Below are 115,343 nucleotides of genomic sequence, written 5' to 3'. Positions count from 1 at the left end.
CTCGATCTCGGCCGCGCCCAGCGGCTGGTCACCCCCGGCCTGCGCAAGGCCGTCGAACTCCGCGACGAGCACTGCGTGTTCGCCGGCTGCGATGCCCCGACCCACTGGTGCGAGGTTCATCACGTCGTTCATTGGCTCTTCGGCGGCCAGACCTCCGCGGAGAACTCCGCGCTGCTGTGCGAGCGGCACCACACCCAGGCCCACCACGGCTTCCGCGTCGAACGAGACAGCAGCGGACGCTGGCACACCTACCGCCGCGACGGCACCGAGATCCTGGTGATCCGGCCACCCGCCGACGACCCGGAGCTCGCCCGCGCCGGCTGACCGGGCCCGCCCCGGCGAGTCACTCCCCCACGGTGCGGACCGCAGGGAGGGTGCCGCCGTGCGCTGCGCGCAGGAGTGTCGTCAGATCGCTCCGCAGTCCGGCCATCCGGTCGTCGCCGAGCTCGGCGGCCCAGCCCTGCTCCAGCTCGGTCCAGATGTCCTCCACCTCCCCGAGCAGGGCACGCCCGCGCGGGGAGAGCTGCACGCGCTTGGCACGCGCATCACCCGGATCGGCGGCGCGCTCGACGTAGCCCGTCGCGACCATCGCGTCGACGAGCTTGGAGACCGCCTGCTTGCTCGTGCCGAGCACGCCTGGCAGGTCCCGCAACGAGACCGGCCCGGCGCGCAGGGCGAGCAGCAGGAACCCGAACGCCGGACGGACGTCGGTCCAGCCCCGCTCTGGGAGCCGCTCGTGCAGCCCGTCGACGAGCAGGCGGTAGGCCATGGCGAACAGCCGGGCCAGCGGCACCGGCGGCTCGGTCACTCCGCCCACGGCGGCGTGAACGGCTCGCCCTCCGCAAGCTGTCCCTGGCCGCCGACCGGCAGGCAGCAGAGCGCGCGCAGCAGCTCCTCCCCCACCGGGGCCAGCGCGAAGGGCACCGCGGCCGGCACCACGATCGCGTCACCGGCTTCGGCGCCGGTCACCTCGCCGTCGATGCTGACCTCGGCGCGACCGGACAGCACGACGAACACCTCCTCCCGCGTCAGCCGGTGCGGGGTGCCGGCCGTGCCGGGGGCGATCTCCACCAGCCAGACGCTCGTCTCGCTGGACCCACGCGACGGCGTGGCGAGGGAGGTGAACCGGGCACCGCCCAGCTCGTGGGTGGGCGCGGAAGGAGCAGGGATCACAGCCATGGCCGGCAGAGTGCACCCGCGCCGCCATATCGTCAACCAGGTTGACGATCCATTTTCAGGGACACTGAAAGCATGCGTTTCCTCGGCGACCGGCCGCAGCACGACCTCACCTACGCCGACGTCTTCATGGTCCCGAACCACTCGACCGTCGGCTCGCGGCTGGAGGTCGACCTCACGACGCCCGACGGGGTCGGCACGACGATCCCGATCGTCGTCGCCAACATGACCGCGATCGCCGGCCGGCGCATGGCCGAGACCGTCGCCCGCCGCGGCGGCCTCGCCGTCCTTCCGCAGGACATCCCCGTCGAGGTCCTGGGCGAGGTGCTGACCTGGATCAAGGCCCGCCACCCGGTCTACGACACCGCGATCACCCTGGGCCCGACGTCCACGGTGGCCGAGGCGCTGTCGCTGCTCACCAAGCGCGCGCACGGCATCGTCGTGGTGGTCGAGGACGGCGTCCCCGTCGGTGTGGTCACCGACGGCGCCTGCCAGGGCGTGGACCGGTTCACCCAGCTCTCCCAGGTCATGTCGCCCGACCCGCTCACCGTCCCGGCGGGCACCGACCTGCCCAAGGTGTTCGACGTCCTCACCGACGCGCGGGTCAACGCCGCGCCGGTGGTCGAGGGCGACCGACTGGTCGGCGTGATCACCCGCAAGGGCGCGCTGCGCTCGGCGCTGTACCAGCCGGCCGTCGACGACCGCGGTCAGCTGCTCACCTCCGCCGCGGTCGGCATCAACGGCGACGTGCGCGGCAAGGCCGAGGCGCTGCTGACCTACGGCGTCGACGTCCTCGTCGTCGACACCGCGCACGGCCACCAGGAGAAGGCGGTCGAGGCGGTCCGCACGGTGCGCTCGGTGGCGGGCAACACCCCGGTCGTCGCCGGCAACGTGGTGACCGCCGAGGGCACTCGCGACCTGATCGAGGCGGGCGCGGACGTCGTCAAGGTCGGCGTCGGCCCCGGCGCCATGTGCACGACCCGGATGATGACCGGCGTCGGGCGGCCGCAGTTCTCCGCCGTCGAGGAGTGCGCCGCGGCGGCGCGTGAGCTCGGCAAGCACGTCTGGGCCGACGGTGGCGTACGGCATCCCCGCGACGTCGGCCTCGCGCTGGCCGCCGGCGCGGCGAACGTGATGGTCGGCTCGTGGTTCGCCGGCACCTACGAGAGCGCCGGCGACATGGCCAGCGACGGCACCGGCCGGCTGTACAAGGAGTCGTTCGGCATGGCCTCGGCCCGCGCGGTCAAGGCGCGGACGTCGGCCCAGTCCGGCTTCGAGCGGGCCCGCGCGGGGCTGTTCGAGGAGGGCATCAGTTCCTCCCGGATGTACCTGGACCCGGAGCGGCCGGGCGTGGAGGACCTGATCGACGGCATCGTCGCCGGGGTGCGCTCGTCGTGCACCTACGCCGGCGCCCGGACCGTCGACCAGCTGCACGAGCGCGCGGTTCTGGGGGTGCAGAGCGCGGCCGGCTACGAGGAGGGCCGGCCGCTGCCGACCAGCTGGTGAAGCCGCTCCCGCTGACGCAGTTCGAGGAGCTGGTCGCCGACGCCCTCGACGAGGTGCCGCCCGAGCTGATGGCGCTGCTCGACAACGTCGTCGTCCTGGTCGAGGACCGCAACGAGGAAGAGCCGGACCTGCTCGGCCTCTACGAGGGGTACGCGCTCACCGAGCGCGGCTGGCACTACGGCGGGGCCCTGCCGGACCGGATCATGATCTACCGCGAGGCGATCTGCGACATCTGCGAGACCGAGGACGAGGTGGTCGACGAGGTCACCATCACCGTTGTCCACGAGATCGCCCACCACTTCGGCATCGACGACGCCCGGCTGCACGAGCTCGGCTGGGGGTGAGCGGTCAGGCTCCGCCGAGCAGGCGCCCGGCCAGGTCGCGCCGGCTGCGGACGCCGACCTTGTCGAACACCGCCCGCAGGTGGTCCTGCACCGTGTAGCGCGAGATGTGCAGCGCGTCGACGATCGCCGCCGTCGAGGCGCCGCGCAGCACCAGCCGCGCGACGTCCGCCTCCCGCGGGGTGAGGCCGTGCGCCGCCAGCAGCAGCGGCACGGTGTCGGCGGGCCGGGCCGGCGCGAGGACGACGGAGATCCGCGGTTCCCCGGTCGGCTCGGACAGCCAGGACGCGTGCGCGACGAGCCAGCCCCCGGTCGCCGTCCGCAGCCGCACGCTCGGCACCGGCGCCGGGCCGGGCCCCTCCCGCTCGGCCGCCTGCAGCGCCCGGGCGACCGTGCGGACGACGAGGGGCGGCCAGGACCTCGCGCGCCCGGCACCCGGGAGCAGCGACAGCAGGTGGTCGGCCTCCGGGGTGCTCGCCAGGATCTCGAGGCTCTCGGAGAGGACCACGACGCCGGGCGCCGACTCCACCGGGGTGGTCGAGGACGCCGCCAGCAGGGCCGCGCCCCGCAGCCCCCGGGCGATCCGCGGCGCCAGCCGGGCGATCCGGTCGATCTCGGCCGGCGCGAAGCCGAGCTGCGCGTCCTCGCGGTGCAGGCAGAGGAAACCCCAGCACCGCCCGTCCGCCACGAGCGCCACGCGCAGCTCGTCGCCCAGCCCGAGCGGTCGCATGATGTCCCGGTACCGGGGACTGGCCCACCGGTCGAACCGGGTCGCGCCGTCGAGCGAGGCCACGGGCACCGCCGAGGTGGCCAGCGCGGCGAACCGGTTCACGTCCGAGCCACCGAGCTCGTTCTCCAGGAAGACCTCGGTGGCGGCGCCGAGCGGCGCCTCGGCGTACGCGCCGGTGAACAGCAGCGTGTCGGGGTCGGCGGTGGCGAAGAACGCCGCGTCCACCGTGAGCAGCCGCCGCAGCGCATGCAGCACCTGCCGGTGCAGCGCGGCGACGTCCAGCCCGCTGTCACAGGCCCGCAGCAGCTCCCGCTCGGCCATCTGGACGCCGTCCCGCGTCGGCATGCCAGGCAGTGTCCGCTCCTGGGAGGCCCGCGGACATCCCATCGCTGTGGGATGGTCCCGGCCGATCGCCGCGCCCACGCTGCCGCCATGACCACCACCACCACGGCGCCGGCCACCCACCACGCGCGGCTCGTCGACGCGTTCATCCAGGACCTGTTCTCCCGCGGCGACCTCACCGCGGCCGACCGCTACCTCGACCCGCATTTCGTCAACCACGATCCGCCCTACGCGGGCGCTCCCGACGGCCCGGAGGGCATGCGCCAGGCGGCCGAGCTGTTCCGGACGGCGTGCCCCGACTGGCACAGCGAGCTCGAGCAGCTCGTCGAGGACGGCGACGTCGTCGTCGAGCGCTTCACCGCCCGCGGCACCCGCCGCGGGGAGCTCATGGGGGCGCCGGCCACCGGGGAGCCGCTCGTGCTCCGCGGCATCAACATCTGGCGGATCTCGGGCGACCACATCGTCGAGCGCTGGGGCCGGCTCGACGACCTCGGCCTCGCCCGGCAGCTCGGCACCGTCCCCGGCTGAGAGTGACGCGCGGGCCCGACCGCCGCTGGGCTCCAGCGGCACTGGGTACCGTGATCGCGTGCCCGAGACCGCAGGGAAGCTGCCGATCAAGATGCTGCACGACCGCATCCTGGTCGCGCTGCGCAAGGAGGACGGCGACCGGCGATCCACCGGGGGCATCCTCATCCCGGCGACCGCGCAGGTGGCCAAGCGGCTGGTGTGGGGCGAGGCGCGCGGCGTCGGCGCCAACGTCCGCCAGGTCAAGGTCGGCGACCAGGTGCTCTTCTCCCCCGACGACCAGCACGAGGTCGAGGTGCACGGCGAGGACCTGATCATCCTGCGCGAGCGCGACGTGCACGCCGTCGCGGCCGAGCGCATCGAGGAGCAGACCGGCCTCTACCTCTAGTCCGCCTTCTGGTGCCGCACGATCACGTCGGTCATCTCCTCCAGGAACCGGCGGACGACGGCGAGCTCCTCGTCCGAGTAGCCCGCCATCGCCGCCATCAGATCGCGCTGCAGGCCGCCGAAGAACTCCGCGCCGGCCGCCATCGCGGTGGGCGACATCTCCAGCACCACCCGCCGGCGGTCGGCCTCGTCACGTACCCGGCGCAGGTGCCCGACCCGCTCCAGCCGGTCGACCAGCGCGGTCACCGACGCCGAGCTGAGCTCCACGGCGGCACCGAGGCCGCCGGCGGTCATCGGCCGGCCCGCACGCGCGGCGTCCATGATCGCGACCAGCGCGCGGACGTCGGTGCGGTTGAGCCCGTGCAGATCGGCGAACCGCTGCCCGACCGCGTCCAGCTCGACGGTGAGCCGGCGCAGCATCAGGCCCAGCTCCTGCCGCGCCGCAGCATCCACCGGAACCCCCCAATTGCCCACCGCCCGCACCCGCCCTAATCTCTCGATCGTCGAGATTATCGGACGTCGAGGGACATTCTCACCATGCAACGGCTCCGCTGGCTGCTCCCGGCCCTCGTCGTCCTGGCCTGGCTGGGCGCCGCCGGCCCGCTGGCGAGCCTGCAGGCCGGGCTCTCCGACCTGCAGGAGAACGACACCGCCGCGTTCCTGCCCGACAGCGCCGAGTCGACCCAGGTGCTCGAGCTGCAGCGGGGCTTCCAGCCGGTCCAGTCGATCCCCGCCCTGCTGCTGTGGGAGAGCGATCAGCCCATCGACGAGCGGACGCTCGGCGAGATCACCGACCGGGTGCAGGAGGCGACCCGGATCGCCGAGGATGCCGGCGGCCTGGCCGGGGACGTCTCACCGCCCATCCCCTCGGAGGACGGCGAGGCGGTGCAGGTCTTCCTTCCGCTGACCCCCGACCTCGGCGACCGGCTCGTCACCCTGGTGGCCGACCTCCGCGCCGCGATCCCGGTCGAGGGGACCGACAGCTACGTCACCGGCCCGGGCGGCATCTTCGCCGACTTCGCCAACTCCTTCGTCGGCATCGACGGCGTCCTGCTGGTCGCCGCGTTCGGCATCGTGCTGGTCATCCTGCTGGTGGTGTACCGCAGCCCGCTGCTGCCGCTGCTGGTCCTCGGCACGGTCGGCCTCGCGCTCGTCGCCGCCGAGGCCGTGGCCTACCTGCTCGCCGACGGCGGCGTCATCACGGTGAACGGCCAGAGCCAGGGCATCGCGGCGGTCCTCGTCGTCGGCGCGGCCACCGACTACGGCCTGCTGCTGGTCTCCCGCTTCCGCGAGGAACTGCGCCGGGAGCAGTCGAAGTACACGGCGATGCGCATCGCGCTGCACCGCGCGTGGGAGCCGATCGTCGCCTCCGGGGCCACGGTCGTCCTCGGCGTGCTGTGCCTGCTGTTCTCCGACCTCGGCTCGACCCGCGGCCTCGGCCCGATCTCGGCGGTCAGCGTCGTCTTCGCCGTCCTCGGCGCGCTCACGTTCCTGCCGGCCGCGCTGGTCCTCCTCGGCCGCGCCGCGTTCTGGCCCTTCCGGCCGCGGTACGGCGTCGAGCCGAAGCACGGCGGGGGCTGGCAGCGGGTGGCCGCGCTCGTCGGCCGCCGTCCGCGCCGGGTGCTGGCGATCAGCACGCTGGGGCTGCTCGCCGCCGCGGTCTTCGCGCCGACCTACGACGCCGCCGGGATCACCTTCTCCGACGCGATCCGCGGCGAGTCCAACGGCGTCGCCGGTCAGGAGGCGCTCGAGCGGCACTACGAGGCCGGCGTCGCCAGCCCGGCGGTGATCATCACCCCGGAGGACACCTGGCAGCAGGTCGCCGAGGCCGCGGCCGGCACGGACGGCGTCGCCTCGGTCACCCCGTTCACCGGCCTGCCCCCGCTGCCGCTCGCCGGGCCGAAGGTCGTCGACGGCATGGTGTGGCTCGACGCCACGCTGGCCGTCGCCCCGGACAGCGTCGCGGCGATCGAGACGGTCCAGTCACTGCGCACGGAGCTGGACGCTGCGGATCCCGCGGCCCTCGTCGGCGGCGACACCGCGGCCAACCTCGACGCCCGCGAGAGCGCCGCCCGCGACCTGCGGATCATCGTCCCGGCGGTGCTCATCGTGATCACCGTCGTCCTGGCCCTGCTGCTGCGCTCGCTCGCGGCGCCGCTGCTGCTGGTCGCGACCGTCGTCCTCAGCGTCCTGGCCACCGCCGGCGTCGCGGCGCTGATGTTCGAGCACGTCTTCGACTTCCCCGGCAGCGATCCCGGCATCCTGCTGATCGCCTTCGTGTTCCTGGTCGCCCTGGGCATCGACTACAACATCTTCCTGATGACCCGCGCCCGCGAGGAGTCGCAGCGGCACGGCACCCGGGACGGCGTCCTGCGGGCGCTGGCCGTCACCGGCGGGGTGATCACCAGCGCCGGCCTGGTGCTCGCGGCCACGTTCGGCGCACTGTCGGTGCTGCCGCTGCTGTTCCTCGCGCAGATGGCGTTCCTCGTCGGGTTCGGCGTCCTGCTCGACACCCTCGTCGTCCGCTCGCTGGTCGTCCCGGCCGCGGTCGCGCTGCTCGGCGACCGGACCTGGTGGCCGAGCGCGCTGTCCCGTCCGCGGGCGCGCGGCAAGGAGCCCGAGCCGGAGCCGGCGCCCGTCTGAATCAGGCGGTGCCCTCGCGGACCTTGGCCAGCCAGCCCTCCGCCTCGGCGAACGCGGCGTCGTCGGCGGTCTCGGCGACCGGCCTGTTCTGCCGGTCGTCGGCGCGCGGGTACGAGCCGAGGAACCGGACGTCGTCGCACACCCGGTGCAGCGCGGCGAGCGCCTCCCCCACCCGCCGGTCGAGCACGTGCCCCTCGCAGTCGAGCGAGAACGAGTAGACGCCCAGCCGCTCCCGGCGCGGCCGCGACTCGATGCGGGTCAGGCTGATGTCCCGGACGGCGAACTCGCGCAGCAGCTCCAGCAGCGCGCCGGTGCGGTCGCCGACGACCGCGACCAGCGACGTCTTGTCGTTGCCGGTCGGCTCGGGCAGCGTGCCGGGGAGCGTGACCAGCACGAAGCGGGTGACCGCGCCCGGGTGGTCGGAGATGTCCTCGACCAGGGTCGCCAGGCCGTAGCGCTCGGCCGCGATCGGGGCGCAGACGGCGGCGTCGAACTCACCCTCGGCGACGGCCCGGGCGGCGGCGGCGGTCGACGTCGTCGGCAGCGGCGTCACCCCGGGCAGCCGGTCGGCGAGCCAGCGCGCCGACTGGGCGATCGCGTGCGGATGGCTGGCCAGCGAGCGGACGTCGGCCAGCGTCGTCCCCTGCCGGGCGACCAGGGTCATCGACACGGGGAGGAACACCTCGCGGGTGATGACCAGCGGGTCGCCGTAGGCCAGGCCGTCCATCGTCGCGGGCACCGAGCCCTCGACGGAGTTCTCCATCGGCACCAGCGCGGCGTCGGCGTCCCCCGCCCGGACGGCGGCGAGCGCGGCGGCAACGCTCGGCTGGGGGTCGCGCCGTCCCTCGGACGCGGCAACGGCCCTGCTCAGTGCCGCTTCGGCGAAGGTACCCTCGGGGCCGAGATAGGCGAACCGCGTCGGGGGGATGCTGGGAGGCGTTCCGGGCACCCGGCGAGGGTAGTGCGGTCGCGACGGGGTGGACGCCCCGCCCGGGAGGAGCTGCCCCGCTGCCTGGCAGAGCCGGCCACCCTGGCCGGACCGCCCCGTCGAGTGGAGGGATGCGTGACGCCCGGCCCGGTCCAGGTCACCGACAGTGACCTCGACGCTGCGCTGTGGCGCCTGCTGGCCGCGACCGACCGCCAGGACGTCGCCACGTTCCTCGCCGGCCTCGACCACACCGAGCCCGCTCTCGCCACGGCGCCCGCGCCGAAGTGGGGCGCCTGGCGGCACATCCTGGCCGCGCGCCGGGCCCTGCTCGAGTCGGCGCCGGAGGCCGCGGTCGAGGAGGCCGCCGCCGCCCGCGAGGCGCTCGACAAGTGCCCGCCGTCCGCCGACACCGCGCTGGCGCTGGCCCATCTCGCGCACGTCGAGGTGACGGCCGACCGCTTCGACGCGGCGATGCTGCTGGCGATCGACGCCAGCCTCCTGACGGAGGGCTCCCCAGGCCCGGCCCCCAGCCGCGCCCTGCTCCGGGCGCACTTCTGGCTCTCCCGCACCCTCACGGCGCTCGACCTCGAGGAGCTCTCCGTCGCCCACGCCCTCCGGGGGCACGGGGTGGCCCTGCAGCTGCCCGACCTCGCCGACCAGTGGCGCCTGCTGATGCTCACCGCCCAGCAGCACGCCGAGCTGGCGCAGACGCTGCGCCGGCGCGGCGAGATCGACCGCTCGCGGGAGCTCGCCCGCACCGCGATCGACTGCGCCACCGCCGCGCGAGCCCTGGGCCACGACCCCGAGGACGCCGACGGCCTGCTGCTCGACGTCGTCCAGTCGTGGGCGCTGACCTGCCGCGACGCCCTCGACGACGCCCTCGGCCCCCTGCGCAGCGCGCACCGGCGGGTGCAGGCCGACGGCGGTGTGTGGCTGCGCGGGTACGCCGACCTCGCCCTGGCCCGCCTGCTCGTGCTGCTGGCCGCGCGGGACAGCAAGCCGTCGCTCGGGGAGCAGGCCATCGACCTGCTGGTCGACGCCTCCGGCGCGTTCGCCGCCGCGGGCGACCGTCGCCGGTACCGGCACTGCCTGCTCGAGCTGGGCCAGGCCAGCGCCGCGCTGGGCCGCCCCGCCGAGGCGCTGCACTGGCTGGAGGCCTACCGCGCCGACACCGGTCGGGCGCAGGCGCGCAGCCGCGAGCTGTGGGCGGAGATGTTCGTCCGCCGCAGCCGCCTGCGGGAGGCCGAGCGGCAGGCGGCGCTGCTGCGCCGGCACGCGCTCGAGGACCCGCTCACCGGGCTCGGCAACCGGCGCAGCGCGGAGCGGCGGCTGGGCGCGCTGCAGCTCGCCGAGGCCCCGCTGTCGCTGGCCGTGGTCGACGTCGACCGGTTCAAGGAGGTCAACGACGAGGGCTCGCACCTCTCCGGCGACGCCGTCCTCAAGCGGGTCGCCGACCTGCTGCGCGAGCACAGCCGCACCGGCGACGAGGTGTACCGGTGGGCCGGGGACGAGTTCCTCGTCGTCCTCCCGACCGCGACCGAGGCGCAGGCCGTCGTCGTCATGGACCGGCTGCGGGCCGCCGTGGCCGGCGCCGACTGGTCCGACCTGCCGCTGGCCGGGCCGGTGACGGTCAGCATCGGCGTGGCGACCGCGCCGGCCGGCGAGGGCGGGACCACCGGGACGGTCGGCTGGCGGGCGCTGTTCGACACCGCCGACCTGCACCTGTTCTCCGCCAAGCGGAGCGGCCGCAACCGCGTGCGGGCTCCGGGTGGCATGCTGCCCTCCTCCGATCCGCAGGCCTCCGCATGACCGTCTGGGGCACTGGCTCCTGGGACGCAAGGGGCAGGACGGACGGGGGACGGCGCGCCTCCCGACCGGTGCTCGACACCGGTGGGGACGACGTGCACAGTGCGCTCGTGCCACCCGGAGCCCTGCATCATCGGGTGACCGCTGCCCTGGCGAACTGGCAGCTGGACGACGCCGAGGAGCTGCTCGCCGACGTCGAGCGCGATCCCTCCCCGTACGAGGTCCCGGAGACCGAGAGCCCGGCCGACCTGGGCCGCGCCTGGGCCGACACCCTCCGCGCCGAGCTGCTGGTCCGGCGGCTGCGCGTCGCCGGGTTCACGCTGGTCGGCGACCCGCTGGGGCCGGCGTCCGAGGCCGCGCCCGCGCTGGACCTGCACGCCGGCGTCGCCGAGCTCATCGAGGGGTCCGGCGAGGACGGCTCCTCCGACGGGGAGGCCGACCCGCGCGCCGAGTCCGCCTCCCGCGCCGCGCTGGCGATCGCGCTGGTCCGCTCCGCCAAGGCCGCCTTCGACGCGACGGACGACGACCTGCAGCGCGCCGCCGGCCTGGCCCGGCACGCCCGCATCGAGCTGCTCTCCCGCCGGATCGACGCGGCGATGGACGAGGCGGTCGAGGCGGCCAGCCTGCTCGATCCGGCGCTGCCGCCGAGCGCGCTGCTGGTCGACACGCTCTCGACGCTGGCCGGCGTGCTGGCCGACCTCGAGCTGATGCCGCTGGCCCTGGACTACCAGCGCCGCGCCCACGAGACGGCGGTCGCCGCGGCCGCCGCCCCCGAAGCCCTGACCGCCGACGACGGCCCGCCCGAGGTGCTGGTGGCCGCGCACGCCACCCGCCTCGGCGAGCTGTGCGCCGAGCTGGGCGAGGGCCTCCTGGACGACGGCGCCCCCGAGTCGGCCGCCCCGCACTTCGCCGAGGGCCGCCGGATGGCCGAGCGCGCGCTGGAGCTGCTGCCGCCCGACGAGGCCGGCGTGGTCGCCGCGCAGGTGGTGCACGGCTGGGCGCTCGTGGGCCTCGGCGAGCACGCCGCCGCCACCGGCCCGCTGCGCGCCGCCGTCCGGATCACCTCGGCCACCGCCGACCGCGCGCTGCTCTCCTCGGCGCAGCTCGCCCTCGGCCGCGCGCTGCGCCGGCAGGGCGACGGCCGCGGGGCCGACGAGCACCTGACCCAGGCCCTGGCGCTGGCCACCGAGCACGGCCTGCCCCGGGTGCGCCGTGCCGCGCTGCGGGAGCTCTGCACGCTGCACTCCGAGCTCGACGACGCCGGGCGGGCGCTGCCCTACCTGCAGGCCTACATCTCCGACGAGCTGGACCGGGTCGACGAGCGGCGGACCCGCTGGGTCGAGCTGTTCGGCCGCCGCAAGAGCCTGCTGGAGACCGAGCGCGCGGCCGGCCAGCTGCGCCGCCAGGCCTACGAGGACCCGCTCACCCACCTGCCCAACCGGCGCTACGCCGAGGCGCGCCTCGACGGCCTGCTCTCGGCCGGGTCGGCGCCTGGGCTCGCCGTCGTCGACGTCGACCACTTCAAGTCGATCAACGACGCCGTCGGCCACCCGGGCGGGGACGCCGTGCTGCGGGTCGTCGCCGAGCTGCTGGTCGACGGCGTCCGCGACACCGACGAGGTGTGCCGCTGGGCCGGCGACGAGTTCGTGATCCTGCTCCCCGACACCACCGCCGAGCAGGCCGAGCACGCGCTCGAGCGGATCCGCCGGGCGATCGCCTCCTACGACTGGTCGGAGATCGGCCTCGACCGGCCGGTGACGATCAGCGTGGGCATCGCCTCGGCCGCCCGCGGCGACGACCGGCGCACGCTGTTCGCCGCGGCCGACGGCGTCCTGTACGACGCCAAGCGCAGCGGCCGCGACCGCGTCGTCCGGCTCTCCGCGGTCACCCAGACGCGGGCCGACAGCCTGTTCAGCCCCGCCGTCCCGCCGGAGGACGACGCCCCGGTCGACGAGGCCCCGGCGGACCACGCCTCGCTCGCCGCCGTGCCGCCGGCCCACGGCTTCGCCGCCCTGCTCGTCGACGGGCCGGTGCCGGTGGACCCGCCGCTCGGGCTCGGCGGCCGGGCGGACCCGCTGCTGGGCCCGCTGCCCGACCGCCTCCCGGCGCGCGTGCCCGAGGCCGTCGCGGCGCCGGAGCCCGAGGTCGTCCGGGGCGCCGGGCGCAGCACCGAGCAGGTGCTGGCGCTGGTCCGCGAGGCGCGCCTGGCGGACCCCGAGCGGCCGGTGCTGGTCCTGCGGGCGGCCCCCGAGACCCTGGTGGCGCTGGCCGCCGAGCACGACGCCGGCACGGCGCTGGACGCCGCGGCGATGGCCGCCGCCGTCGGTCCGCTGCCCGAGCCGGTCGGCCGCGTGGCCGTCCTCGGCGGGGCCGACGCCGACGCGGCGGTGGCGGCGGAGGCGGCCTTCGTCGCCCGCGTGACCGGCACCGAGGTGGCCCGCATCGAGGACGACGGCTCGCTCGACGGTGCGGACTGCGTGGTCGTGGTCGCCGGACCGGACGCCGCCCTGCCCGGCCGGGTCGCCGCCGCGACCGACGTCCCCGTGGTCGCCGTGCCGACGTCGAGCGGGCAGTCGGGCAGCTTCGCCGGGCTCGGCGCGCTGCTCACCATGGTCAGCACGCCGACGCCGGGCGTCGTCGTCAGCACCGTGGACGACGGCTGGTCGGCCGGCGTCTTCGCGGCCCGGATCGCACGGCGGACCAGCCGGCCGTAACTGCTCCCCGGCGACAGGCATGATCACCCGGTGACCTTCGGGTGGTTGGACCTGCAGGCGGGCGCGAGCGGCGACATGCTGCTCGGCGCGCTCGTCGACGCCGGCGTGCCGCTCGAGGTCCCCGCCCGCACCGTGGCCGCCCTCGGTGTCGAGCGGATCGAGCTGAGCACCGAGCAGGTCTTCCGGCACGGCCTCGGCGCCACCCGCGTGCACGTGAGCGCTCCCGAGACGACGACCCACCGCACCTGGTCCGACGTCCGGGCGATCCTCGCGGCGGCGGACCTGGCCGAGGGCGTCCGCGACCGGGCGCTCGCCGTCTTCCGCCGGCTGGCCGAGGCCGAGGGGCGGGTGCACCGGACCGACCCCGAGGACGTGCACTTCCACGAGGTCGGCGCCCTGGACGCGCTGGCCGACGTGGTCGGCGTGGTCGCCGGCTTCGCGCACCTGGGGCTCGCCCGGCTCGCCGCCTCCCCGGTGGCGCTGGGCAGCGGCTCGGCCCGCGGCGCGCACGGCGTCGTCCCGGTGCCCGCGCCGGCGGTGCTCGAGCTGCTGTCCGGCGTGCCGGTCGTGGCCGGCCCGGTGCCGGCCGAGATGTGCACGCCCACCGGCGCGGCGCTGCTGGCCGAGCTCGTCGACGAGTGGACGACGCTGCCGCCGATGCGGGTCGCGCGGACCGGCTACGGCGCCGGCGGCCGGGACCCCGAGCAGCTGCCCAACGTCGTCCGCCTGGTGCTCGGCGAGCCCTCGACCGCGCCGTCGGGGCAGGTGGTGCTCGAGGCCAACGTCGACGACCTCGACCCGCGGCTGTGGCCCGGCGTCCTCGACGCCCTGTTCGCGGCGGGCGCGTCGGACGCCTGGCTCACCCCGATCGTCATGAAGAAGGGCCGCCCGGCGCAGCAGCTCAGCGCGCTGTGCCCGCCCTCCGCCGTCCCGGCGGTGCAGGCGGCCGTGTTCGCCACGACGTCGACGATCGGGTTGCGCGTCGTACCGGTCGGCAAGGTGGCGCTGGAGCGGACGACGGCGTGGGTCGAGGTGCTCGGCGGGTCGGTCGGCGTCAAGATCGCCCACGCCGACGGACGGGCGGTCAACGTCAGCGTCGAGTACGAGGACGTCGCCGCGCTGGCACGGGAGCTGCAACTGCCGGTGAAGGAGGTGCTGCGCGCGGCCACCGCCGCCGCGGCGCAGGCCCATCCCGTGGAGGGGACATGACCAAGGTCGAGGTGGTCGACTGCGTCGTCTACCCATCCCCTCACCCCTCGCAAGCCCGGGGCGAGCCTCTGGACAGGGCCGCTGCACGCCGCGCTCGGCTCACGTCCGGCGTAGGCCCACGGCCACCACCGGGACGACGGCGAGCACCAGCAGCGCGACCGCGCCGGTGCCGCCGAGCGCCCACGCCGCGAACACCGGCAGCGACGCCAGCTCGATGCCGAACCCGGCGACCGAGGTGATCGTCGCCCGGTGCGGACCGGTGATGCGATGCTGCAGCCGGGCCTCGGCGACCACGAGCACCGCGCAGTACAGGCCGTAGAACAGCGCGACGGCGGCGAGCGCGGCGGGCCGGGCCCAGGCGCCCGCGGCGGCCAGCAGCAGGCCGGAGGCCACGAGCAGCGCGAGCAGCCACCGGGTGGGCAGCCGCTCGGCGCGGCCGGCCAGCGCGGCACCGACCCCACCGGCCAGCGGGATCGCCAGCGTGGCGAGCGCTACCGCGGTGGGCGGCACGCCCCAGGCGCCGGCCATGAGCGGCCAGTACTCCTCCACGCCGTCGATCCCGCCGAGCAGCGCCGCGGCGACGACGATCGCGCGCAGGCCCGGCCGGCGGGCGGCCTCGGTCACCCCGCCCCACAGCGTGCGCAGGAAGCCGGCCACCTCGGCCGCCCCGTCGCCGTCGTGCCGGCGGGGCGGCTCGGGGAAGCGGGTCGCCAGGACCGCGGTGACCAGGCAGGCGGCCACGCTCGCCCAGCCGACCAGCGGATAGCCGCCCAGGGCGAACAGCGCGGTCGCGGCGAACGCCGTCGGCACCTGGACGACGAGGCCGGCCGAGCCCATCCAGCCCGACAACCGCGCGTAGGCGGGCGCCGCGCCGGCGGCGTCCAGGCCCTCGTACACCAGCGCCTCGGCCGCCCCGGAGGCCAGCGCGCCGCCGACGCCCCACAGCGCGAAGCCGGCGGCGAAGGAGGCCGCCGTCGGCACCGCCGTCCACAGCGCGAAGCAGGCCGCCTCGAGCAGCGAGGCGAGCACCAGCGCGCCGCGGCGCGACCAGCGGTCGGCCAGGGCGCCGGTGGGGACCTCGGCGAGGAGAGCGCTGACCGACCACACGGCGAACAGCGCGGAGATGGCCGCCTCCGACAGGCCCGCGTCGACGAAGAGCAGGGCGTAGATCGGGTAGAGCGGCACGAGGGAGTCGGCGACCGACCAGGCCAGCGCGAGCCGGGCGAGCGGTCGCGCCTGCGGGGTCAGCGCGGCGGGGGCGGCAGTGCGTCAACGGAACGGCATGGCGCGGACCGTAGCGGCCGCACTCCCCGGCCGCACCCGGGTTTCGCGGGCCGGCCCACCGGTCGGCCCCCCTGGCGCGGGGGCGCGGGCAGGAGGAGGGTGAGTCCCGAGCGCCGAGAGGACGTGGTTGTTCGTGTCCCTGCCATCGATCCCCACGATGTGCCGGACGGTCGTCGTCCTGGCCTTCCTGCTCGCCCTGGCCGTGGCGGGCCGGCCCGGCTGGGCGAGCGTCGTCCCGGCCCTCGCGCTCGTCGCCGTGTGGGTGGCCCCGCTGGTGGTGCGCCACCGCCGCCGCGCGCTCGTGGCCGAACCGGCGCCCGCGGAGGCGCCGGCCGCCTGATCAGGCCAGCTCGGCGATCGCCTCGATGGCCAGCCAGATGCCGAACAGGAAGAACAGCGCCGCGGCGCCGTAGGCGATCACCTTCTCGGGCAGCCGCTTGCCCAGCGCCCGCCCGACCACGATGGCCAGCGCGTCGGCCGCCACCATGCCCAGCGTGGAGCCCAGCCAGATGCCGAACCAGCCGTAGTCGGGGTCGGTGGCCAGGGTGATCGTGGCGAGCATCGTCTTGTCCCCGAGCTCGGCCAGGAAGAACGCCGTGCCGACGGCGATGATCGCCCGCTTGCCGGCCCGGTTGACCTTGTCCTGCTCGTCCTCGGTGAGGGTGTCGCCGCGGAGGGTCCAGAGGCCGAAGGCGACGAACGCGACGGCCGCGGCCAGGTTGATCCAGCCCGTGGGCAGGGCGGCGCCGAGCCCGAAGCCGATCGCGACCGACACCAGGTGGACGATCGCGGTGGCGACGGTGATGCCGATGAGGACCGGCCACACCTTGAAGCGGGTGGCGAAGGTCAGGGCCATGAGCTGCGACTTGTCCCCGAGCTCGGCGACGAAGATGACGCCGAAGGAGATGAGCGTGCTGATCAGTACTGCGTCCACGGGGCGGTACGGGCCTCTCTGGTCCGGCCGGTCCGAAGCGCGAGACCTCGACCCGGCACGTGCTGCCTGGATCGAAGGTCTCGCCCGCCTGCCGGAACGCAGGCCGCGCGGCCGGACCTCCGCCGGAGGACCGGCGTCGGTCAGTGTGTCGACCGCGACATTGGGGGCTACTCCCCTTCGCTGAGCCCCAGCCTACCGGCCGGGAGGCCGGCGGCACACCGTGATGCTGCTCTCCCGCGGAACCCCGGTCAGCCCGTCGGGCCGGCCTCCGGCCCCACCGGCAGGGACGACGGCGGCACCGGCGGCCGCCGGTTGCTGACCAGCAGGAACGGGGCGGCCCACACGCCGGCGAGCAGCACCCCCAAGAGCGCGGCGAGCCAGGTCGGTTCACCGGCGACCGCGAGCGCCACCACGAAAGCCCCGAGGACGACGGTCCGGGCGAGCGTCCGGGTGGTGAGCGGATGTCCCATGACGAGCGCCTCCTCGGTCACGCGATGGGCTGGGCGGCGGTCGGCACGGAGATGCCGTAGTCGCGGATCTTGCGGTAGATCGTGGCTCGCGACATGGCCAGCCGGCGGGCGGCCTCCACCTTGCTGCCGCCGGCGTCGAGCAGCGCCTCCACGATGGCGTCGCACTCCAGGGACTCCAGCGGAGTCAGCACCCGCTTGGTGGTGACCCGGCACTCCGGCGGCAGGTCGCGCACGCCGATCACGCCCGAGCGCCGCTTGGCGACCACCTTGCGCAGCACCGAGACCACCTGGTCGACGTTGCCGGGCCAGCGGTTGTGCGTCAGCACCCGCATGACCTCCGGCGACGCCGTGACGACCGAGCCGTGGCCCAGGCGGGAGAGCAGGTGCGGCACGAGCTCGGCGACGTCCTCGATGTGGTGGCGCAGCGGCGGCACGGAAACCGTGCGCGGGAAGGCCGACAGCAGCGCCGTCAGCTCGGCGCCGGGCTCCCGGCCGAGCGGCCCGACGGTCGCGATCAGGACCGGCCGGTCGGAGTCGGTGGACTCGCGGTAGGGCTCCAGGACGTCGGCCAGCTCGGCCATCGCCTCCCGCGGGAGCCGGTCGACGTCGGTCAGGATCACCGTGCCGCCGCTGGCGGCCAGCTCCTCGGCGACCTCGGCCACCCAGTCCGGCCCGGTGTCCTCCGCACGCAGCACCCGCAGCCGGGCCGCGGGCGTGCGCGCCTGGTGGGCGGCGCGGGCGACCGTCTCGCGGCCCGATCCCTGCTCGCCCTCCAGCACCAGCCACTCGCCGGCGTGCAGGTGGCGGTCGACGGCGGCGCAGCACTTGGTCCACGCCGGCCCCGAGCCGACCGCGGCCGGCAGCGGGCTGGGCGCCGCCACGGCCGGGCGCGCGTCGGGAGGCGACGCCGACTGGACCAGCTGGACGTCGAGCACCCCGCCGGCGACGCCGCCGGAGCTGACCGTCGGCCGGATGTGCACCCGCGCCGTCCGCCCGCTCGGCAGGTCGATCAGCAGCGGATGCCGGCGGCCCTCCGCGAGGGCCTCGTTGGCCTCGGCCAGCAACGGTTCCTGGTCGGCCGGGTCGAGCACCTCGCGCGCCTTGTCGTTCATCATCACCAGGTCCTCGCCGATGGCGAGCACCGGACCGCGGTTACGGCGGCAGGCGACCAGGTAGTCGTTGAGGACGGCGAGCTCCCGCTGCCCGCTGTGCTCGAGCAGCATCTGCTCGATGCGGCGGGTCAGCGTGCCCGCGGTCGCGACCAGCAGCGGGCCGGCGTCGCGCTGCCAGCAGGTCAGGTCCACGACGCCGAGCACCTTGCCGGTGACCGGGTGGCGGATCGGGGCGCCCGCGCAGGCCAGCTCCTCGAGCCGCTCCACGTAGTGCTCGTGGCCGAACACCTGCGCCGGCCCCCGGGCCTCCAGCGCCGTCCCGATGCCGTTGGTGCCGACGAACTGCTCGGCGTAGCTGAACCCCGGGGCCAGCCACACGCGGTCCAGGTGCTGCTTGAGGGCGCTGTCGCCGGTGCGGCGGCTGAGCACGACGCCGTCGGCGTCGCAGAGGATCACGCTGATCGGTTCGGTGGCGAACAGGTCGGCGATGTCACGGAGCACGGGCTCGGCAGCGCGGGTGAGCAGCGAGTCGTCGTCCGCCCCGGGCTCGAACGGCAGGTCCAGGTGGTCGGGCCGGATCTGCCAGAGCCGGGACCGGGTCCAGGAGGCCAGGATCGGCTCGCGCACGACGCCGGGGAGCACCGGTTCGTCGACGAGGAACAGCGTCCGCGCCCGCGCGACATCGGCCCCGCCGGGGACGGCGAGGTCGCCGGCCCGGCCGCGTGCCAGCTTCGGTCCCGATCCTCTGGACACGGCCACCCGTCGCCTCCCTCGCCTCTGAGGAGCGCATCAGTCGCCCGGTTGTGGCACCCGGACCCACAAACCCTAGGGAGATCAACCCTAGGAACCGAGGAATCGGCCGACGTCTCATATTGAGACCACTCACGGCCCGGCGAGCCACTGTGATCCGTAGCACGAGGAGCACGGCGCAGGGGGCACCGCGTCGCGCTGCTCGCCGCCTCCGGGGTCCACGACGCCCGCGACCGTCGCGGCTTCCGAGGAACCGAGAACGCGCTGCCGCGCGGCCTCCGGCAGGCCACCGCCGAAGGCCCCGGCACCGCCCGAGTCCCGACCCCGACCGTGAGGAGTCGACGTGAGTCGACAGAGCCTGGCGAAAGCCCACCAGAAGATCCAGGAACTGGCCTGGGAACCCGTCTACCACGAGCCGTACATGAAGTACGGCACCGACTACACCTTCCGGAAGGCGCAGAAGAAGGACCCGCTCAAGCAGATCCTGCGGTCCTACTTCCCCATGGAGGAGGAGAAGGACAACCGCGTCTACGGCGCGGAGGACGGCGCCATCCGCGGGAACATGTTCCGCCAGGTGCAGGAGCGCTGGCTGGAGTGGCAGAAGCTGTTCCTGTCGATCATCCCGCTGCCGGAGATCTCGGCGGCCCGCTCGATGCCGATGCTGTTCCAGGCCGTACCGAACCCGGAGCTGCACAACGGCCAGGCGATCCAGATGATCGACGAGGTCCGGCACTCGACGATCCAGCAGAACCTCAAGCGCCTGTACATGAACAACTACATCGACCCCGCGGGCTTCAACAACAGCCTGCGGAACTTCCACAACGACTACTGCGGCACCATCGGCCGGCAGTTCGCCGAGGGGTTCATCACCGGTGACGCGATCACCGCGGCCAGCATCTACCTGACGATCGTCGCGGAGACCGCGTTCACGAACACCCTGTTCGTGGCCATGCCGGCCGAGGCGGCGGCCAACGGCGACTACCTGCTGCCGACGGTGTTCCACTCGGTGCAGTCCGACGAGTCCCGGCACATCTCCAACGGCTACGCCACCCTGCTGATGGCGCTGTCGGACGAGGGCAACCGGCAGCTGCTCGAGCGCGACCTGCGCTACGCGTGGTGGAACAACCACGCGGTGGTCGACGCGGCGATCGGCACCTTCATCGAGTACGGCACGAAGGACCGCCGCAAGGACCGGGAGTCCTACGCGGAGATGTGGCGTCGGTGGATCTACGACGACTACTACCGCAGCTACCTGGTCCCGCTCGAGAAGTACGGGCTCACCATCCCGCACGACCTGATCGAGGAGGCCTGGAACCGCATCTGGAACAAGGGCTACGTGCACGAGGTCGCGCAGTTCTTCGCCACCGGGTGGCTCGCCAACTACTGGCGCATCGACCCGATGACCGACGAGGACTTCGAGTGGTTCGAGCACAAGTACCCGGGCTGGTACGACAAGTACGGCAAGTGGTGGGAGAACTACCGCCGGCTGTCGATCCCGAACGGGCACAAGCCGATCGTCGGTGAGGACGTCGACTACGTGTACCCGAACCGCTGCTGGACCTGCATGGTGCCGTGCCTCATCCGTGAGGACATGTGCACCGCGGAGGTCGACGGGGTGCACCGCACCTACTGCAGCGAGACCTGCCGGTGGACCGACGTCGAGGCCTTCCGCCCGGTGTACCAGGGCCGCGAGACCCCGAACATGGGCCGGCTGGTGGGGCACCGCGAGTGGGAGACCCTCTACCACGGCTGGACGTGGGACAAGGTCGTCGAGGACATGGGCTTCGTCCGGGACGACGGGAAGACGATGACGGCGCAGCCGCATCTGAACCTCGACCCGAAGAAGATGTGGACCACCGAGCACCTCAAGCGGCTCGGCAACGTCCTGTCCCCGAACGTCCTGTTCAACGAGATGTCCGACGAGGAACGGGCCGCGTTCGTCGCCGACTACAACCGCCAGGGCCCGGCCGGCCGTCCGGCACCCGCCAAGAGCGCCTGAGCGCGGGTCAGGCGAGGGGGAGGGTCGGGTGCCCCCCGGCCCTCCCCCGCCACCCCCTCATCAGTGGCTGAAGGCTGCCCGCGATCCCGCGGCGCCCGAGGGCCGACCCGCGACGACCCAGAGGTGGAGCCCATGGGCGAGAAGTTCTCCGTCCGCTTCGAACCGGTCGGCATCGAGATCGAGGTCGACTCCGACCAGACGATCCTGCGCGCTGCCGCCGAGCAGGGCGTCCAGCTCATGCACGGCTGCAAGGAGGGGCAGTGCGCCTCCTGCAAGTCCTTCGTCCTGGACGGGGAGGACATCGAGCTGGACAGCTACTCGACCTTCGCCCTGCCCGACTTCGAGAGAGAGGAGGGCCAGACCCTGCTCTGCCGGGCCCACGCCTACGAGGACCTGGTGATCGAGCTCCTCAACTACGACGAGGAGATCATCGCCTCGGGGCTGCCGCTGCGGCAGGGCACGGTCGAGGTGGTCGCCAACGACCCGGTCACGCACGACATGCGGCACCTCGTCGTCCGGCTGCTGGAACCGGAGGAGATCAAGTACTTCCCCGGCCAGTACATGGACTTCCAGGTGCCCGGCCACCACGCGACCCGGTCGTTCTCCATGGCGAACACCCCGAACCGGGAAGGGATCTTCGAGTTCGTCATCAAGGTCTACCCCGGAGGGCTGTTCTCCGGGCTCCTGGCCGATTCGATCAAGGTCGGTGACCGGCTGCAGGTGGAGGCGCCGTTCGGCGCGTTCCGCCTGCGCGAGAGCAGCAGCAACGACCTGCTGTTCCTGGGCGGCGGGGCCGGCATCGCGCCGCTGCTGGCGCTGCTGCGGTCGATGGCCGAACGCGGGATCGACCGCCCGGTCACCTTCTACTACGGGGCGCGCACCGTGCGGGACCTGTGCTTCGAGGAGGAGATCGCCAAGCTCGCGGAGCAGTTGCCCGGGCTCACGTTCGTCCCCGCGCTGTCCGAGCCGGCCGCGGACGACGGATGGGAGGGCGAGACCGGCCTGATCACCGACGTCGTCCTTCGCCGGGAGACCGATCTGTCCGGGGCGGACGCCTACGTCTGCGGACCGCCGCCGATGGTCGAGGCGGCGATCGCCCTGCTCCCCCGGCTCGGACGCAGCGAGGACCACATCTTCTACGACAAGTTCACCACCACCGGTGAACCGGAAGGCGAGGACTGACCATGACCACCACCGAGCCCCGCGTCGCCGAAGTACCCGCGCGGCCAGAGCGGAGCGTCCCGCGGGTCAGCTTCACCGACGCCGAGGCCGGCGCCAAGGAGTTCCCCGACTCCAGCGCGAGCGCCCGCCGCTACAACTACTACGTACCGGCCAAGCGCAAGCAGACCCACTACGAGGACGTCACCGTCGAGGTCCAGCCCGACCCGCGGCACTACCTGTCCCAGGGCTGGATCTACGGCTTCGCCGACGGCCAGGTCGGCTACCCGCTGAACTGGACCAAGCTCAAGGCGTGGGGCGTCGACCGGCCGGAGCCGACTCGCGGCGTGGGGACCGGCGGTGGCGGGAAGGGCCTCGACTGGCCGGCCCACGGGTGGCACGAGTTCCGCGACCCCAACGAGGAGTGGGAGCAGACGATCTACCGGTACAACGCCAACGTCGTCCGGCAGATCAACGGCAACGTCGAGAACGCGCGCAACGCCAAGGCCTTCGAGCAGTGGAGCCGCAACTGGGTGACCTTCGTCGAGCGCAGCGTCGGCGCCTGGATGCACGTCGAGCACATCCTCGGCCTCTACGTGTTCGCGGGCAACGAGCGGTCCGGGCCGACCAACATGCACAACACGGCGATGGCGGTGAACAGCGCGCACAAGATCCGGTTCGCCCAGGACCTGGCGCTGTACAACCTCACGCTCACCGAGGAGGTGCCGGACTTCGACGGCACCGCGCACCTGTCGGCGTGGAACGAGGACGCCGAGTGGCAGGGCGTCCGTGAGGTCACCGAGGCGCTGCCGGCCATCCAGGACGACTGGGGCGAGGCGATCTTCGCGACCAACGTCGTCTTCGAGCCGCTGATCGGCGAGCTGTTCCGCAGCGGCCTGGTCATGCAGGCCGCACCGGGCAACGGCGACTTCGTGACGCCGACCGTCATCGGCGCCGGCGAGTACGACTACGCCCAGCGCGACCTGCGCTGGACGCAGGCCTGCTTCGGCCCGCTGGTGACCGACCGGGAGTTCGCCGACCACAACAAGCGGCTGTTCCAGGAGTGGCTGGCGCACTGGGTGCCGCGGGCACTCGGCGCCGCGCGCACGCTGCAGCCGCTGTGGTCGCAGCCGGACGCCCGTCCACCCCGGTTCGAGGACTCCCTCGACCGCGCCAAGAACCGCTTCGCCGGGATCCTCTCCGATCTCGGCCTGGAGACCCCGAAGGAGCTGGCCCAGTGACCACCACGGCTGCGACCGAGTTCGGCGCCGTCAACAAGACCTCGTCCAACCGCGCCGGGATCACGCTGATGAACGACCAGGTCGGGCACGTGATCGCCGAGGTGATGAGGAGCAAGCCCGGCGTCACGGTCACCTACCTGCCGTCGATGATCCGCGTCGACGCCGAGAACCGGACGGACTTCGTCTACGACGAGCTGGCCGAGGCCCTGGGCGAGGAGCCGGGCTCCTTCACGTCGGCCGACCTCGAGGAGAGCATGTCGACCCACTACGGCCGCATGGTCCACGAGGACGACCGCACGATCATGTTCGCCAACCCCGAGGAGGCGGCCGAGTACCTCGGCTTCGACCTCCGCCCGGTCTCGTAGGCCGGCTGATCACCTTCTGCGGGGCCGCCGCCCCGGCGCGCTGCGCCGCGGTCGGCGGCCCCGTTCGGCCGGCGCGTGCGCTCGGCCGGTTCCCACCCGCGCAGAAAGACCGACCGTCCCCACCTCGCCTCCCGGCGGTGGGGCCAAAGTGGCCACTTTGGCCCCACGGACCGGGTGGCCCCGCGGCCCCCAGGAGGACCCCCATGGCCAAGGAACTGCGTTTCGGCGCCGACGCCCGGCACCTGCTGCAGGCAGGTGTCGAGCAGCTCGCCGCCTCGGTGAAGAGCACGCTCGGCCCGAAGGGGCGCAACGTGATCCTGGAACGGATCACCGGCTCCCCCGAGGTCACCAACGACGGCGTGACCATCGCCCGCGAGATCCACCTGCGCGACCCGTTCCAGAACATGGGCGCCCAGCTGGTCAAGGAAGCGGCGATCAAGACCAACGACACCGTCGGCGACGGGACGACGACGGCGATCGTGCTCGCCGAGGCCATCGTGAAGCAGGGCATGGCGGCCATCGAGAACGGCGGCAACCCGGTGCTGGTCAAGCGCGGGATCGACGTCGCCGTCGGCCGGCTGGTCGAGCACCTGGCCGGCGTGGCCCACCCCCTGCGCGACGAGGACGACTTCCGCCGGGTGGCCGCGATCTCGGCCAACGACGACGAGACGATCGGCTCCGCGGTCGCCCGCGCCCTCTACGCGGTCGGCGACGGCGGCGTGGTCACCGTCGAGGACTCCGCCGTCCTCGGGATCGACGTCGACTTCGTCGAGGACTTCGAGTTCGACAACGGCTACGTCTCGCCGTACATGGTCACCGACGTCGGCCGGCTCGAGGCGGTCATCGAGGACTGCTACGTCCTGCTGACGGCGCACAAGATCACCGACGTCAAGCAGCTGATGCCGATCCTCGACAGCATCATGCGGGCGCCGAAGCCGCTGGTCATCGTGGCCGAGTCGGTCGAGGGCACCGCGCTGCAGATGCTGGTGCACAACCACGTCAACGGGATCTTCCGGTGCGTGGCGATCCAGGCCCCCGGGTTCGGCGAGAAGCGCATCCACCTGCTCGAGGACATCGCCGCCCTGACCGGCGGGCAGGTGCACTCGCGGGCGTCGTCCTTCGCCCTGGAGCAGATGACCACCGCGCACCTCGGCCAGGCCGACCAGGTCCGGGTGACCAGCGACCACACCACGATCATCGGCGGGCACGGGGCGCCGGAGGCCCGCGAGCGGCGGCTGTCGCAGCTGCGCGCCGAGCTGGAGCGGGCGACGATCGGCACCGACCAGGACTTCCTGTCCGAGCGGATCGCCCGGCTGTCGGGCAAGGCCGCCGTCATCAAGGTCGGCGCCCCGACCAACGCCGAGGCCAAGGAGATCCGCCACCGCGTGGACGACTCGCTGCAGGCGACCCGCGCGGCGATGGCCGAGGGGATCCTCGCCGGCGGCGGCGCGGCGCTGCTGCACGCCGAGCCCGCGCTGGACGACCTCGACGTCTCCGGCGACTACCGCGTCGGCGTGGAGATCGTCCGCGGCTCGCTGGCCGAGCCGGTGCACCTGATCGCGGAGAACGCCGGCTACGACGCCGCGGACGTGGTCAAGCAGGTCGGGACGATGGCGGTCGACGAGGGCTTCGACGCGCTGCAGGGCCGGTTCGGCAACCTCGTCGAGCTCGGCGTCATCGACCCGCTGCGCGTCGTCCGTTCCGCGCTGCAGAACGGCGCCTCGGTGGCCGGGCTGGTGCTGACGACGAACTCGCTGGTCGCCGAGGAGCAGACGCCCTGGAACAAGGCGCTCATGACCGAGTTCGGGCCGCTCGACGAGGGCATCCCGCAGCCCTCGCCCGACGCCAGCACCCCGCAGTCCCTGGGTCTCGGCCCGTCCATGGGCTGAACCGCCAGGGGACTTTTTCGGGCTCGAGTCCCCGGACTCGAGCCCGAAAAAGTCCCTGGTGTGCGGCCGGTGGGCGTCTCAGATTGAGACGCACGGCATAACGCGGGATCCGTACGTTCCGGTCCGTAGGGTCGCCGTCCTTCCCGCTTCCGGGCCGGACGGGGATCGGCGTCGAGTCCGAGGAGCCCCTTCGCATGCGAGCCGTGCGCGTTCACCGCTACCACGAAGACCCGAGCATCGACGACATCGGCGAACCGAAGCTCGCCGGTCCGCTGGACGTCATCGTCAAGATCGGCGGCGCCGGCGTCTGCCGCACGGACCTGCACATCATCGAGGGGCAGTGGGCCGAGCTGCAGAACCCCGACCTGCCCTACGTGATCGGGCACGAGAACGCCGGCTGGGTGCACGAGGTCGGGGAGGGAGTCAGCAACGTCGCCGTCGGCGACACCGTGATCCTTCATCCCCAGCCGAGCTGCGGGCTGTGCCTGCCCTGTCGCCGCGGCGATGACCTGCACTGCGAGAACGCCTTCTTCCCCGGGCTGTCGAACAACGACGGCGGCATGGCCGAGTACCTGCGCACGACCGCCCGCGCGTGCGTGAAGCTCGACCCGTCCACCAACCCGGCCGACGTCGCCGCGCTCGCCGACGCCGGCATCACCGCCTACCACGCCGTCCGCAAGGCGGTCCCGCTGCTGCACCCCGGCACCACCGCCGTCGTGCAGGGCGCCGGCGGGCTCGGGCACATCGGCATCCAGTGCCTCAAGGCGCTCACCGCGGCGCGGGTCGTCGTCGTCGACAAGAACCCCGACGCGCTGAAGCTGGCCGGCGAGATCGGCGCCGACGAGACCGTGGTCGCCGACGGCAACCAGGTGCAGGCGGTCCAGGACCTCACCGGCGGCGGGGCGAACGTGGTGCTCGACTTCGTCGCCGAGCAGGGCGCGGAGATGGACGCCTGGCACATGACGGGCGCGAACGGCTCGATGTTCGTCATCGGCTACGGCGGCGAGCTGCGCATCCCGACCCTGGATTTCGTCGCCGGCGAGAAGAACATCGTCGGCAACATCGTCGGGACCTACGCCGACCTGGCCGAGCTGATGGTGCTCGCCCAGGCCGGGAAGGTCACGCTGCACACGCAGCAGTACCGGCTGGACGACGCCGTCGACGCCCTGCACGACCTCGACGCCGGCAAGGTGCGCGGTCGCGCCATTCTCGTCCCCTGATTTCCCGGGGTCCTCCGAGCAGTCCGAGACAACGACGCGAGAGGTGCCATTTCATGTACGAGAAGGATGGCGAGAAGTACTTCGTGGTCGACGCCCACATGCACTTCTGGGACGCCAGCCGGGAGAACTGGGTCCAGGGTCGCGAGAACCTGGCCAAGGGCTGGATCGACTGCTTCTACGGCTACCACACGCTGGCCCCGAAGGAGACCCACTGGGACTGGGAGCACTACCTGAAGGTCTCCGAGGACGACCTGATGAAGGACGTCTTCGAGGACGGCTACGTGGACAAGGCGATCTTCCAGTCGACCTACCTGAAGTACTGGTACAAGAACGGCTTCAACACCGTCGAGCAGAACGGCGCGCTGCTCGAGAAGCACCCCGACAAGTTCATCGTCAACGGCCGGTTCGACCCGCGGGACGGCGAGGCGGGTCTCAAGCAGCTGGAGGAGGACGCCAAGCGCTGGAACCTCAAGGGCGTCAAGGTCTACACCGCGGAATGGCACGAGAACGGCTCCCGCGGCTGGAAGCTGACCGACAAGGAGTCCTACCGGTTCCTGGAGAAGTGCCGGGAGCTGGGCATCACGAACATCCACGCGCACAAGGGCCCGACGATCTGGCCGCTGAACAAGGACGCGTTCTCCATGGAGGACGTCGACCAGACCGCGACCGACTTCCCCGACCTGAACTTCATCATCGAGCACGCCGGCATCCCGCGGATCGACGACTTCGCCTACATGGCCGTGCAGGAGCCGAACGTCTACGCCGGCTGCTCGGTGGTCATCGGCGGGCTCATGCACTCGCGGCCGAAGTTCTTCGCCAAGGTGATGGGCGAGCTGCTCTTCTGGGTCGGTGAGGACCGGCTGACCTTCGGCAGCGACTACAACATCTGGACGCCGAAGTGGCAGGTCGAGCAGTTCGTGGACTGGCAGATGCCGGACGACGAGGCGTTCAGCGACTACGCGAAGCTGACCACCGCGACGAAGAAGAAGATCCTCGGCATCAACGCGGCCAAGCTCTACGGCATCGACGTGCCGCAGGAGTGCCAGATCCCGACGACGGCGGGCGAGCCCATGCAGCCCGGCGAGGAGCTGGAGCGGGAGATGGAGGGCGCGCAGTCGTGACGCTGCGCCCCGACCTGCCGGCAGCCGTCTGGCAGGCGTTGGGGACGGTGTTGGACCCCGAGCTCGACGAGCCGATCACGGACCTCGACTTCGTGGCGTCCTGCACCGTCTCCGACGACGGCGTTGCGTCGGTGCACCTGCGGCTGCCGACGTTCTTCTGCGCGCCGAACTTCTCGTTCCTGATGGTCGCCGACGCCTACGACGCGGTGTCGGCGGTCGAGGGGGTGACGCGCGCGGAGATCGCGCTCGACGACCACCACGCCTCGGCGGAGATCAACGACGGGGTAGCGGCGCACGCCGGCTTCGTCGAGACGTTCTCGGGCGAGGCCACCGCGGAGCTCGACGAGCTGCGGCGGTACTTCCTGGAGAAGGCCGTCGTCGCCGGGCAGGACCGGGTGGCCCGCCCGCTGGTGGACACCGGGGTCGGCCCGGACGAGCTCGCCGAGCTCACCCTGGGTGCCGCCCCGCCGTCGCAGGAGCTGAGCCGGCTCCGCCGGCGGCGGGCCGAACTGGGCCTGCGGGACGACGACGACGCCCCGCTGCTGATCCACCCCGACGGCAGCCGGGTCTCCTCGGCACAGGTGCCGCTGCACCTGCGGCGGGCGCGGCTCACCCGGCTGGGCATCGAGAGCAACGGGGAGTTCTGCCGGAGCTTCCTCAAGACCCGGTATGCGGACACGGCGGGAGCCGGCTGACCCCTCACGCCGGGCGCGCGACCAGCACCCGGAAGAGGTTGTTCAGGCGGTAGCCGCCGTCCGCCGTGCGGAACGGCTCCAGCCGCTCCAGCACGGCTGTCCGCAGGGCGACCGGCCCGGCCCGGCGGCCGACCGTCCGTCCCAGCGCGGAGTCGAACAGCGGCCCGAGCAGCTCGTCCTCGTCGGCGTAGTCGAACGGGCAGACCACCTCGTCGAGCCGCTCGACGGCCAGGCCGGCCCGCTCGGCGAGCCGGCGCAGCCGCGCCGGGTCGGTGAGCGCCGGGCCGGCGGGTGGCCGCGGCCCCAGCCACGGGGCGAGCGCCTCGCCGAACACGCGCACGTCGCACTCGTCCTCGCGCCCCCACACGGTCGCCGCGACCACCGGGGCACGGCGGGCGGCGACCGCCAGCACCCCGGCCGGGTCGGCCACGTGCATCAGCAGCTGCACCGCGGCGACGACGTCGAACGGACCGGCCGGCGGGTCCTCCGCGCGCCCGACCGCGAACGTGCCCCCGGGCACCTCCGCGGCGGCCAGCGCCACCGCCGCGGGGTCGACGTCGATGCCGGTCACCCGGGCGCCGCGGTCCGCCGCGGCGCGGGCGAACAGCCCGGCGCCGCAGCCCAGATCGAGCAGCCGTGTGCCGGGCCCTACCGCGGTCGCGTCCAAAACGGCACCATGCAGGGTCACACCCCAGCCGCGCGGGCCCTCCCCACTCACGGCCCCGACCCTAGGCGCCGGGAGGGCTGACCGTGCTCGAGAAGGAAGCGGCGATCCGAGCCACGCGCCGGCGTCGGCTCGCCCTGTTCGGTCCCGCGTTCGTCGCCGCGATCGCCTACGTCGACCCCGGCAACTTCGCGACCAACATCTCCGCCGGGGCCAAGTTCGGCTATCTGCTCCTCTGGGTCATCGTCACGGCGAACCTCATGGCGATGTTCGTGCAGAGCCTGTCGGCGAAGCTGGGCCTGGCCACCGGGCAGAGCCTGCCGGAGAACTGCCGGACGCACTACCGCCGTCCGGTCGTGCTGGGGCTGTGGGTCCAGGCCGAGCTCGTGGCGATGGCCACCGACCTGGCCGAGATCGTCGGCGGCGCGATCGCGCTGCACCTGCTGTTCGGGGTGAACCTGTTCACCGGCGGGCTGATCACCGGGGCGGTCGCCTTCCTGATGCTGGCACTGCAGACCGACGGGGACCGGCGCTTCATCGGCGCGGTCACCGCCTACTTCGGCATGATCGTCGCCGCGTTCCTGCTGCTGGTGGTGCGGGCGCACATCGACTGGGGATCGGCGGCCGAGGGCCTGGTCCCCCACTTCGACGGCGTGGAGAGCCTCGTGCTGGCCACCGGCATCCTCGGCGCCACGGTCATGCCGCACGCCATCTATCTGCACTCGGCGCTGGTCACCGAGACGATCCAGGCCACGTCGACCCGGCAGAAGCGGCGGGCGCTGAGGGCCCAGCGGGTCGACGTCACCGTCGCGATGAGCCTGGCCGGGCTGGTCAACGTGGCGATGCTGCTCGTCGCCGCCGCGCTGCTGTTCGGGCGGGACTTCGGGAACACCGACACCCTCGACGGGGCCTACGACGGCTTCGGCAACGTCCTCGACGAGTCGACGGCGCTGCTGTTCGCGCTGGCGCTGCTGGCGTCCGGATTCGCCTCCGCGAGCGTCGGCACCTACGCCGGCCAGGTGATCATGCAGGGTTTCATCCGCCGGCGGATCCCGCTGTTCGCCCGCCGGGCGCTGACCATGTTCCCGGCGCTGGCGGTCCTCGCCCTGGGCATCGCGCCGACCCGGGCGCTGGTGATCTCGCAGGTGGTCCTGTCCTTCGGCATCCCGTTCGCGCTCGTGCCGCTGCTGCTGCTGACCCGGCGCCGCGACGTGATGGGCGAGCTGGTGAACCAGCGCAGGACCACACTCCTCGCCGCGCTGGTGGCGGTCCTGATCATCGCGCTGAACCTGCTGCTGCTGGTCCAGCTGGTGTTCTGAGCGCCCAGCGCAGGGGGCGGCGCAGCCCTTCGGGCAGGCGGGTGGTCGCGTCCCCGCGGGCCGCGTCGAGCTGGGCCTGGGTGAGGAACAGCGCGCCGGTGAGGTCGGCGCCCCGCAGGTCGGCGTCGCGCAGATCGGCCCCGATGAGGTCGGCGGTGCGCAGGTCGGCACCGCGCAGGTCCGCCGCGATCAGGTAGGCGCCGCGCAGGTTGGCCCCGCGCAGCCGCGCGCCGCGCAGCCGGGCGCCGATCAGGTCGGCCCCGCGGTGGTTGCGGCCGGACAGTCCCGCCCGGGCGAGCTCGCTGGCGCGCAGCAGCAGCGCGCTCACCTCGGCCCGGACGGCGGCGACGTCGCAGCCCTCGAGCTCGTCGGCGCTGCCCCGCGTGAGCGCGTCGACCCGGTCGTAGGCGGCGCGAAGTTCCACGTGCAACGTCCGGGCGGCGTCGAGCCCGAGCGCCTCCGCGAGGTGGGTCAGCAGCTCGTGCAGCTGCCGCACGACCGGGAAGACGGCGAACATCCGCCGCGCCGTCCCCGGGTCGCCCCGCCAGTCCCGGCCTCCGAAGGTGACCTGCGAGACCTTCTGCCCCGCGCCCTGGCAGTCGAAGACGGCGCACCCGGCGAAGCCGCGCTCGCGCAGCTGCCCGTGGATGCCGCAGCCGAAGTCCTCGCGCAGGTGACCGCACGGGGTGCCCGCGGGCTTGTCGACGGCGAAGTCGGCCGAGCGGGCGAACGGCAGGGCGACGCAGCACAGCCCGAAGCAGCGCGCGCAGTCGGCGCGCAGGTCGGGATCGCTCACCCCTCCAGTGTGCGCAGCCACCGCGCGAGGGCGCGGCCGATCTCGTGCGGCGAGTCCTCGGGGACGAAGTGCGCCCCGGGCACGGTCACCTCGGTGAGCGCCGGCCACTTCCGGACGACGGTGCGCGGCCGGCCGACGAGCAGGTAGCCGGGCTCGGCGTTCAGGAACAGCTTGGGGACGTCGCTGTGCGCCAGCCACTGCCCGTACCGGGCGACCACGTCGCGCACCTTCGGCGGGACGTTCTCGATCGGGATCTGCCGCGGCCACTCCAGCGTGGGCCAGCGGTCCTCCCGGCTGCGGAACGGCGCCCGGTACCGCTCGTGCGCCTCCGGGCTCAGGCCGCGGGCCACCGACGCCGGGAGGATCCGCTCGACGAACACGTTCTTGTCCAGCACCGCGGCCTCGCCGTCCGGGCCGCGCATGGTCTGGAAGATCTTCCGGCCGCTCTCCGGCCAGTCGGCCCAGACGATCGGCGTGACGATCGCCTCCATGAACGCGATGCCGCGCACGCGGTCGCGGTTGCGGCTGGCCCAGTCGAAGCCCAGCGCCGAGCCCCAGTCGTGCAGGACCAGCGTGACCGGACCGGCCGGGACCACGGTGTCGAACCAGGCGTCGAGGTGGGCGGCGTGCGTCGCGAAGGACTAGGTGCCCGGGCCGGGGTCGGGCAGCTTGGCCGACTCCCCCATGCCGATCAGGTCCGGTGCCAGGCAGCGGCCGAGGTCGCGCACGTGCGGGATCACGTTGCGCCACAGGTAGGACGACGTCGGGTTGCCGTGCAGGAAGACGATCGCGTCCCCCGCGCCCTCGTCGACGTAGGCCAGGTCCGCCGCGCGCCGGCGCTCGAACGGGTCGTGCGGGGAGACGTCGTCGTCCATGGTCGCGATCCTCTCCCGCGCGGCTCCCTCAGGCGCGGCGGACGGCGCCGGCCGCGGCCTCGACGCGGGCCCGGTGGGCGGCCCACTCCGCGGCGGGCCGCTCCGGGAGGTTCGCGTTGCCGGCGCTCATGCCGGCGGCGCCGTCGATCAGCTCGCGGACGATGTCGGCGTGACCGGCGTGCCGGGCGACCTCGACGCACAGGTGCACCAGGACGGTGTGCAGGGTGGGACGCCGCCGGGCCGGCCGAAGACCTCGCCGAGGTAGCCCAGCTGGACGTAGGCCACGTGCTTGACCAGGCCGAGCAGGTTGGTGCCGGTCGGCGTCATCGGCCGCCGGACGTCGTACTCGTCGAGGCCGTCGAGCTTGCCGAGCGGGTCGGCGCGGCGGTTGCGCAGGTACCCGAGCAGCTCCTCCTTGGCGTCCACGCCGGCCGGCCTCGCGCACGTCCGGGGTGGACGCTTGACCCTGACGTCGCGTCAGGCCGCAGGCTCGTCGTCGTCAACGGAGGAGGAATGCGTGAACGTGGGCGAGGTCGCGGCGCTGGCCGGCGTGACGGTGCGGACGCTGCACCACTACGACCGGATCGGCCTGCTCTCGCCGTCGGAGCGGACCGCGGCGGGCTACCGCCGCTACACGCCGTCCGACCTGGACCGGCTGCACCAGGTGCTGGTCTACCGCGAGCTCGGCTTCCCCCTCGAGGAGATCGCGACCCTGCTGGACGACCCCGACGCCGACCCCGTGGCGCACCTGCGCCGGCAGCTGACGCTGCTGCGGGACCGGCTCGGGCGCACTCAGGCCATGGTCGCGGCCGTGGAGAAGGAGATGGAGGCACGCACGATGGGGATCTCCCTGACCCCCGAGGAGCGGTTCGAGGTCTTCGGCGAGCACGACCCGTCGCAGTACGAGACCGAGGCCGAGGAGCGCTGGGGCGAGACCGAGGCGTGGGCGCAGTCGAAGCGCCGCGTCGCGACCTACGGCAAGGACGACTGGCTGCGGATCAAGGCGGAGGGCGCCGACGTCGAGCGGCGCTTCGCCGAGGCGCTGCGGTCCGGCGTCGCGGCCCACTCCGAGCAGGCGATGGACGTCGCCGAGGAGCACCGGCAGCACATCAGCCGGTGGTTCTACGACTGCCCGCCCGAGATGCACGCCGGCCTGGGCCGGATGTACGTCGAGGACGAGCGGTTCACCGCGCACTACGAGCAGGTCGCGCCCGGCCTGGCGCAGTACGTGAGCACCGCCGTCCAGGCCAACGCCGCGCGGCAGGGCTGAGCCGCCACACCGTCGGTGGAGCCGCGCCACTGCCCGGCTCCACCGACGGGGACGGCTAGGGTCCCCTCCTTGTGAGTCGCGTCGGTGAGGCCCTCGTGCCGGCCCGGCTCGGTACCGGATTCCGCTGGCTCCTGGCGTCGTCGTGGACGTCGAACCTGGGCGACGGGATCGCGCTGGCGGCCGGCCCCCTGCTGGTCGCCTCCCTCACCCAGGACGCCTTCCTGGTCGCCCTCGCGGCGGCCCTGCAGTGGCTGCCGCCGCTGCTGTTCGGGCTCCTGGCCGGCGCGCTGACCGACCGGCTGGACCGCCGGCTGATCGTGGTCGCCGTCGACCTCGCGCGGGCGGCGGTCCTGGCCGCGCTGACCCTGGCCGTCGCCACCGACCACGCCTCCATCATCGCGGTCCTGGCCGCCTTGTTCGTCCTGGCCACCGCAGAGGTGTTCGCCGACAACAGCGCCCAGACCCTGCTCCCGATGCTCGTCGCGCGCGAGGACCTCGCGGTCGCCAACTCGCGGCTGCAGACCGGGTTCATCACGGTCAACCAGCTCGCCGGGCCACCGCTCGGGGCGGCGCTGTTCACCGCCGGGGCGGCCTGGGCGTTCGGGGCCCAGGCGCTGGTCGTGGCGCTGGGCGCCGTGCTCGTCACTCGGATCCTGCTGCCGTACCCGGCGCGCGACCGCGGACCGCGCACGCGGTTGAGACACGACATCGCCGAGGGTTTCCGCTGGGTGGTCGGCCATCCCGCCGTCCGCACCCTGGTGCTGACGATCCTGATCTTCAACGTCACGTTCGGCGCGGCCTGGTCGGTGCTGGTCCTCTACACCACCCAGCGGCTGGGCCTGGGCGAGATCGGCTTCGGCCTGGTGGCCACCGTGCAGGCCGTCGGCGGGGTGGCCGGAACCGTGCTCTACGGCTGGATCACCCGGCGCGTCTCCCTCGGCGACCTGATGCGGATCGGACTGGTGGTCGAGACGCTCACGCACCTGGCGCTGGCCCTGACCACCAGCCCTTGGGTCGCGCTGCCGGTGTTCTTCGTCTTCGGCGCGCACGCCTTCGTCTGGGGGACGACGTCGATCACCGTGCGGCAGCGGGCCGTGCCCGCGCGGCTGCAGGGCCGGGTGAACAGCGTCAATCTGGTCGGCGTCTTCGGCGGGCTGGTGGTCGGCTCCGGGATCGGCGGCGTGCTCGCGCAGCACGGCGGGGTGACCGCGCCGTTCTGGTTCGCCTTCGCCGGGTCGGCGGTGTTCGTCGTCCTCGTCTGGCGTTCGCTGCGGCAGGTCGCCCACACCGACGAGCAGCCGGTCACACCCGGATGAGCAGCTCCCCGTGGGTCATCGACAGCCAGCCGTCGTCGGCGTCCCGCCACCGCCGCCAGGCGTCGGCGATCTGCTCCAGCTCGTCCGGGGTGGCCAGGCCGTAGGCGGCCGCCTGCTCGGCGAAGGACGACGCGGTCACCCGACCCGCCCAGGAGTTGCCCCACCACTCCCGCTCGGCCGGGGAGGAGTAGCACCACGACGACGTCGTCGCGGTGACGTCGCGCAGGCCGGCCGCGTGCGCCCACGCGAGCAGCCGGCGGCCGGCATCGGGTTCGGCGTCGTTGCGCCGCGCCACCCGGTGGTAGAGGTCCAGCCACCGGTCGAGGCCCTCGTCGTCCGGCCACCAGACGAAGGTGGCGTAGTCGACGTCCCGGACGGCGAGCAGCCCACCGGGCCGGCAGACCCGGGCCATCTCGCGCAGCGCGGCCACCGGGTCGGTCAGGTGCTGCAGGACCTGGTGGGCGTGGACCACGTCGAAGGAGTCGTCGGCCGCCTCGAGGGCGTACACGTCGCCGACACGGAAGGTGACTTCGACGCCGCGGGACCCGGCCAGGGCGCGCGCCTCGTCCAGCGGCGCCGGGGAGACGTCGAGGCCGACCACCCGGCCGGGCGCCACCCGCGCGGCGAGGTCGACGGTGATCGTGCCGGGGCCGCAGCCCACGTCGAGGACGTCGAGGCCCGGGCGCAGGTGCGGCGCGAGGTAGGCCGCCGAGTTCTCCACCGTCCGCCAGCGGTGCGACTGCAGCACCGGGTCCGCGTGCCCGTGCGTGTAGGTGTCCACGGCCCCACTGTGACGCACAGGTCCACTCAGTGGAATCGTGCTCTCATTCAGTGGGACGCAGCTACCCGAGCAGCGCGAGGTGCACGAGGTGCGGGGCCTGCGAGCAGCGGTTTCCCTACCCCTGGAGCTCCTGGGTGAGGATCCGCTCGGCGACCATCGCCGCCCGCGCCCGGTCGGCCGGGACCAGCCCGATCCGCGTCCGCCGGTCGAGCAGGTCGGCCACCGTCCGCGCACCCTCGGCACGGACGGCGAAGCGCAGCTCCCCCAGCGTCTCCGGCCGGCCCGCGACCACCGGCTCGGCGCCCAGCGCCTCGACCTGCGGCGCCTCGGTGCCGTAGCGGGCGACGAGCCGGGCGGGCGCGGCGATCCGCGGCAGCACGGTCCGCGGCGCGGCGCCCACGAGCGGCAGCCGGGCGGTCGAGGAGTGGGCGGCGCCGCGGCCGAGGCGGGCGACGACCCGGTCGACGGCCTGCTCCGCCATGGCGCGGTAGGTGGTCAGCTTCCCGCCGACGACGGTGAGGACCGGTCCGTCCTCCACCAGCAGGTGCTTGCGGGAGAGGTCCGCGGTGGCATCGCCCGGACCGGCCCCCGCCGACTCCGGCAGCACCAGCGGTCGCAGCCCGGCGTAGGCGCCCACCACGTCCGACCGCTTCAGCGGGGTCGCGAGCACCTGGTTCACCGTGTCCAGCAGCTGCGCCACCTCGGCGTCGGAGGGCTTCGGGTCGTCGTCCCCCGGCGGGCCGGCCACCAGCTCGTCGGTGATGCCCAGGTAGACCAGGCCTCCCGGCTGCGGGAGCGCGAAGACGTACCGGGAGCGGGAGCCCGGCAGCGGCACGGTCAGCGCGGCGGACGGCGAGCCGAGCCGCTCGCCCGGGACGACGAGGTGCGAGCCGCGCGAGGGCACCAGCCGGATCCCCGGCGCCAGCTGCTGCGCCCACACGCCGGCCGCGTTGACGACCACCCCGGCCCGCACCGTGGTCGTCACCCCGCCCGGCAGGGCGACGTGCACGTCGGCGCCGTCCACCCCGGTCACGGTCGCGCCGGTGAGCACGTGCGCGCCGTACGCGGCCGCGGTGCGCGCCAGCGCGACGACCAGCCGCGCGTCGTCGGCGAGCTGCCCGTCCCAGAAGACGACGCCGCCCCGGCCCCGCTGCAGCGCGGGCACCAGGCGGGCCGCGGCGGCGCGGGACACCCGCCGGGTCGAGGGCAGCGAGCCCCGCCCGCCGGGCACCGACCGGCGGATCGTGTCGGCCGCCCGCCCGCCGAGCTCGGCGAGGGCGCTGACCGACCGGCCGGCGACGTCGGGCACGAGGAACGGCAGGGGCCGGACCAGGTGCGGCGCCGTCGCCCCCATGAGCACGGCCCGCTCGCGGGCGCTCTCCCGGGCAAGCCCGAGCTCGCCGTGCGCGAGATAGCGCAACCCGCCGTGCACGAGCTTCGACGACCACCGGCTGGTGCCCGCGGCGAGGTCGGTGCGCTCGAGCAGCGCGACCGACAGCCCGCGGGAGGCGGCGTCCAGCGCCACACCCGCGCCGGTCGCTCCCCCGCCGACGACGACCACGTCGACCCGGCCGCCGGCGACGACGTCGAGGTCACGGGCACGCCGGGCAGGGCTCAGGGCTCCGGGCAGCACTCGGCAGACTGTAGCGATGTCCGAGCAGCCGGAACTGACGATCCAGGGCTGGGGGCCCGCCCGGCCCGCCGACGGGGAGGCCGTGCCCAAGGCCGCGCGCCGGTACCTCACCCGCGAGCTGGGCTGGACACCCCGCGAGACGCCCCCGGTGCCGGTGGACGACATCGCGCTGACGCCGTCCCGGCTGCCCGAGCCCGCGCAGCTCGTCCTGACCGGGCTGCTCGGCGAGGAGAACGTGCGCACCGACCGGGCCGCGCGGCTCCGGCACGCCGGCGGAAAGAGCTACCTCGACCTGCTGCGCCGCCGGTGCGGGGACGCGTCGGAGGCGCCGGACGCCGTCCTCACCCCGGGGAGCACCGAGCAGACCGCCGCCCTGCTGGCCCTCTGCAGCGCGCACGGCGTGGTCGTCGTCCCGTTCGGGGGCGGCACCAGCGTGGTCGGCGGCCTGGCCGGCACCGACCCCGACGACCGGCCCTGCGTCGCGGTCGACCTGTCCCGCATGGCGACGCTGCACGCCGTCGACGTGCCGTCGTCCCTGGTCACCGTCGGGCCGGGGATGCGCGGCCCGGCGCTGGAGGCCGCGCTGGCCGAGCACGGGCTGACGCTGGGCCACCTGCCGCAGAGCTTCGAGTTCGCCACGCTCGGCGGCTACGCCGCAACCCGGTCGGCCGGGCAGCAGTCGACCGGCATCGGCCGCTTCGACGACCTGGTCGCCGGGGTCACGCTGGCCACGCCGCAGGGGGTGCTGGAGCTCGGCTCCCCGCCCGCGACCGCGGCCGGGCCCGACCTGCTGGGCCTCGCGGTGGGGTCCGAAGGCACCCTCGGGATCATCACCGAGCTGCGGCTCCGGGTCCGCCCGCGCGCCCGGACGACGCACTACGAGGGCTGGTCGTTCCGCACCTGGGCCGCCGGCCTCGCCGGGCTGCAGCGGCTGGCGCGGCACGACCTGCTGCCCGACGTCGTCCGGCTCTCCGACCCCGACGAGACCCGCGCCAACCTGCTCATGGCCACGGGAGCCGGCGCGCGGGCACTGCGGGGCAGCCTCAAGGCGCGCGGCCGCGGCGACGGCTGCCTGCTCGTCCTCGGCTGGGAGGGGCTGCCGACGCTCGTGCGTGCCCGCCGGAAGGCCGCGGCATCGGTGCTGCGCGAGGACGGCGCGGTCCGGCTGGGCACGCGGGTCGGCGAGTCGTGGCGGGCGCACCGCTTCGAGGGCCCGTACCTGCGCGACCGGCTGATGGACGGCGGCCTGCTGGTCGAGACCCTGGAGACGGCGGCCACCTGGACGGCGCTGCCGGCCGTGTACGACGCCGTCCGCCGGGCGCTGCGGGACGCCCTCTCCCGGGACGGACGCCGTCCCCTCGTGATGACGCACCTCTCGCACGGTTACCCGACCGGCGGCTCGCTCTACTTCACCGTGCTCGCCGACCGGGACGACGACCTGCCGATCCAGCAGTGGCTCGCGGCCAAGCGGGCGGCCACCGACGCGCTGCTCGCCGCCGGCGGCACGCTCACCCACCACCACGCGGTCGGCGCCGACCACCGGCCGTGGCTGGAGCGCGAGATCGGCCCGCTCGGCGTCGAGGTGCTGCGCGCGGTCAAGCAGCGGCTGGACCCCGCCGGCATCTGCAACCCCGGCGTCCTGCTGCCGGAATGAGCGGAGTCGCTCGGTGACGGAAACCGTCACCGAGCGACTCCGCAAGGCCCGCCCGGGGTCAGAGGGCGTGGCCGAAGGAGAAGACGCGGTCGGGGTCGACGGCCCGCTTGACGGCCAGCAGCCGCTCCGCGACGCCGGCCGGGTAGGCCGCGGCGACCTCCGCCGGGCCCTCGACCTCGCCGAGGAAGTTGATGACGCACCCCGGCGCCTTCCACGGCTCCAGCGCCCGCAGCACGCCCTTGCCGAGCGCGGGCACGACCGCGGCCAGCTCGGGGACGGCCGGGCCGAGGGTCAGCACCTGGTAGGCGCCCTCCCGGCCGGCGACCGCGTTCGGGTGCTTCGGCTGGCGGCCCAGCGCCCCACCGAGCAGCCGGACCTCGACCATGATCAGCGGGATGTCCAGCTGAGGGCCCGCGGCGGCGAGCAGCGCGTCGACCGCCTCCTCGGGCAGCTCCGCCAGCTGCATGCCCTTCTCCCAGGCGGGCAGCGGGTCGGTCGGGTCCATGTGGATGGCGTCGAGCTCGGTGGTCAGCAGCGGGTGGACGAAGCCCAGCACGATCTCGCCGCTGGCCCGCATCGGCTCGAGCAGCCGCTCGCCCTCGGCGGGGTCGTCGCCGACGTAGGCGTAGCGCAGGTGGACGACGGTCTGCCCGCGCAGCGGCGGCGGCAGCTCCTCGAGCGGCGGCACGCGCAGGATCGCGATCGAGGTGCCGACCTCCTCGGGCAGCGTCGGCGCCCACTGGCGGAACGCGTGCAGCACCGAGGCGGCGTCCTTGCCGGCGAAGAAGATCCCGCCGCCGAACACCGACCGCACCGGCACCAGCTGGATCTCGATCGCGGTGACCACGCCGAAGTTGCCCTTGCCGCCGCGGACGGCCCAGAACAGCTCGGGGTCCTCCTCGGGGCAGACGGTGCGCAGGGCGCCGTCGGCGGTGACGACCTCGACGGAGAGCACCGAGTCGGCGGCGAAGCCGAACTTGCGGCCGAGCGAGCCGAGCCCGCCGCCGAGCGTGTAGCCCACGACACCGACGTCGGACGACGACCCGCACAGGCCGGTCAGCCCGTACGCCGCGGCCGCCTCCAGGACCTTGATCCACTTCACGCCGGCCTCGACGCGGGCGGTGCCGCGCATCCGGTCGATCGTGACGCCCTGCATGCGGCGGGTGGAGACCATCAGCGAGCCGGCGGCGTTGCGCACCGGGCCGTGCCCGGTGGCCTGGACGGCGACCTTGAGGCCGTGCGCGGTCGCCCACGAGACGGCGGCCGCGACGTCGGCGGCGCAGGTGGCGCCGACGGCGATGGCGGGGGTGTGGGTGACGGCGAGGTTCCAGGTCGCGACCTCGGCGGCCAGGCCGTCGTCGCCGGCGGCGTAGACGGGGCCGTGCACGCGGCTGCGCAGGTCGTCGACGTCGGCGGCCGGGATCGCCGGCGCCAGGCTGTCGAGCGCCTCGTCGTCGAAGGGGTGGCCGTTCAGAACGAGGTCGGCGGGCTCGGTGGTGTCGAGCTCGTTGATGCTCATGTGGGGTTCTTCCCTCGGGGTCACGGTGGGATCTGTTCGGGACGGCGCTCACGGTGGTGGGGCTCACTTGACCGCCACTTGCAAGACGCTTGGAGGACCTCTTGCAAGGGCCGCTGATACCGGAAGCCCTCCCCATTCCGGCCTGGTCCTGCGAAGATCCCGCGTCGTGCGTTACCGCGTCCTCGGCCCGCTGGAGGTCACGGGAACCGACGGGCGACCGGTCGACGTGGGGGGCGGCAAGCCCCGCGCACTGCTCACCCTGCTGCTCGCCGAGGCCAACCGCGTCGTCGGCGTCGACCGGATCGTCGCCGCGCTGTGGGGCGACGAGCCCCCGCCCACCGTGACCGGCACCCTGCAGGCCTACGTCTCGCACCTGCGCCGGGTGCTCGAGCCGGAGCGCGGTCCGCGGGAGGCGCCGTCCGTGCTGCTCACCCGGTCACCCGGCTACCTGCTGCGCACCGACGCCGCCGACCTCGACACGCTGCGCTTCGCCGAGCTCGTGGACGAGGGCGACCGCGCCGTCCAGGGCGGCGACGCCGCGCGCGGCGTCGGCCTGCTGGACCGGGCGGTCGAGCTGTGGCGCGGGCAGCCGCTGGCCGAGCTCGGCGACGACCCCGCCGTCGGCACCGACCGGCTGCGGCTGGTCGAGCTGCACGTGCGCGCCCGCGAGCGGCGCTGCGACGCCCTGCTCGCCCTCGGCCGCGCCGACGAGGCGGTCACCGACCTGCAGCACCTGGTGGCCGAGAACCCGCTGCGCGAGCGGCTGTGGGCCCGGCTGGTCACCGCCCTCTACGCCGCCGACCGCCAGGCCGACGCGCTCGACGCCCTCCGCCGGTGCACCGAGCTGCTGCGCGACGAGCTCGGCATCGACCCCGGCCCCGAGCTGCGCGACCTGGAGCAGGCGGTGCTGCGCCAGGATCCCAGGCTGCTCGAGCGGCTGCCGCGGCCCAAGCTGACCGTCGCCCCCGCGCCCGCGCCGGCGCCCGTCACGGCCGCGGAGTCGATCGTCGGCCGCCGGCCGGAGCTGGACCGGCTGCGCGCGGTCGCCGAGCAGGTCGGCGCCGGGCGCGCCGCCGTCGTCGTCATCGAGGGCGAGGCGGGCATCGGCAAGACCCGGCTGGCCGAGGCGGCGGCCGACGCCGCGCGCGCCGCCGGGTGGTCGGTCGCGTGGTCCCGCTGCGCGGACGACGCCGGCGCCCCCGCGCTGTGGCCGTGGACGCAGGCGCTGGAGCAGCTCGGCCAGGAGCAGCTGACGCTGGTCACCGAGGCCGAGGCCGGTGGGGACGCCGACGCCGCCCGGTTCCGCCTGTTCCAGGACCTGCGCAGCCGGCTGACCGCGGCCGCGACCCGCCCGGTGCTCGTCGTCCTCGACGACCTGCAGGGCGCCGACACGACGTCGGTGCAGCTGCTCGGTCTGCTCGGCCGGCACCTCCCCCGGGCGCCGCTGCTGCTGATGGTCACCGCGCGGACGACGGGGGAGGTGGTGCCCGAGCCGGTCGCGGACTGCCTGGCGCGGCTGGCCCGCGAGCCCGCCGCCACGTGCCTGCGGCTGGCCGGGCTCGGCGCGGAGGACGTCGCCGCCCTGCTGGCCGCCCAGCTCGGCTCCACCGGCGACCGGTCGCTGGCCTCGGCGGTGCACGACCGCACCGGCGGCAACCCGTTCTTCGTCGTCGAGCTCTCCCGCTGGATGCTCGGCTCGCACGACCTGCACCTCGACCGCGTGCCGGTGCCCCCGTCGATCGGCGAGGTGCTGCGCAAGCGGCTGGCCCGGCTGCCCGAGAGCACCCGCGCGGTGTTGCAGCTGGCCGCCGTCGCCGGCCGCGAGGTGCCGCTGGACCTGCTCGAGGCCGCCGGCAGCCCCGCCGAGGAGGCGCTGGCCGCGCTGGACTCCGCGGTCGCCGTCGGGCTGGTCGTCGAGGGGACGACGCCGTGGAGCTGGCGGTTCACCCACGCCCTCGTGCAGGAGGTGCTCGCCGGCGACCTCTCCGCGCTGCAGCGGGCCCGGCTGCACGCCCGCCTGGGCGCGGCCCTGGAGCAGCGCGCCGCGGCCGGATCCCCCGACGCCTCGCTGCTGGAGCGCCTGGCGCACCACTTCGTCGAGGCGGTGCCCGTGGCCGGCCCCGGTCCGGCCCGGCGCTACTCCGCCGAGGCCGCCCAGGCGGCGCGCTCCCGCTGGGCGCACGAGGAGGCGGCCGAGCACACCCGGCGGGCGCTGCAGCTGCTGGACCCGGCCGAGCCGGACGCCGTCCGCACCCGGCACGGGCTGCTGACGCTGCTCGGCAACGACCTGCTGCGCAGCGGCCAGCGCACCGAGGCGCACGAGATCACCGGGCAGGCGATCGCGGCGGCCCGCGAGCTCGGCGACCGCCACTGCGTGGCCGAGGCCGCCGCGATCTGGGGCAGCATCACCGTCTGGAACTGGCGGCCACACGGCATGGTGGACGACGACATGGTCGCCGTCCTGGAGGACCTGCTCGAGCACCGCGACGAGCTCGCCGACACCGACGACGAGCGCGACCGGCTCGCCGCTCGCCTGCTGGGCACCCTCGGCGTGGAGCTGGCGTTCAGCTCCGACCTGCAGAAGGGCGTGCGGTACGCCGAGCGGGCGGTCGAGCTGGCGCGGCGGATCGGCGACCCGGAGCTGCGCGGCCGCACGCTGAACAACTACAGCCTGGCCGTGTGGGGGCGCCCCGGCGCCGCGGAGCTGCGGCTCGCGGCCGCCGACGAGACCATCGCGCTGGCCGGTCGCGGGCTGCCGCGGCGCACCGAGTTCTTCGCCCGGCTGCACCGGGCCGCGATCCGGCTGCACCTGACCGACCTGCGCGGGTTCGAGGCCGACTCGGACGCCGCCCGCCGGCTGGCGATCTCGCTGTCCGGCCCGGAGGTGCGCCCGCACGTGCTGTGGCAGCAGGCCGGCGCGGCGTGGCTGCGCGGCGACGCCCGGCGGGCCGAGGAGCTCACCACCGAGGCCTACGAGCGGTACCGCCGGGTGACCCCGCACGCCCGGCACGCCTACGCCGCGCACCAGTTCACCCTGCGCCGCGGCGACCACCGGCTGCCCGAGGCGATCGACCTGCTGGTCGAGACCGGCGACGAGGGCAACCCGCTGCTGCAGCTGATGGCGGTGCTCGCGGCCGCGGAGTCCGGTGACCTGGCCGAGGCCCGGCGGCTGCGCGCCCGCTGGGGCCGGACGCACATCCGCGACTGGGCCAGCGACGTCGCCGTCCTGCTGGAGGCCGAGGTCGCGCTGCACCTCGGCGACGAGCCGGAGCAGGAGATGGCCGTCGTCCAGCTGCTGCCCTTCCGCGGGCGGCAGGCCGTCCTGGGGACGCCGTCGTTCTCCCTCGGCGCCTACGACGAGCTGCTCGGCCGGATCACCGAGCACCACGGCGACACCGTGGCCGCCCGCGAGTGGTGGCTGGCCGCGCGGCAGCAGGGCCGGCTGGTCGGCTCGCCGCACCAGGTGGCGCTGGCCGGGTCCCACCTGGCGCGGGTGCCGGAGGACGAGGCGGTCCGCCCGCGCCGCAAGCGCTCGACGCCGCCTCCGCCCGATGCCGTCCGCGTCCACGATCAGGTGAGCTGATCCCCGCGGCTCCTGGCTCACGGTGGGACGTGAGGGAGGACGCGCTGCGGTGAGCCAGGACGGCGGCTACTTGGTGGTGGCGATGCCGCCGTCGACCGGGATGACGGCGCCGGTGACGTAAGCGCCGGCACGGCTGGTCAGGTAGACGACGACGCCGGCCATGTCGTCGGGGCGGCCGATGCGGCCCAGCGGCGCCCGGGCGGCGATGTCGGTGCCGAAGGCCTCCAGCGTGGCCGCCATCATCTTCGACTCGAACGGCCCCGGGGCGACGGCGTTGACCGTGATGCGGCGCGGGCCGAGCTCCTTGGCCAGCACGCGCGTCAGGTGGTGCAGCGCCGCCTTCGAGGCCGAGTACGAATAGGTGTGCATCGGCGGTACGTGCAGCCCGTCGATGCTGCCGACGTTCACCACCCGCGCCGGGTCGTCGTCCGTGCCCGCCTCCTCGAGCAGCGGCAGGAACGCGCGGGTGAGGAAGAACGGGGACTTCACGTTCAGGTCGAGCACCTTGTCCCAGGCCGACGCGGGGAACTCCTGCAGCGGCGCGCCCCAGGTGGCGCCGGCGTTGTTGACCAGGACGTGCAGCTCGTCCTCACGCTGCCCGACCTCGCGGGCCAGCCGCTTGCACTCCTCCTCGGTGGAGAGGTCGGCCTGCACGAAGTGCACCGTGCCGGAGCCGGCGAGCTCGGCGCGGGCCCGCTCGCCCTCGTCCGGCTTGCGCGCGCTGATGTAGACGCGGGCGCCGGCCCGCAGCAGCCCGCGCGCCATCATCAGGCCGATCCCCCGGGTGCCACCGGTGACCACGGCCACCTTGCCGCTCAGGTCGAACAGGTCCACGTGCCGCCTCCCGCGTCGTCGCGGGCCCGGAATGCCGCGCCCGGCCGCACCCTATCCAGCTGCCTGAGCGGCGCCGGAGCGGGCGGCTGTGCCACTCTGCCGATCATGACCGACGCCGCGACCCGGACCGCCGTGGGCGCCACCAGCGAGGTCGGGACCCTCCGCACCGTGCTGCTCCACCGGCCGGGCCCGGAGCTCTCCCGGCTCACGCCGCGCAACAACGACCAGCTGCTCTTCGACGGCGTCCCCTGGGTGGCGCGGGCGCAGGAGGAGCACGACGCGTTCGCCGAGGCGCTGCGCGACCGCGGCGTGGAGGTGCTGCACCTCGACCGGCTGCTCGCCGAGGTGCTCGCCGTCCCCGCCGCGCGGGCGGAGCTGATCGCCGCGGCCGTCGACGACCCGCGGCTCGGGACGACGCTGCGGCGCGCGGCCTCCGCGCAGCTGGCCGACCTCGCCCCCGAGGACCTCGCCGGCACGCTCATCGCCGGGCTGGCGCACGACGAGCTGCGCGGCGGCTCGGGGCTGGCCTACCAGCTGATGGGCCGCGGCGACTTCATCGTCCCGCCGCTGCCCAACCTGCTGTTCACCCGCGACTCGTCGGTGTGGATCGGCGACGAGGTGGCGGTGACCTCGCTGGCCATGCCGGCCCGCCACCGCGAGAGCACGATCACCGCTGCCGTCTACACGCACCACCCGCGCTTCGCCGGCGTCGAGCAGCTCTACGGCGCCCACTTCGAGCACCTGGAGGGCGGCGACGTCCTGCTGCTGGCGCCCGGCGTCGCCGCGGTCGGCGTCGGCGAGCGGACGACGGCCGGCGGCGCGGAGCGGCTGGCCCGGCAGCTGTTCAGCCGCGACGTGGCGCACACCGTGCTCGTCGTCCCCATCGCGCAGCAGCGGGCGACGATGCACCTGGACACCATCGCGACGATGGTCGACGCCGACGCCATGGTCATGTACCCGGCCGTCGCCGACTCCCTCGTCGCCTGGACCGTCACCGCCGAGAACCCGGGGGCGGACGCCGAGGAGATCGGGCTGGCCGTCCGCGGCCCGGCGCCGTTCCTCAGCGCCGCCGCCGACGCGATGGGCATCGACCGGCTGCGGGTCATCGACACCGGGCTGGACCCGGTCACCGCCGAGCGCGAGCAGTGGGACGACGGCAACAACACCCTGGCGCTGGCGCCGCGGCTGGCGGTCGCCTACGAGCGCAACACCGTCACCAACGCCGCGCTCGAGGCGGCCGGCATCGAGGTGGTGCGCATCGCGGGCTCCGAGCTCGGCAGCGGCCGCGGCGGGCCGCGGTGCATGAGCTGCCCCGTCGCCCGCGACCCCCTGTAGCTCTCTGAGACAAGGCGTGCGCCGCCGTCCCCCCGTGCACCACGCTCCAGGCACCGCCCCCGGCACGGGGGCGACCGGCGCCGAGGAGAGACCCATGGCCGACGACGTGATGCGTGCCTTCGTGATGCTCGAGGTCGGGAAGACCGCCGTGGTGGAGAAGCCTGTCCCGACCCCCGGGCCGGAGGAGGCGGTCGTCCGGACGACGGCGGCGCTGATCTGCACGTCGGACGTCCACACCGTGAAGGGCGCCCTCCCCGTCGAGAACGGCCGCACGCTGGGCCACGAGTCGGTGGGCGTCGTGCACGCGCTCGGCTCGGCGGTGACGGGCTTCAGCGAGGGCCAGCGGGTCGCGGTCAACGCCGTGACCCCGTGCTTCCGGTGCAGCTACTGCCAGCGCGGGTTCACCAGCCAGTGCGGCGGCGCCCTCGGCGGCTACCGGTACACCGCCCAGATGGACGGCAACATGGCCGAGTACTTCGTCGTCCCGGCCGCCGCGGCGAACCTGACCGCGATCCCGGACGACGTCACCGACGAGCAGGCCGCCTACACCTGCGACATGCTCTCGACCGGCTTCATGGGCGCCGAGCACGCCTACATCCAGTTCGGCGAGACCGTGGCCGTGTTCGCCCAGGGGCCGGTCGGGCTGTGCGCCACGATGGGGGCCAACCTGCTCGGCGCCGGGCGGGTGATCGCGGTCGAATCACGCCCCGAGCGCAAGGAGATGTCCCGGCGGTTCGGCGCGGACGACGTCGTGGACTTCACCGAGGGCGACCCGGTCGAGCAGATCATGGAGCTCACCGGCGGCGAGGGCGTCGACGCGGCGATCGAGGCGTTCGGCTTCCCGGAGACCTTCGAGGGCTGCCTGCGGGTGACCAAGGCCGGCGGCCGGGTCTCCAACATCGGCTACCACGGGGAGAACCCGGCCCCGTTGCAGCTGCCGCTCGACGCGTTCGGGCTCGGCATGAACGACAAGGCGATCCACACCGGGCTCTGCCCCGGCGGCAGCGAGCGGATGACCCGGCTGCTGCGGCTGCTGCAGACAGGCCGCATCGACCCGACCCCGCTCACCACCCACCGGTTCGGCTTCGAGGACGTCGACCGCGCCTTCGCGATGATGCAGACCAAGGAGGACGGCATCCTCAAGCCGCTCATCACCTTCGCCTGAGCCGGCTCCGACCGTGCTTTATCGCGATCAAGCACGCGTGCTTGATCGCGATAAAGCACGCCGAGTCAGATGCCCTGGGCGAGGCGGTGGTAGGCGGCGCTCCAGCGCAGCTCCTTGGCCAGCGACCGCCGGGTCGTGTCGGCGTCGATGAGCACCAGCTCGGTGGAGAAGACCTCGGCCAGGTCGGTGAGCTCCTCGGCGCCGAGCTGGGTGGACAGCACCGTGTGGTGCGGCCCGCCGGCGGTGAGCCAGCCCTCGGTCGCGGTCGAGAAGTCCGGCCGCGGCTCCCAGACGGCCCGGGCGACGGGCAGCTTGGGCAGCGGCTCGGACGGCTCGACGACGTCGATCTCGTTGGCCACCCAGCGGAACCGGTCGCCGAGGTCGGACCAGCCGACGGTGATGCCCGGCCCCGGGTCGGCGGTGAACACCAGCCGCGCCGGGTCCTCCCGGTTGCCGATGCCGAGCGGGTGCACCTCCACCCGGGGCCGCTCGTCGGTGATCGAGGGGCAGACCTCGAGCATGTGCGCGCCGAGGATCTTCGGCCGGTCGGCGGCCAGGTCGTAGGTGTAGTCCTCCATGAAGGAGGTGCCGCCCGGCAGCCCGTGCCCGACCACCTTGAGCACGTGCAGCAGCGCGGAGGTCTTCCAGTCGCCTTCGCCGCCGAAGCCGTAGCCGTCGGCCATCAGTCGCTGGACGGCGAGGCCGGGCAGCTGCCGCAGCCCGCCGAGGTCCTCGAAGTTGGTGGTGAACGCGCCGAAGTCGCCGTCCTCGAGGAACGTGCGCATGGCGGCCTCGATGCGCGCCTGGTAGCGCACCGCCTCGTGCTTCGGCCCGCCCGGCTCGGCGCCGTCCTGGAAGTCGTACAGGTCCAGGTACTCCTCGACCAGCGCGTCGACGGCCTTGTCCTCGATCGTGTCGACGACGGCGACCAGGTCGTTGACGCCCCAGGTGTTGACCGAGACGCCGAAGCGGAGCTCGGCCTCCACCTTGTCCGACTCGGTCACCGCGACGTTGCGCATGTTGTCGCCGAAGCGGGCCAGCTTCAGCGACCGCGCGGCCGCGGCGCCGGCGGCGGCCCGCGCCCACGAGCCCACCCGGGCCTGCACCCGCGGGCTGGACACGTGGCCGGCGACCGTCGTCCGCGGCTGGCGCAGGCGGGTCAGGATGAATCCGTGCTCGCGGTCGCCGTGCGCGGCCTGGTTGAGGTTCATGAAATCCATGTCGATCGTCGCCCACGGCAGGGCGGCGTCGGCCTGGGTGTGCAGGTGCAGCAGCGGCTTGCGCAGCGCGTCGATGCCCGAGATCCACATCTTCGACGGCGAGAAGGTGTGCATCCACGTGATGACGCCGAGGCAGTTCGGGTCCTCGTTGGCCTCGCCGATCGCGCGGCGGATCGCCGTGGCGTCCTTGAGCACGGGCTTCCACACCACCCGGGCCGGGACGGCGTCGGCGCCGTCGAGCCCGGCGGCCACCCGCTGGGACTGCTCGGCGACCTGCTGCAGGGTCTCCTCGCCGTAGAGGTCCTGGCTCCCGGTCAGGAACCAGATCTCAGCACCGGCGTAGGGGTTGTTCACGACGAGGTCCTCACTGTCCGTAGACGTTCTGGTAGCGGGCGTAGAGCTTGTCGACGTCGGCCTGGTCGATCGGCAGCGGCTCCCCCAGCTGGCGGGAGAAGTGCACGGTGCGGGCGACGTCCTCGGTCATGACGGCGGCCTTGACCGCGGCCTTCGCCGTCGCCCCGATCGTGAAGACGCCGTGGTTGCGCATGAGCACCGCCGGCGACCGGGAGCCCGACAGCGTCTCGACGATGCCGCGGCCGATCGAGTCGTCGCCGATCAGCGCGAACGGCCCCACCGGGATCGGGCCGCCGAACTCGTCGGCCATCGCCGTCAGCACGCACGGGATCTCCTCCGCGCGCGCGGCCCAGGCCGTGGCGTACGGGCTGTGCGTGTGCACCTGGCCGTTGACCTCGGGCATGTTCCGGTAGACGTAGGCGTGCGCGTCGGTGTCGGACGACGGCTTCTTCACGCCGTCCACGGCGTTGCCGTCGAGGTCGCAGACGGTGACGCCCTCCCAGGTCAGCTCGTCGTACTCGACGCCACTGCCCTTGATGACGAACAGGTCCTCGCCGGGCACCCGTTCGGACACGTTGCCCGAGGTCCAGGTGACCAGCTCGTACCGGGTCAGGTAGGAGTGCAGGCGGGCGACGTGCTCGCGCTGCGCGCGGTGGGTGCCGCGCTCGGTCAGGGTGCCGGTCATTGCGTCTGCTCCTCGATTCCGATGTGCTCCACGGCGGCCCGCTCGACCGGGAGCGCGGCGACGTAGCGCTGCATGAACGCGTCGAAGCCCGCGACGTCGGCCGGGTCGGGCTCGGCGGTCTCCAGGGTGGTGCCCGCGAAGACCGAGGTGTCCAGGTAGTCGGCCAGGCTCTGGTCCGGCGAGCGTGCGGCGAACACGGCCAGGACGGCGATGCCCCAGGCGCCGCCCTCGGCCGCGACGTCACCGACGGACACCGGGGTCTCGATCGCGGCGGCCAGGAAGCGCTGCGCCACGCCCTCGGTCTTGAACAGGCCGCCGTGCGCGAACATCCGGTCCAGGCGCACGCCCTCCGCCTTCTGCAGGACGTCCATGCCGATCCGCAGGGTGGCCAGGGACGCGAACAGGTGCGTCCGCATGAAGGTGGCGAGATCGAACCGGCTGTCCGGGGACCGCACGAACAGCGGCCGCCCCTCCTCGAGGTCGGTGATCGGCTCCCCGGAGAGGTAGTTGTAGGCCAGCATCCCGCCGCCGTCGTCGGCACCACTGAGCGCGGCGGTGAACAGGATCTCGAAGATCGCCGACGGGTCCGCCTCCGACCCCAGCGCCCGGGCGAACTCGGCGAACAGCCCGACCCAGGCGTTCAGCTCACTGGCCCCGTTGTTGCAGTGCACCATGGCCACCGGGTCGCCGGCCGGCGTGGTGACCAGGTCCAGTTCGCGGTGCATCCGGCTGAGCTCGTGCTCGAGCACGACCATGGCGAAGATGCTGGTCCCGGCGGAGACGTTGCCGGTACGCGGGGCGACCGAGTTGGTGGCGACCATCCCCGTCCCCGCGTCACCCTCGGGCGGGCAGAGCGGGATGCCGGCCCGCAGCCGCCCGACCGGGTCGAGCAGCTTCGCGCCCGCCTCGGTGAGCGTGCCGGCCGGCCGGCCGGCGACCGCGATCCCGGGCAGCAGGTCGGCGAGGGACAGCTCGGCCCCGGCCTCGGCGGCCAGCTGATCGAAGCGGGCCAGCATCGTGGCGTCGTACCCGCCGGTCGCGCTGTCGATCGGGAACATGCCGCTGGCGTCGCCGATGCCGAGGACCTTCTCGCCGGTGAGCTGCCAGTGCACGTACCCGGCCAGGGTGGTCAGGTGATCGAGCCGGCGGACGTGTTCCTCGCCGTCCAGGATCGCCTGGTAGAGGTGCGCGACGCTCCACCGGTGCGGGATGTTGAAGCCGAACTCCGCGCTGAGCCGCTCGGCCGACCGGCCGGTGTTGGTGTTGCGCCAGGTGCGGAACGGCGTGAGCAGCTTCCCGTCGGCGTCGAAGGCCAGGTAGCCGTGCATCATCGCCGAGACGCCGAGCGCGCCGACGCCTGCCAGTTCGACCCCGTGGCGTCGCCGGACGTCGTCCGCCAGCGCCGCGACGCTCTGCTGCACCCCGGCCCAGACGGCCTCGAGCGAGTACGTCCACAGCCGGTCGACGAACTGGTTCTCCCAGTCGTGGCTGCCGACCGCGAGCGGCGCGTGGTCCGGGCCGATCAGGACGGCCTTGATCCGGGTCGAGCCCAGCTCGATGCCCAGGGCCGTGCGACCTGCGGTGATCGCTTCGCCGGCATCCATCGTCATCTCCCGAGCCTTTCGCGACAGGGTGGCCGGCCCGGTTCCGGGGCGGGCCGTCACAGAGCCCCTCGCGCCGGCGCCGGGCCGGTGCTCGAGCGCACCAGCAGGCTCGCCGGCACGGGGTCGGGGTGCAGCTCCTCGCCCTTGAGCCGGGCGAGCACCAGCTCGACCCCGCGGCGGCCCAGCTCGGCGAAGTCCTGCCGCACCGTGGTCAGGGGCGGGGTGAAGTACGGCGCCTCGGGCAGGTCGTCGAAGCCGACGACGCTGACGTCGCGGGGCGCGTCGAGGCCCTCCTCGTGGAAGGCGGCGAGCAGGCCGAGCGCCATCTGGTCGTTGGCCAGGAAGACGGCGGTGATGTCCTCGCCGTCGCGCACCCGGCCGGCCAGCAGCTTGCCCGCGGCATAGCCCGACGACGGCGTCCAGTCGCCGCGCAGGATCTCCGGCACCGGGGCGCCGGCGGCGCACAGCTCCGTCCGCCAGCCCGCGATGCGGTCGCGGGCCTCCTTGGAGTCGGCCGGGCCGGTGACGTGGTGCACCGTGCGGTGGCCGAGCTCCAGCAGGTGCCGGGTCGCCAGGCGGGCGCCGGTCACCTGGTCGACGCCCACCGCCGGCTCCTCGAGCGCACCGCCGCTCTGCACGGTGACCAGCGGCACCGGCGCCGAGATGGCATGCAGCGCCTCGAAGGCGTTGTCGTACGTGCCGAGCGCCACGACCGCGTCGATCGACTGGGCGACGAAGCGGTCGACGGCGTCGCGCATGGCCTCGGCGGTCGCGTCGTCCAGGACGGTGACCGCCAGCGCGTAGCCGGCCGACCGCGCCGCCTGCTCGAGGCCGACCAGCGTCTGGGCCGGGCCGTACTGGTTGATGTTGACCGTGACGAACCCGATCGTGCGGGTCGACCCGGTGACCAGCGCGCGGGCCGCGGTGTTCGGGCGGTAGCCGAGCTCGGCGATCGCGGCCAGCACCCGCTCCCGGGTCAGCGGCGCCACGTTGGGCGAGCCGTTGATGACCCTGGAGACGGTCTGGTGGGAGACACCGGCGCGGGCCGCGACGTCGGACATGACGAGCGCACGAGGCGCTCCATCGGGCTGCACGGGTCTCCCTCCTCGTCGTGGTCGGCCGGGTCGAGGTGCGCGGGGACCGCCCCGGCGCCCACCGGCGCCGGGGCTGATCCGCACGTCGCGGCTAGCGGGCGCCCGCGCGCCGCTTGTTGTAGACGTCGAACGCGACGGCCAGCAGCAGCACCAGACCCTTGACCACCGACTGGATCGACTGGTCGATGCCCATGAGCTGCATGCCGTTGCTCATGACGGCCATGATCAGGCCACCGACCATGGCCCCGATCACCGTGCCCACACCGCCGGTGACGGCGGCGCCGCCGATGAAGCAGGCCGCGATCGCGTCGAGCTCGAACATGTTGCCGGCCCCGGGCTGCGCGCCGTTCGAGCGGGACGAGAACACGACGCCGGCGACGCCGGCGAGCACGCCCATGTTCACGAACAGCCAGAAGTTGACCGACCGCACCTTGACGCCGGAGAGCGTCGCGGCGGCCAGGTTGCCGCCGATCGCGTAGATCTGTCGGCCGAACACGGTCCGCTGGGTGACCAGCGTGTAGGCGAGGATCAGCACGGCCAGGATGATCAGGATGATCGGCAGGCCGCGGGCGTGCGCCAGCTGCCAGGCGAAACCCATGACCACGGCCCCGACCACCACGATCTTGGCGATGAACAGCGGGAAGGACTCCACCGGCTGCTGGTACCGGATCCGCGCGACGCGGGTGCGGAAGGAGCTGAAGGCGTACCCGGCCACGGCGATGCCGCCGATGAGCAGCGTGAAGGCGTCGTAGCCGTTGCCGCCGATCAGCCCGTTGAGGAAGCCGCTGGCGATCTTCCCGTACGCGCTCGGGAACGGCGAGAGCGAGATGTTGTCCAGCACCTGCAGGGTCAGGCCGCGGAACAGCAGCATGCCGGCGAGGGTCACGATGAACGCCGGGATGCCGACGTAGGCGACCCAGAAGCCCTGCCAGACACCCACCAGCAGGCCGACGCCGAGGGCGGCGAGGACGCCGACCCACCACGGCATCCCGCTCTGGATGACCGTGACGGCGGAGACCGCACCGGTGAGCGCGACGACGGAACCCACCGAGAGGTCGATGTGCCCGGCGATGATGACCATGACCATGCCGATGGCCAGGATCAGGATGTAGGAGTACTGCAGGACGATGTTCGTGAGGTTGCCGGGGGACAGCAGCGTGCCGCCGGTCAGGATCGCGAACAGCGCGATGATGACGACGAACGCGATGTAGATGCCGCTCTGGCGCAGGTTGCGGGTGAACAGACCCCAGACGTCGCTGGTACCCGTGTGCAGCGCAGCGGCCTGCGCGGTCTCGGTCGTCGGGGCGGTCTCTTCCGCCGGCGGCGGGGCGGTCCTGGTCATGCGGCCTGCTCCCTCTCCTTGGTCATGAGCGCCATGAGGTTCTCCTGCGTGGCGTCGGCGACGGACATCTCTCCGGTGATGCGGCCGGCCGACAGCGTGTAGATGCGGTCGCAGATGCCGAGCAGCTCCGGCAGCTCCGACGAGATGACGAGCACACCCTTCCCGTCGGCCACCAGCCGGTTGATGATCGTGTAGATCTCGTACTTGGCACCGACGTCGATGCCCCGGGTCGGCTCGTCGAGGATGAGCACCTCCGGGTCGGTGAACAGCCACTTCGACAGGACGACCTTCTGCTGGTTGCCGCCGGAGAGCTTGCCGACCACCGAGAGGACGCTCGGGGCCTTGATGTTCATCTCCTTGCGGTAGCCCTCGGCGACCTTGATCTCCTCGTTGCCGTTGACCCAGCCGCCGCCGGCGAGCTTCTTCAGCGCGGCCGCCGAGATGTTGCGGCGGATGTCCTCGATGAGGTTGAGCCCGTAGCGCTTGCGGTCCTCCGTGGCGTAGGCGATGCCGGCCTCGATGGCCTCGGCGACGTTCTTGGGCCGGACCTCCTTGCCGTGCAGGAAGAGCCGGCCGGAGATGTTCCGGCCGTACGAGCGGCCGAAGATGCTCATGGCCAGCTCGGTGCGGCCGGCGCCCATCAGCCCCGCGATGCCGACGACCTCGCCGGCCCGCACGGTGAAACTGGCGTTCTCGACGATCTTGCGCTCCTGGGTGGGGTGCCAGACCGTCCAGTCCTCGACGCGCAGCACCTCCTCGCCGGGGCGCGACTCGCGTTCGGGGTAGAAGCTCTCCAGGTCGCGGCCGACCATCCCGCGGATGATCCGCTCCTGGGTGACCTCGCCGCGGTGCAGGTTCAGCGTCTCGACGGTCTTCCCGTCGCGGATCACCGTCACGTTGTCCGAGATCGCGGTGATCTCGTTGAGCTTGTGCGAGATCATGATCGAGGTGATGCCCTGCTCCTTGAGCTTGCGGAGCAGGCCGAGCAGGTGGGCGGAGTCGTTGTCGTTCAGCGCTGCGGTCGGCTCGTCGAGGATGAGCAGGCGCACGTCCTTCGACAGCGCCTTGGCGATCTCGACCAGCTGCTGCTTGCCGACGCCGAGCTGGCCGACCGGCGTCACCGGGTTCTCCTCGAGGCCGACCTGCTGGAGCAGCGCCGCGGCGTCGGCGTTGGCCTTGTTCCAGTCGATGAGGCCGCCGCGGCCCTTGCGCTCGTTGCCCAGGTAGATGTTCTCGGCGATCGACAGGTAGGGCACCAGGGCGAGCTCCTGGTGGATGATCACGATGCCGACGTGCTCGCTGTCGCGGATGCCGGAGAAGTGGACCGGCTGGCCGTCGTACACGATCTCGCCGTCGTAGCTACCGGTCGGGTACACGCCGGAGAGCACCTTCATCAGCGTCGACTTGCCGGCGCCGTTCTCTCCGCAGATCGCGTGGATCTCGCCCCGCTGGACCGAGAGGTTGACGTTCTCCAGCGCCTTCACGCCGGGGAAGGTCTTGGTGATGCCGCGCATCTCCAGGATGTGGTCGTCCATGGACTCCGTCGTCCTTGCTGTGGCGCGCTGTGTGTGGAATGTGTGTGTGGGTCAGCATGGCCCCGTCGCGCGGACGTGGCGAGCGGACCGGGAGGGGTGGTGCCGGCCGGGCCCGGCAGCGCCTGTGCTGCCGCCGAGCCCGGCCGGGACTCGGGGGGTGGGGCTCAGTCGGCCTGGCCGGAGGCGACCTCGTCGGCCGTCCAGTAACCGGTGTCGATGAGCTCCTTCTGGATGTCGTCCTTGAAGACGGTCACGATGTCGAGCAGGTACGACGGGACGACCTTGACGCCGTTGTCGTACGTCTTGGTGTCGTTCGCCTCCGGCTCGTCACCCTGGAGGAAGGCCTGGGCGGCGACGACCGCCTGCTCGGCCAGCAGACGCGTGTCCTTGAAGATCGTGGAGCTCTGGACATCGTCCTGGATCAGCTTGACCGAGGCGATCTCGGCGTCCTGCCCGGTGACGACCGGCATCGGCTTGGGCTGCGAGCTGAGAGTCGGGCCGTAGCCGGCGTTCTGCAGGGCGGTGATGATGCCGCGGGACAGGCCGTCGTAGGCCGACAGGACACCGTTGACGACCGAGCCGTCGCTGTAGGTGGAGGTCAGCAGGTCCTCCATGCGCTTCTGGGCCGTCTCCTGCTGCCAGCGCAGGATCGCGCACTGCTCGATGTCGGTCTGGCCCGACTTCACGACCAGCGTGCCGTCGTCGATCTTCGGCTGGAGGACCGACATCGCGCCGTCGAAGAAGAAGTGCGCGTTGTTGTCGTCCAGCGAGCCGGCGAACAGCTCGATGTTGAACGGACCGGTCGCGGTGCCGTCCGGGTTCTCGTCGTTCTTGATGCCGAGGCCGGTGAGCAGCGCGTTGCCCTGGGCGACGCCGACCGCGAAGTTGTCGAAGCTGACGTAGAAGTCGACGTTCTCGCTGTCACGGATCAGCCGGTCGTAGGAGATGACCGGGATGCCGGCGTCGGCCGCGGCCTGCAGCTGGCTCGACAGCGCGGTGCCGTCGATCGCGGCGATGATGAGCAGGTCAGCGCCCTGCGTGATCATCTGGTCGATCTGCTGGGACTGGGTCGGGATGTCGTCGTTCGCGTACTGCAGCTCGACCGTGTAGCCCTTGTCCTCCAGCTGCTGCTTGACGGAGTTGCCGTCGGCGATCCAGCGCTCGGAGGTCTGGGTCGGCATCGAGACGCCGATCGTCTGGTCCTCGGGGTTGGCGTTGGCGTTGCCCGCACTCGAGCTGCCGCCGGCGCCGCTGCCGCCACAGGCCACCAGACCCAGCGCCAGGGCCGCGCCCAGGGCGCTCAACCTGAGCTTCTTGCTCACCTGCTCATCTCCTCTTCGAGATTTCTGCCGCCGCTGGGGCGCTCAGGCCCGCTCGTCGCGAGCGGGGCCAAGTGTGAGCGCTAACAAGGGGGGCGCGTCAAGCCCGGCAGGACAGATTGAGATGTCACGATCGGGTAACGCGCTCGTCATCTGAGCGCCCCCTGGGCTTTGGCTGGGCTCACACGGCGCGGACAGTCTCCACCGCCCAGAGAACCTTCGCAGCTCAGCGCAGGGTGACCTGCCGGGAGAGCAGGCCGGCCCGGGCGCGGCGCTCGTCCGCGCTGAGCGGTTCCGAGACGGCCAGGGCCTGCTCGAGGCGGGTCTGGAAGTCCGTCGCCGGGCCGGTCCAGTCGGCTGCCGGGGCGTCGGCCGGCAGGTCCCACACCGGGACGACGAGACCGTGCGCACGGAACGCCCCGGCGTAGCGCGTGCCCTCGCCGAGGGTCAGCTCCTCGGCGGCGCGCAGGCGGGCGAGGGCGTCGAGCAGCGGCTCCTCGTCCTCGGGGCGCACCCAGCGCAGGTGGGCGCGCTCGGTGCCGGGCCGCACCCAGTACGCGGCGCCGAGACCCGCCAGCTGCTCGGTCGGCAGCACCGCCGCGTTGGCCTGCTCGAGGCCGGCCATCGCGGCGGGCCCGGCGTCGGTGCCCTCGAGCCAGAAGCCGAAGTCGGGGTGCACCGTGACCTCGAGCGGCGCGGTCAGGTCGAGCAACTCCTGCAGCCGCGGCCCGGCCGAGCCGGCGGCGCCCACCGGACCCGGGTCGACCGGCGCCCCGGCCGGAGCCTCCAGCGCGGCCGCCAGCGCCGTCCCGAGGTCGCGGCTGACGTCGTCGGAGGAGGCCGGCAGCTGGACGCCGAGCAGGATCTCACCGTTCGCGCGCACCAGGGCGGGCGACCCGCCGGGGAGGACGCTGGCGAGGGTGACGTCGCGGCCGTCGGCGGTCTTCAGCGGCGCGGTCGCGGCTGGCACGAGCTCGCGCAGCGCGACCCAGTGCGGCTCGCCCGGCAGGCCCTCGAACGGGCGGGCGACCGGCGGCGCGTAGCCGGAGCCGTGGCAGTGCTTGTAGCGCCGGCCCGAGCCGCAGGGGCACGGCGCCTTGGGGTTGATCCCGCCTTCGGCGGCCTGCGGGGCGGCGGAACGGCGCTTGGTTGCGGAGCGAGCCATGCGCCGAGCCTAAGAGGCCCCCTCGCAGGCCCCCGCCGCGAGCCTGGGAGCGGCGGGGCGAGGGAGTCCTTTCACTAAGGTCTCCGCGTGACCGTGGGTGCCGCGCCGCTCGACCTCGCCGACCCGGCGGTGGTCGCCGATCCGTACCCCGCGTTCGCCCGGGCCCGCGAGCTCGCCCCGGTGCAGTGGCACGAGGGGCTGCGGCTCTGGCTGGCGTTCACGCACGCGGAGGCCAACGCCGTCCTGCGGGACCGCCGGCTGGGCCGGATCTGGCGCGACAGGGAGCCGGCCGAGCGGTTCGGCCGGTTCAACCTGATCCACCGCAACGCGATCCTGGAGATGGAGCCGCCGGAGCACACCCGCCTGCGCCGGCTGATCAGCTCCGCGTTCGCCCGCGGCCACGTCGAGCGGCTGCGGCCGTGGGTCGAGGAGCTGGCCCGAGACCTCGTCGACGGCCTGGTCGAGCGCTCCGGCGGGACCGAGCCGGTCGACGTCCTGTCCGGTATGGCCGAGCACCTGCCGGTCGCGGTGATCGCCGAGCTGCTGGGCGTGCCGGAGGCCGACCGGCCGCTGCTGCGGCCCTGGTCGAACGCGATCGTGAAGATGTACGAGTACGGCCGGACGACGGTTGTGGAGGACGCCGCCGAGCGGGCGGCGGGCGAGTTCGTCGAGTACCTGCGCGGGCTGGCCGCCGAACGGCGCTCGAACCCCGGCGAGGACCTGGTCAGCCACCTGGTGTCGGTGCGGGACGCCGACGGCGACCGGCTCAGCGAGGACGAGCTGGTCACCACCTGCATCCTGCTGCTCAACGCCGGGCACGAGGCGACGGTCAACGTCTCCGGCAACGGCCTGCTCGCGCTGCTCGAGCACCCCGACCAGCTGCGGCGGCTGCGCGCGGACCCCGGCCTGCTGCCCATCGCGATCGAGGAGCTCATGCGCTTCGACTCGCCGCTGCAGCTGTTCGAGCGCACCGCCACCGAGGACGTCGAGATCGGCGGGGTCACCGTGGCGGCCGGGCAGAAGATCGCGGCGCTGCTCGGCGCGGCCAACCGCGACCCGGCGGTGTTCGCCGCGCCCGACACCCTCGACGTCGGCCGCACCGACAACCCGCACATCTCCTTCGGCGCCGGCATCCACTTCTGCATCGGGGCGCCGCTGGCCCGCGTCGAGCTGCAGGCCTCGTTCGGCGCGCTGCTGGGGCGCACGTCGCGGCTGGAGCTGGCCCGGCCCGCGCGGCGGCGGCCGGAGTTCGTGATCCGCGGCCTGGCCGACCTGCCCGTCGTCCTCACCCGGTAGGCCCTTCCCGATGACGCACGCCGTCCTCGCCCGGCTGCACGAGCTGGCCGACTCGTCGCGGCTGCCGGGGATGGCCCGCTACGGCATCGGCGGTGGGACGGCGCTCGGGGTCACGGTGGCCGAGCTGCGCGCGCTGGCGAAGGAGCTGGGCCGCTCGCACGACCTGGCCGCCGGGCTGTGGGCCTCCGGCGTCCACGAGGCCCGGATCCTGGCGAGCATGGTCGAGGAGCCGGGCTCGGTCGACGACGAGCAGCTCGACGCGTGGGCGGCCGACTTCCAGTCGTGGGACCTCTGCGACCAGGTCTGCCAGAACCTCGTCCGGCGCACCCCGTTCGCGTGGGACCGGGCGCTGGGGTGGAGCGGGCGGCCGGAGCCGTTCGTGAAGCGGGCCGGGTTCGCGGTCATGGCCGGCCTCGCGGTGGCGGACAAGCGGGCGGACGACGACCGGTTCGAGCCGTTCCTGCGCGCCGTCGCCGAGCGCGGGGACGACGAGCGGCCCGTCGTCCGCACGGGGGCGAGCTGGGCGCTGCGCCAGATCGGCAAGCGGAGCCCCGCGCTGCGCGCCCGCGCCGTCGGGACCGCCCTGGCCCTGCGCGAGGGCGGCCGCGGCGCCCGGTGGGTGGGCGCGGACGCGCTGCGCGAGCTGCGCCGCTGACCGTTATCGGAACGAGACCGGACCGTCTGGGGTCGGCGCGGCCTGCCGATGCGTCTACGGGGTGGGCACATCGGGAGGAGGCAGCGTGGGGCGACCGACGGACGCGGAGTTCACGGACTTCGTCCGGGACCACGGCGCCGCGCTGCTGCGCACCGCCGTCCTGCTGACCGGGGACCGCGCCCGCGGCGAGGACCTCGTGCAGACCGCCCTCGCCCGCGCGTACGCGCACTGGGACAAGGTCCGGGCGGCCGACGACCGGGTGGCCTACGCGCGCAGGCTGCTGGTCAACACCCACCTGTCCTGGCTGCGGCGGCTGACGAACACCGAGCAGGTGATCGAGTCGGTCCCCGACCGCGGGGACGGCGTCGACCTGCAGTCCCGGCACGCGGAGGCCGACGAGCTGCGGGCGGCGCTGCGGCAGCTCTCGCCGCGGGTGCGCACCGCCGTCGTCCTGCGCTACTTCGACGACCTGAGCGAGGCCGAGACCGCCCGGCTCATGGGCTGCTCGGCCAAGACCGTCAACAACTCCGTCGGCCGCGGCCTCGCCGCCCTGCGCGGCCTGCTGATGCCCACGCCCGAGCCGACCTCGAGGAGGCTCTCGTGAACGACCTCGAGCACGCGCTCGCCGACCGGCTGCACGGGCTCGCCGACGACCTGGCCGGCGCGACCCCCACCGTGTCCGCGCCGGACGCCGTCGCGCGGTACCGGCACCGCCGCCGCGTCCGGGCCGGCCTGGTGGCCACGGTCGCCGCGGTGGTGCTGATCGCCGTCGGGGTGCCCACCGCCGTCGGCACCCTGTCGTCGGCCCCCGCCCAGCCGGCCGCGCCGGCCCCGCGCACCACCGCCGCACCCACCACGTCGGACGACGAATTCGCCAACCCCGAGGCGATCGCGTCGGCGTCGGCCTCGGCGGCCGAGGCATCGGCGGCCGCCGCCGCGGCCCAGGCGGCCGCCCAGACGGAGCTCGACGCCCTCGTCGCGCGGCTCGGCGGCCCGGTCGCGCTGAGCTCGCCGGCGGAGTGGGACCAGTGGCTGCCGGAGGGCAAGCCGACGCAGGGGACCACCGGGGAGGAGGACATGGCGACCTGCCCGCGCATCGCCGCCCGGCTGAGCCCTGCGCTCGGCATGCAGATCAGCTACTGGACCGGCACCCTGCCGCAGGGCCCCGCCGGGTGCACGTGGGTCGACGTCCCGCTGGACTACAACGGGCCCTACGACTACGAGTACCTCCTCACGATCGGCTTCCTCGGCGACGGGACGACGGTCGAGCAGATCGGCCGCGACGCGTTCGACGGCATCCCCGACGACCCGGTGCCGTGCCCGCGGGTCGCCGTCCCGGGGCCCGGGGAGGGCGGCCTGCTGATCCGCTGCGACGGCATGGACGACCGGTACGGCGCCGGGTACACCCTCGCCGTCCCCGATGCCCGGGGCGCCGGGATCTGGATCTTCAACGCATCGGCCCAGCTCGACGCGCCGCACCCGTCGTCCGACGCGTTCGTCGCGCTGCTCGACGCGGCGACCGGCGTGTACGGCTGAGCTCGCCCCGCGCTCAAGCCGACGCCGGGCCGGTCCGATGAGGCAGGCATGTGGGATCTCCTCAGGCGACTCGACCCGGCGCTGGTGCTGTCCGCGCTCTCCCTGCTCGTCACCCTGGCCGGTGTCGTGTACGCGGCCCGGACGTTCCGGCACACCAGGGCCAGCGAGGAACGCAGCCGCCTGGCGGAGGTGCTCGCCGAGCTCGTGACCGCCACGCAGGAGGTCGTCACCCACGTGCAGGACCGTCCGGGACTGCCCGGCGGCCGGGGCGGGGACGAGGACTGGGAACGGCAAGCCGAGGAGAGCGCGCGTCGCTTCCGCGATGCGGCCATGCGGTACCGGCTCATGCGGGCCGAGTACGGCGAGGTCGACGACTGGGTGCTCGCTGTCGCCAACAACCTCATCGAGTCCTGCGTCACCAGGTACCCCTCCGAAGAGCAGGCGGACAGGCCCGCGGACGCCATCGTGGCAGGCATCGACAGCGACCTCCCGCGGCCGGAGGCCACCCCGACGGGGCTGCCGCCGCTGACCGTCTGGCGGGGTGACCGCGCGGGGTCCGGATACGGGGTGTACGACCCCCGCGAGGCGTGGGAATGGCAGATCGGGCGGCTGATCCACGACTACGTCGAGGACTACCTCGTCCCGTACGGCCGGTGGATCCTCTACCGGACCGAGCCCGAGTTCGAACCGCGCCCCCGCCCCGCGCACGATCCGGTCGGCGCCGCCGACTGACGACCACCCGCACGGTGTGGTCGCGACCCGCGCGGTACGCCGCGCGGGTCGTGACCACGCGACGAGGATGACCGCCGCGGCGGCGCGTGGGCCCCGGTGGATCGTGAGCGGGGTCACTGGCACGATGCGGCCATGCGCGGGCTCATGCAGGACTTTCCCCTGACGATCGATGCGATCTTCCGGCACGTCGAGCAGCACTACGGCGACGGGAGGATCGTCACCAACGGGCCGGACGGGATCACCCGCTCCACCTACGCGGAGTGGGCGGAGCGGACCCGCAAGCTCGGCGGGGTGCTCGACACGCTCGGCATCAGCGGCGACGGCCGCGTGGGGACGTTCGGCTGGAACAGCCAGCGCCACCTGGAGCTGTACTTCGCCGCGCCCTGCACCGGCCGCGTGCTGCACACGCTGAACATCCGGCTCTTCCCCGAGCAGCTGACCTACATCGCCAACCACGCCGAGGACGAGGTCGTCTTCGTCGACCGCACGGTGCTGCCGCTGCTGTGGCCGCTGATCGACACGATGAAGACCGTCCAGCACGTCGTCGTCATGGACGACGGCGGCAACAACGAGATCCCCGACGACCCGCGGGTGCAGGACTACGAGACCCTGCTCGCCGACGCGTCGCCGGTGGAATTCCACGTCGAGGACGAGAACCTGGCCGCCTCGATGTGCTACACGTCCGGAACCACCGGCAACCCGAAGGGCGTCGTCTACTCGCACCGCTCGACGTTCCTGCACACCATGGGCGTGATCGCGCCGAACGCCTTCGGCCTGGGCATCCAGGACGTCGCGATGCCGGTCGTGCCGATGTTCCACGCCAACGCGTGGGGCATCGCCCAGGCCGCGCCGGCCGCCGGCGCCGCGCTGGTCATGCCCGGCTCGATGATGCAGCCCGAGGCCCTGGCCAAGCTGATCATCGAGGAGGGCGTCACCTTCACCGCCGGCGTGCCGACGATCTGGCAGGGCGTGCTGCCGCACCTGGCCGGCAAGCCGCACAAGCTGCGCGACATCGGCTGCGGCGGCTCCGCGGTCCCGAGGGCGCTGTCGGAGGCCTACCGCGAGCAGGTCGGGCTGCCGATCCTGCAGGCCTGGGGCATGACCGAGACCCACCCGGTCGCGTCGTCCGGCGTCCTGCCCCGCCGCTACGCCGACGCCGACGACGAGACGAAGGCGACGCAGCGTGCCCGCGCCGGCATCCCGTTCCTCGGCGTCGAGGCGCGCATCGTCGACGCCGACTCGATGGAGCCGCAGCCGTGGGACGACAAGGCCACCGGTGAGCTGCAGGTCCGCGGGCCGTGGTGCGCCAAGGACTACTACAACCCCGACGCCGGCGTGACGCTCACGACCGACGACGGCTGGATGCGCACCGGCGACGTCGCGGCGATGGACGCGTACGGCTCGATCCGCATCGCCGACCGCACCAAGGACCTGATCAAGTCCGGCGGCGAGTGGATCAGCTCGGTCGACCTCGAGAACGTGATCATGAGCCACCCGAAGGTGAAGGAGGCCGCGGTCGTCGGCATCCCGCACCCGAAGTGGGACGAGCGGCCGCTGGCCTGCGTCGTCCTCAAGGAGGGCGAGGAGGCCAGCGAGGAGGAGATCCTCGAGTTCCTCAAGCCGAAGGTGGCCAAGTGGTGGCTGCCCGATGCCGTCGAGTTCATCGACGAGGTTCCCAAGACCAGCGTCGGCAAGTTCTCGAAGAAGGACCTGCGGTCGCGCTTCGCCGAGTACGACCTCAAGTCCTGATCGTCCGGGGTCCGGTCGCCGGTCAGCCGGCGACCAGACCCCGGGCGGCGAGCGTCAGCCCCACGACCAGCACGAGCGCGGCGGTCGCGACGGGGAGGGCGCAGGCCAGCCGGGCCGCGCGGCGTCGCGCCGTCGCCCGCCGGTCGAGGCGGTCGCGCAGCCGGACCAGGACGAGGCCGACGGCGGTCAGCGTCGCCGCCATGCCGGCGCCGTAGGCCAGCACGAGGACGACGCCGAACGCGGTCCGTCCCAGCCCGACCGACGCGAGCAGCACGATCAGTGCGGACGGGCTCGGGACGAGACCGCCCGCGACGCCCATCCCGATCAGCCCGCCGCGACCCGGCCCCGCGTGCCCGTGCGGGTGGTCGTGGCCGTGCACGTGCTCGTGGTCGTGGTCGTGGTCGTGACCGTGCGGCTGGTGGTGGCCGGGGTGCCCGACGACGGCGGCGAGGGCGGGCTCCCGGGCGGCGACCCGCGCCTCCGGTGGGCGCGCGCTCGACACCGCCGTCCGCAGCATCGCCGCCCCGATGCCGGCGACCAGGAGGCCGCTGATCACGCCCAGCCGGCGCAGCACGTCCTCGCCGGCCAGGGTGCTGGAGACCGAGAGGGCCGCCCCCAGCACGAGCACCCCGGCGGTGTGGGTGACGGTGACCGTGGCGCCGACGGTCAGCGCGTCCCGGCGACGTCCCCGCCGCCCGGCCAGGTAGGCCGCCATCACCGTCTTGCCGTGGCCCGGGAGCAGCGCGTGGCCGCAGCCGAGCACCATCGCCAGGACGACGGCCAGGACGCCGGCGAGCGGGGCCAGGCCAGGATCGCCGACCAGGTCCTCCAGCCACCGGTCGGCGGCCACCACGGCGGTCGTCAGCGGGTCGCTGCCCGACGTCCGGGGCGCCGCCCCCGGGTGCCCACCACTGCCCGGCCCGGTCGCCACCCGGAAGGACCGCACGTCGACCGGCGAGGCGAGCAGGTCGGTCGGATAGCGCCGCAGCTCGTCGCTGATGCTGGCGGCCGGCACCGGCGAGTCCTGCAGCCGCACGCCCCTACCGGCGGCGGTGATCTCCCGCCAGCCGACCCGGCCGGTCAGGTAGTCGTCCCGGAAGGCGATGTCGGCGGCCCCGGTCAGATCGGTCGCGGTGCGCAGCCTGCAGGTCAGCCGGAGGGTCGGCAGGCCCGCCGCTCCCGGCCGCAGTTCGAGGTCGCTCGCCGCCTGGTCCCAGCCGACCGCCGTCCCGTCGACGGTCAGCCGCAGCGCGGCGGAGACGGCGGTGCACTCGTCGGTGGCCGCGGCGGCGAGCTCCGCCGGCCCCGGGGACCCGTCGTCCGCGATCTCCGGCAGCGCCTGCGCCGTCGGGATCTCGGCGCGGTCGACGACCGCGACGAGCGAGACCGCGGAAGGGGTCAGGATGAGGCCGTCGTAGTGGTTCACCGTGAAGTTGCCCAGCGGGTGCGCCCCCGCCGGGCCGGCCGGCAGCAGGATGCCTGCCCCGGCGGCGAGGACGACGAGCGCTGCCCGGCGGACGATCACAGCGGGCCGCCCAGGGAATCCAGGAGCGCCTGCGCCCGGGGCGCGTGGACCGGCGAGAAGTGCGGATTGCCGCGCAGCGCCTCCGCCAGCGTCGCTCGGGCCTGCGCTTTCAGCCCGAGAGCCGCCTCGACGGCGCCGCGGTGGTAGAGGAACAGCGGGTTGCGCCCGCCGATCGACGTCGCCGCCTGCGCGTGCGGCAACGCCTCGGCGTCGCGGCCGGCGCTGTGCAGCGCCCAGGCGAGCGCGTCGTGGGCGTCGACGTTCTGCCGGCGGCCGAACTCGGCGGTCGCGGCGGCCAGCGCGGTCGCCGGATCCCCGTGGTCGGCGGCGTACAGGGCGAGGGTCAGGTCGTCCTGCACGCCGTTGGCCGCGAACAGCTGCCGCAGGGTCGCCAGCAGCGCGAACTGCCGGTCCGCCTCGGCGCCACGACCCACCGACTCGAGGTAGTCGCCGAACTCGACCACGTTCTCCGGCAGCGGTCGTGCCGCGACGACGACGCCGTAGTCGGCGACGGCCGCGTCCACCTCACCGCGGGCGGCGTGCACGCGGGCCCGCCCGAGCAGCAGGGTGGGTGAGTCGGGGTCGTCGGCGAGGCCGGTCGCGTACTGGTGCATCGCCTCGTCCAGATCTCCGGTCGTGAAGGCCAGCGCCCCCAGGTAGGTCCGGCAGAACGCCCGGTCGGCGGGGCGCTGCGCCAGTGCGAGCGCCTGTTCCAGGGCGATGCGGGCGGCGGGCAGGTTGCCGTGCAGCTCCGCGTCGTAGGAGGCGCGGGTGAACGAGGCGATCCCGGGGCGCAGCCGCACCATCTGCCGCAGCGCCGCGGTGGCCCCCGGGTAGTCGCCGAGCTGAGTGCGGGCGTCGGTCAGGACGCCCCAGGCCGTGGCGCTGTACGGATTGACCGTGAGGGCCTGCTGGGCGAGACCCGCGGCCGCGGCGAAGTCGTGCCGGGCGTTGGCCAGTGCCCCCAGACCGGCCAGCGCGGTGTCGTTGCCGTCGGGCCGGAGCCGCAGCGACTCGTGCAGCGCGCCGTCGGCCTTCGCGTAGTACGTGGGGTCGGCGGTGAGCCGGGCCTGTTCCACGTACGCCGCACCGAGCTGCGCCCAGGTGGCGTAGTCCCCTGGCAGGTCGGCGAGCCGCCGCTGAGCGGCGACGATCGAGGCCGCCAGCGGATCGGGTGCCGCGGCGGACATCTGGTCGCCGGCCGGCGACGGGCCGTGCTTCGACACGGCCTGGAACCCGGCCACCGCCAGCAGCAGCACGCCGAGGACGACGGCGACGCCCGCCGTGCGGGGCCGCAACCACGCCCGCCGGTCATCCGGATCCTTCACGGGCTGTCCTCTCGCTCCGCCGGGACAGGTGCCGGGCGGACGGCGGGGCGCGGGTGTTCCGGGCCGCGTCCCGCCGCCCGGGCGGCGGTCAGACCTGCTTGGGTCGGCCGCCGCCCCGCCGGCGCGCGGCACGCTCGCGCGCGAGGGAGAACGCCCCCACCGCCAGCAGCAGCAGCGCCGCTCCGCCGGTCACCGCCGGCACCAGGAACCCGCCACCGCCGGAGTCGTCGGGTCCCGAGCCGGCCGCCGGTGCGGACCCGCCGCCCTGCCCCTGCTCCCCCGAGCCCTGGCCGCCCGAGCCGCCGGCGCGGTTGACGGCCTCGGTGTGGGGCGCGGCGAGGTAGGGGAACGTGTCGCTGAACGCGGTGTCGTTGTCCGGCACTCCGTCCCCGTCGGCCAGCGGCTCGGCGCTCCCCAGCTGGGTGGCGTCGTAGGCCCCGGCCAGGGCCAGCAGCTCGATGTCGACCACGTCGTCGGCGAGCCGGCGCCCGTTCGGGAAGCCCTGGATGTCGCCGCCGATGACCCCGAGCCGGCTCGGCTCGTCGAGCGGCGTGCCGTCGGGCTTCGCCGGCCCGGTGATCGACATGTTCAGCCGGAGCATCTCCGACGGGTGGAACCCACCCGGATCGGCGCCGGCGTTGAGCGCCTGCGAGTTCAGGTCGATGTCGAGCGGGTTGGGCGTGGCCGGGTCGCCGTCGACGTCCACCTCGGCGTTGGTGACCACCCCGGTGAGGAAGACCTCGAAGATGTCGAACCGCGGCGCGGCGGGCACCGGGAGGCCGTACAGGGCGTTGAGCAGCCGCGCCACCTCCGGGTCGAGCACCCGGGCGACGACGGCGCCGTCGGCCGCCGTGGCGTCCTGATCGGGGCTGATGGCGTTGAACGCGTCCTTCAGGCCGGTCGGGACGACGACCTCGTTCACGAGCGGCTGGCCGAGCCGGGACACCTGGGTGACGTCGGACGAGTGGTCGGAGGCCGTCCCGTCGGCGTCGCGCAGCGTCGGCCGCGTCGTGGTGCTCCACACGCCGATGACCGGGTTGGCGGTGGCGTCCTGGTCGAGCGCGACCACGCTCTTGGGCACCTCGAGCACGATGCTGTTCACGTTGAACCCGGCCAGCGTGTCCTGCCCGGTCTCGGACAGGTCGCCGCCGTAGAGCAGGTCGAAGACCCGCAGGTCCAGGAAGAACGGGTCGTCGGACTGCGTGCTCAGCGTGCGTCCGCCCTCGGCGGTCTCGACGGTGGCCGGGTCCCGCAGGTTGGCCACGTAGTCCTCGGCGCTGCCCATGCTCGCCCGCCCGGTGTAGGACGGCGCCACCGGCCCGGTGGCGATCGGATCCCCGAAGGACGCGCCGCCGTCGGTGCTGACGTCGAGGGTGAAGCTCTGCCGGAACAGCAGGTTCTCGTCGTCCAGCGACGTCACGGGCCCGTTGTCGTAGAGGAACGTGCTGCCGGCGCGCCGGTCGTCGGTGGTGAACCGCCACCGGTACACGATGTCGGCGACGGCGTCCCCGTCGTTGTCGATGTTGAACAGGTACTCGGCCTCGGGGGCGAACGGGTAGAAGTTCGGCCCGCCGTTGGGCTCCTCGAACGGGATCCAGCTCCCGATCAGCACCACGTCGTCGGGGTTCTCCGGGCTGGAGAACGCGTAGACGTCGGTGTTGTCGATGGCCGGGTCCTCGGAGACGAGCGGCGCCTCCCGGTGGCTGGAGGCCTGCGCGACCGCGGCCACCAGTCCCGGGACGGCCGCGGCGGCGACCACCCCGCCGGCGGCGAACAGCGTGACCGCCCTCCTACCGGGACCGGCCGCGGCCGTGGACGTCGTGCGCATGGGGTCCTCCCCTCTTCGCCACGCTCGGGCGAAGTCACCGGCTTGTCGTCACGGTCGGCCGGTGGGGCAGCGAGCCCAGGGGGTGGAGGGCGGGTGGGTCCCCCGGCCGACGGTGCAGCCGGGGTACGGAGGTCGCGGGCTCCGCGGATCGTCGCCGCTCCGAGCGTGCTGTCGACGCCCGGCCTGTCACGTTCGCGGCGTGACCGTCCGCCGACGCACAGGCAGCACACCGCGGGCCCGAAGACCCGGGGCCTCAGCCCGGGACAGCAGTCGGCTCAGCGCACGAAGGGGGGCTGGCCGGTCTCGCTCACCATGGGCCGGCCGGCCGCCTCCCACTCCCCCATGCCGCCGCCGACGTTGACCGCGTCGTAGCCGTTCTGGTTCAGCCACGCGGCCACCCGCGCCGAGCGGCCGCCGCCGCGACAGGCCACATAGAGCGGGTCGCCTTCGGGTAGGTCATCGAGCCGGGCGGGGACGTCGCCCATCGGGATGTGGGTCGCGCCCTCGATGTGGCCGGCCACCCACTCGTCGTCCTCGCGGACGTCGAGGACGACGGCGTCCGCGGGCAGCTCGGAGGCGGGCACGGTCGGAACCTGCAGCGGCATCACGCCGTCCATTCTGCAACTCGCGGTCGGTCGTGCACGGACTGCGAGGATGGAGCCGATGACCAGCACATCTGCTCCTGTCCGGGAGCCGGCCTGGCGACTGTCCCGGTCGGCGATCTGGCTCTGGGTGACCGGCGGGATCCTCGGCTCGTTGTTCATCGGGCTCCTGGTGGCCGCCTTCCTGCTCTTCGCGCCCGCCGAGGGCGGCCCGCTGCCGCTGCTGCGCTGGCTGCTCCCCGCGCTGGCGGTGCTCTACGCCGTCGTGGCGATCGGGGTGCGGCCGCTCGTCCGCTACCGCGTGCACCGCTGGGAGGTCACCGACGAGGCGGTCTACACCCTCACCGGCTGGCTGACCCGGACGTGGACGCTCGTGCCGATCGCGCGGATCCAGACCGTCGACGTCACCCGCGGCGTCCTGCAGCAGCTGTTCGGGCTGGCGTCGATCGCGGTGCTCACCGCCTCCTCGCAGGGCACCGTGCGGGTGCCGCACCTCGAGGTCGACGTCGCCGAGCGGGTCGCCGAGGACCTCGCCCGGCGCGCGGAGCAGGTCCGGGACGAGGCCACGTGAGCGGCTCTGCGATCGCGCCGGCTCCGCCGGCCGGGAGCGAACGGGCGGCATGGTGACGGAATCGCCCGGCCGGCGGACGTCGCCGCGGATCGTGCTCGTCCACACGGTCACCTTCCGGCAGGCCCGGCAGTTCGTCCCCGGCGCGATCGGCCTGGGCGCGGCGGTCGGGTTCAACGGCGGGACGCCGGCCGTGATCGCCCTCGTCGTCGGCGTCACTCTCGTCTCCCTGGGGACGGCGGCGCTGTCGTGGTGGCGCTTCGGCTACGTCGACGGACCGACCGCGGTCGTCGTCACCCGCGGCCTGCTGGCCCGCTCGGTGCGGACGGTGCCGAACGACCGCATCCGCGGGGTCGAGGTGGAGACGCCGGTGCTGCACCGCCTCTTCGGCCTGGTGCGGGTGCGCATCGACGCCGCCGCGGGCGCGGTCGCGGGCAAGGAGGAGGAGCTCGTCGTCGACGGCGTCCCCCGGGCCGAGGGCGACCGGCTGCGCACGCGGCTGCTCACGCGCAGGCCCCAGCCCGTGCCGCCCTCCCCGGAGGCGCTGCCGGAGCCGGCGCCGGAGCCCGTCGAGGAGGAGTTCGCCCGGTTCGAGAACCGCTGGCTGCTCTACGCGCCGCTGGTCGGCAGCTACCTGGTGCTGCCGCTGGCGGCCGTCGGTGCGCTGTTCCGGCTCCTCGACGAGCTGCCGGAGCGGTTCCGCCCCGAGCTGCCCGGTCCGGACGTCGTCGACGGCGGCGTGATCGCCGTCGCGATCGGCGGGACGCTGGTGCTGCTGGCCGTCGGGGCGGTCGTCGGGGCCGCGGTGGTCAACTGGGGCTTCCGGCTGGTGCGGCGCGGCGGCTCGCTGATCGCCGTCCGCGGGCTGGTCACCCGGCGGCACACCGAGCTGGAGATCGACCGGATCCGCGGCGTCACCCTCGGCGAGGGCCTGGGCATGCGGCTGGTCCGGGCGGCGCGGGCCGGCGCGCTGGTGACCGGTCTCGGCGACGCCACCCGGCGCGGGCAGCTGCTGCCCCTGGGCCCGCGCTCCGATGCGCTGGCGGTCACCCACCGGCTGGTCGAGGACCCGGGACCGCTGCGCCGGCACCCCCTCGCCGCCCGGCGCCGGCGGCTGATGCGGGCCCTCGGGACCGGCGTTCTGGTCACCGTCGCCGGCGTGGTCACCACCCCGATCCTCGGCTGGTGGTGGCTGCTGGCGGCCGGCGTCGTCCTCACCGTGCTGGGGGTGCCGATCGGCCTGGGCCGGTACGCCTCGCTCGGCCACGTCGTCGGGAGGACGACGTTCAGCGTGCGCAGCGGCTGGCTCGCGCGGGAGCAGGCGGTGCTGCAGCGCCGCGCCGTCGTCGGCTGGTCGGTGCAGCAGTCGTTCTTCCAGCGCCGGGCCGGCCTGGCCACCGTGGTGGCGTGCGTCGGCGCCGGCAACGGCGGCTACGCGGCGGTGGACATGGCCGCCGACGAGGTCGTCGAATTCGCCGTCGCCGCCTCCGACGGCGAATGGGCGACCACGCTCAAAGGATGAGCCCTTCCACCAGCCGTGCCGCCGCGGCCGGGTGCTCGGCGGCGAGCAGGCCGGCGGCGGCCAGCACGTAGCGGCGGTCGACGACCACCTCGCTGCCGGTCAGCACGCTGCCCGCGCCGCCGGCGTCGGCGGCGATCCGGGCCACCGCGGCGCCGGGGTCTTCCGCGTGGCGGAAGACGCCGCCGGAGAGGACGACGAGCCCGGCCGACCGCGCGCTCGCGCCGCCGGCGCCGTAGGCGGCCTCCGCGCGCAGGTGCCGGCGCAGCGCGACGGTGGCCGCCGCCTCGCCCAGCGCGAGCGGGTCGTCGCCCGGGTCGGGCAGGCCCTCGGCGCGGGCGGCGGCCCGGAGGTCGTGCACGCTCGCGCTCACCCCGAGGTCGCCCTCGACGGTGCGCCGCCGGGCGGGGACGCCCACGGCCTCCCGCCCGAGCGCGGCCTGCTCGGCGTCCGGGTCGGGGACCGAGTACACGTCCGTGGTCGCGCCGCCGACGTCCAGGACGACGACGCCGCCGGGCGCCGCCTGCGCCAGCACGGCGACGCCCTCCAGGACGGCGTCCGGCGTCACCGCGCGCACCCAGCCGCGCAGCCGCGGGTCGGCCGACAGCCGCGAGCCGCCGATCACGTGCTCGAGGAAGACCGCGCGGATCGCCGTCCGGGCCGACTCGGGCTCCAGCCGGCCGATGTCGGGCAGCACGTTGCCGGCCTCGGTCACCGGCAGACCGCCGTCCCACAGGACCGCCGCCACCTCGTCCCGGACGGCGGCGTTGCCGGCGAGGACGACCGGGACGGACCAGCCCGTCCCGGCCAGCGCCGCCGCGTTGTGCCGCAGCACGCCGGCCTCGCCGCCGTCGGTGCCGCCCACGAGGAGGACGACGTCCGGGGCGACCTGCCGCAGCGCGGCCAGGGCGCCGTCGTCCAGCCGGCCGGCCGCCACGTGCACGACGCGGGCGCCCGCCGAGAGCGCCGCCCGGTGCCCGGCCTCGGCGCTGATCAGCTCCTCGTACCCGACGACCGCCAGCCGCAGCCCGCCGCCGGCGCTCGAGCAGGCGACCACCGGGGCGTCCCAGCCGGCTGTGGCGGCGAGCAGGCCGGCGACGACGTCGTCCTGGGTGGTCGGTGCCTGGGCGGTGGCCAGCAGCTCGCCGTCCGGGAGGCCGACCAGCGCCGCCTTGCTGTACGTGGAGCCGATGTCGACGCAGGCGAGGCGCGTCACGCGCGCACGAGGCCGGCCTCGGCGGCGCCCGCGGTCAGCTCGTCGAGCCCGAAGGCCTGGACCGGCCCGGCCGCACCGGTCGTGCGGACGCCTCCGTCCGACGCCGTCGTCGCGCCCCACGCCAGCATCGCGGCGGTGAAGCCGTAGGGCTCCGGGCCGGTCAGGACGACGCGAGAGATCAGGTCGCCGCCGTCGTCCCGGACCTCGGCGACGGTGACGGTGCGGGAGTGCGCGACGCTGGCCTCCGACGGGGCCTCGCCGACCCGCCGGCCGACCGCCTGCGCCAGCCGCTGGGCGGCTCCGGCGGCGCCCGGGATCTGTGCGGCCAGCCCCAGCAGCGGCGAGAGCGCGCTGGCCGCGGCGGTCGCCGGACCGAACCAGTCCAGGTGGACGCCGACCTCGCGCAGGCCCGGCGCGAGGGCGGGCAGCGTGAAGTGCTCGGAGCCGCCGACGGAGAGGCCGAGCCGGCTGCGGCCGCCGGCGTCGAAGCGCCAGGTGCGCCGGCCGGGGGTCTCGGCGGTCAGCCGGCCGCCGGTGAACGCGAAGCCCGGCTCCAGGAAGACGCCCATGGCCGAGACCATCGTCCCGCGCGAGAACGCCTGGCCGGAGCCGCCCTGCAGGCTGTAGCCGACGTCGACCCGGTGCGCCCGGTCGCCGGCCTCGCGCAGCGCGAGCGCGCCGGCGAGGTTGCCGGGCACGTAGTCCAGGCCGAAGGCGGTCACCAGCGTCGCGCCGGTCGCCGCCGCGCGCGGGCCGAACTCCTCGAAGACCCGCCGGACGAACGGCGGCTCGCCGGTGGAGTCCAGGTAGACGGCGCCCGCCTCGGTGGCGGCGACGAGGGCGGGCTCGCCGAGCTGCTGGAACGGCCCGACGGTCGTGACCAGGACGTCGCCGGGCTCGAGCAGCGCCCGGACGCCGGCGGGGTCGGTGACGTCGGCGCGGGCCGTCTCGACCCCGCCGAGGCGCTCGGCGAGGGCGGCCAGCTTGTCCGCGTTCCGGCCGGCGAGCAGCGGCCGGGCACCCCGCGCCACCAGGGCCTCCGCCGTCCGGGCGCCGGTGTAGCCGGTGGCGCCCAGCAGAACGATCCGTGAACTCACCCGGCGGACCTTAACCGGACCGATTCAGGGGTAGGGCGCGCAGCGATGAGGGGTGCGGAGGACGACGGCGCCCCGCTCACGCTGAGCGTGGCGCTGCCGGACCGCTGATTCACCCCTTCGCGCGGGTATCCACAGGCGGAGCGCCGTCGGGTTAGTGACCTGCGTAGTCTCCCCGGGACCGGTGACCATCCACGGGGAGGACGACGGTGCGGCGGCGGTGGACCCTGCGGCTCGTGGCCGGACTTGCGGTGTCGGCGGCTCTCATGAGCGGCTGCTCGAGCCCGCAGCAGGCCAACGAGACCCTGCCCAGCGCGGCGGAGACGTCGGCGTCGCCGGAGCTCGAGCCCCTGGGGCCGCCGGATTTCCCCGTCCCCGACGAGGCCCGCACTCAGGACGCCGCCGGCGCCGAGGCCGCCTTGCGTTACTACCTCGACCTGGTCACTCACCAGCACGCCAAGGACGGGCAGCCCCTTCGCGACCTCAGCCGGGAGTGCGGCCTGTGCACCTTCCTGGCCGACCGAACGGACCAGGACGCCGCGGCTGGCTACACCGTGCAAGGCGGCGAAGTCACCGTCACGGACATGCCGACGCCAGCCATTGACGGGACACATGCCGAGTTCAGCTTCGCTGTTAGTCAGGCAGCCGTCGAAGTCCGCGGACCCAACGGCGCCCCAGTGGCTGATCGGGGATCCGCCGCCGTTCCGTTGCTCATCGGCGCGGCGGCGATGGATTGGAGTTCAAACAGCCGTGCCTGGGTCATGACCCAGCTCTTCTTCAAACAGCCATGATTCGCAAGGTTCTCGCCGCTCTTACGGCTGCGCTTTGCCTGTACTTCATTGGATCCATGCCTGCCGTCGCGTGCGAGGACCTCCTCTGTCCTGCACCGGAGCCCGAGGTTGCCTTCACGCCGGGAAGCCTCACGGCGAGCAGCGTGAGCGGGTCACCCGGTGAGCAATCACGTACGGCGAGCTCGACCCCCGGCTTGCGCACGTACACCCTGCTGACTCCGTGCCAGTTCACAGACCCGCGTGAAGGCGGCTGCCTACCCGGTGACTTCAGCTGCCCCGAGGTGCCAGGGCGGGTGATCATCAGTGGCGTCCACCAAGGTGGTGTGCGACGGCCCCGGTGAGTAGCGGGCCTTGCACGTAGAGGCGGCCACCGCGTGATCTTCTGGATACCTTCCACAGCCCCAGGAGTTCGACGCGATGACCGCCCCTTCCAGTATCGACCCTGCCCGCTTTCTGGACGAGCAGCTGGCCCAGGCCAGCCCTGACCTGCTGCGCCAGATGCTGACCACGTTCATCAACACGCTCATGAGCGCCGAGGCCGACGCGGTCTGCGGCGCGGAGTACGGCGCCCGCTCGGCCGAGCGGACCAACGTGCGCAACGGCTATCGGCTCCGGGAGTTCGACACCCGCGCCGGCACGCTGGACGTGGCGATCCCCAAGCTTCGGTCGGGCAGCTACTTTCCCGACTGGCTGCTCGAGCGCCGCCGCCGGGCGGAACGGGCGCTGACCACCGTGGTGGCCACTAGCTACCTGCTCGGCGTGAGCACGCGCCGGATGGAGAAGCTCGTCGAGTCCCTCGGGATCACCCGGCTATCGAAGTCGCAGGTCAGCGAGATGGCCAAGGACCTCGACGCCCAGGTCGCCGACTTCCGCCACCGCCCGCTGGATGCCGGCCCGTACACGTTCCTCGCCGCCGACGCCCTCGTGCTCAAGGTCCGCGAGGGCGGCCGGGTGGTCAACGTGCACGCCCTGGTCGCCACCGGGGTCAACGCCGACGGGCACCGGGAGATCCTTGGCCTGCAGGTCACCTCCGCCGAGGACGGCGCCGGCTGGCTGGCCTTCTTCCGCGACCTGACCGCCCGCGGCCTCACCGGGGTGCAACTGGTGACCTCCGACGCTCACCGCGGTCTGGTCGACGCGATCGGCGCCACCCTGCCGGGTGCGGGCTGGCAGCGCTGCCGCACGCATTATGCGGCGAACTTGATGGCGGCCACGCCGAAGGCGTCCTGGCCGTGGGTGCGCGCGCTGCTGCATTCGGTCTATGACCAGCCCGACGCGAACTCGGTGCACGCCCAGTTCGACCGGGTCCTCGACGCCCTGACCGACAAGCTGCCCCGGGTGGCCGAGCACCTCGAGCGGGCGCGAGCCGACGTGCTGGCCTTCACCGCCTTCCCCAAGGAGGTCTGGCGGCAGATCTGGAGCAACAACCCCTCCGAGCGGCTCAACCGGGAGATCCGCCGGCGCACCGACGTGGTCGGCATCTTCCCCGACCGGGACGCGCTCATCCGCCTGGTTGGGGCGGTGCTGGCCGAGCAGCACGACGAATGGGCCGAAGGCCGCCGCTACCTCGGACTCGACGTCCTCGCCCGCTGCCGCATCCGACCCGTCACCGACACCGCCGACGCCACCGAGGAGGTGACCACCCAGACGACGATCCCGGCGCTCAGCGCCTGACCCAACCGAAGATCACGCGGTAGTCGTCACACACCACGCCAGCGGGCTTGACCGTGATCATCTACGTCTTCGTTCTTAGCCAGCGACTGGTGCAGGAGGACCGGCAAGCGATAGACGGCCTGACGCCCGCGCTTGGCGATGCGGTCGGCGCACCGTATGGCCCGACCGTCAACGAGGGTTCGTCTTGCGTGGACGTCACGGATCTGAATCCTCTGCCGTCGCCGGGTGAGGTCTTCCGCTACTTCAAGACCCTGCCGCTGCCGCAGCTGACCACCCGCCAGCAGCCTCCGGGCAACGGGCTGGTCGGCCTGCCGGTCATCTTCTACACCGACAGCCCGACCACGCAGACCTTCACCGTCGACATCCGCGGCTTCACCGTCGTCATCGCCGCCACCGCCACCGGCTATACCTGGCACACCGGCGACGGCGCCGACCTGACCAGTACTGATCCCGGGCGCCCCTACCCCGAGCAGACGATCACCCACGACTACCGCGCCGGCACCTACACCGCCTCGCTGACCACCACCTGGAGCGGCACCTTCACCGTCGACGGCGGTGCGCCCGCCGACGTCCCCGGCACCACCACCACCGACGGACCCGCGGTCACCTTCACCGTCCTGCAGGCCCGGCCGGTCCTCACGAATCCGTTCGACTAGCCCGCTCCCGGGGTCCAACTCGCGCTCCCTGGGTGCTGCAGGCCCCCAGAGGAACGAACTCGACCCCAGCAGTGGCCGCTTCCGCGGTCTTCCACCCGCCCTTGCGGTGATGCGGCACCGCGAACGCGGCAGGAACACCGCAAGAGCCACTCGGCGGGCAAGGTGGCCGAGGACGCGCTCCCCTGAGCCGGGGCGCCACGTCCTGGCACACGCCAGAGGGTCCTGGCTCACCTCCCGCGGTGAGCCAGGACCCTCTGCGCTCAGCTGAGCTGATCCCGGCCGTCAGTGCGGGACGGCCTTCTCCGCGCCGATGCCGGTGAGCGAGCGGACCTCGAGTTCCGCCCACTTGGCCTCGTCGGCCTTCTCCTTGGTCAGCACGGTGCCCAGCCAGCCGAGCAGGAAGGCCAGCGGGATCGACACCAGGCCCGGGTTGTTCAGCGGGAACCACGAGAAGTCGACGTCCTGGATCATCGAGGTGGACTTGCCCGTCGCGGGATTCACCGGCGCGCCGGAGACCACCGGCGAGAAGATGATCAGGACGACGGACGAGATCAGCCCGCCGTAGATCGACCACAGCGCGCCCTGGGTGGTGAACCGCTTCCAGAACAGCGAGTAGAGGATCGTCGGCAGGTTCGCCGAGGCGGCGATCGCGAAGGCGAGCGCGACCAGGAAGGCGATGTTCAGCCCGGCCTGCAGCGCCAGGATGCCCAGCCCGATGGCGATCGCGCCGATGACGATCGCGGTGATGCGGGCGACCTTCACCTCGCCGTTCGGCGGCACCTCACCCTTCTTGATCACGTTGGCGTAGACGTCGTGCGCGAAGGACGCCGACGCGGTGATCGTCAGCCCGGCGACCACGGCCAGGATCGTCGCGAACGCGACGCCGGCGATGATGCCGAGCAGTACCGTGCCGCCCAGCTCGAACGCCAGCAGCGGCGCCGCCGCGTTGACCGCGCCCGGCGCGCTGAGGATCGTCTCCGGACCGACCAGCGCACCCGCGCCGTACCCGATCACCAGGCTGAACAGGTAGAAGATGCCGATCAGCCAGATCGCCCAGACCACCGATCGGCGGGCGTCCTTCGCCGTCGGCACGGTGTAGAAGCGCATGAGCACGTGCGGCAGGCCCGCGGTGCCGAGCACCAGGGCGATCGCGAGCGAGATGAAGTCCAGCTTCGACACGTCGGTCAGCCCGTACTGCTGGCCGGGGCTCAGCACGCCCTCGCCGGCCGTGTCGGCGGCCCCGCCGAGCAGCGCGGAGAGGTTGAAGCCGTACTGGCCCAGCACCCACAGGGTCATGACCAGCGCCCCGGCGAGCAGCAGGGTCGCCTTGATGACCTGCACGTACGTCGTGCCGCGCATGCCGCCGACCAGCACGTAGAAGATCATCAGCGCCCCGACCAGGATGACCACGACCGCCTGCGCCGCCTCGCCGGTCACGCCCAGCAGGAGCGTCACCAGGCCGCCGGCACCGGACATCTGGGCCAGCAGGTAGAAGATCGAGACGACGAGGGTCGAGATCGCGGCCGCCATCCGCACCGGCCGCTGGCGCATCCGGAAGGCCAGGACGTCGGCCATCGTGAACCGGGCGGTGTTGCGCATGAGCTCGGCGACCAGCAGCAACGCCACCAGCCAGGCGACCAGGAAGCCGATCGAGTAGAGGAAGCCGTCGTAGCCGTACACCGCGATGGCCCCGGCGATGCCGAGGAACGAGGCCGCCGACAGGTAGTCACCGGCGATGGCCAGGCCGTTCTGGGTCGGGTGGATGGTGCGGCCGGCCGCGTAGTAGTCCGCGGCGCTGCGGTTGTTCCGGCTGGCCCGGAACGTGATGAACAGCGTGATCAGGACGAAGACGCCGAAGATCGAGATGTTGATCGCGGGGCTGCCGATCGTCTCCTCGGCGGCGAGCACCTCAGGCACGGCCCGCCTCCTCGTCCGAGCCCGCCACGAACTCGTGGTGGTCGAGGCGCTGCCGCATGTCGTCGGCGATCGGATCGGTCGACCGGGCGGCGTGGCGGACGTAGAGCTGGGTGATGACGAACGTCGACACGAACTGCCCCAGGCCCAGCAGCAGCCCGAGGTTCACGTTGCCGAAGACCTGCGTCTCCATGACCGACGGGGCGTACGTCGACATGAGGACGTAGAAGAAGTACCAGGCCAGGAACGCGATGGTCGTGGGGACGACGAAGCTGCGGAAGCGCCGCCGCAGCTCGGCGAACTCCGGGGAGTTCTGTGCCTCCCGGTACTCCTCCGGCGTCAGCAGGCGCCGGTCGTCCTGTGTTGTCACTGGTCAGCCCTCCTGTGCGGTAGCTGTGTGATCGGCGTCACGGTAGATCGGATCCGGGCGTCCCGCCGAGCGGCGAGTCCGAACCGTTGCGCAAGCGTCGGCCGGACGTAACTCCCCGGGAACGCGGGCGGGCTGCAATGGGTCATGGCCGCGCTCGCGAAGAGGACCACCACCTGGTTCCCCGTGGCCCGGGCCGCCGACGTCGGGACCACCCCGCTCCCGGTCGGCGCCGACGGGCAGTCCTACGTCGTCGTCCGCCTCCGTCCGGGCGGGGAGGTCAGCGCCTTCCCGGCCCGCTGCCCGCACCGGCTCGTCCCCCTCGCCGCCGCCACCGTCGTCGACGGCCGGCTGCAGTGCCCGTACCACGGCTGGCGGTTCGACGCGGAGGGCCGCTGCACGGACATCCCGTCCCTCGGCCCCGACGGCACGCCACCCCCGCGGGCCGACCTGCGCGTGCCGTGGGCGGTCGAGGAGCGCGGCGGCTGGGTCTGGATCGCGCCCGCCCCGACGGCGGAGCGCTGCCCGGCGAGGGACGACGCCGTCCCTGAGCCCGCGCCGCCGCCCGCTTCACCGGCCGGGCGGGTGTTCGGCAACCTCGACGCCGCCCTGGAGCACGCGTGGCACCCGGTGGCCCTCTCCCGCGAGCTGCGCGCCGGCGGCTGGCTGCAGGTCCGCCTGCTCGGGCGCACCTGGATGCTGCGCCGCACCGCCGACGGGCTGGTGGCCGATCCGCCCGCGTTCGGCGTGCGCGAGCGCCTCGGGCTGCTCTGGCTGGCGCCGGCCGAGCCGGTCGACGTCCCCCTGGACGTGCCCGAGGCGGGCGACCGCCGGTTCGTCGCCGGCTGGCTGCACCCGCAGCGCTCCGTCGGCCCGGCCGGCCCGCTGGCCGACAACTTCCTCGACGTCGCGCACTTCCCGTTCGTGCACGCCGCGACGTTCGGCGCCGCCGACCGGGTCGAGGTGCCGGCCTACGAGGTGACCGAGCAGCCGGGCGGCTTCGGAAGCGTGCAGGAGCAGTGGTTCGACAACGTGACCGACCCGGGCGTGGCCACCGGCGAGCGCCCGCTGCGCCAGCGGCGGCGGGCCACGTACGTCTACCGCGCGCCGTTCCAGCTGCGGCTGCGCCTGGACTTCCTCGACTCCGGCGCCGCGACGACGATCCTGTTCCTGCTCCAGCCCGAGGACGCCGACTCCACCCGCATCTACTCGTGCCTGCTGCTCTCCACCGGGCCCGGACGGCCGCTGCCCGACCCGGCGACGGTGGCCGCGGAGGTGGCGTTCGAGGAACGCGTGCTGGCCGAGGACCTCGCGCTGCAGGCCCGCATGGCCAGCACCGGCCTGCCGCTGGTCATGCGCGAGGAGCTGCACGTGCGCTCCGACCGGCTCGGCGTGGCGCTGCGGCGGGCGCTCACCGACTTCGACGTCGCGACCCGGGCGCGGCAGGCCGCCTGACGCTCACGCCTCCGGGATCTCCTCCCCGCAGCCGGGGCACCGGGTCGGCGGGTCCTCGTCGGCCAGCCGGCCGCAGGCGGGGCAGACCCGGTGCAGCCAGCAGGCCGGGTCCCCGCCCTCGTCGGCGGGCTCGGGCCGGGACGGCGCCGTCTCGGTCACGGGGCCGGCACCGGGACCGGGTGGGGCGCCGAGGCCGCGGCGCCGAACTCCAGCAGGCCGGCGACGACGTCGTCCCGCCGTTCCTCGGGCAGCCCGGTCAGCCCGGCGCGCAGCCCCTCCAGCCGGAGGTCGTCGTAGCGGTCGAGCGTGACGGCGCCCGCCGGGCTGACCGTCAGCTCGATCTCGCGGCGGGTGCGGGGTGAGGTCCGGCGCTCGACCAGCTCGGCGGCGACCAGGCGGTCGACCAGCCGGCTCGTGGTCGACACGGTCACGCCCAGGCCGTCGGCCAGCTGCCCGAGGTTCGCGGTGCCGAGCTCGCGCAGCACGGTGAGGGCGCGCAGCTGGACCACGGAGATGTCGCCGAGTTGCTCGGCCGCCCGCGTCGAGATGCCCATCACCGCGCGGGCGAGCAGGAGCAGCGCCTGGTCCTGCGCGGAACGGACCATGCCGCCTCCCGGAGTGCGCACTTGGCCGATGCCAACAGTCTGCCCCACCGCGCCCCCGGTGTCGCCCACCGAAGTGCCTCGGTCGCCGGGCGAGGACGACGATGTGATCGTCGACCGTTCCGTCCTCCCGTGAAGGAGACGCCATGACCTCGGCCGAGCAGGGCAGCAAGTTCTGGAGGGACATCAAGCCGATCGAGCGGGTGTTCCGCAAGGACGCCGCGCCCGAGGTGTACCTCCCCGACGGCGCGATCGACGACGACCGCTACTACATCCCGCTGTCGGAGACCGTCGGTAGCCGGCCGCTGTGGATCTCGCTGCAGCAGAACCGCTGGGCCGACGTCCTCATGGCGCGCACCGCGGGGCTGGTCAACCGGCACTACCACCCGCACCAGGTGTTCGCGTACACGCTGTCGGGCAAGTGGGGCTACCTCGAGCACGACTGGGTCGCCGAGCGCGGCGCGTTCGTCTACGAGACGCCGGGCGAGGCGCACACGCTGGTCGCCTACGAGTCCGACGAGCCGATGCGGGTGCACTTCAACGTCACGGGCCCGCTGATCTGGCTGGACGAGGACGGCAACCCGAACGGCACCTTCGACGCCTACGACTACCTCGAGCTCGCCCGCGCCCACTACGAGAAGGTGGGCCTCGGCGCCGAGCTGGTCGAACGGCTCATCCGCTGAGCGTCGACGGCGGACACACCGCGCTGCCAGGGTGGGCGGCGTGATCGACCTGCTGCTGCGCAACGCCGTCCTGCCCCGGAGCACCGAGCCGGTCGAGCTCGCGGTCGACGGCGGCGTGCTGGTGGCCGCCGAGGGTCAGGAGGCGCGCGAGACGATCGATCTCGGCGGGCGGCTGGTCACGCCGCCGCTGGTGGAGCCGCACATCCACCTCGACGCCGTCCTCACGGTCGGCCAGCCCCGGCCCAATGTCAGCGGCTCGCTGTTCGAGGGCATCGCGGTGTGGGCCGAGCGGGTCGAGGACCTGACCGTCGAGGACGTCCAGGCCCGTGTGCGCCGCGTGCTGCGCTGGCAGGTGGCCAACGGCGTGCAGGCGGTGCGCAGCCACGTCGACGTCTGCGATCCGGAGCTGACCGCGCTGCGCGCGCTGGTGGAGCTGCGCGAGGAGGTCCGCGGGATGGTCGACCTGCAGCTGGTCGCCTTCCCGCAGCAGGGCATCCTCGGCTTTCCGGACGGCCGGCAGCTCATGCGCCGGGCGGTCGAGCTGGGGGCGGACGTCGTGGGCGGCATCCCGCACTACGAGCTCACCCGCGAGGACGGCGTCGCCTCGGTGCAGTTCGCGATCGCCCTCGCCGAGGAGCACGGCCTGCAGGTCGACATCCACTGCGACGAGACCGACGACGACCACTCCCGGTTCGTCGAGGTGATGGCCGCCGAGACGATCCGCCGCGGCATGGCCGGCCGCGTCACCGCCTCGCACACGACTGCGATGCACTCCTACAACGCCGCCTACGCCTACCGGCTGATCAACAACCTGGCCCGCGCGGGCCTGCACTTCGTGACCAACCCGCTGGACAACTCGGTTCTCCAGGGCCGGTTCGACCAGGGACCGGTGCGCCGCGGCCACACCCGGGTCAAGCAGCTCCAGGCCGCCGGGCTGACCGTGGCGATCGGGCACGACTCGGTGATGGACCCCTGGTACCCGCTCGGCGCGGGCGACCCGCTTCAGGCCGCGTTCGTGCTCGCCCACTACGGGCAGATGAGCGGCGCCGACGAGCTGCCGCGACTGCTCGACATGATCACGGTCGACCCCGCCCGGGTGCTGGGCCGCCCGGACAACCGGCTGCGCGCCGGCGACCCGGCCGACCTGGTCGTCTTCGACGCGCCCACCGACGTCGACGCGCTGCGGCTGGTCGCGCGCCGCACGCTCGTGCTCCGGGGCGGCCGGGTGGTGGCCCGCGCCGAGCCGGCCCGCAGCACGGTCGTCTGGGATGGCGTCGAGGAGGAGGTCACGTTCCTCCGGTGACGGGCCACACGCGCGGGTGACCCGGTTCGGCGCGCGCGGCTGGGATGCTGGACGGCGTGGTCTCCGCACTCCGCCGCACCGCCGTCGCCGCCGCCGTCCTCGCCCTGCCGGTCAGCTGGGTCGTCCGGGCCGCCTGGGGCCTGCCGACCGCGCTCGGCGCCAGCCAGCGCCGGTTGCGCCCCACGGTGACCGGGTCCGACCACTTCGCAGGCGGCAAGTTCCACAACACCCTGCCCACGCCCGCGCTCAAGCCGGCGAACGCCCGCGACGGGCTGCTGCGGCAGTGGCACGAGCAGCGGCACAACGGGCACCCCGGCGGCCCGGTGCCGCTGACCCGGGACGAGTTCCCGGCCGCGGCCGGCGAGCTGGCGGTCACCTGGTTCGGCCACGCCAGCGCGCTGCTCGAGGTCGACGGGCAGCGGGTGCTGGTCGACCCGGTGTGGGGCGAGCGGGTGTCGCCGTCCCCGCTGCTGGGCCCGACCCGGCTGCACCCGGCGCCGGTGCCGCTCGAGGAGCTTCCGCCGGTGGACGCCGTCCTCATCTCGCACGACCACTACGACCACCTGGACCTGCCGACGGTGCGCTGGCTGCTGGCGCGGTCGGCGGCTCGCTTCGTCGTCCCGATCGGCATCGGCGTGCACCTGCGCACCTGGGGCGTGCCCGACGAGCGGATCGTCGAGCTGGACTGGAACGAGAGCACCACGATCGGCGGGCTGACCCTCACCTGCACCGAGGCCCGGCACTTCTCCGGCCGGTTCTTCGCCCGGGACACCACGCTGTGGGCCTCCTGGGCCGTCGCCGGGCCGCGGCACCGCGTCTTCTTCGGCGGCGACACCGGCTACACCCCTGCCTTCGCCGAGATCGGCGCCCGGCTGGGCCCGTTCGACCTCACCCTGCTGCCGGTCGGCGCCTACAACGAGGCCTGGCGGAGCATCCACATGGACCCCGAGGAGGCGGTGCGGGCGCACGGCGACCTCGGCGGCCGGGTGCTGCTGCCCATCCACTGGGCCACGTTCAACCTGGCCTTCCACCGCTGGGCCGAGCCGGTGCAGCGGGTGCTGGCCGCCGCGGAGCGCTCCGGCGTCCCGGTGATCGTGCCCAAGCCGGGGGGCCGGGTCGACGTGCTCGACCCGCCGGAGCTCAAGGACTGGTGGTCGGCGGTCGGCTCGCAGTCCGACCACGAGCGGGTCAGGCCTCAGGCGTGACCAGCGCCTCGGGCGTGACCAGCACCGCCTCCTCCGGCTCGCGCCCGCGCTCGACGGAGTGGATGCCGGCGTAGAGCGCGGCGGCGAGGAGGAAGCCGACGAAGAAGGCGATGTCGCCGAAGGACGGCCACCGCGCGGGGACGACGCCGACGTAGAGCGCCTGGTCGGCGAACAGCCACACCGAGAGCACCATGCCGACCAGCATCGACAGCCAGCCGGCCAGCGGGCGGTGCCGGCGGTCGAACAGGAACCCGTCGACGCGGTGGCCGCGGCGCAGCACCCAGTCGGTGAACACCACACCCAGCCAGGGGCCGATCCAGTAGCTGATCACCAGGAGGAAGTTCTCGTACTTCTGGATGTTGTCGAGGAACAGGAACGCGACGACCAGCCCCAGGACGCCGAAGGCGACGGCGGTGATCGCGCGGGCGGTGCGCAGCGGCAGGTGGAAGCCCATCGCGGTGAACGACAGCGCCCCGGAGTAGACGTTGATCGCGTTGGCCGCGATGGCCCCGAGGGTGATCGCGAGCAGCGTGAGGTCGCCGACGGCGGTGCCGAGGTAGGACGTGAACGCGCCCGTGGGGTTGTCCAGGTCGAGCGCGACGCTGACCGACGCGGCCCCAGCCAGCTCGAGGACCACGCCGGAGAGGAACACGCCGAGGCCGGCGAACAGGCCGGTGCGCAGCCGGGAGACGTCGGGCGGCAGGTAGCGGGTGTAGTCGGCGGCGTACGGCGTCCAGCCGGCCGTGTAGCCGAAGGTGGCCCCCACGATGATGAGGAAGCCGCCGATGCCGGCCCCCGTCCCCGGCTGGGAGTAGTCGGCCTTGACGAAGGTGATGGCGCAGGCGACCGCGAAGATGAGCGCCAGCAGCGGCGCGGCGTAGCGCTCGAAGACCTGCACCAGGTTGTGCCCGCAGTACGCGATGACCACCTGGGCGACCACGACCACGAGCAGGCTGAGCCACTTCGGCAGGCCGGTCAGCGCGTTGAGCGCGAGGGCGCCGCTGACGCTGTTCACGGCGAACCAGCCGACGCCGGCGACCACGGCGTTCAGCCCCGCGGGCAGCGCGTTGCCGAACCAGCCGAACGAGATGCGGGAGAGCACCATCTGCGGCACGCCGTACGAGGGGCCGCGCGCCGAGAGGAAGCCGTGCGCAACGGCGCCCAGGCCGGTGCCCAGCAGGATCGCGCCGGCCGCCTGCCAGAACGACAGCCCGATGATCCCGACGGCGAGGACGCCGAGGAACACGGTGGCGAACTCGAGGTTCGGGGACAGCCAGGTCCACAGCAGCTGGGCGGGGCGGCCGTGGCGCTCGCGCAGCGGGACGAACTCGGCCCCGCCCGGTTCGACGGCGATGACCTTGGTGCCGTAGTCGCCGGGGCGAATGTCGGCGACGACGGTCTCGGACGAGGGCGAGGCGGTGGCCATGGCCGTGTCCCCTCTGTCGGTGCTCGGGCGCCGACACCGTAGGGCCGACGACGGCTCCGGCTGGTTTCCGGACCGTTTCCGGCCGCGCAATTGTGAGCGGTCAGCCGCGCATGCGGTCGAGAACCTCCCGTACCGCAGACAGATCCGCGGCCTCGTGCTCCGGCTGCGGGCCGTCCGGGTCGAGCCGGTGGCCGGGGCGGGGCAGCCGGACGACGTCGATCCCCGCCTCCAGCGCCCCACGGACGTCGCGGGCCGAGGTGGCGACGTGCACCAGCCGCCCGCCGGCGCGCTCGCGGGCGGCCCGATAGATCTCCGGCCCCGGCTTGTACGCCCGGAGCCGCTCGGAGGTCAGGACGGCGTCGTCGTCCACCAGCGGCGCCACCCGCGTGCGGGCGAAGATCGCGTCGTCCACGTTGGACAGCACCCCGACGCGGTGGCGCTGCGCGACCAGCGGCAGGCCGGCCTCGACGTCCGGCCAGAGCGGCCAGTCGGGCACCGAGGCCAGCAACCGCTCGGTGTCGTCGTCGGCGTCCGCGGCCCGGCGCAGGTCGACGTAGGTGGCGGCCAGCGCGCGGCGGCAGTGCTCGGCGAACGGCACCCAGGTGCGCAGATCGCGCTGGGAGGCCTTGTTGTGCGCGTCCCAGCGGTCGTAGAGGTCCTCGCCGGCGACGTCCCAGCCGTGGGCGCGGGCGATCTCGCCCAGCGCGGCGGAGCCGCCGGTCCGCGAGTCGATCAGCGCGCTGAAGAGGTCGAAGGTGACCAACACGATCGGAGTGTGGCAGCGCAGGAAGGCTGCGCTGCCACACTCCGCATCACCGCAGGAGCTTGGACATCCGCCGGTCGGCCAGCGGCTTGCCGCCGGTCTGGCAGGTCGGGCAGTACTGCAGCGAGGTGTCGGCGAAGCTGACCTCGCGGACGGTGTCGCCGCAGACCGGGCACGGCAGCCCGGTGCGGGCGTGCACCTGCAGCCCGGAGCGTTTCTCGCCCTTCATCGTCGCCGCCTTCTGGCCCAGCTGGCGGCCGAGGGCCTCGGTGAGCTCGGCCCGCATCGCCTCGTAGAGGCGGACCAGTTCGTCCTCGTTGAGCTTGTCGGCCATCTTGAAAGGCGACAGCCGGGCGGCGTGCAGGATCTCGTCGGAGTAGGCGTTGCCGATGCCGGCGAGCAGCGTCTGGTCGGTGAGCGCGCCCTTGAGCTGGCCGGAGCGGCCTTTCAGCAGCGCCGCGAAGTCCTCGAAGGACACCTCGAGCGCGTCCGGTCCGAGCCGGGCGACACCGGGGACCTCGGCCGGGTCGCGCACGACATACACGGCCAGGCCCTTGCGGGTGCCCTGCTCGGTGAGGTCGAAGCCGTTGCCGTCGTCGAGATGCACGCGCAGCGCCAGCGGCCCCTTGCCCGGCTTCGGCGGGGCGGGCGGCAGCCCGGTGCGCCAGTGCAGCCAGCCGGCGCGGGCCAGGTGCACGACCAGGTGCACGCCCGAGACGTCGAGGTCGAGGAACTTGCCGTGCCGGGCGACCCCGGTGACCTCGAGCCCGCCGAGCGCGGAGAGCGGCGGGTCGAACGTCTTGATCGCCTGGACGGCGGCGAGGTCGACGCGCGTCACGACCCGGCCGACGGCGTTCTCCTGGAGGAAGGCGACCAGCGCCTGCACCTCGGGCAACTCGGGCACGGACCCTTGATACCTGGGATCTGGGCCGAAGTGGCCACTTCGGCCCCGATCGGGTGGATCAGGTGAGGCTGGTGCGGTCGGTGACCTCCGCGGTCGCGCCGGGCTCGTGCCGGGCCTGGTCGGCGACGGCCGCGGCCACGGCCTTGGTGACGGCCGGGTCGAACACGCTCGGGATGATGTAGTTGGCGTTGAGCTGGTCGTCGCGGACGACGGCGGCCAGCGCGTCCGCCGCGGCCAGCAGCATCCCGGTGCTGATCTCGGTGGCGCGGGCGTCGAGCAGGCCCCGGAACACGCCCGGGAACGCCAGCACGTTGTTGATCTGGTTCGGCATGTCCGAGCGGCCCGAGGCGACGATCGTGGCGTGCTGCCGCGCCCGCATCGGGTCGACCTCCGGCGTCGGGTTGGCCATCGGGAAGACCACCGCACGCTCGTTCATGTTGGCCAGCGCCTCGACCGGCAGCACGTTGCCCGCGCTGACCCCGATGAAGACGTCGGCGCCGGTCAGGGCCTGCGGCAGCTCGCCGCGCTCGCCCGCCGGGTTGGTGCGGCGGGCCAGCTCCAGCTTGGCGCCGGAGAGCCGCTCGTCGTCCGGGGAGAGGATGCCCTCCCGGTCCCAGACGAGCACCGAGCCGACGCCGGCCTCCAGCAGCAGGTTGACGATCGCCGTCCCGGCCGCGCCGCCGCCGGCGACGACGACCTTGACCGCCTCCAGCTGCTTGTCCACCACGCGCAGCGCGTTCTTCAGCGCCGCCAGCGCGACGATCGCCGTCCCGTGCTGGTCGTCGTGGAAGACCGGGATGTCGAGCTTGTCCCGCAGCCGGCGCTCGATCTCGAAGCAGCGCGGCGCGGCGATGTCCTCGAGGTTGATGCCGCCGAAGCCGGGCGCGAGCAGCTCCACGGTGCGCACGATCTCGTCGACGTCCTGGGTGTCCAGGCAGATCGGCCAGGCGTCGATGTTGGCGAACCGCTTGAACAGCGCGGCCTTGCCCTCCATGACCGGCAGCGCCGCGCCCGGGCCGATGTTGCCCAGGCCGAGCACGGCGGAGCCGTCGGTGACGACGGCGACCGTGTTGCCCTTGATGGTCAGCCGGCGCACGTCTTCCGGGTGCTCGGCCAGGGCCATGCACACCCGCGCGACGCCGGGGGTGTAGGCCATGGAGAGGTCGTCGCGGGTCTTGAGCGGCACCCGCGAGGCGATCTCCAGCTTCCCGCCGAGGTGCAGCAGGAACGTCCGGTCGCTGACCTTGCGCACCTTCACCCCGGGGACGGCGCGCAGCGCGTCGACCATCTCCTCGGAGTGCGCCGCGTCGGCCGCCGAGCACGTCACGTCGACGGTGAGCCCGTCCGAGCGGCTGTCTACTACGTCGATGGCGGTGACCGCGCCGCCGGCGGACCCCACGGCGGTGGCGATGCGGCCGATGCTGGCCGGGTCACCGTCGGCGGTCAGCCGCACGGTGAGCGAGTAGGACGCCGAGGTGACCGGGCCGCGCGACGGTGTCGCGGACTCGCCCAGGGCGGTGGCGTCGGAGCTGGCGGGTGTCGTGTCGGTGCTCATGGCGTTGCTCATGGTCCCACCGGACCTCCGGCGCGACAGCGCCGCCTCCCGCGGGTCGGAAGTGAGCGGCAAGTCACCGGCAAGCCCCCTGCCCGACGGTCCGTGCCGACAACGCACCGACCAGCCCAGGAGAACGAACCGCGATGACCACCCAGCTCGAACCGGCCCCGTCCCTCGCGCCGGCCCGCCGCCCCTCGCCGTGGAAGGAGATCGGCGTCTTCCTCGGCACCACCGCGGCGCTGTCCGCCACGACGACCGCGATCGCCCTCGCCGAGCACGCCGACGTCCGCGCCGTCGAGGACGCCACTCCCCTCGCCCAGGCCGCCCTCTACGGCCAGGCGCTGATCCCCGTCATCGCCGCCGTCGTCGCCAAGCTGTCCACCGGCTCGCTGCGCCGGCCCGGCTTCGGCTTCCGCCGGACCTCGTGGCGCAGCCTCGGCATCGCCTGGGCGTGGGCCCTGCTGCCGGGACTGACCGCCGCAGGCATCGTCTGGGCCACCGGCGCCGGCGGCTTCCGCACCGAGGGCCTCGGCCCCATGGTCCCGCTCGGCCTGACGGTCCTCGTCCTGCCGTACGTGCTGCTGGCGCTCGGGGAGGACGTCGGCTGGCGCGGCCTGCTGGTCACCCGGCTGGCCGAGGTCGCCGGCCCGCGCACGGTCGTGCTGGTCAGCGGGCTGATCTGGTCGGCCTTCCACTGGCCGCTGATCCTCGTGCTCGGCGGCACCCCGACGGGCGTCGACGAGTGGTGGGCGGTGCTCTGGTTCACCGTCGGGACGACGGCGATCGGCGCGGTGCTGGCCTCCATGCAGCTGCGCTGGGGCCTGTGGCCGGGGGTGCTCGCGCACGCCGTCCTCAACGCCACGATGTACCACGTCATGGAGCCGCTCATCGAGGACACCGGCCGCACCAACTGGTTCGCCACCGAGACCGGCATGGTCTACGCGCTGGTGCTCGTGGCCGCTGCCGCCGTCTTCCTGCGGTGCTACCCGCTGGCCAGGGCCGCGGACGGCGGCACGGTCGCCGCCGGGCGCCGCTGAGACGTCAGGGCCGGGCGCCGGTCGCCGACCGGCGCTCGGCCTGGACCTTGAGGCCGGCGCAGAACTGGCGGAACGACGGGTTGAGGTCCGGCGTGCTGCGCTCGGTGACGAAGGACAGCGGGCCGGTCTGCTGCTCGCGGACGGTCACCAGCGTGCTGCCGTCGTCCTGCCCGTCGAGGGAGTAGGTCCGCTCGATGACCGCCAGGCCGAACGGCAGCCCGCCGCGCCAGCGCATCGCCTCCGGCGGGCGCAGCTCGACGACGGTCACCGGGAACGGCCGGGTGCGGATCATGGTCGCGTAGATCGTCAGCCGCTCGCCGAGCGCCACGCGGCCGTCGACGCGGTCGACGCCGGATTCCCAGTCCCGCCAGCCCCCGACGTCGGTGAGGATCTCCCAGACGACCGACGCGGGTGCGTCGATCCGGGTCGCCGCCTCGTAACTGCGCACGGGTCCTCCTCGGTCAGGGCCGGACGCCGATCACCTGCAGGTAGGTGTTGGGCACCAGGACGCCGGGGGAGCCACGGCTGTAGCTGCCCCACATGTCGACGAACTCGTCGTGGAACGCCGCCCGGCCGGCCTCGTCGAGCCGCTCCCAGGCCACCCGCACCGGGGCGTACCAGTCGATGTAGCGCTGCCACTGCACCTCGACCGAGGGCGCGGTGAAGTCGACGGCGCGCTCGGTGTAGCGCAGCTGCACCCCGCGCCGGCCGAGCAGCTGGTCCACTCCGTCGCGGGTTCCCCAGCGCAGCAGGTCACCGGGGTGGTCGCCGGGGTCGTGCCGGCGGATGAGCTCCAGCAGCTTGCCGCCGGGCGCCTGCGGCACCCAGCAGGTCAGCCCCAGCCGGCCGCCGGGCCGGAGCACCCGCACCAGCTCGTCGGCGGCCCGGTCGGCGTCCGCGGCGAAGACCACGCCGATCGTCGAGGTGACGACGTCGAACGAGCCGTCCTCGTACGGCAGCGACTGCGCGTCGGCGATCGCGGTCTCGAAGGACAGCCCCTCCAGCTCCGCCCGCCGGCGGGCGTGCTCCAGCAGCTCGGGGACGATGTCGGTGCACAGGACGTCGGCGTCCCGCCGGGCGGCGGCCAGCGCGGTGTTGCCGGTGCCCCCGCCGACGTCGAGCAGCCGCTCCCCCGGCCGGACCTGCAGGTCGGCGACGAGCTGCTCGCTCGCGGGCACCAGGCGGACGCCGACCCGCTGGTAGTCGCCTACCGCCCACAGCTCGCGGATCCGCTCGGCGCTGGGGACGGTGGACGGGGAGGCCATGCCCCGCAGTGTGCTCCGCGTCACAAGGCACGCCAACCTGGTCCCCGGTCTCAGCCCGCGGACACCGGGACGGCAGCGCTCCGGCCGAGGAAGGCGAGCAGCCGATCGATGAGCTCCGGGTCCTGCGCAGGTCACAGCCTCCAGGGCCACCGAGAGACCGACGCGCTCGTACCCGGAGGAGACGCATGGCCAAGCTGATCTACTCGATGATCACCTCGCTGGACGGTTACGCCGCGGCAGCCGAGGGCGACCTCGGCACCGGCGCCGAGGACGAGGAGGTGCACACCTTCATCGGCGACGTCTTCCGCCCCGTCCGCACGTTCCTCTACGGCCGACTGATGTACGAGACGATGGTCTTCTGGGAGACCGCGCACACCCTCCCCGACGCACCGCCGCACATCCTGCAGTACGCCCGCGACTGGCAGGCCGCGGAGAAGGTCGTCTACTCCACGACGCTGGAGTCGGTGTCGAGCGAGAGGACCAGGATCGAGCGCGCCTTCGACCCGGACGCGGTGCGCACGCTCAAGGCCGAGGCCGATCACGACCTCAGCGTCGACGGCCCCACCCTCGCCGCCCAGGCCATCGCGGCCGGACTGGTGGACGAGTACCACCTCTTCATCACCACGAGCGTGGTCGGCGGCGGCAAGCGGTTCTTCCCCGACGGCGTGCGCCTCGATCTGGAGCTGGTCGAGGAACGGGCCTTCCGCAGCGGGCTGCTCTACGCGCGCTACCGGACCCGCTGAGCCGCACCGGTGGTGGCCCACGCCGACCCTGCTATCCCTGCTGATCCGCCCCGGCGGTGAGGCGTGGCGGGGCGCCGGTGCCGCCGTCCTGCGCCCAGCGGACGAGCGCGGTCACGGCGACCCCGTGCGGCGGAGCGGCCGCGTAGGGCGCGAGGTTGCCGGCGCCGCGCTCGATCAGCGTCGCCGCGCCCCGGGTGTTGCCGCGGGCGGCGTGGGTCAGGCCGACGGCGAGCTGGGCCAGGCCGCGCCACAGCCGGCGCTCGGCCTCCGGCGCGCTCTTCCACGCGTCCTCGAGCACCTCGTGGGCGTGGAACGGCCGGCCGGCGTCGAGCAGCGCCTGCGCCTCGGCGAGCGCGGCGTCCGGCGTCCGGACGACGCCCTCCGGCGCCCGCTCCTCCCCCTCGGCGCCGTACGGCAGCGGCCGGCCCAGCGCGTCCCGGGGGCGGGCGTTGCGGGCCCGGCCCGCGGCGTCCCGGTCCCGATCCCGGTCGGTCGAGGAATCCACGGACCGATCCTCTCCCGAACACCGTTCGGCCACTGTTTCCGTCAGAGGGGCTTGATCCCATGGCGGAGCGGGGGAGGATGGCTAGCCGAGGACGGCCACGCACGACCTGGGCCGCCCCCGCACCGACCCGCGGTCGCAGGTTGACCGGTCCGGACCTGGAGGGGGTGGGGCCCCGTGGCCCCCGTTCCGAGAACGTGTCCCACGTCGTTCCGCTCGGCCCTCGGCGAGGCGGTCGAGCACGTCACCCGCGCCGCGCTGCGGCCCAGCGCGGTCGGTCCCGTCGGCCTGGAGCTGGAGGGGCACCTCGTGGACCTGGCCGCGCCGGGTCGCCGGGTCACCTGGCCGCGCATCCGCGCCGTCGTCGACGCCCTCGGCCCGCTGCCCGGCGGGAGCCGGGTGACCCTGGAGCCGGGCGGGCAGGTGGAGCTGTCCGGACCGCCGCTGGCCGGCGTCGCCGCCGCGGTCGGCGCGCTGCGGGCGGACCGGCGCGTGCTCGCCGGCGCCCTCGCCACAGACGGCCTCGGGGTGGCGCTGCTCGGCACCGATCCGCTGCGCCCGCCCACGCGGGTGCACCCCGGCCCCCGCTACGCGGCGATGGAGCAGCACTTCGCCGCCGTCGGCTGCCGCACGGCCGGGCTGGCGATGATGACGTCGACGGCGTCCCTGCAGGTCAATCTGGACGCCGGCCCGGAGTCCGGCTGGCGCGAGCGCGTGGCGCTGGCCCACCGGCTCGGCCCCGTCCTCATCGCGGTCTCGGCCTGCTCGCCGCTGCTGTCGGGACGGCGGACCGGCTGGCGGTCGAGCCGGCAGCACGTCTGGGGCGACCTCGACCAGGCCCGCTGCGGGCCGCTGCTCGGACGCGGCGACCCGGCCGGCGAGTGGGCCGCCTACGCGCTGTCCGCGCCGGTGATGCTGGTGCGCGGCGGCGACGGCGGCGCGCGGCCGGTGCGCACCCGCACCGCCTTCGCCGACTGGCTCACCGGCGAGGCCGACCTCGGCCGCCGTCCCACGACCGACGACCTCGACTACCACCTGACCACGCTGTTCCCGCCGGTCCGGCCGCGGGGCTTCCTCGAGATCCGCTACCTCGACGCGGCGCCCGAGCCGTGGTGGCCGGCCCTGGCCGCGGTCACCGCGACCCTGCTCGACGACCCGGCCGCCGCCGACCTCGCCGCCGCGGCCAGCGAGCCGGCGGCCGGCGCCTGGGACCGCGCCGCCCGCGACGGCCTGGCCGACCCGGTGCTGCACCGAGCGGCCGTCGGCTGCCTCGGTGCCGCCGTCGACCGGGTGCCCGCCGGGCTGCGCGGCGAGGTGGAGGCGCTGGCGGAGCTGGCGGAGCGCGGCGCGAGCCCCGGCGACGCCGTCCTGTCCGCCGCCGGGCGGGGCGGCCCGGTCGCCGCCCTGCTGTCCGCCACCGAGATCCCGGAGGGAGCGGCATGACCGTCGCCGACGACCTCGCGCACCAGCTCGCCGGGGCCCGCGACCGCACGCTGGCGCTCACCGACCAGGACGAGCCCGAGCTGCTGCGCCAGCACGACCCGCTGATGAGCCCGCTGGTGTGGGACCTCGCGCACATCGGCCAGCAGGAGGACCTCTGGCTGCTGCGCCGCGGCGACGCCCGACGGGAGGGGCTGCTGCCGCCGCCGGTCGAGGCGCTCTACGACGCGTTCACCCATCCACGGGCGGTGCGGGACAAGCTCCCGCTCCTGCCGCCGGTGGAGGCCCGGGCGCTCTGCCGGGAGGTGCGCAGCCGGGTGCTCGACCGGCTGGAACACCTGGGGGCGGACGACGACCCGTTCGACTTCGCCATGGTGGTCAGCCACGAGCAGCAGCACGACGAGACGATGCTGCAGACCCTGCAGCTGCGGTCCGGCCCGCCGCTGCTCGGTACCGGCGCTCCCCTGCCGCCGGGGCGGCCGGGGGTGGCCGGCACCTCGGTGCTCGTCCCCGGCGGGGAGTTCGTGCTGGGCGTGGACGCCGCCGACGAGCCGTTCTCGCTGGACAACGAGCGGCCGGCGCACCGGGTCGACGTCCCGGCCTTCCGCCTCGGCCGGGTGCCGGTCACCAACGCCGAGTACGCGCGGTTCGTCGCCGACGGCGGGTACGCGCAGCGCCGCTGGTGGTCCGACCGCGGGTGGGCGCACCGGGTGGCGGCCGGGCTGCAGCGCCCGGAGTTCTGGGGGGCCGACGGCACCCGCACCCGGTTCGGGATCGTGGAGGAGTTGCCGCCCGACGAGCCGGTGCAGCACGTGACCTTCTTCGAGGCCGAGGCCTACGCCGCCTGGGCCGGGGCGCGGCTGCCCACCGAGGTCGAGTGGGAGAAGGCCGCGGCGTGGGACCCCGCTGCCGGCCGCCGGCGCCGCTTCCCGTGGGGCTCGGCCGAGCCGACCGCCGCGCTGGCCAACCTCGGCGGCGGCGCCCTGCGACCGGCACCCGCCGGCGCCTACCCGGCGGGCGCCTCCGCGTACGGCGCCGAGCAGCTGATGGGCGACGTCTGGGAGTGGACGTCGTCGCCGTTCCGGCCCTGGCCCGGCTTCCGGCCGATGCTCTACCGGCAGTACTCCGAGCCGTTCTTCGGCGGCGACCACCGGGTGCTGCGCGGAGGCTCCTGGGCCGCCGCGCCGTCGATCCTGCGGCCGAGCTTCCGCAACTGGGACCACCCGGTCCGCCGGCAGATCTTCAGCGGCATCCGGCTCGCCTGGGACGCCTGACCATGTGCCGCCACCTGGCCTGGCTCGGCCGGCCGAAGACCCTCGCGGAACTGGTGCTGGAGCCGCCGTCGTCCCTGCTGGTGCAGTCGTACGCGCCGCGGCGGCAGCGCTACGGCACGCTCAACGCCGACGGCTGGGGCGTCGGCTTCTACGTGCCCGGCCGCGCCGAGCCGGCGCGCTGGCGCTCGGCGCGGCCGCTGTGGGGCGATGCGTCCTTCGCGTCGCTGGCACCGGTTCTCGAGAGCGGCTGCGTGCTGGCCGCCGTCCGGTCGGCGACCGTGGGCATGCCGATCGAGGAGTCCGCCGTCGCCCCGTTCAGCTCCGGACGGTGGCTGCTCTCGCACAACGGCCGGGTCGAGCGGGCGGTGCTGCACCCGGCGCCGGACCCGGAGTCGACCGTCGACAGCGCGCTGCTGGCCGCGATGGTGTTCGACCGGTGCGCCGAGGTCATGGGCCGGACGGTGCTGGAGGTCGCGGGCCGCGATCCGACCGCGCGGCTGAACCTGCTCGCCACCGACGGCACCCGGCTGCTGGCCACGACCTGGGGCGACACCCTGTCGTTCCTGATCACCGACGACGGCACCGCGCTGGCCAGCGAGCCGTGGGACGACGACCCGGCGTGGACCGACGTCCCCGACCGGCACCTGGTCGAGGTCACGCCGGACGGCGTCTCGCTCACCCCCCTGGAGGACTGACCGTGCAGCTCACCTACCACCTGGACCCGGACGACGCGGCGGCCGAACTGCGCGCCGACGCCCTGTCCGGGCTGACCGCGACACCGAAGTCGCTGCCGCCGCGGTGGTTCTACGACGAGCGCGGCAGCGAGCTGTTCGACCGCATCACCCGGCTGCCCGAGTACTACCCGACCCGGGCGGAGCGGGCGATCCTCGACGCGCGGGCCGGCGAGATCGCCGCGGCATCCGGCGCCGACGTGCTGGTCGAGCTGGGCAGCGGCACGTCGGAGAAGACCCGGCTGCTGCTCACCGCGCTGCGGGACGCGGGCACGCTGCGCCGGTTCGTGCCCTTCGACGTCGACCCGTCGGTGCTGCAGCTGGCCGGCGCCGCGCTCGCCGAGGAGTACCCGGGGCTCGAGGTGGAGGGCGTGGTCGGCGACTTCACCCGGCACCTGGGGGAACTGCCGCGGGCCGGCCGGCGGCTGGTGGCCTTCCTCGGCTCGACGATCGGCAACCTGGAGCCGGCCGAGCGCACCGCGTTCCTCGCCGACCTGGCCGGCACGCTGGAACCGGGCGACTCGTTCCTCCTCGGCACCGACCTGGTCAAGGACGCCGACCGGCTGGTCCGCGCCTACGACGACGCCGAGGGCGTGACCGCGGAGTTCGACCGCAACGTGCTCGCGGTGCTCAACCGCGAGCTCAAGGCCGACTTCGACCTCGACGCGTTCGCGCACGTCGCGCGCTGGGACGCCGAGCGCGAATGGATCGAGATCTGCCTGCGGTCATCGGCCGACCAGGTGGTCCGCGTGGCCGAGCTGGACCTCGAGGTGCCGTTCGCCGCGGGGGAGGAGCTGCGCACCGAGATCTCGGCGAAGTTCCGCCGGGACGGCGTCGAGCGGGAGCTGGCCGCGGCCGGCCTGCGGATGACCGCCTGGTGGACCGACCCGGACGGCGACTTCGGCCTCTCGCTCTCGGTGCCGGCGTAGCCCTGCCGTAGCCGCGGGCCTACGCGGAGAGAGGGCAGGCCAGGGCGGGGCCGGCCCCGGCTCCCGCGCGGCCTCGTCCGCGAGAAGTGTTCGCCGGGTCAGCCCTGCCCGAGCAGAAGGGTTCCCCATGTTCACCGTGTCGTTCGTGGTGTACGAGAAGGCCGGCATGCCCCGCGAGGAGGCGCTGCGCTACTGGCGCGAGGAGCACGTCGCGATCGTCTCGAAGCTGCCCGGCCTGCGCCGCTACGTGCAGCAGCACGCCGTCGCTGCGCCCGAGGGGGAGCCGCCGTTCCTCGGCTACGCCTACATCCAGTTCGACGACCAGGAGGCCTTCGCCGCAGCGGCCGCCGGCCCCGAGTTCCAGGCGGCCATCGCCGACCTGCCCAACTTCGCCGACGACACGAGGCTGCCGACCGCGTTCGTCGAGGAGATCGTCGCCGTCGGCTGACCGGGCCGGGACGACGGCCTGCATCCAGGTCCCGGGCCCCTGCGGAAGAGGCGGGTGACAGACCCCCTCGACCCGGAAGGAATCCCCGTGACCCGGACCCGCACGGTCGCGCTCGCCGCCGGCGCAGTCGGCACGCTCCTCGTGCTCGGCGCCCCGCCGGCACTGGCCGCGGACACCGCCACCGTCTCGATCCTGCACGCCGTCCCCGCCACCCCGGTCGACGTCTACGCCAACGGCGAGGAGTTGATCCCGGACTTCCGGCCTGGGACGCTGACCGACCCGCTGCAGCTGCCCGCCGGCTCCTACGACCTGGCGATCTACCCCGCCGGCGCGGACCCGGCGACCACCCAGCCCGCCGCGCAGGCCGACGACGTGGCCGTGCCGGCCGGCGCGAACGCCACCGTCGTCGCCCACCTGACGGAGAGCGGCACGCCGGTGATCACGCCGTTCGTCAACGACACCTCACCGGTACCGGCCGGGCAGGCGCGGGTGGTCGTCCGGCACACCGCCGCTGCCCCGGCCGTCGACGTCCGCGCCGGCGGCACCCCGGTCATCCAGGGCCTGGCCAACCCACGGGAGCGTTCCCTGACCGTGCCCGCCGGGACGGTCACCGCCGACGTCACCCTCGCCGGCACCGACACCGTCGCGCTCGGCCCGGCCGACCTGCAACTGGCCGAAGGCGCGACCACGATCGTCTACGCCTGGGGCTCCCAGGACGCCGGCTTCGAGCTCGCTGCCCAGACGCTGACGGGCATGTCCTCAGCGCCGTCGGGCATGCCGGCCGGCAGCGCTGGTCTGGTGGACGACGACCTCCCGCTGCCGCTGGCCGGCGTCGCGCTGACCGGACTCGCCGTCGCGGTGCTCGCCGGCCGGCGGCTGGTCACCGCCCGCGGCTGAGGACGACGACCGTGCGACCCGCCGCTGCCGTCGCGGTGCTGGGCGCCGCCCTGGCCGTCGGCACCCCGGCCATCTGGGCGCTGACCCGGCCGGACGCGGCGGCGGGGGCACCGGTCGCCGAGGTTCTCCAGATCCCGCACGCGCCGGTGGTCCCGGACGGCGACGTCCCTTCCGTGGCCGTCCGGGACGCCGCACCGGGCCGGGACTCCGCCGTCCCGGCGCCGGCGCGGCTGACCGTCCCCGCCCTGGAGATCGACGCGCCGATCGACCCGGTCGGGGTGGTCCTCGACGGGCAGATGGAGATCCCGGCCGACGTCTCCCGGGTGGGCTGGTACCGCTTCGGCCCCGCGCCGGGACGCGAGGGGAACGCCGTGCTGGCCGGGCACGTCGACGATGCCGACCAGGGGCTGGGCGCACTCGCCGCGCTCCGCGAGATCGCCGTCGGCACGGAGGTGCTGGTCGGCCATGCGGACGGCGGCACGAGCAGATGGCGGGTGGTGGGCCGCGAGTCGATCGGCAAGCAGGCGCTGCCGACCGAGGCAATGTTCGCCCGCGGCGGGCCGCCCCGCCTCGTGCTGGTCACCTGCGGCGGACCGTTCCTCGCCGACTCCGGCCACTACCGGGACAACGTGGTGGTCGTCGCGGAGCCGGCCCCGTGACCGGGGTCGCACTCCGTCGCCCGCGCCTCGGTAGCGTGCGACTCGTGGCGACCGAGGACCCGCGCGCGTCCGCCGAGCCGGACGACGCCGAGGTCGCCCGGCGCTTCGCCGCGGGGGAGGAGCAGGCGCTGGCCTGGGCCTACGAGCGCTGGGCCGGCCAGGTGCACGGCATGGCGGTCCGCGCCTTCGGTCCCGGCCCGGACGCCGAGGATGTCACCCAGCAGACCTTCGTCTCGGCGTGGACGGGGCGGGCCGGCTACCGCGCGGACCGCGGTCCGCTGCCCGCCTGGCTGATCGGCATCTGCCGGCACAAGATCGCCGACACGTGGGAGCGCCTGGACCGCCAGCGCCGCGCCGCCGAGGCCGCCGTCCTCGACGCGCCCGCGGCGACCGCGGCGATCGACACCGCCGTCGCCGACCGGGTGCTGCTGCTCGGCGAGCTGGACCAGATCGGCCAGCCGCAGCGCGGCATCATCGAACTGGCGTTCTACGAGGACCTCACGCACGCCCAGATCGCCGCCCGGACCGGGCTGCCGCTGGGGACGGTCAAGAGCCACATCCGGCGCACACTCGAACGCCTGAGGACGCGGTTGGAGGTGGATGGTGCAGCACTGCACGCCTGAGCAGCTCGCGCTGGCCGCCCTGCGCGAGCCGCTGCCCGCCGCGGACGCCGAGCACCTGGCCGGCTGCGCGCAGTGCCGGCAGGAGGTCGCGTCCCTGCGGCGCCCGGTCGACGCCCTCGCGGTGCCCGAGCTCGCCCCGCCGTCCGGCTCGGTCCCACCGCCGCCCTCGGTGTGGGACGCGATCGCCGCGCGGACCTCCGTGACCGCCCGGCCGCGGCCCGACGTCGTCGCCTCGCCGCTGCTGCCCGCGCCCGAGCCGCCGCCGCCGGCCACGGTGATCCCGCTCCGGCGGTCGGTCCGGCCACGGCTGCTCGTCGCGGCCGCCGCCGTGCTGGTGGCCGTCGCCGGCACCACCGCCGTCGTCCTGGCCACAAGGGACGACGCCACCGTCGTCGCCGCCACGGCGCTCGACCCGCTCGACGACGCGCCGGCGTCGGGCGAGGCACGGGTGGTCGAGCGGGACGGCGAACGGCTGCTCGAGGTCGACCTCACCGCGCCCACGCCCGACGACGGCTTCTACGAGGTGTGGCTCATCGACCAGGGCATCCAGGGCATGTACCCGGTGGGCACGGTCCGCGAGGGGACGACGGACCTACCCCTCCCCGACGGGATCGACCTCGCGCGGTACCCGGTGGTCGACGTCTCGGTGGAGCCGCTCGACGGCGATCCCGCGCACTCGGGCGACTCGGTGGCCCGGGGCGTCCTCGCCGGCTGACCGCCCCCCGTCGCCTAGCGTCGGACCCGTGGCGCAGCTTCCGCACGAGGACCTCGGCGACTCCTGGCGCGCCGTCCGCCCCCGCCCGGCCGGGCGGCACCTGGACAGCGCGGCGTGCAGCCGGCAGAGCTCACGGGCGCTCGACGCCGCCGCCCACCACGCCCGGCACGAGGCCGAGCTCGGCGGCTACGTGGCCGAGGCGACCGCAGACGACCTGCTGCAGCAGGGCCGCTCGGTGCTGGGCGGGCTGGTCGGGATGGCCGCCGCGGACGTCGCGTTCGTCGAGTCGGCGCAGTCGGCCCTGATCGCGCTGCTGACCGGCTGGCGGCTGCCGCACGAGAGCCGGGTGGCCTGCCTGCCCGGCGAGTACGCGCCCAACGTCGCCCAGCTGCGGGCCTTCGGCCTGCGCCCCGAGCCGATGCCGGTCGACGGGCTCGGCCGCGCCGACGTCGACGGTCTCGAGCGGCTGCTGGACTCCGATCCGCCGCGGTTCGTGCACCTCACCCACGTCGGCAGCCACCGTGGCGTGCTGCAGCCCGCGGCCGAGGTGGCGTTCCTCTGCCGCGAGGCCGGCGTCCCCCTGGTGATCGACGCGGCCCAGTCCCTCGGGCACGCCGACGTCGACGTCGGCGCCGACGCGGTCTACTTCCCCGCCCGCAAGTGGCTGGCCGGGCCGCGCGGGGTGGGCGTGCTCTGCGTGCGGCCCTCGCTCGCCCGGCAGCTCACGCCGGTGCTGCCCGAGCCGGAGGGCGTGCCGCCGCTGCGCGCGTTCGAGTCGGGGGAGGCGCACGTCGCCGGCCGCGTCGGGCTGGTGGTCGCGGTCGGCGAGCACCTCGCGGCCGGGCCCGACCGGGTGCGCGAGCGACTGGCCGCGCTGGGCCGGGCGACGCGCGAGCTGGCCGACGGCGTCCACGGCTGGGCGGTCGTCGAGCCGGTGGACGAGCCGACGGCGATCACCACGCTGCGCCCGCCGGACGGGGTCGACGTCCTCGCGACCCGCACGCGGCTGCTCTCCGAGCACGGCATCGTCGCCACCGCGATCGGCCCCGAGCGGGCGCCGGGCGAGCTGACCGGCCCCGTCCTGCGCGTCTCCCCGCACCTGGACGCCACCCTCGACGACCTCGAGGCCTTCACCACCGCCCTCTGACGGGGTTTCGCGCGCGAAAGCGCGTGCGCTTTCGCGCGCGAAACCTCAGGGGGTGCCGGTCACCGCGAAACCGGCACCGGGGGCGTAGGTGGTCAGCCCGGAGGGCAGCGACTTGAGGATGTCGATCTGCGCGCAGGTCGGGCAGGCGTCGTAGCCGCTCTGCCGGGCCGCGTCGGCCTGCGCGTCGACCTGCGCCCGCTGCAGGGCCGCCTGCGACTCGGTCACCCCGGCGAAGGCGGCCTGCGCCTGGTTGATCGCCTCCTGCACGTTCTCCGGCAGGTCGACCTTGCTCAGCACGAAGCGCGGGTGGATGAGGACCGGCACGCCCAGCACGGTGTCGACGTCCTTGGTGAACGCCTCGTTCACGGCGTCCTGGACCTGGTTGATGGTCAGGTTGCCGTTCGCGTTCGGGTCGATCGCCGCGGCCTGGGCGCTCGGGTTGGCCGCCAGCGAGCAGGAGGCGACCAGGTCGGCGCACTCGACGTTGCCGATCTCCTGGCGCAGCACGTTCTGCACGAGGTTGCCGAGCGTGAACTCGAGGAAGGCGCTCCAGCCCTCGTCGCCGTCCCAGGCGTACGTGGCGTCCCCGCCGGGCACGGGATAGGTGCGGGTCCCGTACTTGTCGTCGAACGCCCGCATGACGTCCCCGTCGGTGTAGTTGACGTCGAAGTAGAAGGTGCCCTCGACGCCGACGAGGACGCCGTCCTTGGTGGGGACGTTGATGACCTCGTTGGAGTCGGCGTTCTCCGCGCCGCTGACCTTGAAGTTGCGCTGGGTCGACGGGTAGGGGTGCTCGGTGGAGAACAGCCCGGTCGAGGTCAGCCCGGAGTTGGGCTGGATGACCTGGCGGATGCTGTTGTCGTCGAACGGCCCGCCGTTGCGGACGACGAGGACGTGACCGCCGTCGGCCTTGGTGTACCCGGCGAGGAACGCGACGCCGGGCACGACGGCGGCGACGACCACGACGACGGCGATCCCGAGGACGATGCCGATCCGCCGGCCGCGGGAGAGTGGGCGCTTGCGGATCGGTGCGGCGTCGGACACGCGAGAGACTCCCGGGGACGGCGGAGAACGGCCGCGCGGACTCTAGGACCGCGGAGGCGAGCCGCGGCGGAGGCCGGGCGCAGATCCACCTGAACGTGTCCGAATCGGTTTCGCAATCAGTCGAGGGCCGTCTGCATCGCGGCCGACACCCGGCGGTGGACGGCGAGCTGCTCGTCCAGGCCCGGGTGGACGGGGACGCCGTCCTCGACCACCAGCCGCCCGGCGACGACCGTGTGCCGGGCCGCCACCGGCCCGCAGCGCAGCCAGGCCTCGACCGGGTCCGACAGCGCCCCGGCGAACGCGACCCCGGTCAGCGGCCACACCGCCAGGTCGCCGCACGCGCCGACCGAGAGCTCGCCGATCTCCCCGGCCCGCCCCAGCACCGCTGCCCCGCCGCGGGTCGCGATCTCCAGCGCGTCCCGGGCCGACATGGTGGCCGCGCCGCGGCGCAGCTTGCCCAACAGCAGCGCCGTCCGGGCCTCCAGCCACAGGGACGCCGAGTCCGCGGACGACGAGCCGTCGACACCCAGCCCGACCGGCGCGCCGGCCGCCCGCAGCTCGGCCACCGGCGCCATCCCGCTGCCCAGGATCATGTTCGACGACGGGCAGTGCGCCGTCCCGACCCGCGCCGCCCCGAGCCGCTCGATCTCGCCGGCGTTGGGCCACACGGTGTGGGCCAGCCACACCCGGTCGCTCATCCAGCCGACGTCGGCCAGGTACTCCACCGGCCGGCGGCCGAAGCGCTCGAGGCAGAAGGCGTTCTCGTCCTGCGTCTCGCACAGGTGGGTGTGCAGCCGGACGTCGAGCTGATCGGCCAGCTCGGCGGTGCGGGCCATCAGCGCCGTCGAGACGCTGAACGGCGAGCACGGGGCCAGCGCGATCCGCGTCATCGCCCCGGGCGAGCGGTCGTGGTGGGCCGCCACCAGCCGCGTCGAGTCGGCGAGGATCTCGTCGTCGTCCTGGACGACGGCGTCCGGCGGCAGCCCGCCGTCCTTCACCGACAGCGACATCGAGCCGCGGGTGGGGTGGAACCGCATGCCGAGGTCGCGCGCCGCGGCCACCTCCGCCGAGATCAGGTCACCGGCGCCGCGCGGGTGCACGTAGAGGTGGTCCGCCGAGGTGGTGCAGCCGCCCAGCGCGAGCTCGACGAGGCCCACGTAGGCGCTGACGTAGGCGGCCTCCTCGTCCAGCCGCGCCCACAGCGGGTAGAGCGTGATCAGCCAGTCGAACAGCTCCCCGGTCAGCGCGGGGGCGAAGGCGCGGGTCAGGTTCTGGTACAGGTGGTGGTGGGTGTTGATCAGCCCCGGCGTCACCAGGCAGCCCCGCGCGTCCAGCGTGCGGACGGCGTCCGGCCGCGGGTCCGTGCCGGCCCCCACCCCGCTGATCCGCCCGTCGGTGACGGCCACCCAGCCGCCGGCGAGCTCCCGGCGGGCGTCGTCCACGGTCGCCACGAGGTCGGCGTCGGTGACCAGCAGGTCGGCGCGCTGCTCCACGGCGCCATCCTGCCCAAAAAGAGCGGCGCCGCCGCCCCGGAGGGCGACGGCGCCGGAAATGGCCCGCTGTTCAGACGGTGAACTGCGCGACGCGCCCCTGCAGCTCCGCCGCCATGCCGGCGAGCTGGTCTGCGATGGACCGCGACTCCTCGATCCGGCGGGCGCTGTCCTCGGTCGAGCCGGTGACGGCGTGCGCGCCGGCGGCGATGTCCCGGCTGCCCTCGGCCGCGACGCCGATGTTGCGGTCGATCTCGGCCGCCGCGGCCGTCTGCTCCTCGACGGCGGCGGCGATCGTCTCCTGCAGCGCGTTGATCCGGCTGACCGTCTCGCCGATCTGGCCGACGGCGGTCACCGCCTGGCCCGAGTCGTCCTGGATCGCCTGGATGCGGCGGGAGACGTCCTCGGTGGCCTTGGCGGTCTCCTGGGCCAGCTCCTTGACCTCGTTGGCGACGACCGCGAAGCCCTTGCCCGCCTCGCCGGCCCGCGCCGCCTCGATCGTGGCGTTGAGAGCCAGCAGGTTGGTCTGCTCGGCGATGCCGGTGATCACCTTGATGACGTTGCCGATCTCCGCCGAGGAGTTGCCCAGCTGGGTCAGCGTCCCGTTCGTGCTCTCCACGATCTGGACGGCGTCGTTGGCGACGGAGGCCGCCTCCTGCGCCGAGCGCGAGATGTCCCGGATGGAGGCCGTCATCTCCTCGGCGCCGGTGGCCAGCTGGCCGACGTTGCCCGAGACGGTGGCCGCGCTGCCGGACACCGACTGCGCGTGCTGCAGGCCGGTCCGCGCGGCGTCGACCACGCTGGCGTTGGCCCGGGTCAGGTCACCGACCAGGCCGGTGATCGAACCGGCCGAGGTGACGACGCCGGAGACCATCCCCCGGATCCGGCCGATGCCCTCCGACAGCGCGGCGCTCATCTGGCCGAGCTCGTCCTCCGACGTGTCGGTGAGCTCGTGGGTCAGGTCGCCGCGGGCCAGGGCGTCCACCGACGCGCGGACCGTGGCGAGCCGGCTGCGGATGCCCCGGGCGAGCAGCACGCCGAGGCCCAGGGCCAGCACGACCCCGACGGCGAGCAGGACCAGGGTGACGGTGCGGTTGGTCGAGAACGCGTCGGCCATGTCGGCGCGGCTGCTCTTCTCGTCGTCGACGAGGGCCTGGGTGAGCGCGCCGATGTCCTTCTGCGTCTTGAGGTACGCGGCGGTCGCGGCGTCGCCCAGCACCTGCGCGTTGGGATCCAGGGCGGCGGTCGCGGCGCGGTAGGCGGCGTCCTTGGCGGCCATGTCCTTCCAGTCCGCGGCGATGGCCTGGGCATGGGCCCGGAGCTCGCCGGGGGTGTTGGCGACGAGCGCCTCGACGTCGGCGTCGGTCGCCGCCTTCGAGTCCGCCTGCAGCCCGCTCTGCATCTGGGCGATGTCGAGCTGGCCCTGGACGGCGGAGAGCGCCGCGACGAGGCCGTGCACCGAGTAGGCCTGGAAGTCGTCGGTGAGCCGGCGCAGGTCGGCCAGCGGGGTCACGTCCCGGGCCGAGTTCTCCTCCACCTGGCCGTGGATGGAGCTCATCTGGCCGACGTTGACCAGGCTGAGGGTGACCATGAGAGCGGCCACGGCGAGGAAGGCGGCGATCAGCCGCAGGCGCACGCTGCGGCGCAGGAATCGGGGGGTGAGGGACACCGGGGGTTTCTCCAGATCACGACGGATGTATCCCTCGGATATCGGCTCCGGGCCGGACGGTAGTGACCGAGACGGCGGTCACCCCTCCGGCTGCGGCTCCTGATCCACCTGGACGTCGAAGCTGGCCGTGCCGCCTTCCACCTTCCGCACGGTCACGGTGACGCCGTACGCGCCGTCGAGGCCGGCCGCGGTCAGCGTGCAGCGCGCCGTGGCGCCGACCTTCGCCTCGAGGTCGTCGGGGCAGGTGACGTCGGGGCGCGCACCCACCTGCTGCTCCAGCGTGTCCTCGGCGGCGGTGGCGACGTCGTCGGCCGTGACGGTGGCGGTCCCGCACCCGGCGAGCCCCAGCAGGACGGCGGGGACGGCGGCGGACAGGACCAGGCTGCGGCGGGGCACGGCGCACTCCTCGGCGAAGGACGGCGGGGAAAGCGGCGACCCTAGCCGCCCACGCCCCGGCGCAACACCCGCTTCCGCGACCCCGGCCGGGCCACCTCAGCCCGGCCCGTCCAGCAGGCGGGCCACCGCCTCGGGCAACGCCCCCGCCAGCGGGCGGCGGCCCACCAGCCGGCCGGCGTCCGCGGGCGGCACACCCTCCGCACCGAGCACCTCCAGCGCCTGGACGTCGGGCAGCGCGTCGAACCAGCGGCGGCCGAGCGCCGCCCGGCCGGCCGGCGTCGGGCGGCCCCAGAGCCGCAGCCGCGCCATGCCGCCGTCCGGGAAGACGTCCAGCCGCACCGTCGAGACCCCCGGGACGGGGGGCAGCACGAACCGGTGCCGGGTGTCCGGCTGCAGCCGCGTGCGGGGCAGCAGGGTCACCTCGCCGCCGTCGGTGAGCCCGGTGAGCGCGGCGCTGCCCGGCGCGTTGCCGAGGAAGTAGGAGGTGTCCAGCTCGGCCAGGGTGACGACGCCCTCGCAGGCCAGCGTGACCTCGACCCAGTCGTGGCCGGAGTCCCGCCGGCGCGCGGTCTCCCAGCCCTCGCCCATCGACCGCGCGGGCCCGGGCGCGATCAGCTGCGCCGGGCGGCCGTAGAACTCATCGCTGACCGCGGTGACCCGGCCGCCGTTCTCCAGGGCCGCGAGGTCGAACGGGCCGGCGTCGAGCAGCCGGGGATCCGGGACGGCGACCCCGTGCACCCGCAGCCGCGCCACGCCGCCGTCCGGGTGGATCGCCAGCCGGACGTGGGTGAGCCGCCGGTCCGCGTCGACGGCGAAGGCGTTGGCGGTGTCCCCGGCGAGCGGCGAGAGCGGCAGCAGCGGCTGCCAGTCGGCCTTCTCCAGCTCGACGACCGTGGGATGCCCCTCCACCGCGGTGCCCTCCAGCGAGGCCCGCGGCGGGAAGTTGCCGGTGAAGAAGGCCGTGTCGACGACGACGCCGGCGACGATCCCCGGCGTCCCCAGCCGCACGATCGCCCAGTCGTGCCCCGGCGACCGGCGCCGACGGGTCTCCCAGCCGTCGTACTCCTTGCCCCTGTGCCCGAACTCCGCCCGCGCGGCCGGCGGCGCGTCCAGCACCAGGTTCTCCTTGGCCGCGAAGAACTCGTCGTCGGCCGCGACGACCGCGCCGCCGAGGGACCGGGCGGCGAGGTCGGGGAGTCTTCGGAAGTCGCTCATCGCGGATCACTCTCGCACGGCACCGGCCTTGTCAATCGACACAACGCGATATATCGTGAGTGCGTCACTACGACTAGGAGGTGTGCCATGAGGCCCACAGATCCGTGGTCGCGGCACAGCCGCCACCACTCCCCGTTCGACGCGCCGGACCCCGACGGGCGCCGGCGCCACCCCGGCCGCGACTGGGCGGACCGTCCGCACGGTCGCCGGCACGGCCGGCCGGGCGCCGGCTTCGGCGGCCCGGGCGTCCCACCCATCCCCCCGGTTCCCCCGGTCCCGCCGGACCCCGGGTTCGACCCGGAGTTCGGTCCCGGCTTCGGCCCGCGCGGTGAGCGCGGCCGCGGTCACCGCCGTGGGCGGCCCGGTCGGGCCGGCCGTGGCGACGTCCGCACGGCGATCCTGAAGCTCCTCGCCGAGGAGCCCATGCACGGCTACCAGCTCATGCAGGCCGTCGCCGACCGCACGAGCGGCGCATGGCGCCTGTCGCCCGGCGCGGTCTACCCGACCATCGCCCAGCTCGAGGACGAGGGGCTCGTCCAGGTCAGCAGCGAGGGCGGGCGCAAGCTCGTCACGCTGACCGACGCCGGCCGGGCCCACGTCGACAGCCTCGGCGACGTCGACCCGTTCGCCACCTTCGGCGGGGGCGAGGAGCGCGTCGACCTGCGCGGCGCGATCGGCGAGCTCATGGGGGCCGCCGGCCAGCTGGCCCGGGTCGCGGACCCGGAGCAGCTCGCCGCGGCGGCGAAGGTGCTCGCGGACGCCCGGCGGGCGCTCTACCTGATCCTGGCCGGCGAGCCCGGGACGACCGGCGGCCAGACCGGCGAGCAGGCCGGCGACCCGGCCGGCGAGGAGCCCGCGTCGAGCTGAAGGTCTTGCGGGGCGGAGCCCGGCGGTTCTATGGTTCATTACGTGAGTAATGAACCGATGAGCCGCCGGGCTCTTCTCGTGCGCGCCGAGGCGGCGTGAACGAGGACGGCGGTCCGATCTTCCGGCAGATCGCGACGCAGCTCGAGGACGCGATCGTCGACGGCTCCCTGCCCGAGGAGAGCCAGGCGCCGTCCTCCAACGAGCTGGCGGCGTTCCACCGGATCAACCCCGCGACCGCGGCCAAGGGGCTCAACCACTTGGTGGCCGACGGCGTGCTCTACAAGAGACGAGGAGTAGGGATGTTCGTCGCCACCGGCGCCCGCGACCAGCTGCTCAAGCGGCGGCGCAGCGAGTTCGCCGACCAGTACGTGGTGCCGCTGCTGGCGGAGGCCGGCAAGCTGGGCATCTCCGTGGCCGAGGTGCGCGCGATGCTGACCGAGAAGGGCGAGCTCGCGTGACCGCCGCCGTCACGCTCGAGGGCGTCACCATGCGCTTCCGCGACCAGCTCGCGCTCGACGACGTCAGCGCGATGATCGAGCAGGACTGCATCACCGGCCTGCTGGGCCGCAACGGCGCCGGCAAGACGACCCTCATGCAGCTGATCACCGGCCACCGCGTGCCGACCGGCGGCCGCGTCGAGGTGTTCGGCGGGCGGCCCTACGAGAACGACGCCGTCCTGAGCCGGACGGCGTTCATCAAGGAGGGCCAGCGCTACCCCGATCACTTCCGGGTGCGCGACGCCCTGGCCGCGGCAGCCATGCTCTTCCCGAACTGGGACGACGACCTCGCCCACTCCCTGCTGCGGGACTTCGACCTGCCCGAGAAGCGGCCCGTCAAGAAGCTCTCCCGCGGCATGAACTCCGCCGTCGGCATCGTCATCGGGCTCGCCTCGCGGGCCGAGCTGACCCTGTTCGACGAGCCCTACCTGGGCCTGGACGCCGTGGCGCGGCAGCTCTTCTACGACCGGCTGCTCGCGGACTACGCCGAGCACCCGCGGACGATCCTCGTCTCCACGCACCTCATCGAGGAGATCGCCGACCTGCTCGAGCACGTGCTGCTCATCGATCGCGGCCGGGTGCTGCTCGATGCCGCCGCGGAGACCCTGCGCGGCAGCGCCGTCACCGTCACCGGCCCGCGTCAGCGGGTGGAGGAGTTCGGTGCCCGGCACGACGTCCTGCACACGGAGTTCCTGGCCGGGTCCGGTCGCGCCGTCGTCCGCCTGACCGGTGAGGACGACGCGACCGCCGCCGGTCTGTCCGTGGAGCCGACGTCCCTGCAACAGCTGGTCGTGGCCCTGAGCCGCCGCACCGCCGAGCACGACCGCACGCCCCGCACCGACCTCGAGGAGATCTCCCGATGAACCGCATCGTGGCCGCCGCCCGGCTGCACCTGGTGCACCCGCTCGTGGCGCTGGGCGTGCCGTGGCTGGTCGTGGCCTCCAGCTTCGCCATCAACTGGCTGATCTGGAAGCTCGCCGGCATCCCGGACATCCCGGACGCGGGCAACTTCACCGGCGGCGTCGCGGCGCTCTACATCACCGTGATGATCGTGTACGTCCAGGCGGTCACCCAGCTGCTGCCCTTCGCCATGGGCCTGAGCCTCAGCCGGCGCACCTTCTACCTCGGGACGGCGCTCATGGGCGGCGCCCAGGCACTCACGTATGGCGTGGCCCTCGCGGTACTGACGGCGATCGGGCGCGCCACCGACGGCTGGGGAGTGGGGCTGCACTTCTGGGCGCCCGCCGGCATGGAGGTGGACAACTTCTTCCTGCAGATCGTCGTCTCCGGCGTCCCGATGCTGGCCTTCATGGCCGCCGGCGTGGGCATGGGCGTGGTCTACAAGCGCTGGGGCCAGAGCGGGGTCTGGGGACTCAGCATCGGCGGGATCCTGGTGCTCGGCGGCCTCGGCGTCCTTCTGACGTGGCTGGACGCCTGGCGCTCCGTGGGGACCTGGTTCGCGGACCAATCGGTGGCGACGCTGGCCGTGGGTCTGCCGCTTGCGCTGACCGCGGTCCTCGGGCTCCTGGCCTTCGCCGGCCTCCGCCGCACCGTCCCCTGACCCCACGCGCTTTCGCGCGCTCGAGTGCGGGGGCTTTCGCGCGCCTAAGTGCGGGGCGTTTTCGGGCTGGCGTGCCCGGTGGGTGGTGCGGGCATGCCGAACGGGGCCCGCAGCCTGGTGGCTGGGGCCCCGTCCGGGAATGGTTGTCCGGCGGCGTCCTACTCTCCCACCCCGTCCCCGGGGCAGTACCATCGGCGCTGAGAGGCTTAGCTTCCGGGTTCGGAATGGGTCCGGGCGTTTCCCTCTCGCCATGGCCGCCGTAACGCTGTGAACATGTCAGACCAGGCACCCGTTGTACGGAGTGGGCCGGTTTGTGCGTTCAGAACCGCACAGTGGACGCGAGACTTCCCTTTTTGCTGCCGCCGCGGGGGCGTGAGGGTGTGTGAGTCAAGTCCTCGGCCTGTTAGTACCGGTCAGCTGCACACCTTGCGGTGCTTCCACTTCCGGCCTATCGACCCGCTGGTCTGGGCGGGGGCCTTACCCTCTCATGGAGGTGAGAGACCTCATCTTGAAGCGAGCTTCCCGCTTAGATGCTTTCAGCGGTTATCCCTGCCGAACGTAGCCAACCAGCAGTGCACCTGGCGGTACAACTGGCACACCAGAGGTTCGTCCGTCCCGGTCCTCTCGTACTAGGGACAGCTCTTCGCAAGTCTCTTACGCGCGCGGCGGATAGGGACCGAACTGTCTCACGACGTTCTAAACCCAGCTCGCGTACCGCTTTAATGGGCGAACAGCCCAACCCTTGGGACCTACTCCAGCCCCAGGATGCGACGAGCCGACATCGAGGTGCCAAACCATCCCGTCGATATGGACTCTTGGGGAAGATCAGCCTGTTATCCCCGGGGTACCTTTTATCCGTTGAGCGACACCGCTTCCACCTGCCGGTGCCGGGTCACTAGTCCCAGCTTTCGCTCCTGCTCGACCCGTCGGTCTCGCAGTCAAGCTCCCTTGTGCACTTGCACTCGACACCTGATTGCCAACCAGGCTGAGGGAACCTTTGGGCGCCTCCGTTACATTTTGGGAGGCAACCGCCCCAGTTAAACTACCCACCTGACACTGTTCCTGATCCGGATCACGGACCGAGGTTAGACATCCAATTCGACCAGAGTGGTATTTCAACGGCGACTCCACGGACACTGGCGTGCCCGCTTCACGGTCTCCCACCTATCCTACACAAGCCGAACCGAACACCAATATCAAGCTGTAGTGAAGGTCCCGGGGTCTTTCCGTCCTGCCGCGCGTAACGAGCATCTTTACTCGTAGTGCAATTTCGCCGAGCCTGTGGTTGAGACAGCTGAGAAGTCGTTACGCCATTCGTGCAGGTCGGAACTTACCCGACAAGGAATTTCGCTACCTTAGGATGGTTATAGTTACCACCGCCGTTTACTGGCGCTTGAGTTCTGAGCTTCGCACCCGAGGGCACTAACCCGTCCCCTTAACGTTCCAGCACCGGGCAGGCGTCAGTCCGTATACATCGTCTTACGACTTCGCACGGACCTGTGTTTTTAGTAAACAGTCGCTTCTCACTGGTCTCTGCGACCCCCCACCGCTGCCCCGCGCGAGGCGGTTGACGGCGAAGGGTCCCCCTTCTCCCGAAGTTACGGGGGCATTTTGCCGAGTTCCTTAACCACAGTTCGCTCGATCGCCTCGGTATTCTCTACCTGACCACCTGAGTTGGTTTGGGGTACGGGCCGCTCGGAACTCGCTAGAGGCTTTTCTCGGCAGCATAGGATCATCGGATTCGCCTCATTCGGCTATGCGTCAGGCCTCACCCTGCATGCGGAACGGATTTGCCTGCTCCGCGGGCCACACCCTTGCACCGGTACCACCACTCACCGGCCCGACTACCTTCCTGCGTCACCCCATCGCTTGCCTACTACCGGTCCGGGTCCCACGCTCGACCACGCTCCGCTCGAAAGCTCGGCGTGGCGTCGGGTGGTTAGCATCGCCGGGTTCGGCATGGACGCTCCTTCGCGGGTACGGGAATATCAACCCGTTGTCCATCGACTACGCCTGTCGGCCTCGCCTTAGGTCCCGACTCACCCTGGGCGGATTAGCCTGGCCCAGGAACCCTTGGTCTTCCGGCGGGGGAGTTTCTCACTCCCCTCTCGCTACTCATGCCTGCATTCTCACTCGCGTGGCGTCCACGGCTGGATCCCTCCGCCGCTTCACCCACCACGCGACGCTCCCCTACCCACCCCAGCCCCTGGCCGGCCCCTACGAGGACCGGCGGAGTACACGCTGGAGTGTCACGGCTTCGGCGGTGTGCTTGAGCCCCGCTACATTGTCGGCGCGGAACCACTTGACCAGTGAGCTATTACGCACTCTTTCAAGGGTGGCTGCTTCTAAGCCAACCTCCTGGTTGTCTCTGCGATCCCACATCCTTTTCCACTTAGCACACGCTTAGGGGCCTTAGCCGATGATCTGGGCTGTTTCCCTCTCGACTACGAACCTTATCGCCCGCAGTCTCACTGCCGCGCTCTCACTTACCGGCATTCGGAGTTTGGTTGACTTCAGTAAGCTTGTGGGCCCCCTAGGCCATCCAGTGCTCTACCTCCGGCAAGAAACACGCGACGCTGCACCTAAATGCATTTCGGGGAGAACCAGCTATCACCGAGTTTGATTGGCCTTTCACCCCTACCCACAGCTCATCCCCCAGGTTTTCAACCCTGGTGGGTTCGGTCCTCCACGCGGTCTTACCCGCGCTTCAACCTGGCCATGGGTAGATCACTCGGCTTCGGGTCTAGAGCACGCGACTAGAAGCGCCCTGTTCGGACTCGCTTTCGCTACGGCTACCCCCCACGGGTTAACCTCGCCACGTACCGCTAACTCGCAGGCTCATTCTTCAAAAGGCACGCAATCACCCCGCCACACGGATGCGGCTAAGGCTCTCACGGCTTGTAGGCACACGGTTTCAGGTACTATTTCACTCCCCTCCCGGGGTACTTTTCACCTTTCCCTCACGGTACTTGTCCGCTATCGGTCACCAGGGAGTATTCAGGCTTAGCGGGTGGTCCCGCCGGATTCACACCGAATTTCACGGGCTCGGTGCTACTTGGGAAACAGATCCGGGAGGCGACACGCTTTCGTGTACGGGGCTCTCACCCTCTACGGCGACCCCTTCCAGAGGCCTTCCACTAGCGACGCCGCTTTCTCACTCCCCGCCACTCCGGCAGAAATGGCTGGATCGTCCCACAACCCCGACCGCACAACCCCTGCCGGGTATCACATGCGACCGGTTTAGCCTCCTCCGCTTTCGCTCGCCACTACTCACGGAATCACGGTTGTTTTCTCTTCCTGTGGGTACTGAGATGTTTCACTTCCCCACGTTCCCTCCACACGCCCTATGTGTTCAGGCGCGGGTCACACCACATGACTGGTGCGGGGTTCCCCCATTCGGACATCCTCGGATCAACGCTCGGTTGGCAGCTCCCCGAGGCTTATCGCAGCCTCCCACGTCCTTCATCGGCTCCTGGTGCCCAGGCATCCACCGTGTGCCCTTACCAACTTGACACACAACAATTCCGCCCCCACCACCACACCCCGACAAGGGGCCCGGCGGTCCGGGCGGGCCTACACGCTCTGCAAACCACAGAGCTCAAAAAGATGCTCGCGTCCACTGTGCAGTTCTCAACGAACAAACAGCCACCATCCGCCGGCGTTCCCGCCGAACCCGCGCCGCGCGCGGTGGTCCGGAAACCGGATGGCCCTGTCGAGGAAGCCCCACCCCCACCCGGGGACGGGCCCGCTCCCTCAGGACCCAACAGCGTGCCTACGACCCCGGTCCCCGCGTCCCACCCCGGTCCACGCAGCCCCTCGCGGGGCTGCAGTACTGGGGGCCGGCGCGGGCCGGCGGCCGAACTGGTCAGCGTTCCACCCTCGAGCACCATCCAGACAACCCGCGGCCCACCGCAGATGGCGGACCGTCACCGTGCTGGCATGGCTCTGCACCGACCCGCGGATAGCGGGCCGGCGAGTGCTCCTTAGAAAGGAGGTGATCCAGCCGCACCTTCCGGTACGGCTACCTTGTTACGACTTCGTCCCAATCGCCGATCCCGCCTTCGACGGCTCCCTCCCACGAGGGGTTGGGCCACCGGCTTCGGGCGTTACCGACTTTCGTGACGTGACGGGCGGTGTGTACAAGGCCCGGGAACGTATTCACCGCAGCGTTGCTGATCTGCGATTACTAGCGACTCCAACTTCATGGGGTCGAGTTGCAGACCCCAATCCGAACTGAGACCGGCTTTTTGGGATTCGCTCCACCTCACGGTATCGCAGCCCTTTGTACCGGCCATTGTAGCATGTTTGCAGCCCTAGACATAAGGGGCATGATGATTTGACGTCATCCCCACCTTCCTCCGAGTTGACCCCGGCAGTCTCCCATGAGTCCCCACCATCACGTGCTGGCAACATGGAACGAGGGTTGCGCTCGTTGCGGGACTTAACCCAACATCTCACGACACGAGCTGACGACAACCATGCACCACCTGTGCACGGCCCTTACGGACCCCCCATCTCTGGGAGATTTCCGTGCATGTCAAGCCTAGGTAAGGTTCTTCGCGTTGCATCGAATTAAGCAACATGCTCCGCCGCTTGTGCGGGCCCCCGTCAATTCCTTTGAGTTTTAGCCTTGCGGCCGTACTCCCCAGGCGGGGCGCTTAATGCGTTAGCTGCGGCACGGAGACCGTGGAATGGCCCCCACACCTAGCGCCCAACGTTTACGGCGTGGACTACCAGGGTATCTAATCCTGTTCGCTCCCCACGCTTTCGCTCCTCAGCGTCAGTATCGGCCCAGAGACCCGCCTTCGCCACCGGTGTTCCTCCTGATATCTGCGCATTTCACCGCTACACCAGGAATTCCAGTCTCCCCTGCCGAACTCCAGTCCGCCCGTATCGACTGCAGACCCGAGGTTGAGCCTCGGGATTTCACAGCCGACGCGACGAACCGCCTACGAGCTCTTTACGCCCAATAATTCCGGACAACGCTTGCACCCTACGTATTACCGCGGCTGCTGGCACGTAGTTGGCCGGTGCTTCTTCTGCAGGTACCGTCACCGAAAAGGCTTCGTCCCTGCTGAAAGAGGTTTACAACCCGAAGGCCGTCATCCCCCACGCGGCGTCGCTGCGTCAGGCTTTCGCCCATTGCGCAATATTCCCCACTGCTGCCTCCCGTAGGAGTCTGGGCCGTGTCTCAGTCCCAGTGTGGCCGGTCACCCTCTCAGGCCGGCTACCCGTCGTCGCCTTGGTAGGCCACTACCCCACCAACAAGCTGATAGGCCGCGGGCCCATCCCCAGCCGGAAACCCTTTCCACCACCAGACCATGCGGTCAGCGGACATATCCGGTATTAGCCCCAATTTCTTGGAGTTATCCCAGAGCCGGGGGCAGGTTGCCCACGTGTTACTCACCCGTTCGCCACTGATCCCCCACCGAAGCGGGTTCACCGTTCGACTTGCATGTGTTAAGCACGCCGCCAGCGTTCGTCCTGAGCCAGGATCAAACTCTCCGTAGATGATTTGATACCGGCTGAGAACCGCGACCTGACAGATCGCGATATCAATCAACCCAAAGAAACCCACAAAGGGGTTGTTACTTGGCACTGACTTTCGGCACGCTGTTGAGTTCTCAAGGAGCGGACGCGC

General features: G+C 73.4%; 103 protein-coding genes, 3 rRNA genes and 1 pseudogene (1 of these 107 running past the window's edge). 56 read left to right on the top strand and 51 right to left on the bottom strand.

Going from position 1 to position 115,343, the window contains the following annotated elements; translation table 11 throughout:
* A protein-coding gene (locus AB3388_RS00535) for an HNH endonuclease signature motif containing protein (RefSeq protein WP_495408801.1) crosses the window boundary here: on the top strand, positions 1-324 show its 3' end. 918 nt of this gene lie to the left of the window's left edge; the window shows 324 of its 1,242 coding nt (coding positions 919-1,242); the start codon falls outside the window, past its left edge; its stop codon occupies positions 322-324.
* Positions 325-343: 19 nt separating this feature from the next.
* On the opposite strand, the gene AB3388_RS00530 is transcribed toward AB3388_RS00535, so the two are convergent.
* Together AB3388_RS00530 and AB3388_RS00525 are read right to left on the bottom strand one after the other, a co-directional pair.
* On the bottom strand, positions 344-808 hold the full coding sequence (locus AB3388_RS00530) for a MarR family winged helix-turn-helix transcriptional regulator (protein ID WP_495408800.1): 465 nt from the start codon (positions 806-808) through the stop codon (positions 344-346).
* The gene (locus tag AB3388_RS00525) at positions 805-1,179 is read right to left on the bottom strand and encodes a cupin domain-containing protein (RefSeq protein ID WP_495408799.1); all 375 of its coding nucleotides are present in this window, start codon (positions 1,177-1,179) and stop codon (positions 805-807) included. Before AB3388_RS00525 ends, AB3388_RS00530 begins: the two co-directional genes overlap by 4 nt.
* A 72-nt stretch (positions 1,180-1,251) precedes the next feature.
* Here AB3388_RS00525 and AB3388_RS00520 point away from each other — a divergent pair, with 72 nt between their 5' ends.
* Together AB3388_RS00520 and AB3388_RS00515 are read left to right on the top strand one after the other, a co-directional pair.
* Positions 1,252-2,682 (top strand): GuaB1 family IMP dehydrogenase-related protein, encoded by a 1,431-nt coding sequence (locus AB3388_RS00520; protein WP_495408798.1) that lies wholly within the window; start codon positions 1,252-1,254, stop codon positions 2,680-2,682.
* On the top strand, positions 2,679-3,026 hold the full coding sequence (locus AB3388_RS00515; protein WP_495408797.1) for a metallopeptidase family protein: 348 nt from the start codon (positions 2,679-2,681) through the stop codon (positions 3,024-3,026). The genes AB3388_RS00520 and AB3388_RS00515 overlap by 4 nt, the downstream gene beginning before the upstream one ends.
* Positions 3,027-3,030: 4 nt before the next feature.
* Here AB3388_RS00515 and AB3388_RS00510 read toward each other — a convergent pair whose 3' ends face one another.
* Complete coding sequence (locus tag AB3388_RS00510) at positions 3,031-4,098, bottom strand: helix-turn-helix transcriptional regulator (protein ID WP_495408796.1); 1,068 nt, start codon at positions 4,096-4,098, stop codon at positions 3,031-3,033.
* Between the two features lie 87 nt (positions 4,099-4,185).
* Between AB3388_RS00510 and AB3388_RS00505 the strand changes: the two genes are divergently transcribed.
* Both AB3388_RS00505 and AB3388_RS00500 read left to right on the top strand, forming a co-directional pair.
* A complete protein-coding gene (locus AB3388_RS00505) occupies positions 4,186-4,623 on the top strand; it encodes an ester cyclase (RefSeq protein ID WP_495408795.1) in 438 nt (145 codons plus the stop codon).
* A gap of 58 nt (positions 4,624-4,681) precedes the next feature.
* Positions 4,682-5,008, top strand: coding sequence for a GroES family chaperonin (locus tag AB3388_RS00500; RefSeq protein WP_495408794.1), 327 nt, complete (start codon positions 4,682-4,684; stop codon positions 5,006-5,008).
* On the opposite strand, the gene AB3388_RS00495 is transcribed toward AB3388_RS00500, so the two are convergent.
* Positions 5,005-5,460 carry a MarR family winged helix-turn-helix transcriptional regulator gene (locus tag AB3388_RS00495; RefSeq protein ID WP_495408793.1) on the bottom strand — a complete coding sequence of 152 codons (456 nt, stop codon included), beginning with the start codon at positions 5,458-5,460 and terminating at the stop codon, positions 5,005-5,007. The genes AB3388_RS00500 and AB3388_RS00495 overlap by 4 nt on opposite strands.
* Before the next feature lie 84 nt (positions 5,461-5,544).
* On the opposite strand from AB3388_RS00495, the gene AB3388_RS00490 reads away from it, so the two are divergent.
* Positions 5,545-7,650: an MMPL family transporter gene (locus AB3388_RS00490; RefSeq protein WP_495408792.1), complete on the top strand. Its 2,106-nt coding sequence runs from the start codon at positions 5,545-5,547 to the stop codon at positions 7,648-7,650.
* 1 nt (position 7,651) lies between these two features.
* On the opposite strand, the gene pheA is transcribed toward AB3388_RS00490, so the two are convergent.
* Positions 7,652-8,599 carry a prephenate dehydratase gene (gene pheA / locus AB3388_RS00485; protein WP_495408791.1) on the bottom strand — a complete coding sequence of 316 codons (948 nt, stop codon included), beginning with the start codon at positions 8,597-8,599 and terminating at the stop codon, positions 7,652-7,654.
* 114 nt (positions 8,600-8,713) lie between these two features.
* On the opposite strand from pheA, the gene AB3388_RS00480 reads away from it, so the two are divergent.
* The 3 genes from AB3388_RS00480 to larC all read left to right on the top strand — a co-directional run bounded on the left by AB3388_RS00480 (position 8,714) and on the right by larC (position 14,307).
* Positions 8,714-10,387: a GGDEF domain-containing protein gene (locus tag AB3388_RS00480; protein WP_495408790.1), complete on the top strand. Its 1,674-nt coding sequence runs from the start codon at positions 8,714-8,716 to the stop codon at positions 10,385-10,387.
* 134 nt (positions 10,388-10,521) lie between these two features.
* Positions 10,522-13,098 (top strand): diguanylate cyclase domain-containing protein, encoded by a 2,577-nt coding sequence (locus AB3388_RS00475; protein WP_495408789.1) that lies wholly within the window; start codon positions 10,522-10,524, stop codon positions 13,096-13,098.
* A 30-nt stretch (positions 13,099-13,128) separates the two neighbouring features.
* Positions 13,129-14,307 carry a nickel pincer cofactor biosynthesis protein LarC gene (larC, locus tag AB3388_RS00470; protein ID WP_495408788.1) on the top strand — a complete coding sequence of 393 codons (1,179 nt, stop codon included), beginning with the start codon at positions 13,129-13,131 and terminating at the stop codon, positions 14,305-14,307.
* Positions 14,308-14,406: 99 nt separating this feature from the next.
* Here larC and AB3388_RS00465 read toward each other — a convergent pair whose 3' ends face one another.
* A complete protein-coding gene (locus AB3388_RS00465; RefSeq protein WP_495408787.1) occupies positions 14,407-15,492 on the bottom strand; it encodes an MFS transporter in 1,086 nt (361 codons plus the stop codon).
* Between the two features lie 232 nt (positions 15,493-15,724).
* Between AB3388_RS00465 and AB3388_RS00460 the strand changes: the two genes are divergently transcribed.
* Positions 15,725-15,931, top strand: coding sequence for a hypothetical protein (locus AB3388_RS00460; RefSeq protein WP_495408786.1), 207 nt, complete (start codon positions 15,725-15,727; stop codon positions 15,929-15,931).
* Here AB3388_RS00460 and AB3388_RS00455 read toward each other — a convergent pair whose 3' ends face one another.
* From AB3388_RS00455 to AB3388_RS00445, 3 genes are all read right to left on the bottom strand, one after another.
* The gene (locus AB3388_RS00455; RefSeq protein ID WP_495408785.1) at positions 15,932-16,525 is read right to left on the bottom strand and encodes a TMEM165/GDT1 family protein; all 594 of its coding nucleotides are present in this window, start codon (positions 16,523-16,525) and stop codon (positions 15,932-15,934) included.
* A 248-nt stretch (positions 16,526-16,773) separates the two neighbouring features.
* Positions 16,774-16,995, bottom strand: coding sequence for a hypothetical protein (locus AB3388_RS00450; RefSeq protein WP_495408784.1), 222 nt, complete (start codon positions 16,993-16,995; stop codon positions 16,774-16,776).
* Between the two features lie 17 nt (positions 16,996-17,012).
* A complete protein-coding gene (locus tag AB3388_RS00445; RefSeq protein WP_495408783.1) occupies positions 17,013-18,866 on the bottom strand; it encodes a sigma-54-dependent Fis family transcriptional regulator in 1,854 nt (617 codons plus the stop codon).
* 334 nt (positions 18,867-19,200) lie between these two features.
* On the opposite strand from AB3388_RS00445, the gene AB3388_RS00440 reads away from it, so the two are divergent.
* The 8 genes from AB3388_RS00440 (at position 19,201) to AB3388_RS00405 (ending at position 28,545) form a co-directional block, all read left to right on the top strand.
* On the top strand, positions 19,201-20,856 hold the full coding sequence (locus tag AB3388_RS00440; protein ID WP_495408782.1) for a ferritin family protein: 1,656 nt from the start codon (positions 19,201-19,203) through the stop codon (positions 20,854-20,856).
* Positions 20,857-20,988: 132 nt separating this feature from the next.
* On the top strand, positions 20,989-22,038 hold the full coding sequence (locus tag AB3388_RS00435; protein WP_495408781.1) for an FAD-binding oxidoreductase: 1,050 nt from the start codon (positions 20,989-20,991) through the stop codon (positions 22,036-22,038).
* Between the two features lie 2 nt (positions 22,039-22,040).
* Complete coding sequence (locus AB3388_RS00430) at positions 22,041-23,255, top strand: ferritin family protein (RefSeq protein WP_495408780.1); 1,215 nt, start codon at positions 22,041-22,043, stop codon at positions 23,253-23,255.
* Positions 23,252-23,620, top strand: a complete 369-nt coding sequence (mimD, locus tag AB3388_RS00425; RefSeq protein WP_495408779.1) for a propane 2-monooxygenase effector subunit MimD — start codon at positions 23,252-23,254, stop codon at positions 23,618-23,620. Before AB3388_RS00430 ends, mimD begins: the two co-directional genes overlap by 4 nt.
* 203 nt (positions 23,621-23,823) lie before the next feature.
* Positions 23,824-25,509 carry a chaperonin GroEL gene (groL, locus tag AB3388_RS00420; protein ID WP_495408778.1) on the top strand — a complete coding sequence of 562 codons (1,686 nt, stop codon included), beginning with the start codon at positions 23,824-23,826 and terminating at the stop codon, positions 25,507-25,509.
* A gap of 194 nt (positions 25,510-25,703) precedes the next feature.
* Positions 25,704-26,729: an NAD(P)-dependent alcohol dehydrogenase gene (locus AB3388_RS00415; protein WP_495408777.1), complete on the top strand. Its 1,026-nt coding sequence runs from the start codon at positions 25,704-25,706 to the stop codon at positions 26,727-26,729.
* 53 nt (positions 26,730-26,782) lie between these two features.
* On the top strand, positions 26,783-27,850 hold the full coding sequence (locus AB3388_RS00410) for an amidohydrolase family protein (protein ID WP_495408776.1): 1,068 nt from the start codon (positions 26,783-26,785) through the stop codon (positions 27,848-27,850).
* Complete coding sequence (locus AB3388_RS00405) at positions 27,847-28,545, top strand: iron-sulfur cluster assembly protein (protein WP_495408775.1); 699 nt, start codon at positions 27,847-27,849, stop codon at positions 28,543-28,545. Before AB3388_RS00410 ends, AB3388_RS00405 begins: the two co-directional genes overlap by 4 nt.
* Before the next feature lie 4 nt (positions 28,546-28,549).
* Here AB3388_RS00405 and AB3388_RS00400 read toward each other — a convergent pair whose 3' ends face one another.
* Entirely contained in the window at positions 28,550-29,212 is a 663-nt protein-coding gene (locus AB3388_RS00400) for a class I SAM-dependent methyltransferase (protein ID WP_495408774.1), read from the bottom strand.
* Between the two features lie 83 nt (positions 29,213-29,295).
* Between AB3388_RS00400 and AB3388_RS00395 the strand changes: the two genes are divergently transcribed.
* On the top strand, positions 29,296-30,528 hold the full coding sequence (locus AB3388_RS00395; RefSeq protein WP_495408773.1) for an Nramp family divalent metal transporter: 1,233 nt from the start codon (positions 29,296-29,298) through the stop codon (positions 30,526-30,528).
* Here AB3388_RS00395 and AB3388_RS00390 read toward each other — a convergent pair.
* The 4 genes and pseudogenes from AB3388_RS00390 to AB3388_RS00375 all read right to left on the bottom strand — a co-directional run bounded on the left by AB3388_RS00390 (position 30,485) and on the right by AB3388_RS00375 (position 32,625).
* The gene (locus tag AB3388_RS00390; protein ID WP_495408772.1) at positions 30,485-31,324 is read right to left on the bottom strand and encodes a pentapeptide repeat-containing protein; all 840 of its coding nucleotides are present in this window, start codon (positions 31,322-31,324) and stop codon (positions 30,485-30,487) included. The two genes, AB3388_RS00395 and AB3388_RS00390, sit on opposite strands and share 44 nt — an antisense overlap.
* A pseudogene (locus tag AB3388_RS00385) lies at positions 31,321-32,199 on the bottom strand (haloalkane dehalogenase). Before AB3388_RS00385 ends, AB3388_RS00390 begins: the two are co-directional and overlap by 4 nt.
* Positions 32,200-32,227: 28 nt before the next feature.
* Complete coding sequence (locus AB3388_RS00380) at positions 32,228-32,407, bottom strand: mycothiol transferase (RefSeq protein WP_495408771.1); 180 nt, start codon at positions 32,405-32,407, stop codon at positions 32,228-32,230.
* Positions 32,347-32,625 carry a mycothiol transferase gene (locus AB3388_RS00375; protein WP_495408770.1) on the bottom strand — a complete coding sequence of 93 codons (279 nt, stop codon included), beginning with the start codon at positions 32,623-32,625 and terminating at the stop codon, positions 32,347-32,349. Before AB3388_RS00375 ends, AB3388_RS00380 begins: the two co-directional genes overlap by 61 nt.
* A gap of 91 nt (positions 32,626-32,716) precedes the next feature.
* On the opposite strand from AB3388_RS00375, the gene AB3388_RS00370 reads away from it, so the two are divergent.
* Both AB3388_RS00370 and AB3388_RS00365 read left to right on the top strand, forming a co-directional pair.
* The gene (locus AB3388_RS00370; RefSeq protein ID WP_495408769.1) at positions 32,717-33,469 is read left to right on the top strand and encodes a MerR family transcriptional regulator; all 753 of its coding nucleotides are present in this window, start codon (positions 32,717-32,719) and stop codon (positions 33,467-33,469) included.
* Between the two features lie 71 nt (positions 33,470-33,540).
* On the top strand, positions 33,541-34,785 hold the full coding sequence (locus AB3388_RS00365) for an MFS transporter (RefSeq protein ID WP_495408768.1): 1,245 nt from the start codon (positions 33,541-33,543) through the stop codon (positions 34,783-34,785).
* On the opposite strand, the gene AB3388_RS00360 is transcribed toward AB3388_RS00365, so the two are convergent.
* Both AB3388_RS00360 and AB3388_RS00355 read right to left on the bottom strand, forming a co-directional pair.
* Positions 34,772-35,566, bottom strand: a complete 795-nt coding sequence (locus AB3388_RS00360; protein ID WP_495408767.1) for a methyltransferase domain-containing protein — start codon at positions 35,564-35,566, stop codon at positions 34,772-34,774. The two genes, AB3388_RS00365 and AB3388_RS00360, sit on opposite strands and share 14 nt — an antisense overlap.
* 115 nt (positions 35,567-35,681) lie before the next feature.
* Positions 35,682-37,199 carry a glycerol-3-phosphate dehydrogenase/oxidase gene (locus AB3388_RS00355; RefSeq protein WP_495408766.1) on the bottom strand — a complete coding sequence of 506 codons (1,518 nt, stop codon included), beginning with the start codon at positions 37,197-37,199 and terminating at the stop codon, positions 35,682-35,684.
* Positions 37,200-37,215: 16 nt separating this feature from the next.
* Between AB3388_RS00355 and AB3388_RS00350 the strand changes: the two genes are divergently transcribed.
* Complete coding sequence (locus tag AB3388_RS00350) at positions 37,216-38,853, top strand: FAD-binding oxidoreductase (protein WP_495408765.1); 1,638 nt, start codon at positions 37,216-37,218, stop codon at positions 38,851-38,853.
* A gap of 58 nt (positions 38,854-38,911) precedes the next feature.
* On the opposite strand, the gene AB3388_RS00345 is transcribed toward AB3388_RS00350, so the two are convergent.
* Positions 38,912-40,372, bottom strand: a complete 1,461-nt coding sequence (locus AB3388_RS00345) for an FAD-binding oxidoreductase (protein WP_495408764.1) — start codon at positions 40,370-40,372, stop codon at positions 38,912-38,914.
* A gap of 166 nt (positions 40,373-40,538) precedes the next feature.
* Here AB3388_RS00345 and AB3388_RS00340 point away from each other — a divergent pair, with 166 nt between their 5' ends.
* The gene (locus AB3388_RS00340) at positions 40,539-43,955 is read left to right on the top strand and encodes an ATP-binding protein (RefSeq protein WP_495408763.1); all 3,417 of its coding nucleotides are present in this window, start codon (positions 40,539-40,541) and stop codon (positions 43,953-43,955) included.
* Positions 43,956-44,021: 66 nt separating this feature from the next.
* Here AB3388_RS00340 and AB3388_RS00335 read toward each other — a convergent pair whose 3' ends face one another.
* A complete protein-coding gene (locus AB3388_RS00335; RefSeq protein WP_495408762.1) occupies positions 44,022-44,789 on the bottom strand; it encodes a glucose 1-dehydrogenase in 768 nt (255 codons plus the stop codon).
* Between the two features lie 105 nt (positions 44,790-44,894).
* On the opposite strand from AB3388_RS00335, the gene AB3388_RS00330 reads away from it, so the two are divergent.
* The gene (locus AB3388_RS00330) at positions 44,895-46,124 is read left to right on the top strand and encodes an arginine deiminase (RefSeq protein WP_495408761.1); all 1,230 of its coding nucleotides are present in this window, start codon (positions 44,895-44,897) and stop codon (positions 46,122-46,124) included.
* A gap of 94 nt (positions 46,125-46,218) precedes the next feature.
* Complete coding sequence (locus AB3388_RS00325; RefSeq protein WP_495408760.1) at positions 46,219-47,289, top strand: NAD(P)-dependent alcohol dehydrogenase; 1,071 nt, start codon at positions 46,219-46,221, stop codon at positions 47,287-47,289.
* Positions 47,290-47,354: 65 nt separating this feature from the next.
* Here AB3388_RS00325 and araA read toward each other — a convergent pair whose 3' ends face one another.
* The 8 genes from araA to AB3388_RS00285 all read right to left on the bottom strand — a co-directional run bounded on the left by araA (position 47,355) and on the right by AB3388_RS00285 (position 57,607).
* Positions 47,355-48,863, bottom strand: a complete 1,509-nt coding sequence (araA, locus tag AB3388_RS00320; RefSeq protein ID WP_495408759.1) for an L-arabinose isomerase — start codon at positions 48,861-48,863, stop codon at positions 47,355-47,357.
* A gap of 10 nt (positions 48,864-48,873) precedes the next feature.
* Complete coding sequence (locus AB3388_RS00315) at positions 48,874-49,548, bottom strand: L-ribulose-5-phosphate 4-epimerase (protein ID WP_495408758.1); 675 nt, start codon at positions 49,546-49,548, stop codon at positions 48,874-48,876.
* Positions 49,545-51,152 carry a xylulokinase gene (locus AB3388_RS00310; protein WP_495408757.1) on the bottom strand — a complete coding sequence of 536 codons (1,608 nt, stop codon included), beginning with the start codon at positions 51,150-51,152 and terminating at the stop codon, positions 49,545-49,547. The genes AB3388_RS00315 and AB3388_RS00310 overlap by 4 nt, the downstream gene beginning before the upstream one ends.
* A gap of 56 nt (positions 51,153-51,208) precedes the next feature.
* Entirely contained in the window at positions 51,209-52,246 is a 1,038-nt protein-coding gene (locus tag AB3388_RS00305) for a LacI family DNA-binding transcriptional regulator (RefSeq protein ID WP_495408756.1), read from the bottom strand.
* 91 nt (positions 52,247-52,337) lie between these two features.
* Positions 52,338-53,588: a multiple monosaccharide ABC transporter permease gene (mmsB, locus tag AB3388_RS00300; RefSeq protein WP_495408755.1), complete on the bottom strand. Its 1,251-nt coding sequence runs from the start codon at positions 53,586-53,588 to the stop codon at positions 52,338-52,340.
* Positions 53,585-55,123: a multiple monosaccharide ABC transporter ATP-binding protein gene (mmsA, locus tag AB3388_RS00295; RefSeq protein ID WP_495408754.1), complete on the bottom strand. Its 1,539-nt coding sequence runs from the start codon at positions 55,121-55,123 to the stop codon at positions 53,585-53,587. Before mmsA ends, mmsB begins: the two co-directional genes overlap by 4 nt.
* Positions 55,124-55,287: 164 nt before the next feature.
* Complete coding sequence (gene chvE, locus AB3388_RS00290) at positions 55,288-56,445, bottom strand: multiple monosaccharide ABC transporter substrate-binding protein (RefSeq protein WP_495408753.1); 1,158 nt, start codon at positions 56,443-56,445, stop codon at positions 55,288-55,290.
* 223 nt (positions 56,446-56,668) lie between these two features.
* Positions 56,669-57,607, bottom strand: coding sequence for a DUF5926 family protein (locus AB3388_RS00285; protein ID WP_495408752.1), 939 nt, complete (start codon positions 57,605-57,607; stop codon positions 56,669-56,671).
* 87 nt (positions 57,608-57,694) lie between these two features.
* On the opposite strand from AB3388_RS00285, the gene AB3388_RS00280 reads away from it, so the two are divergent.
* The 6 genes from AB3388_RS00280 to AB3388_RS00255 all read left to right on the top strand — a co-directional run bounded on the left by AB3388_RS00280 (position 57,695) and on the right by AB3388_RS00255 (position 63,575).
* Positions 57,695-58,903, top strand: coding sequence for a cytochrome P450 (locus AB3388_RS00280; RefSeq protein ID WP_495408751.1), 1,209 nt, complete (start codon positions 57,695-57,697; stop codon positions 58,901-58,903).
* A 10-nt stretch (positions 58,904-58,913) separates the two neighbouring features.
* Positions 58,914-59,558: a DNA alkylation repair protein gene (locus AB3388_RS00275; RefSeq protein ID WP_495408750.1), complete on the top strand. Its 645-nt coding sequence runs from the start codon at positions 58,914-58,916 to the stop codon at positions 59,556-59,558.
* Positions 59,559-59,643: 85 nt separating this feature from the next.
* Positions 59,644-60,162 carry a SigE family RNA polymerase sigma factor gene (locus AB3388_RS00270; RefSeq protein ID WP_495408749.1) on the top strand — a complete coding sequence of 173 codons (519 nt, stop codon included), beginning with the start codon at positions 59,644-59,646 and terminating at the stop codon, positions 60,160-60,162.
* Positions 60,159-61,094: a hypothetical protein gene (locus tag AB3388_RS00265; protein WP_495408748.1), complete on the top strand. Its 936-nt coding sequence runs from the start codon at positions 60,159-60,161 to the stop codon at positions 61,092-61,094. The genes AB3388_RS00270 and AB3388_RS00265 overlap by 4 nt, the downstream gene beginning before the upstream one ends.
* A 48-nt stretch (positions 61,095-61,142) precedes the next feature.
* Positions 61,143-61,826, top strand: a complete 684-nt coding sequence (locus AB3388_RS00260; protein ID WP_495408747.1) for a hypothetical protein — start codon at positions 61,143-61,145, stop codon at positions 61,824-61,826.
* A gap of 132 nt (positions 61,827-61,958) precedes the next feature.
* Positions 61,959-63,575, top strand: coding sequence for a long-chain fatty acid--CoA ligase (locus AB3388_RS00255; protein WP_495408746.1), 1,617 nt, complete (start codon positions 61,959-61,961; stop codon positions 63,573-63,575).
* A gap of 22 nt (positions 63,576-63,597) precedes the next feature.
* Here AB3388_RS00255 and AB3388_RS00250 read toward each other — a convergent pair whose 3' ends face one another.
* The 4 genes from AB3388_RS00250 to AB3388_RS00235 all read right to left on the bottom strand — a co-directional run bounded on the left by AB3388_RS00250 (position 63,598) and on the right by AB3388_RS00235 (position 68,861).
* Positions 63,598-65,100 carry a HoxN/HupN/NixA family nickel/cobalt transporter gene (locus tag AB3388_RS00250; RefSeq protein WP_495408745.1) on the bottom strand — a complete coding sequence of 501 codons (1,503 nt, stop codon included), beginning with the start codon at positions 65,098-65,100 and terminating at the stop codon, positions 63,598-63,600.
* A complete protein-coding gene (locus AB3388_RS00245; RefSeq protein ID WP_495408744.1) occupies positions 65,097-66,428 on the bottom strand; it encodes a tetratricopeptide repeat protein in 1,332 nt (443 codons plus the stop codon). The genes AB3388_RS00250 and AB3388_RS00245 overlap by 4 nt, the downstream gene beginning before the upstream one ends.
* Before the next feature lie 88 nt (positions 66,429-66,516).
* Positions 66,517-68,256: a DUF4331 domain-containing protein gene (locus tag AB3388_RS00240; protein WP_495408743.1), complete on the bottom strand. Its 1,740-nt coding sequence runs from the start codon at positions 68,254-68,256 to the stop codon at positions 66,517-66,519.
* Positions 68,257-68,531: 275 nt separating this feature from the next.
* Positions 68,532-68,861: a rhodanese-like domain-containing protein gene (locus AB3388_RS00235; RefSeq protein ID WP_495408742.1), complete on the bottom strand. Its 330-nt coding sequence runs from the start codon at positions 68,859-68,861 to the stop codon at positions 68,532-68,534.
* A 58-nt stretch (positions 68,862-68,919) separates the two neighbouring features.
* On the opposite strand from AB3388_RS00235, the gene AB3388_RS00230 reads away from it, so the two are divergent.
* Both AB3388_RS00230 and AB3388_RS00225 read left to right on the top strand, forming a co-directional pair.
* Positions 68,920-69,429 carry a PH domain-containing protein gene (locus AB3388_RS00230; RefSeq protein ID WP_495408741.1) on the top strand — a complete coding sequence of 170 codons (510 nt, stop codon included), beginning with the start codon at positions 68,920-68,922 and terminating at the stop codon, positions 69,427-69,429.
* Between the two features lie 49 nt (positions 69,430-69,478).
* A complete protein-coding gene (locus AB3388_RS00225) occupies positions 69,479-70,948 on the top strand; it encodes a PH domain-containing protein (RefSeq protein ID WP_495408740.1) in 1,470 nt (489 codons plus the stop codon).
* Here the strand turns inward: AB3388_RS00225 and AB3388_RS00220 are convergent.
* Together AB3388_RS00220 and AB3388_RS00215 are read right to left on the bottom strand one after the other, a co-directional pair.
* The gene (locus AB3388_RS00220) at positions 70,938-72,161 is read right to left on the bottom strand and encodes a glutamate mutase L (RefSeq protein ID WP_495408739.1); all 1,224 of its coding nucleotides are present in this window, start codon (positions 72,159-72,161) and stop codon (positions 70,938-70,940) included. The genes AB3388_RS00225 and AB3388_RS00220 overlap by 11 nt on opposite strands.
* A complete protein-coding gene (locus tag AB3388_RS00215) occupies positions 72,158-73,258 on the bottom strand; it encodes a saccharopine dehydrogenase family protein (protein WP_495408738.1) in 1,101 nt (366 codons plus the stop codon). The genes AB3388_RS00220 and AB3388_RS00215 overlap by 4 nt, the downstream gene beginning before the upstream one ends.
* A 233-nt stretch (positions 73,259-73,491) precedes the next feature.
* Here AB3388_RS00215 and AB3388_RS00210 point away from each other — a divergent pair, with 233 nt between their 5' ends.
* The 3 genes from AB3388_RS00210 (at position 73,492) to AB3388_RS00200 (ending at position 76,376) form a co-directional block, all read left to right on the top strand.
* Positions 73,492-74,046: a hypothetical protein gene (locus AB3388_RS00210; protein ID WP_495408737.1), complete on the top strand. Its 555-nt coding sequence runs from the start codon at positions 73,492-73,494 to the stop codon at positions 74,044-74,046.
* Between the two features lie 417 nt (positions 74,047-74,463).
* Positions 74,464-75,720 carry an IS256 family transposase gene (locus AB3388_RS00205; protein WP_495406347.1) on the top strand — a complete coding sequence of 419 codons (1,257 nt, stop codon included), beginning with the start codon at positions 74,464-74,466 and terminating at the stop codon, positions 75,718-75,720.
* 47 nt (positions 75,721-75,767) lie between these two features.
* Positions 75,768-76,376 carry a hypothetical protein gene (locus AB3388_RS00200; protein ID WP_495408736.1) on the top strand — a complete coding sequence of 203 codons (609 nt, stop codon included), beginning with the start codon at positions 75,768-75,770 and terminating at the stop codon, positions 76,374-76,376.
* Between the two features lie 282 nt (positions 76,377-76,658).
* Here the strand turns inward: AB3388_RS00200 and AB3388_RS00195 are convergent, their stop codons facing one another.
* Positions 76,659-78,293 (bottom strand): monocarboxylic acid transporter, encoded by a 1,635-nt coding sequence (locus AB3388_RS00195; RefSeq protein WP_495408735.1) that lies wholly within the window; start codon positions 78,291-78,293, stop codon positions 76,659-76,661.
* On the bottom strand, positions 78,286-78,660 hold the full coding sequence (locus AB3388_RS00190) for a DUF485 domain-containing protein (protein WP_495408734.1): 375 nt from the start codon (positions 78,658-78,660) through the stop codon (positions 78,286-78,288). The genes AB3388_RS00195 and AB3388_RS00190 overlap by 8 nt, the downstream gene beginning before the upstream one ends.
* Positions 78,661-78,804: 144 nt before the next feature.
* Here AB3388_RS00190 and AB3388_RS00185 point away from each other — a divergent pair, with 144 nt between their 5' ends.
* Entirely contained in the window at positions 78,805-80,112 is a 1,308-nt protein-coding gene (locus AB3388_RS00185) for a Rieske 2Fe-2S domain-containing protein (protein ID WP_495408733.1), read from the top strand.
* Positions 80,113-80,115: 3 nt separating this feature from the next.
* Here AB3388_RS00185 and AB3388_RS00180 read toward each other — a convergent pair whose 3' ends face one another.
* Together AB3388_RS00180 and AB3388_RS00175 are read right to left on the bottom strand one after the other, a co-directional pair.
* Positions 80,116-80,271: a hypothetical protein gene (locus AB3388_RS00180; RefSeq protein WP_495408732.1), complete on the bottom strand. Its 156-nt coding sequence runs from the start codon at positions 80,269-80,271 to the stop codon at positions 80,116-80,118.
* Positions 80,268-80,717, bottom strand: coding sequence for a MarR family winged helix-turn-helix transcriptional regulator (locus AB3388_RS00175; protein ID WP_495408731.1), 450 nt, complete (start codon positions 80,715-80,717; stop codon positions 80,268-80,270). The genes AB3388_RS00180 and AB3388_RS00175 overlap by 4 nt, the downstream gene beginning before the upstream one ends.
* Before the next feature lie 143 nt (positions 80,718-80,860).
* Between AB3388_RS00175 and AB3388_RS00170 the strand changes: the two genes are divergently transcribed.
* From AB3388_RS00170 to AB3388_RS00160, 3 genes are read left to right on the top strand one after another with little or no spacing between them, the layout of a single operon-like run.
* Positions 80,861-81,397 (top strand): 2,4'-dihydroxyacetophenone dioxygenase family protein, encoded by a 537-nt coding sequence (locus AB3388_RS00170; protein ID WP_495408730.1) that lies wholly within the window; start codon positions 80,861-80,863, stop codon positions 81,395-81,397.
* A gap of 40 nt (positions 81,398-81,437) precedes the next feature.
* A complete protein-coding gene (locus AB3388_RS00165) occupies positions 81,438-82,700 on the top strand; it encodes a cytosine deaminase (RefSeq protein WP_495408729.1) in 1,263 nt (420 codons plus the stop codon).
* 56 nt (positions 82,701-82,756) lie between these two features.
* Positions 82,757-83,905, top strand: a complete 1,149-nt coding sequence (locus tag AB3388_RS00160) for an MBL fold metallo-hydrolase (RefSeq protein WP_495408728.1) — start codon at positions 82,757-82,759, stop codon at positions 83,903-83,905.
* On the opposite strand, the gene AB3388_RS00155 is transcribed toward AB3388_RS00160, so the two are convergent.
* From AB3388_RS00155 to AB3388_RS00140, 4 genes are all read right to left on the bottom strand, one after another.
* The gene (locus AB3388_RS00155; protein WP_495408727.1) at positions 83,889-85,331 is read right to left on the bottom strand and encodes a purine-cytosine permease family protein; all 1,443 of its coding nucleotides are present in this window, start codon (positions 85,329-85,331) and stop codon (positions 83,889-83,891) included. The genes AB3388_RS00160 and AB3388_RS00155 overlap by 17 nt on opposite strands.
* A 100-nt stretch (positions 85,332-85,431) precedes the next feature.
* Positions 85,432-86,097: an HAD family hydrolase gene (locus AB3388_RS00150; RefSeq protein WP_495408726.1), complete on the bottom strand. Its 666-nt coding sequence runs from the start codon at positions 86,095-86,097 to the stop codon at positions 85,432-85,434.
* A 46-nt stretch (positions 86,098-86,143) separates the two neighbouring features.
* Positions 86,144-86,998, bottom strand: coding sequence for an Fpg/Nei family DNA glycosylase (locus AB3388_RS00145; RefSeq protein ID WP_495408725.1), 855 nt, complete (start codon positions 86,996-86,998; stop codon positions 86,144-86,146).
* Between the two features lie 58 nt (positions 86,999-87,056).
* Positions 87,057-88,553 carry an NAD-dependent malic enzyme gene (locus AB3388_RS00140; RefSeq protein ID WP_495408724.1) on the bottom strand — a complete coding sequence of 499 codons (1,497 nt, stop codon included), beginning with the start codon at positions 88,551-88,553 and terminating at the stop codon, positions 87,057-87,059.
* Positions 88,554-88,696: 143 nt separating this feature from the next.
* Here AB3388_RS00140 and AB3388_RS00135 point away from each other — a divergent pair, with 143 nt between their 5' ends.
* Complete coding sequence (locus AB3388_RS00135; protein ID WP_495408723.1) at positions 88,697-89,590, top strand: CPBP family intramembrane glutamic endopeptidase; 894 nt, start codon at positions 88,697-88,699, stop codon at positions 89,588-89,590.
* A 4-nt stretch (positions 89,591-89,594) separates the two neighbouring features.
* On the opposite strand, the gene AB3388_RS00130 is transcribed toward AB3388_RS00135, so the two are convergent.
* A complete protein-coding gene (locus tag AB3388_RS00130) occupies positions 89,595-90,038 on the bottom strand; it encodes an SRPBCC domain-containing protein (RefSeq protein ID WP_495408722.1) in 444 nt (147 codons plus the stop codon).
* A gap of 13 nt (positions 90,039-90,051) precedes the next feature.
* The gene (locus tag AB3388_RS00125) at positions 90,052-90,855 is read right to left on the bottom strand and encodes a class I SAM-dependent methyltransferase (RefSeq protein ID WP_495408721.1); all 804 of its coding nucleotides are present in this window, start codon (positions 90,853-90,855) and stop codon (positions 90,052-90,054) included.
* A 185-nt stretch (positions 90,856-91,040) separates the two neighbouring features.
* Here AB3388_RS00125 and AB3388_RS00120 point away from each other — a divergent pair, with 185 nt between their 5' ends.
* Complete coding sequence (locus tag AB3388_RS00120) at positions 91,041-91,598, top strand: dihydrofolate reductase family protein (RefSeq protein ID WP_495408720.1); 558 nt, start codon at positions 91,041-91,043, stop codon at positions 91,596-91,598.
* 31 nt (positions 91,599-91,629) lie between these two features.
* Here the strand turns inward: AB3388_RS00120 and AB3388_RS00115 are convergent, their stop codons facing one another.
* Positions 91,630-92,103, bottom strand: a complete 474-nt coding sequence (locus AB3388_RS00115) for a DUF309 domain-containing protein (RefSeq protein ID WP_495408719.1) — start codon at positions 92,101-92,103, stop codon at positions 91,630-91,632.
* Positions 92,104-92,277: 174 nt separating this feature from the next.
* Between AB3388_RS00115 and egtA the strand changes: the two genes are divergently transcribed.
* From egtA to egtE, 10 genes are all read left to right on the top strand, one after another.
* On the top strand, positions 92,278-93,543 hold the full coding sequence (gene egtA / locus AB3388_RS00110) for an ergothioneine biosynthesis glutamate--cysteine ligase EgtA (RefSeq protein WP_495408718.1): 1,266 nt from the start codon (positions 92,278-92,280) through the stop codon (positions 93,541-93,543).
* Positions 93,540-94,814, top strand: coding sequence for an ergothioneine biosynthesis protein EgtB (gene egtB, locus AB3388_RS00105; protein WP_495408717.1), 1,275 nt, complete (start codon positions 93,540-93,542; stop codon positions 94,812-94,814). Before egtA ends, egtB begins: the two co-directional genes overlap by 4 nt.
* Before the next feature lie 2 nt (positions 94,815-94,816).
* Entirely contained in the window at positions 94,817-95,509 is a 693-nt protein-coding gene (gene egtC, locus AB3388_RS00100) for an ergothioneine biosynthesis protein EgtC (RefSeq protein ID WP_495408716.1), read from the top strand.
* Positions 95,510-95,511: 2 nt separating this feature from the next.
* Complete coding sequence (gene egtD, locus AB3388_RS00095) at positions 95,512-96,474, top strand: L-histidine N(alpha)-methyltransferase (protein WP_495408715.1); 963 nt, start codon at positions 95,512-95,514, stop codon at positions 96,472-96,474.
* Positions 96,475-96,601: 127 nt separating this feature from the next.
* Positions 96,602-96,922 (top strand): EthD family reductase, encoded by a 321-nt coding sequence (locus AB3388_RS00090; protein ID WP_495408714.1) that lies wholly within the window; start codon positions 96,602-96,604, stop codon positions 96,920-96,922.
* An 87-nt stretch (positions 96,923-97,009) separates the two neighbouring features.
* Entirely contained in the window at positions 97,010-97,819 is an 810-nt protein-coding gene (locus tag AB3388_RS00085; protein WP_495408713.1) for a DUF4397 domain-containing protein, read from the top strand.
* An 11-nt stretch (positions 97,820-97,830) separates the two neighbouring features.
* Positions 97,831-98,478, top strand: coding sequence for a class F sortase (locus tag AB3388_RS00080; protein ID WP_495408712.1), 648 nt, complete (start codon positions 97,831-97,833; stop codon positions 98,476-98,478).
* A 44-nt stretch (positions 98,479-98,522) separates the two neighbouring features.
* Positions 98,523-99,101, top strand: coding sequence for an RNA polymerase sigma factor (locus tag AB3388_RS00075; protein WP_495408711.1), 579 nt, complete (start codon positions 98,523-98,525; stop codon positions 99,099-99,101).
* Positions 99,079-99,816: an anti-sigma factor gene (locus tag AB3388_RS00070; protein ID WP_495408710.1), complete on the top strand. Its 738-nt coding sequence runs from the start codon at positions 99,079-99,081 to the stop codon at positions 99,814-99,816. Before AB3388_RS00075 ends, AB3388_RS00070 begins: the two co-directional genes overlap by 23 nt.
* Positions 99,817-99,844: 28 nt before the next feature.
* Entirely contained in the window at positions 99,845-100,963 is a 1,119-nt protein-coding gene (gene egtE, locus AB3388_RS00065) for an ergothioneine biosynthesis PLP-dependent enzyme EgtE (RefSeq protein WP_495408709.1), read from the top strand.
* A 45-nt stretch (positions 100,964-101,008) separates the two neighbouring features.
* Here egtE and AB3388_RS00060 read toward each other — a convergent pair whose 3' ends face one another.
* From AB3388_RS00060 to alc, 5 genes are all read right to left on the bottom strand, one after another.
* Positions 101,009-102,007, bottom strand: coding sequence for an SPFH domain-containing protein (locus AB3388_RS00060; RefSeq protein WP_495408708.1), 999 nt, complete (start codon positions 102,005-102,007; stop codon positions 101,009-101,011).
* A gap of 116 nt (positions 102,008-102,123) precedes the next feature.
* Positions 102,124-103,500: an 8-oxoguanine deaminase gene (locus AB3388_RS00055; RefSeq protein WP_495408707.1), complete on the bottom strand. Its 1,377-nt coding sequence runs from the start codon at positions 103,498-103,500 to the stop codon at positions 102,124-102,126.
* A 70-nt stretch (positions 103,501-103,570) separates the two neighbouring features.
* Entirely contained in the window at positions 103,571-105,166 is a 1,596-nt protein-coding gene (locus AB3388_RS00050) for a methyl-accepting chemotaxis protein (protein ID WP_495408706.1), read from the bottom strand.
* 78 nt (positions 105,167-105,244) lie between these two features.
* Complete coding sequence (locus AB3388_RS00045; RefSeq protein ID WP_495408705.1) at positions 105,245-105,562, bottom strand: DUF4333 domain-containing protein; 318 nt, start codon at positions 105,560-105,562, stop codon at positions 105,245-105,247.
* A 96-nt stretch (positions 105,563-105,658) separates the two neighbouring features.
* Positions 105,659-106,777 carry an allantoicase gene (gene alc, locus AB3388_RS00040; RefSeq protein ID WP_495408704.1) on the bottom strand — a complete coding sequence of 373 codons (1,119 nt, stop codon included), beginning with the start codon at positions 106,775-106,777 and terminating at the stop codon, positions 105,659-105,661.
* A gap of 87 nt (positions 106,778-106,864) precedes the next feature.
* On the opposite strand from alc, the gene AB3388_RS00035 reads away from it, so the two are divergent.
* From AB3388_RS00035 to AB3388_RS00020, 4 genes are all read left to right on the top strand, one after another.
* The gene (locus AB3388_RS00035; protein WP_495408703.1) at positions 106,865-107,644 is read left to right on the top strand and encodes a PadR family transcriptional regulator; all 780 of its coding nucleotides are present in this window, start codon (positions 106,865-106,867) and stop codon (positions 107,642-107,644) included.
* Positions 107,645-107,739: 95 nt separating this feature from the next.
* Complete coding sequence (locus AB3388_RS00030; RefSeq protein ID WP_495408702.1) at positions 107,740-108,102, top strand: GntR family transcriptional regulator; 363 nt, start codon at positions 107,740-107,742, stop codon at positions 108,100-108,102.
* Positions 108,099-109,004 (top strand): ABC transporter ATP-binding protein, encoded by a 906-nt coding sequence (locus AB3388_RS00025; protein WP_495408701.1) that lies wholly within the window; start codon positions 108,099-108,101, stop codon positions 109,002-109,004. Before AB3388_RS00030 ends, AB3388_RS00025 begins: the two co-directional genes overlap by 4 nt.
* Complete coding sequence (locus tag AB3388_RS00020; protein WP_495408700.1) at positions 109,001-109,702, top strand: hypothetical protein; 702 nt, start codon at positions 109,001-109,003, stop codon at positions 109,700-109,702. Before AB3388_RS00025 ends, AB3388_RS00020 begins: the two co-directional genes overlap by 4 nt.
* A gap of 145 nt (positions 109,703-109,847) precedes the next feature.
* Here AB3388_RS00020 and rrf read toward each other — a convergent pair.
* The 3 genes from rrf to AB3388_RS00005 all read right to left on the bottom strand — a co-directional run bounded on the left by rrf (position 109,848) and on the right by AB3388_RS00005 (position 115,213).
* Positions 109,848-109,964: ribosomal RNA gene (gene rrf / locus AB3388_RS00015) — 5S ribosomal RNA — on the bottom strand.
* A 121-nt stretch (positions 109,965-110,085) separates the two neighbouring features.
* Positions 110,086-113,216: ribosomal RNA gene (locus tag AB3388_RS00010) — 23S ribosomal RNA — on the bottom strand.
* 473 nt (positions 113,217-113,689) lie between these two features.
* Positions 113,690-115,213 (bottom strand): 16S ribosomal RNA (locus AB3388_RS00005).
* Together the 16S, 23S and 5S rRNA genes form the textbook arrangement of a ribosomal RNA operon.
* Positions 115,214-115,343 lie beyond the last annotated feature (130 nt).

Source organism: Geodermatophilus sp. SMS 5-13 (genome assembly GCF_059428245.1).
Note: the sequence above shows the minus strand (reverse complement) of the source record. Positions and strands in the feature narration are given on the sequence as shown.

Coding starts and splice junctions, on each gene's coding strand:
- AB3388_RS00175 (WP_495408731.1), bottom strand. CDS start 80,717: ATGGTCCGTTCCGCGCAGGACCAGGCGCTGCTCCTGCTCGCCCGCGCG.
- AB3388_RS00350 (WP_495408765.1), top strand. CDS start 37,216: ATGTCCGAGCAGCCGGAACTGACGATCCAGGGCTGGGGGCCCGCCCGG.
- AB3388_RS00450 (WP_495408784.1), bottom strand. CDS start 16,995: ATGGGACATCCGCTCACCACCCGGACGCTCGCCCGGACCGTCGTCCTC.
- AB3388_RS00325 (WP_495408760.1), top strand. CDS start 46,219: ATGGCCGACGACGTGATGCGTGCCTTCGTGATGCTCGAGGTCGGGAAG.
- AB3388_RS00435 (WP_495408781.1), top strand. CDS start 20,989: ATGGGCGAGAAGTTCTCCGTCCGCTTCGAACCGGTCGGCATCGAGATC.
- AB3388_RS00120 (WP_495408720.1), top strand. CDS start 91,041: ATGGCCAAGCTGATCTACTCGATGATCACCTCGCTGGACGGTTACGCC.
- AB3388_RS00510 (WP_495408796.1), bottom strand. CDS start 4,098: ATGCCGACGCGGGACGGCGTCCAGATGGCCGAGCGGGAGCTGCTGCGG.
- AB3388_RS00185 (WP_495408733.1), top strand. CDS start 78,805: ATGGCCGCGCTCGCGAAGAGGACCACCACCTGGTTCCCCGTGGCCCGG.
- AB3388_RS00315 (WP_495408758.1), bottom strand. CDS start 49,548: ATGACCGGCACCCTGACCGAGCGCGGCACCCACCGCGCGCAGCGCGAG.
- AB3388_RS00205 (WP_495406347.1), top strand. CDS start 74,464: ATGACCGCCCCTTCCAGTATCGACCCTGCCCGCTTTCTGGACGAGCAG.
- AB3388_RS00225 (WP_495408740.1), top strand. CDS start 69,479: ATGGTGACGGAATCGCCCGGCCGGCGGACGTCGCCGCGGATCGTGCTC.
- alc (WP_495408704.1), bottom strand. CDS start 106,777: ATGAGCGACTTCCGAAGACTCCCCGACCTCGCCGCCCGGTCCCTCGGC.
- AB3388_RS00310 (WP_495408757.1), bottom strand. CDS start 51,152: ATGGATGCCGGCGAAGCGATCACCGCAGGTCGCACGGCCCTGGGCATC.
- mmsB (WP_495408755.1), bottom strand. CDS start 53,588: ATGACCAGGACCGCCCCGCCGCCGGCGGAAGAGACCGCCCCGACGACC.
- AB3388_RS00255 (WP_495408746.1), top strand. CDS start 61,959: ATGCGCGGGCTCATGCAGGACTTTCCCCTGACGATCGATGCGATCTTC.
- AB3388_RS00410 (WP_495408776.1), top strand. CDS start 26,783: ATGTACGAGAAGGATGGCGAGAAGTACTTCGTGGTCGACGCCCACATG.
- AB3388_RS00275 (WP_495408750.1), top strand. CDS start 58,914: ATGACGCACGCCGTCCTCGCCCGGCTGCACGAGCTGGCCGACTCGTCG.
- AB3388_RS00260 (WP_495408747.1), top strand. CDS start 61,143: ATGTGGGATCTCCTCAGGCGACTCGACCCGGCGCTGGTGCTGTCCGCG.
- egtC (WP_495408716.1), top strand. CDS start 94,817: ATGTGCCGCCACCTGGCCTGGCTCGGCCGGCCGAAGACCCTCGCGGAA.
- AB3388_RS00520 (WP_495408798.1), top strand. CDS start 1,252: ATGCGTTTCCTCGGCGACCGGCCGCAGCACGACCTCACCTACGCCGAC.
- AB3388_RS00285 (WP_495408752.1), bottom strand. CDS start 57,607: ATGGCTCGCTCCGCAACCAAGCGCCGTTCCGCCGCCCCGCAGGCCGCC.
- AB3388_RS00070 (WP_495408710.1), top strand. CDS start 99,079: ATGGTGCAGCACTGCACGCCTGAGCAGCTCGCGCTGGCCGCCCTGCGC.
- AB3388_RS00230 (WP_495408741.1), top strand. CDS start 68,920: ATGACCAGCACATCTGCTCCTGTCCGGGAGCCGGCCTGGCGACTGTCC.
- AB3388_RS00525 (WP_495408799.1), bottom strand. CDS start 1,179: ATGGCTGTGATCCCTGCTCCTTCCGCGCCCACCCACGAGCTGGGCGGT.
- AB3388_RS00170 (WP_495408730.1), top strand. CDS start 80,861: ATGACCTCGGCCGAGCAGGGCAGCAAGTTCTGGAGGGACATCAAGCCG.
- AB3388_RS00505 (WP_495408795.1), top strand. CDS start 4,186: ATGACCACCACCACCACGGCGCCGGCCACCCACCACGCGCGGCTCGTC.
- AB3388_RS00135 (WP_495408723.1), top strand. CDS start 88,697: ATGACCACCCAGCTCGAACCGGCCCCGTCCCTCGCGCCGGCCCGCCGC.
- AB3388_RS00125 (WP_495408721.1), bottom strand. CDS start 90,855: ATGGCCTCCCCGTCCACCGTCCCCAGCGCCGAGCGGATCCGCGAGCTG.
- AB3388_RS00240 (WP_495408743.1), bottom strand. CDS start 68,256: ATGCGCACGACGTCCACGGCCGCGGCCGGTCCCGGTAGGAGGGCGGTC.
- AB3388_RS00155 (WP_495408727.1), bottom strand. CDS start 85,331: ATGGCCACCGCCTCGCCCTCGTCCGAGACCGTCGTCGCCGACATTCGC.
- AB3388_RS00140 (WP_495408724.1), bottom strand. CDS start 88,553: ATGAGCACCGACACGACACCCGCCAGCTCCGACGCCACCGCCCTGGGC.
- egtB (WP_495408717.1), top strand. CDS start 93,540: ATGACCGTCGCCGACGACCTCGCGCACCAGCTCGCCGGGGCCCGCGAC.
- AB3388_RS00430 (WP_495408780.1), top strand. CDS start 22,041: ATGACCACCACCGAGCCCCGCGTCGCCGAAGTACCCGCGCGGCCAGAG.
- AB3388_RS00090 (WP_495408714.1), top strand. CDS start 96,602: ATGTTCACCGTGTCGTTCGTGGTGTACGAGAAGGCCGGCATGCCCCGC.
- AB3388_RS00345 (WP_495408764.1), bottom strand. CDS start 40,372: ATGAGCATCAACGAGCTCGACACCACCGAGCCCGCCGACCTCGTTCTG.
- AB3388_RS00415 (WP_495408777.1), top strand. CDS start 25,704: ATGCGAGCCGTGCGCGTTCACCGCTACCACGAAGACCCGAGCATCGAC.
- AB3388_RS00490 (WP_495408792.1), top strand. CDS start 5,545: ATGCAACGGCTCCGCTGGCTGCTCCCGGCCCTCGTCGTCCTGGCCTGG.
- groL (WP_495408778.1), top strand. CDS start 23,824: ATGGCCAAGGAACTGCGTTTCGGCGCCGACGCCCGGCACCTGCTGCAG.
- AB3388_RS00035 (WP_495408703.1), top strand. CDS start 106,865: ATGAGGCCCACAGATCCGTGGTCGCGGCACAGCCGCCACCACTCCCCG.
- AB3388_RS00020 (WP_495408700.1), top strand. CDS start 109,001: ATGAACCGCATCGTGGCCGCCGCCCGGCTGCACCTGGTGCACCCGCTC.
- AB3388_RS00235 (WP_495408742.1), bottom strand. CDS start 68,861: ATGCCGCTGCAGGTTCCGACCGTGCCCGCCTCCGAGCTGCCCGCGGAC.
- mmsA (WP_495408754.1), bottom strand. CDS start 55,123: ATGGACGACCACATCCTGGAGATGCGCGGCATCACCAAGACCTTCCCC.
- AB3388_RS00330 (WP_495408761.1), top strand. CDS start 44,895: ATGACCGACGCCGCGACCCGGACCGCCGTGGGCGCCACCAGCGAGGTC.